The following is a 113945-nucleotide window of genomic DNA, read 5'->3' on the forward strand; positions in this document are numbered from 1 at the left end:
GTGATCTCGAAGTTCGCCTCGGGCAGCCAGGCACGGAAGCGTTCGACATCCTGCGGGAACCACCATAGCCACCACACGAGCATGTCCCGTGTCACTCCGTGCATGGGACAAGACACGGAGACCATGAAGGAACCGTCGACAAACTCCCCGACACCGTTCTCGAATCTCAGCTTGGGATCTGTGATGACTCTTCCACGCTCTTCGAACGGGACCATGGTGACCCTGTGATTCCTGAACGATTCGATGACTTCGGGGGGCACCGGCGGGATGTCTCTGACCTTCAGTCTCCTGAGAGTGGCATCCATGGTTCGGATATTGATGCATAGTATAAAATGTACACTTCGGAACACTTGGAGGCGCATCTCAGTTTCCGAGCCGTGAGGCAAAGTCCCCGAACCACAGTCGCCAAGTAATAAATATCGAAGAGCGAATGAGTGGGACATGGCATACGACCCGGACATAGCGATAACCCTCTGGCCCGAGTACTTCGATATCAACCGCACCAGGTCCGAGGGAAGAAGGCTCCCCAAGGAGCTGTGCGTGTCCAACCCCGACCTCGACATCATCGCCAAAGGCGCGATGATTCTCGACCTCGAGTACGAGGTCCGCGAGGACATGTCCTATCCGAAGGCACCCCGCGCCAGGCACGGATGCGTCAAGGTCGAGAGAGGCGTCATGTCCAAGACCGAGCTGCTCCCTAAGATCGGGGAGATCCTCGTGAGCAACCAGAGGAAGTGATCTGTTTTGATGAGTCCTCTGGACTCCAGAGTGATGGATGCCAACGCCGAGGCTCTCGGGGTGTCCGTCACAGAGCTCATGGGCAACGCTGGGAAGGCGGTCGCCGATTTCCTGGACAGGAGATTCCCCGATAGGAGGATCGTGTTCGTCTGCGGACCGGGAAACAACGGCGGTGACGGCTTCGCCGCCGCCTCGCTCATGGATCCCCGCAGGGTGTCAGTGTCACTTCTAAAGAAGCCTTCAGAGATCCACACCGATGCAGCGTGGCACTTCTACTCCGAACTGAGATGCCCCATCGTCGACTACTCCAAGACCGACCTCCGCGAGTACGATGTCGTCGTGGACTGCGCCCTGGGGACGGGAGCGAGAGGAGACGTCAGGGAACCGTACAGGAGCTTCATCGCAGCATCGTCGGATTCCGGCACCGTCGTGTCCGTCGATATCCCGTCCGGGCTCGGAACGGACATGTCCGTCCACCCCGTAGCCACGGTCACATTCCACGACATCAAGGAGGGGATGACGCGCGAGAACAGCGGGGAGATCATCATAGCCGACATAGGCATCCCCGCGGAGGCGGTCGATGCCACCGGACCCGGGGACATGCTCAGATACCCCGTTCCGGGGAAGTGCAGCCACAAGGGACAGAACGGCAGGCTGATAATCGTGGCCGGAGGACCTTACTTCGGAGCCCCGATCATGGCCTCCATGTCCGCCCTCAGGACTGGAGCCGACATAGTCAGACTCTTCACTCCCGAATCCATATTCGATGCCGTTGCGGAGGCCAGTCCCGTACTCATGATCACCAGACTCTCTGGCGATAGGCTGACGACGGATTCCGTGGAACAGCTCCTCTCCGAGTCCGAGAACTACGATGCCGTGCTTATCGGTCCCGGCCTCGGAACGGACGAGGACACAATGGAGGCTGTGAGATCGTTCGTCTCCGCCTGCAAGGTCCCGATGGTGATAGACGCCGACGGCATCACAGCTGTCGTCGGGATGGAATTCCGCGGAAACGTCGTGCTGACCCCGCATCATGAGGAGTTCAGAAGATTGGGCGGGACCTGCTGCCCGAACGAACTGGCGGAGAAGTTGAATGCCGTCGTCCTTCTCAAGGGCGCGACCGACGAGATCTCTGACGGCAGGAGGACGCGGCTGAACCGCTCAGGTACCCCCGCCATGACCGGTGCGGGAACCGGCGATGTCCTCGCAGGGGCAACCGCCGCACTGCTCTCCAAGGGGATGACACCATTCGACTCCGCATGCCTGGCGGCCTACATCTGCGGCAGGGCGGGCGAATACGCCTTCGCGGACAAATCGTACGGACTCATCGCGACCGACGTCATCGATGAGATCCCGCATGTTCTGAGGGACGGCCTGAGATGACAGAGATCCAACCGGTGTACGATATCCCGGCGCTGATCGTGGAGAACTGCCTGGTCATAGGGGACCTGCACATAGGTGTGGAATCTCATCTGAGATCGAAGGGGTTCCACCTGGTGTCTCGCACATCGGACATGCACGAGACGATTCTGGCGGCAGCGGACGACTATGTCACGCGCCTCATCGTCATAGGGGACGTGAAGGACTCTGTGCCTGGGTCGACGAAGCAGGAATACCGCGAGATACCCGACTTCTTCGAGAGCCTCTTCGAGAGATTCGACATGATCGACGTGGTCCGCGGGAACCATGACACCAGCATAGAGGAGTTCCTCCCCGGCAGGGTGAAGATCCGCCCCGCCACTGGTTTGAAGCTCGGGGATGTGGGGTTCATCCACGGCCACACATGGCCATCTGAGGACGTCATGGGCTGCGAGACTCTCGTCATGGCGCACAACCATCCAGCCGTGATGTTCAGGGACGGCGTCGGAAGGCGCACGACGGAACCGTGCTGGTTCAGGGGAAGATTCAGGGAGGGCGCTCAGGACGCCAGATTCCCGAGACTGCCGAAGGGCTTCATCGTGGTCCCTGCGTTCAACCGCATGCTGGGCGGTTCCCCGGTCAATGTCATCGGGGAGGATCTGCTCGGCCCGGTCCTGAACAGCGATCTGGTGGATGTGGATAACGCGCACCTCTACCTCCTCGACGGAATAGACCTCGGCAAGCGTTCCGATCTCATGGTCACCGGAAAGGACTACAGCAGGTACAAGGACACGCCTCAGAGAAGGGCCAAGTACTCCTGACTACCCCCCATCATTTCCACTGGAGATTCGTGTCGTGTTCCATAGGTCCCTGTTGGAGATGCATATCTTCCATGACCGTGCTTTTCTGCTGATTCAGGTATTAAAACCGCCCTGAACCATACATAAACCCTGCAATCCCGACTGTTTCCGTCACTGGATGTGTGGAAACCTCGTAGAAGTGCGACGGATTTCCACTGGAGCGGACGGATGTGAATTTCCTATGGAGAAGAAAGGAAGTGGTTTGTAAAGGGAGGGGAGTCCCCTCCCGTTTTCAACGGTATCAGTTGCGGCTGATGACGTCGTAGATGGAACCGTCGGCGTTCCTGATCTCAGCGGTCAGAGGCATCTGGCCGGGCAGAGCATGGGTAGCGCAGGAGTTGCAGGGGTCGTAAGCCCTGAACGCCATCTCGACCATGTTCAGCAGACCGGGGGAGACCTCGAAGTTGTGGATCAGCGCCTTAGCGACCTTGGCGACATCCATGCAGATGGGACCGTTGTTGTTGGTGGTTCCGACGACCATGTTGCATGCGGTGACGATTCCGTTCTCGTCGCATGTGTAGTCGTGGGTCAGGGTTCCGCGAGGAGCCTCGACGCAACCGACTCCGCGTCCGCCGGCCACGATGTCCTTCTGCTTGATGTCTCCGTTGGTGATGTCGGGGTTCTGAGCGTCCTCGAGACACTTCTCTGCGCAGCAGACCATCTCGATGATCCTTGCCCAGTGGGTAACCAGGGTGTGCTGGCACGGTCCCTCGACACCGGCGTCCTTCAGGATGCCGCGGTACTCCTGCAGAGCGTCGTTGGCCAGGGGCGTGGGCATCTCCTTGCACACGTTGAGCCTGGACAGGGGCGAGGCCCTGTAGAGTCCGCTCTCGGGTCCGTCGACGAGTCCCTTGTATCCGGGGTTCCTCAGGTAGGGGAACTTCTCGTAGGACCAGGGCTCGACAGCCTCGGCGATGTTGTCGAGGTAGTCGTAGGGGTCGTAGAGGTGGGTCTGCTCTCCCTTCTGGTTGACGACCTTGACCTTTCCGTCGTGAATCTCGAACTGGTCCTTGTCGTTGACGAGTCCCATGTGGTAGGTCTCGTGGTAGTACAGGTCGGGGTTCAGAACGATGTCCATGTACTCCTTGTTGTTCAGGACGACGTCCTTGAACACCTGCAGGGAGGTCTTGGAGAACTCGACCATGTCCTGGGCGAACCCGATGATCTGCTGCTGCTCCTCTTTGGAGACTCCCTTGGAGACTCCTCCGGGGACTCCCATCAGGGGGTGGGTGGGCTTTCCACCGATGATGGCCTGGATGTTCTGGGCCTCACGGCGGGTCTTGACGACGGCTCCACCGAGCTCGAGTCCGACGCGTCCGATGACACCGAGGACGTTCCTCTCCGCGGCGGGGGCCGCGGGTCCGCACACGAAGTCGGGCGCAGCCAGGGCGTAGAAGTGCGCGATGTGGCTGTGCACGAAGTGGGCGTTGTAGAACGTGTCCCTGATGAGGTAGGCTGTGTCGGTGGGCTTGGTGTTGTAGCATCCGTCGATCGCCTTGGTGGCGGCCATGTGGTGGGCACCGGGGCACACACCGCAGAGCCTGGCGGTGATCTGGTTGAGCTCTGTTACCTTCCTTCCGATGCAGAACCTCTCGAATCCCCTGAGCTCGGGAACCTGCCAGTAGGCGTTCTGGACGTCTCCCTTGTCGTCCAGGAAGATCTCGATCTTCCCGTGTCCCTCGAGACGGGTGATAGGGTCAACGGTCACACGGTTTCCGGTGACTTTCTGCTTGTCATCCCAAATGATAGGTGCTGTCATTTCACTGACCTCCTTCCTTGACTGCTCTCTTGATGAGAGACTTTCCGAGTGTGTAGGCGTAGAAGTACCCGAGCGGGTCCTTGATGGTGCTCATGATCTTGATGATCTCGTCCTCGCCGCAGGTCGGGTCCTCGTCGAGGACGGGGAACAGCGAAGCGACGGCGGTGAACATACTGGCACCCTGCTCCTGCACATCGGGGGACGGGCCGTAGCATCCACGGCAGGGCTGTCCTGCCCTGGTGCACCTGGCACCGCATCCGCCCATGGTGGCGGGTCCGAGACAGAGGATTCCCTGGTCCATCAGGCAGACGCCCTCTTTGATGTCGACCTCGTGGGGCTCCTTGATCTCGGTGATCCTGGCGTTCTCCTTCTTCCTGGGGCACTCCTCGCACAGGGTCTTGGTGGTGATTCCGATCTCGGTTCCCTTGGGCGGGAGGGGCACTCCGTTGTAGGCGAAGTCCTCGACGGCCTTCAGCAGCTGGCTGATGGACTCGGGGAGGGGCGGGCATCCGGGGATGGAGTAGTCAACATCGATGACCTGGTCGAGCGTCTTGACGGTGTCGTACAGGGTCGGGATGGTGAGCTCTCCCTCGGGGGCCTGGTAGGATGTCTGGGGGATCACGGGTGCGTCCTTGTGGTAGTCCGCCTGGAAGTTGGCTGAGGAGGGGGTCTTGGTGTAGACGTAGTCCAGGATCTCCTCGGCTCCTCCGGGGACCAGGTTGGCCAGGGCGGGGCTTCCACCGAACATGGCGCAGGTTCCGTAGGCGACGACGATCTTGGACTTCTGCCTCAGCAGCTTGGCCATGTGCTCGTTCTCGGAGTTCCTGATGGCTCCGTTGATGAGCGAGACGGTGATCTCTCCGTCCTCCATGGCGGCGATGTCCTTCTCCTTTCCATCGGCGGCGACGGGCCACATGACGATGTCGGCCATGTCGCCGATGGTCAGCAGCCTCTCGTGGGTGTCCAGCAGGGACACGTCGCATCCACCGCAGGCGGCGGTCCAGTAGACCGCCAGCTTGATCTTTCCGCCGGCGGGTGCTCCGGGCAGGAGGGGTCCGAGGTCGGCAGCGGGCAGGATGGCGTCCTTGGGGACGCTGGCATCCTCGGCTGTGGCCACGGGCGGGACGATGAAGTCGTAGGGGCCGGGGTTGGCTCCGTCGGACTTGGGCGCGGCCGCCTTGGGGGCCTCGGTCTTGGCGGGTGCGGGCTCTACCTTGAAGGAAGCGGAGGTCGAGGTGGGCTCGGCCTTCGGCTTCGCGGCAGGCTCTTCCTTTTTCTCTTCCTTCTTCTTGAACAGCTTGTCAAAGAATCCCATCAGTTCGCCTCCTTCTTGAGGGGTGTGGGTCCGAGGGCCTTGATGGTGTCCACGAACTCGACGATTGTTTTCTGGAACTTCTCTCCCTCAGACGCGGAGACCCACTCGAGCTTGAGCCTCTTGGGGTCAAATCCGTACTGCTCCAGGACCATCCTCAGGAGCGCGATCCTCCTCCTGGCCCTGTAGTTTCCACCGATGTAGTGGCAGTCTGCGGGGTGGCATCCGAGAACCATGACTCCGTCTGCACCTTTGGCGAAGGCCCTGAGGACGAACTCGGGGTCGACACGTGCAGAGCACATGGTCCTGATGATACGGAAGTTGGTGGGCATCTGAAGCCTGGCAACTCCGGCTCCGTCTGCACCGGCATAGGAGCACCAGTTGCAGCAGAACGTAACGATTCTGGGTTCGAAATCTGCCATTTTGAATCACTCTCCTCCGACGGGGTAGTCGAGGCATGCGTCGATCTCTGCGATGATCTGCTTGTTCCTGAAGCCTCTCTGCTCCATGGCACTGGCAGGACAGGACGCGACACAGCATCCGCATCCCTTGCACAGACCGGGGTTGACGTTGCTCTTGAATCCTCCGTTGGGCTGCTCCACCAGGGTGATGGCGTTGTAGTCGCAGCATCCGACGCAGACTCCGCATCCGTCACAGCGGTCGGGGTTGGCGACGGCGGTGATACCCTCGGAGATCAGCTTGTCCTTGGAGATGACGGTCAGCATCCTGGAGGCGGCTCCGGAGGCCTGGGCGATGCACTCGTCCATGAACTTGGGCCAGTGGGCTGTTCCGGCGACGTAGACTCCCTCGGTTGCGAAGTCGACGGGCCTCAGCTTCTGGTGGGCCTCGAAGTAGAATCCGTCCTTGGAGATGGGGACCTTGACCATCTTGGCGAGGTTCTCCTTGTTCTCTCTGTCGGGGGCGATTCCGGCGGCCAGGATGACTGTGTCGACGGGAATCTCGACCTCGGCTCCGAGAGTGGCATCGTAGGCCTTGACGACGTTTCCGTCGTAGGCGGGCAGCTCGTCGTCGACGGGGTACCTCAGGAACTTGACTCCCAGCTGGCAGGCCCTGTAGTAGAGCTCCTCGCGGAAGGCGTAGGTCCTGATGTCCTTGTGGATGACAGTGACGTTGGCCATCGGGTTCTTCATCTTGATCTGGATGGCCTCGCGCAGGGAAGCTGCGCAGCAGACACGGCTGCAGTAGGCGACGTCCTTGGACCTGGATCCGACACACTGGATGAACGCGACGTCCTGTCCGTTGAAGGATCCGTCCTCGATCTTCTTCTCCGCGACGGTCTGGGTCATGACCTTGGGGTCCTTTCCGTTGTTGTACTCGGTGGGCTCGTAGGGGGTCGCACCGACGGCGAACAGGACGACACCGACGGGGTACTCTGCACCGTCGGAGAGCTGGAGCTTGAAGTTACCGACGTATCCGGGGATGTCCTTGACGGTGACACCCTTGTGGACGGTGATCAGCTTGTTGCTCTCGACTTTCTGGATGGTCTCGGTGAGGAAGTCCTGAACGGCGACTCCGTCCTCCTTGTGGCGGAAGTTGCGGGCGAATCCTCCGAGCTCGTTCTCCCTCTCGACGAGGTGGACGGGGTATCCCTGGGCAGCGATGTCCAGAGCGGCGGTCATTCCGGTGATTCCTCCACCGATGACGGCGGCGGCGTTGGTGACGGGGATCTCGGCACCGACCAGAGGCTCGAGCAGGCAGGCCTTGGCGATTGCCATCCTCAGCAGGTCCTTGGCCTTGTTGGTGGCGGCCTCGTGCTCGTGCATGTGGATCCAGGAGCACTGGTCACGGATGTTGGCCATGTTGCAGAGGTATTTGTTCAGACCTCCGTTCCTGCAGGCCTCCCTGAAGAGAGGCTCGTGTGTCCTGGGTGTGCAGGACGCGACGACGACCCTGTTCAGGTCGTGCTCTTTGATGGCGTTGGAGATGGACTCGAGACAGTCCTGAGCGCAGGCGTACTGGGACTCGCTGGCCATGACGACATGGGGCAGGGTCTTGGCGTACTCGGTGACTGCGGGGACGTCGACCACGGATCCGATGTTGATTCCGCAGTGGCAGACCCATACTCCGACACGGGGCTCCTTGCCCTCGACATCCTTCTCGGGGGGATAGATCTTGGGGGCGCAGGGCTCGAAGTTCTCGTCGACGATGTAGGCACCGGCCTTGGCGGAAGCTCCGCAGGCCTCGGCGACGGATGTGGGGATGTCCTTGGGTGCGGCGAAGGCACCGGTGACGAAGACTCCCTTCCTTGTGGTCTCGAGCGGGTGGTAGACGGTGGTCTTGCAGAACCCGTACTCGTTGAGCTCGATTCCGAGCATGTCGGCGAACTCCTGGGCTCCCTCGGGGGGCACGAGTCCGACGGACAGGACGACCATGTCGAACTCCTCGGAGACTCCGTTGTTCTCGTCGTCGGTGTAGCTGATGGTCAGCTTCTTGGTCACGGGGTCCTCCTCGACGTTGGACACGCGGGCTCCCCTGTGCATCTTGATTCCGTACTCGTTCTCACCGCGGTGGATGTAGGCCTCGAACTCCTTTCCGTAGGACCTGATGTCCATGAAGAAGATGTCCTCCTGGAGGTCTCCGTGCTCCTTGGTGATCATGGCCTGCTTGGTCGCGTACATGCAGCACACGGAAGAGCAGTATTTCTTCCAGCCCTTCTTCTCGGACCTGGATCCGCAGCACTGGATGTAGGCGATCTTCTTGGGGTCCTCTCCGCTGGAGGGCACGACGATGTGTCCCCTGTGAGGTCCGGAAGCGCACATGATCCTCTCGTACTCGATGGCGGTGACGACGTTCTGGAACCTTCCGTAGCCGTACTCGCTGGCGTTGGCGGCGTTCCAGACGGCGAATCCGGGAGCGGCGATGATGGATCCGACCTCGAGGGTGATGAGCTCGTCCTTGTCATCGTAGTGGATGGCACCCTTTCCGCAGTTCTTGGCGCAGAGTCCGCACTTGCCCTTCTTGATCATGTTGCAGTAGTCCTTGTCGATGATGGCGACACGAGGGACAGCCTGCGCATGGGGGATGTAGATGGCCTTCCTGTTGGTGAGGCCGAACTCGTACTTGTCGGGAATGTTCTTGACGGGACACTTGGCGAGACAGTCGCCGCATCCTGTACACTCCTTGGGGTTGACGTACCTGGCCTTCTTGAGGACGGTGACCTTGAAGTCCCCGGCCTCTCCCTCGACCTTCTGAACCTCGTGGTAGGTCAGAACGTCGATGTTGGGGTGTCCGGCACAGTCCGCCATTTTGGGCGAGAGAATACATGCGGAACAGTCGTTCGTCGGGAAGGTCTTGTCCAGACGGCACATCACTCCTCCGATGGTGGGGTCCTTCTCCACCAGGTAGACATGAATGCCCCTGTCTGCAAGATCCAACGAAGCCTGGATTCCTGCGATTCCTCCACCAATAACCAATGCAGATTTTGTCAAATCATTGCCTCCGTATACCAATTGGTGAATTGGAATAGTTGAGGAGATGGAGACTGATATAATAATGGCTTCTAAGGAATCATTATATATTCATGAATCATTTGATAACGCGTTTCCATTCTCGTGATTTTTATAACTACCTAAATCCTTTAGTTGCCACTAAAACCACAATAGCCAGACATCACGGAAATAATCGAAATTTGTATTATCCTAAGATATAATGCAACATATGATTTTGTATCAATTCAGAAGTTCCTTCGTAACATTACGAAGGATTTTTTGAGGGGAACCATAGATACGAACGATTTTATATCGGGGACGGCGAGGAAATCGATTTTTGGAATGCTGGCTCATACCTGTCGGCTGGATATCCATCCATCCATCACGGATTCCGTGGAAACATCATCGTTTTCCGAATAAAGTTCCGTTTATCCTGGTCGGAGGCGAGCCTGTCCGAACGAATACCCGAAAAGTTTCGCAAGGCTACATTTTTAGGTTTTCCTAATATTCTGGGTCATTCCCTCGGGAAACGGTTAAATCCGTTGCCCCTCTCGCACCGGGCATGGTCGTCAAGTCGGAACGCGGCAGGAGGCGCTACATCTTCTTCGAGGTGCCCCAGCCCGTGCGCCGCGACGACGTCTCGCAGGCACTCGACGGGATCGGGAGCGTGAAGGTCATCACATGCTCGGAGGGCAGAGCCGTCGTCAGATGCTCGCCGGACGACCGCGAGCCAGTGACCCAGAGGATGACGGAGACCTTCGAGGGATGCAGGTCTGTCAGGACGTCTGGCACACTCCGCGGGCTGCGTGACAGGTACCCCCCGCTGAGGGTCCCCCAGAAGCGTCGCAGATGAGCCGCACGGCATCCGAAACTCGGTTGCCAACTACTATATACCGCCCGCTTTATTCAGTCGCGGTAAGTATAAGGAGCAGGCATTATGCAACCCGGACAGATGGCTTATGACAGGGGCAGCACAGTTTTCTCCCCTGACGGAAGATTGTTCCAAGTTGAGTACGCCCGTGAGGCCGTGAAGAAAGGATCCACGACCATCGGGCTGAAGTACAAGGACGGGGTGGCCCTTATCGTGGACAGGAGGTCCTCCAGCAAGCTGCTGGAACCCAGGTCCACCGAGAAGATCCACGAGATCGACGACTACATCGGGTGCGCTACATCCGGACTCGTCGCCGACGCAAGGATCCTGGTCGACGAGGCCAGGAAGAACGCGCAGGTCCACAGGGTCAACTACGGGGAGAACATCTCCGTGGAGATGCTTGTCAAGAAGGTCTGCGACTACAAGCAGAACTTCACCCAGTACGGCGGCGTCCGTCCCTTCGGAACGGCGCTCCTCGTCGCCGGAACCGACGACCTCGGGGCCCACCTCTTCGAGACCGACCCCTCCGGAGCCCTCGTCGCATACAAGGCGACCGGCATCGGGAACGGCCGCCCGGCCGTCATGGAGGTCTTCGAGAAGGAGTTCCAGGACGACATGTCCTTCGAGAACGCCATGGCCCTCGGACTGAAGGCCATGGAGGCCGCGATCGAGGACAAGCCGAAGGCCGAGTCCATCGAGATCGGCGTTGCCGAGATCGGCAAGAAGTTCAGGAGACTCTCCGAGGAGGAGATCTCCGCCCTCATCGAGAAGATGTGAGGCTGGGACGATGGTAGACCTCGACGACGCGATAGTGGCGAGACTGGAGACCCACGGCGAGACCTTCGAGATCCTGCTCGACCCGAAGGTGTTCGACCTCGTCAAGCAGGGCAAGAAGTTCGACATAGTCGACTACATGGCCGTGGAGGACGTCTTCAAGAACGCCAGCAAGGGGACAAGGCCGCCCGAGGACAAGATCAAGGAGGCCTTCGGGACCGAGGACATCGCGGAGATCGCCGCGAAGATCGTCGAGAAGGGCGAGATACAGATCACGGCCGAGCAGCGCAAGGAGATGCTCGAGGCGAAGAAGAACCAGGTGATCGCGTACATCGCCGCCAACGCCATCAACCCGCAGACGCACACCCCCCACCCCCCTCTCAGGATCGAACTGGCCCTGGAGGAGGCGAAGTTCCATGTGGACCCCTTCAAGCCGCTGGAGAAGGAGATCGACGAGGCGATGAAGCTGCTCCGCCCCCTGATACCGATCAGGTTCGAAAAGAGCCGCATCGCCATCAAGCTCAACGGCGCGGACTACGGCCGTTGCTACGACGACATCATCCACTACGGCATCGTGGACAGGGAGGAGTGGACGCCCGACGGATCCTGGATCGGCCTCATGGAGATCCCCGCGGGACTCATCACCGAGATAACGGAGAAGCTGAAGCATAAGACCAAGGGCTCGGCGTCCGTGAAGCTCGTGAGCTGAATTGTAACATTGGAAGTAAGTGATTGAAATGGAAAGAAGAAACGCCAGACAGACGCGCGAGATCGTCGTGCCAGGCGATGTGCTCGACGGGACCGGAATGAAACCCGGCGAGAACGCCTACGTGCAGGACGGAAAGGTTCGCGCGAGCGTGATGGGCGTCCGCAACGTGTTCCAGAACACCGTGGGCGTCATCCCCCTGAGGGGCTGCTACATGCCCACCTCCGGGGACACTGTCATCGGAGTCATCGTGGACATCGGACCGTCCAACTGGCTCGTGGACATCGGCGCGCCCTACCCCGCGCCCCTGCATGTGAACGAGGTCCCCTGGAAGGTCGAGTTCGGGGACACGTCCCGCTACCTCAGCATGGGCAACGTGGTCCTCCTGAAGGTCCTGTCCGTGGACGAGAGCAAGAAGATCCAGGTGACCATGAAGGACTCCGGACTCAGGAGGATCCAGGGCGGAAGGCTCGTCAAGATCCCCCACTCCAAGGTGTCCAGGGTCATCGGCAAGAGCGGATCCATGATCTCGATGCTGAAGAACATGACCGACTGCCGCATCACCGTGGGACAGAACGGCATGATCTGGGTCGACGGAGACGACGAGAACGCCGAGGTGGCCGTGCAGGCCATCAAGATGATCGAGGCCCAGGCCCAGGCCGGAAACCTCACAGACAGGGTCAAAGAGTTTATCGAGAGCAAGCTCCCCCAGAGCGAAGAAGAAGAGTATGATGAGGGGGAGGAGTGACAATGAGCGGACATACTGACATGGTATTGGTAGATGAGAACGGCATGCGCATCGACGGCAGGACCGAAGAGCAGCACAGGCCGATCAAGATCGAGGCCGGAGTCCTGAACAACGCAGACGGCTCCGCATACGTTGAGATTGGTAAGAACAAGGTCCTCGCCGCGGTCTACGGACCCAGGGAGTGCCACCCCAGGCACCTGCAGAACCCTCAGAAGGCGATCGTGCAGTGCAAGTACAACATGCAGGCGTTCTCCGTCAGCGACAGGAAGAGGCCCGGACCCGACAGGAGGTCCATCGAGATCTCCAAGATCATCTCCGAGGCCCTCGAGAAGGTCGTCCTCACGGAGCTCTACCCCCGCGCGTCCATCGACGTGTACATCGAGATCCTCCAGGCCAACGCCGGGACAAGGTGCGCCGGTCTGACCGCCGCATCCGTCGCTCTCGCCGACGCGGGCATCCCCATGAGGGACATCGTCCCCGCCATCGCCGCCGGCAAAGCCGACGGCCACGTCCTGCTGGACCTCAACAAGGAGGAGGACAACTACGGACAGGCGGACGTGCCCATCGCCATCATCCCCTCCACGGACGAGATCGTCCTGCTCCAGATGGACGGGAACATGACCCGCGAGGAGTTCGATCACGCGATCGAGCTCGCCGTCAACGCCTGCCACGAGGTCCACGACCTCCAGGTCGACGCCCTCAAGAGGCGCTACTCCAAACCCGCACAGGAGGGATCCGAATGAGCAACGAGATGATGTCCGAGATCAAGCGCGATCACATCATGAACCTGCTGGCCGAGGGCAAGAGGCAGGACGGACGCGGAGTCACCGACATCAGGAAGATCCAGGTCGAGACGAACTGCATCGAGAGCGCCGACGGATCCGCCAGGGTCAAGCTCGGCAGGACCGAGGTCATCGCGGGAGTCAAGATCATCCCCGGAACGCCCTTCGGAGACACCCCCAACATCGGTGTCCTGACCACCGGCGCCGAGCTGATCCCCATGGCCCACCCCACCTTCGAGTCCGGTCCACCCGGAGAGGACGCCATCGAGCTGGCGAGGGTCGTCGACCGCGGAATCCGCGAGTCCGGCATGGTTGACGTCGAGAAGCTGTGCATCGTTCCCGGCGAGGAGGTCTGGATGTGCTTCGTGGACATCTACGCCCTCGACTACGACGGCAACCTGTTCGACGCCGCCAACCTCGCCGCCGTATGCGCGCTGAAGTCCGCGATCATCCCCGGAGAGCAGTACGGCAAGGGCGAGAACACACCCCTGCCCATCACGTGCACCCCCATATCGGTAACAGAGGTCAAAGTCGGAAACACTTTAATAGTAGACCCCGACTACGACGAAGAGCAGATTTCATCCGCACGTCTGACTGTCACAACTGACGACGTCGGCAACTTCAGGGCAATGCAGAAGGGAGGCTGCGGTTCCATCACACTCGACGAACTGAGCCTCTGCCTGGACAGGGCCGTGGAGATCGGTGCGGAGATCAGAAAAATCATCGGGTGATTTCCAATGGCAAAGAGAACAGAGAAGGCAGGCTCCTCCGGAAGGTTCGGCGCAAGGTACGGTGTCATCGTCCGCAACAGGATCAAGAACATCGAGGCCCAGCAGAAGGCCAAGCACGAGTGCCCCGTGTGCCACCACAACTCCGTCAGGAGGGAGAGCTCCGGCATCTGGTACTGCAAACACTGCGGAACCAAATTCGCCGCCGGCGCCTACAGCCCCAAGACGAAGAAGGAGCTGTCCCAGGTCAGCGAGAACTGAGTCGAGGTGGACCGATTGTACAGATGCGCCAAGTGCAACGAGCCCGTGAGGAACGTCAACGCCCTTGGGCTCCAGTGCGAGAAGTGCGGATCCAAGATCTTCTTCAAGGAGAGACCCAACGTGAAGAAGGTCCTGAAATCCGACTGAGACATGCTCTGCGCCAGGCTCACCGTAGACGGACCGGTCGCCAAGGTGGCCGTGCCCGCCATGGGCCCAGAGACGGGGAGGGAACTCCCCAGGACAGAGACCCGCATGACAGAGGAAAACGGCACGGTGACCATCAAGGTCACCGCGGCCGACACCTCGGCCATGAGGGCTGCTCTCAACTCCCATCTTGAATGCATCAGGATAATCGAGGACATCGAAGACCTGACAGAGATGAAACCATGAACGGAATCAGCCCCCAGCTCCAGAACCAGATCACGCAGTTCCAGCAGGTCCAGCAGCAGCTCCAGGCGGTCACCACGCAGAAGATGCAGTACGACGCCCAGAAACGCGAGCTCAGCAGGACGCTCGAGGAGCTCAAAGCCAGCACCGGCGCGGTCTACAAGTCCTCCGGATCCCTTCTGGTCAAGGTCGAGGACAAGGACGCCCTCGTGGGAGAGATCGAGGAATCCATCGAGATGATGGACGTCAGGATCGGATCCCTGGAGCGCCAGGAGAACAGCCTCAAGGAGAGGTACACCGTTCTCCAAGAGACGATCAACACCGCCATGGGCAACAGGCCCACGCAGTGACTGAAACCCCTTACCCCTTCTCCGGGATTCGGCATATGCCGAATTCCAGCTCGTTTAACGACCATTCATACTGCGACTGTCGAACCCCCCCCCCATTATATACACTATCGTCGTTCGAGGGAGCATGGACGCGCTCGTACTGAACGACGTGCGGAAGTCATACGGGAACAGGGAGGCCGTGCACGGAATCTCCCTGACCGTGAAGGAGGGCGAGGTGTTCGGGCTCATCGGACACAACGGCGCCGGGAAGACCACGACCCTCCGTATGATATCCACACTGCTCAGCATAACCTCGGGGAGCATATCGGTGTACGGCCACGACGTGGCAACCGAGCCCGACGAGGTTAGGAAGATAATCAGCTACCTGCCGGAGGACGCAGGCGCATACAAGGACCTCACCGGAAGGGCCTACCTCGAGTTCATGGCCAGCTTCTTCGCAACCGGTTCCGAGAAGGACGCCATGGTCCAGAAGGGTATCGAACTGGCGGACCTTGGAGACAGGATCGACTCGAAGGTGGACACCTACAGCAAGGGCATGATGCGCAGGCTGCTCATCGCGAGGGCCATCATGCCTTCACCCAAGCTGGCGATCATGGACGAGGTCACATCCGGACTGGATGTGATCAACGCATACGAGATCAGGGACATAATCAGAGGCATCGCCAGGGATGGCGTCACCGTCGTCATGTCGTCCCACAACATGTTCGAGGTGGACATGCTCTGCGACAGGGTGGGCATGATCGACCAGGGCAACCTCATCCTCCTGGGGACGCCGTCGGAGCTGAAGAGTGAGTTCGGCGTGGACACCCTCGAGGAAGTGTTCGTCAAGGCGGTGAAAGGATGAGCCACATGACAAGCATCATCAGGAAGGAGGTCAGGGAGCTCCTGACCCCCGGCTCCGTCATATCGGTGCTCGTGATGGTCGTCCTGTTCGCCGGCCTCGGCGGACTCATCGGCGGAGAGGTGGACAGCGCCGCGGAGCTGCCCACGTTCGGATTCGTGGTCGACGAGGACGGCAAGTACTACGATGATTGGAACCCCTACGACGTCCTCTGCAACGAGACCAACTACGGCGCCGAGGCCGACTCCAAGATCATACTGATGGACAGCGCCTACGGGGACGACGAGGCGATACTTGCCGAGATGCGGGAGAAGGGCATAACGAGCGTCCTTGCGCTGCCGGACGCCGACTCGTTCAGGGAATCCATGACGAACGGCACACAGGTCACCATGAAGCAGTACTACCTGTACGAGCCCACGGGCCTCTTCGGCACCGTGTCATCCAGCGTGCTGTCATCCGTCGTGTCCATCCTGAACACCAGCCTGTCCCAGGAGATAATGTCCTCGGCGGGCACGGGGCTGGACTACGATTTCGTCACCAATCCCATAGTATCCGGCACCAACGATGTCAGCACCATAGTCGACGGCAAGGTCCACACCGGCATCACGCCATCGGACATCTCCAACGAGATCACCAGCCAGACCCTGATGATCCCCATCGTGATCATGATCATTATCATGATGGTCGGAAGCATCGTCATCAGCTCCATGGGGTCCGAGAAGGAGAACAAGACCCTGGAGACCCTGCTCACCATGCCGATCAAGAGGACATCCATCGTAAGTGGAAAGATCGTCGCTGCCGCCATCGTGGGACTGGTCTACGGCCTGGCCTACATGGTGGGCATGAGCATCTACATGGGATCGATGACCGGCACCATCGCCGGATCGTCCAGCGTCAACCTGGAGGATCTGGGCATGTCCCTCGACATCCTGGACTGGTTCCTGATAATGGTCTCCATGTTCCTGGCCATCGTGTGCGCCCTTGGAATCTGCATGATCCTGGGAGCGTTCGCCAAGAACTACAAGTCCGCCCAGACCATGACCATGCCCCTGAGCATCCTGGCCATGATCCCGATGTTCATCATCATGTTCACCGGATGGTACGGCTCCGGGGGCGTGCTCCAGGCGATCACCTTCGCCATCCCGTTCTCACACCCCATGATGGCGATGCAGGCCCTGATGTACGGCGATATGACCCTCGTCCTCGGAGGGATCGCGTACATGGCGGTCTTCGCCCTGGTGTCGATCCTCATCACGGTGAGGCTGTACAACTCCGACATCCTGATCACCGGACTGGGACAGAACAAGTACGTCCAGTCGCTCACCGGCAGGAAGTGAGCCAAACGGCGCCTTCGGGCGCCCTTTTTCTTTTTATTCATGTTCCGCCTTCCAGCGGATATGCTCAACCGCATCGCAGAGGAACTCAGACAGGGCAGGAAGGTCGTACTGGTCCACGGCAACGCCGACATGGACGCTCTAGGCTCCGCCTACGCGCTGTCGAAGGCGTTCCCGGAGGCGGACATTTACGCACCCAACGGGCTCGACCGCGTGACCAGGATGGTCTCCGAGAAGATGAACGTCGCCATCCTGGAGCAGTGCGACCTGTCCGGTTACGACAGGGTCGTGGTCGTCGACACATCCTCCCCGGAGCAGTTGGAAGGGGTCTCGGACATCCCGGGAGATTCCATCGTCATCGACCATCACAAGCCCACAGGCAAATGGGACTTCGTGGACACCTTCTACTGCGATGACACGAGGACCTCCTGCTGCGAGATAATAAAGGAGCTCATCGACGCCGCCGGGATCCCCATCACCAGGGACATGGGGCTGATGCTCCTGGGAGGCATGCTCACGGACAGCGGCCACTTCCAGTTCGCCAGGCCCGCGATGCTTCCCGCGTTCGCCGACATCATGAGCAGATGCGGCGTCGAGATGGACGAGGCGATGGAGCTCACCCAGGCCCCCGTCAGCATGTCCGAGAGGATCGCCATGATGAAGGCGATCGAGCGCACCAGGTTCGACCGCGTCGGAGAGATGATCGTCGCCATATCGTTCGGCGGCAGCTTCGAGGCTTCCTCCTGCAGGGCCATCATGGCGGCGGGCGCCGACGTCGTCTTCGTAGGCTCCCAGAGGGACGAGAACTTCCGTCTCAGCGCCAGGGCGACCCAGGAGGCCGTCAGGAAGGGCATCCATCTCGGGGAGATCATGTCCGGGATCGGCGAGGAGACGATGTCCGACGGCGGAGGTCACGGAGGAGCGGCAGGGCTCACGGGCATAGGCGACACCGAGGCCATGCTGAACATCTGCATGAGCAGGACGATGGACGTGTTCCGCGACATCAAGAAGCGCGAGATGATGGAGCGCGAGAGCTCACAGTCCTGAGTCCTATACCTTCAATAATTTAGAATAAAGACCGGAGGGTGCCACCCTCCGGAAATGATTTCATCTGAGCTTCTTGACGCTCTCGACGACTTTGAGGATTGCCTCGTAGTTCTCCGGCTTCTCCGCGAAGTAGTCCCTCACGGGCTGGAGGGTCCTGTCGAGACCGTCCGTCACGCCGGCCTTGAGGTCGACAGGGGACAGGGATCCGTCGAAGTAGGCCGCTGCGAGCTCGTCGTAGCTGTTGAAGTCGACGGGACCGCCGTACTTCTCGGGCCTCTCGATGTGCATCGCGCCGTTCCTGGGGAACAGGATGTACCTGCACAGCATCAGGACGGGGTTCTCGCCCTCGTGCTCCCTCTCCGGCGGACAGTAGGCCTTCTTCATCTTGGAGGCGATCTCGTCCCTGGTGTCGTGGATCTTGACGCTTCCGTTGGGGTCGCTCTTGGACATCTTGGACTCCACGGGGTCCATCCTGTTGCCTCCCTTGAGGCCGGGGAGCAGGGGCGTGTGGAGCGCGATGGGCTTCTTCCATCCGAGCTTGTCGGCGGCGTCCCTGGCGAGCATGTGGGCCCTTCTCTGATCGAGACCTGCGTAGGCTACGTCCAGTCCCATGCAGAATATGTCGGTGGCCTGGAGGATGGGGTAGAACACCTTCGAGGTGTCGACCTCGGCCTCGTCCTCGGACCTTCCCATGATGGTCATGGCCCTCTTGACCCTGGAGAGCGAGGTGACCTTGGCCACCTTGATCGCCATCTCCCAGTACTCGATGTCGTTGAGGATCTCGCTGGCGTACTTGAACTCGACCTTGTCCTCGGGCACCCCGAGTGCGATGAAGCAGTCCTGCATGTACCTGGCGCAGGTGCGTATGTTCTCAAGGTCCCCTCCCAGCTTGTCGTTGATGTAGGCGTGCCAGTCGGCCCAGAAGATGGTCACCCTGAATCCGGCGTCCGTCAGATCCCTGATCTTCTGTGCGACCAGGACCCATCCCAGGTGCACAAGCCCTGAGGGTTCGAACCCGATGTACGCTGTGGGCTCCTCCTTCTCGGTGAGGAGCTTGCGGAGCTCCTCGTCTGTCACGACCTCCTCGGTGTTCCTCGTTACGAGGGCCAGCCTCTGTTCGACATCCATGTTGATCGGTGGGGTGTAGGCAAACCCTATAAAAAGAGATGTTGTTCGGCACCTGAATGCCATCCGACTACCCCCTCCTGACCGCATCATTCCTGTCCAGCCCCGTCGTCGACAGGAACGGCTACCCGTACTTCGTAAACCCGGTCAGCGACGGCATACCCAGGATGGACGCGGCTCTCCTCGACGAGGTCGCCGACGGGATAGTCTCCTTGTGCGACCTCGACTGCGACGTAGTTCTCGCCCCGGAGGCCATGGGCATCCCCCTGGCGGTCTGCATCACCCTGAGGACCGGGGTGCCGTACGCCGTCATCCGGAAGAGGAGCTACGGCCTCCCCGGGGAGATAGCCCTGGACCAGCGCACGGGCTACTCCAAATCCCCCATGTACATCAACGGGGTCTCCCCCGGGACCAGGGTCGCCATAGTGGACGACGTGGTCAGCACCGGCGGCACGCTGAGGGCGGTCGTTGGCGCGCTCAGGGAAGCTGGTGCAGTGGTAACGGAGGTCGTGGCCGTGTACAGCAAGCGGAAGGACGTCTCCGACCTGTCCGCGGAGCTGGGCATCCCGGTCCGCTACCTGCTCGCGGTGAGCTCTTCGGGCGGCAGACCGGCCCTCCTGTGAATCAACGTTGAGTCACACGGTTCGTCTTATCTGCCCATGGACGGAACGGCCCGCCATGGACCCAACCCTCGTCGGATTCTGCCTCGCGATGACGCTTGCCGGTGCGGGACTGGGACTCTTCAGCGGCCTCGCCCCCGGGATCCACGTCAACACCCTGGCTGCCATGCTTCTCGCCTCGCATTCCGCCCTATCGGCAGCGTTCTCGGGCCATCTCGGAGCGGAGGAGGCGGCGGCCGCGGTGTGCTGCTGCATCATGTCCGCATCCGTGGTGCACTCCTTCGTGGACTTCGTGCCGTCCGTGTTCATAGGGGCGCCCGACGGGGAGGACGCGGTGTCCGTGCTGCCGGGGCACCGCCTGCTGCTGAAAGGGAGGGGCATGGAGGCCGTCAGGGCCGCCGCGATAGGGAGCCTTGTCGGAGCGGCCGCGGCCGTGCTCATCGCCGTCCCGCTGCAGATCCTGCTCTCCGGGCCCGCCGGTAAAGCCCTGGACTCGCTGACTCCGCTCGTGCTGATCCTGGTCTCCGGGATCCTGCTGGTCTCCGAGCACAGGCGCGGATCCGGCGTCTGGGGGCCGGTGGCGTTCTGCGTCTCGGGACTGCTGGGTCTGATGTGCATGACGGTGCCGGCGTCCTTCGACGGGATCCTCGGGGAGGACGGCGTGATGATGCCCCTGCTCACCGGCCTGTTCGGGATACCCGTCCTCCTGGAGGGGACCGGGCAGGCGCGCATACCCAGACAGTCCGACAGGGTGCGCGACCCCGTGGGGGCGGTCCCGGGACTGAAGGGCGTGGCGATGGGCGCCGTGGCGGGATGGTTCTCCGGGATCACATCGACGGTGGGCGCATCGGTGTCCTCGGCGCTGTTCCCCGAGAGCTCTCCGGCGAGGTTCATATCCTGCGTGGCGTCCGTTGGCACGGTGACGTCGGTACTGGACCTGGTGACCCTCTCGGTGTCCGGCGACGGGAGGTCGGGGACGGCTCTGGCTATCGGCGAGATCGCCGGGGACTCCGTGTCCGGCGTCATGTCCCAGACGTTCATGCTCCTCCTGCTGTCCTCCGCCTTGGCCTCTCTACTGGGATACTGGCTAACGATAGCCTCCGGGAGGATGATGTCGGGGCTTGTGTCCAGGATCAGGCCGGCCAGGATGAACAGGGCCGTTATCGCGGCGCTCGTCGTACTGACCTTCGCGCTGAGCGGGCCGCACGGCCTGCTCGTGCTCCTGTGCTCCACCGCGGTGGGCCTCATCCCAGGGTTTTTCGGAACGGGGAGGGTGATCCTCTGCGGATGCCTCATCGTCCCCGTGCTGCTGTTCCGCCTGGGCATCGTGTGAGAAAAGGATGTTAAGGGGTTTCGGAAGGCCCGGAGCTCACTGCAGCTTGGACTGGGCCTTGGACATGAACTTCGCGTTGTCCACCACGAACCTCTCGTGGGTGCCGGAGCCGATCTCGTCCTTCCCGTCAGTGACGGTGACCCTGAACACGAGCCTCCTCCTGTCGATCTCCACGAGCTCGGTGACGCAGGTCGCGCTCATGCCCACAGGTGTCGCCGCGGAATGGGCGACGTCCAGGTGCGTGCCGACGGTGCTGCTGCCCTCTTCCAGGAACGGGGCCACGCTCTCGCTGGCCGTTGCCTCGATGAGCGCTATCATGGCAGGTGTCGCGAACACAGGGAGCGTTCCGCTCCCCAGTGCCTCGGCGGTGTTCTCCGGGGTGACCTGTACGGTCTTCTCTCCTCTGATTCCCGTGTCGAGCATGGAGTCCCGTATTCCACGCTCGCAGATATTAACTAATCCCATTACGATGCAGGCGTTATGGGATTGGAAGATGACCTCTACGACGAGCTCTACGAGCTGAGGGAGAGCCTCAGACAGGAACGCAGGATGTCGAACGGACGCATACCGAACGTGTGCTCCGACGAGGCGCTGAGGGAGATGGCCCAGCGCGTGCCGACCAAGGTCGAGGACTTCTCGGCGATAGTCGGAGTGGGACAGAGGTTCGTGGAGCAGTACGGGGAGGACTTCCTGAACATCACACGCAAGTACGCGATCACCGCCGCCAACGGGTCGAACATAGACGCCGACGCGGCCCAGACGCTCAGGGAGCTCGAGAAGAAGCTGATCAACATCAGCAAGAGCAACCGTCTCCTGTTCCAGCCCAAGATCTCGAGGAAGAACACATTCGACCTCATGACGCTGCCAGAGGTGGACGTCATGAGCCTGCTCTTCGGCAGGAAGAGGATCCTGAAGCTCTGCGACTCCGCCAAGAGTCCGGAGGACGCCAAGGTGTACAAGCACCTCAACGAGATCATACGCGAGGTCAACAGGGAGCAGAGGGAGAAGGGTCAGTACGACCTGTACATCGGCTACCCGTTCGTCCAGGGAAAGATGCCCGACGGCGACATAGACGTCCGCGCGCCGCTGGCCCTCTTCCCGGTCATCCTGGACAAGGACGCCCGCACAATCACGCTCACACTCGACAACTCCAGAGATGCCATCTACAACAACACGCTCGTCCTGGGGTTCATCAAATCCAGCGGCCAGAACCGCCCCCTACCGGACAACATCCTGGAGGACTACAGCGGCGAGACGTTCCTCACCAACCTGGTCGACTTCTACGAGGACAACGGCATAAAGATGGCCGTCAACTACAGCCTGCCCACCCCGTTCATCGAGTACAAGGCGGGGGAGTTCCCCAAGTACCTCGCCGGGGACATGGAGATGGTCCCCAACATCATGCTCGGCAAGTACCCCACGTACTCCAGCTCGATCCAGAAGGACTTCGACGGGATGCTGGCCGGCAGGGAGATCAACGGGATCCTCAACGACCTGATCGTCGACCTCAACAAGACCGACTTCCTCTCCGACCTCCCGCTGCCCCTGTCCGAGGACGAGATGCGCGACAAGGGCATGGAGGCCTCCGAGAAGGACCTGGTCTACATCAACTCCCTGAACAGCTCCCAGGAGAACATCCTCACCGCCATGGAGAGGGGAGACGAGATCGTCGTCCAGGGGCCCCCGGGGACCGGGAAGTCGCAGGTCATCACCGGACTGATCACGTCCGCGGTCATCAAGGGAAAGACCGTCCTCATGGTGTCTGAGAAGAAGACCGCGCTCGACGTGGTCTACTCCCGTCTCGGGACCCTCTCGAAGTACTGCCTGCTCATCGACGACGTCGGTAACAAGGAGCTCTTCTACAAGCAGCTCGGAAGGATGCTGGACAACGGCACGCCAAAGTCCGGTGTCGACCTGGACTCGGTCTCCGAGGCCATCGACAACGACGTGGCCCTGCTGGACAACATCGCCAACGTGATGTACAGGCCGTCGGACTTCGGCATCGCCCCTTACAAGCTCTACTCCATGGACAGGTGGCTCGACCTGAACGACAGGCGCCAGTTCGAGGAGTACAAGATGCTCAAGGACAACATCGACGCCTCCCTGCTGGCCCTGAGGTACCCGTCGGTCACCGAGCTCCACAGGAAGTTCGCCGACCAGGTGCTGATGAAGAACTTCAACGAGTACAGGGAGCTGGTCGAGAAGTACCCGTGGATGACGCAGATGAAGGCGGACCTGTCCGAGTACAACATCGGGGAGATGAAGGCGGACCTCCTGGACCTGGAGCAGCAGATCAAGACCCTGAACGCCAAGGGGTTCATGGGCAGGCTGTTCAACAAGGGCAAGGTCACCCGCGAGGCCACGGCCATGACCGGGAAGTACTTCGCCAACTACAACGAGCACACCGTCCAGAAGGTCATGGAGGACCCCAGGAGGATGTTCGAGGCGCTGGACGGCTACGGCACGTACTCCTCCAGGGCCACGATCTACGACAGGCTCTCCCCCGACGAGAAGACCTACGGTACCGACGTTCTGAACGTGTCCTCCGTGTCCAAGATGCCCTACGGCGAGAGCAACGACAGGATCTACGAGTGGATCCTCAACGACCACCTGCAGAGGTTCGACGCCGAGCACAAGGACATCATGCAGGAGATATGGGACTTCGACAGCATCATCGCCGACATGGACCGCAAGATCGAGTCCAAGAGGGAGCTCTCAAAGGACAAGGTCGAGCAGGTCTTCCAGCAGAACCTCAAGTACATCACGGAGTCGAAGAGGCGCGGCGACATCAACAGGATCATAGAGTCCAAGAGGAAGTGGAACCTCAACAAGTTCATCAACAGGTACGGGTACGAGCTCTTCAAGGGCGTCCGCGTATGGCTACTGACCCCCGAGGTCGTGTCCGAGATCCTCCCGCTGGAGATGGGCATCTTCGACATGCTCATCTTCGACGAGGCGTCCCAGATGTACGTGGAGAAGGGGGTACCCTCCATCTACCGCGCGAAGAAGGTCGTGGTCGCGGGCGACCACAAGCAGCTGCGCCCGTCGTCCCTCGGCGTCGGCAGGATCGACTACGAGAGCGACGAGGACGACCTGGACGACATCGTGTCCGCCGCGCTGGAGGAGGAGAGCCTGCTCGACCTCGCCAGGGCGAAGTACGACTCCATCCTGCTCAACTTCCACTACCGCTCCAAGTACGAGGAGCTCATAGCGTTCTCCAACTACGCGTTCTACGGCGGCAGGCTGTACGTCTCACCCAACGTCGAGACCCCCGAGAAGCCCCCGATCGAGGTGTTCAAGGTGAACGGCCTCTGGGAGGACAAGTCCAACAGGGCGGAGGCCGACAAGATCGTCCAGCTCCTGAAGGAGTTCTTCAGCGTCAGGAAGGACAACGAGACCGTGGGGATCATCACGTTCAACGCCTCCCAGAGGGACCTCATCAACGACGTCCTGGACGAGGAGTGCGCCAACGACCCCGGCTTCGGGAAGCTCGTGGCGGACGAGATGAAGAGGTTCGACAACGGAGAGGACGTGGGACTCTTCATCAAGAACATCGAGAGCGTGCAGGGGGACGAGAGGGACGTCATCATGTTCTCCATCGGCTACGCCAAGAACTCCGAGGGCAAGCTGATGCAGAGGTTCGGATGGCTGAACAACCGCGGAGGGGAGAACCGTCTCAACGTCGCCATCTCCAGGGCCAAGAAGAAGATCATCATCGTGTCCTCCTTCGAGCCGGAGGACCTGCAGGTCGATGGCACCAAGAACGAGGGCCCGAGGATCCTCAAGAAGTACCTCCAGTACGCCAACGCCATCAGCAGCGGCAACAGGGAGTACGCCGATTCGATCCTCCACTCGTTCAGCGACGACCGCTGGGACACCCCCGAGGACTTCGACTCCGGCAGGATCGCCGACCGCGTCTACAACGCACTGACCCGCAAGGGCTACACCGTGGAGAGGAACGTCGGAATCGGAGGCTACCAGATCGACCTGGCGGTCAAGCAGAACGACAGGTACATCCTCGGGATCGAGTGCGACAGCCGCCTCTACGAGATGTCGTCGTCAACCAGGGAGAGGGACTACCACAGGCAGAAGTACCTGGAGTCCAGGGGGTGGAAGATCCACAGGGTCTGGACCCCGGGCATGTGGAAGGACCCCGAGAAGGAGATCGCGAGGATCATCCAGGCGATCGAGAAGAACCACTGAGACGGGCCTTCTCGCGCCTCATGTCCTGGTACAGGGCGCCCCATTCGGACATCGCCTCCAGCAGGGGTATCAGCGTCTGCCCCGTCGTGGTCAGGGAGTACTCCACCCACGGCGGGTTGTCGCTGACCACGTTGCGGTGAACGAGGCCGTCCGCCTCCAGCTCCTTCAGCTGGCGGCTCAGCACGTTCGCGTTGACATCCAGGAAGAAGGACGAGTGGAGTTGCCCGAACCTCTTCGGGCCGTTGACCAGCGCCCATATTATGTGCACGCGGTACTTGCCGCCCAGCAGGTCCAGCGTCGTGCTTATCGGGGACTCCTCGAGGACTCTTCCGGCCATGATCGCATCCTCGCGCAGTCGGAGATCGGCAGACCCTCCTTCTCCAGATAGGATATGCCCCACTCGCTCATGTGCCTGATCAGCGGTATCGCCGATCTTCCGAACTCCGTCAGACTGTACTCCGTCCGCGGAGGGACCACGGGGTAGACCTTGCGGGACACCAGGCCGTCCGCCTCCAGCTCCCTGAGCTGCTTGGTGATCATCTTGGAGGTCGCCTCGGGGACCAGTGCCTGGATCTCGCTGAACCTCTTCGTACCGCCCATCAGCCCCCACATGATGACTGATTTGTACTTCCCTCCGAGCAGACGGACGGTGGTCCTCACCGGACACTCCGCCTCTGCGATCGTCTGGTCGTGCTGCATGCCATAGTATCTTTTTGTATAGTATATTTCATTGTGTATTGTACCTGCTATTTGTATATGGCAGACCATCTCATCACCGGAGGGTCGCAGGAAGCCCGTGAACGGGCCTGAAATGCCTCCGTCCTGCGACCCAAATTGAAATACGACAGCGACGTGACAAACCTAAACAGGTGATATCGATGGATTTCAACGAACTCGTCAGAAGGAGATACTCCTCACGCGCCTACAAGCCCGACCCTGTCGAGGACGACAAGGTCCGCTCCATCCTCGAGGCTGGACGCCTGGCGCCGACAGCGAGGAACGACCAGCCGGTCCGCGTGATCGCGGTCAGATCCAAGGAGGGCCTGGCCAAGGTCGAGGAGGCCGGACACATCTACGACGCCCCTCTGGCCTTCATCGTGTACTCCGACAGGAACAAGACGTGGACGCGTAGCTACGACGGGATGAAGACAACCGACATCGACGCATCGATCGTCACCACCCAGATGATGTACGAGGCGACGGACATGGGCCTCGGGACCCTGTGGGTGTGCATGTTCAAGCCCGATGTCATCAGGAAGAACTTCGGCCTTGACGACGACATGGTACCGGTAAACATACTGGCCGTCGGCTACAAGGACGACACCACTTCCAGGAACCACGGCGTCCGCATCCCCATGGACGAGTTCGTGAGATTCGTCTAATTTAGGTTTATCTAAAACTCTTTAACCTCCCCTTACAATCCGGAGAGGTAGATGTCCGTGCGGACGACAGTCCCGCGGACCGGATACAGGTGATATGATGACCAAGACAACTCTGAAGATCGAGGGAATGATGTGCGAGGGCTGCGTGAAGTCGGTGAGGGAGTCACTGGAGAAGACCGACAAGGTGACTTCCGTCGACGTCAACCTGAAGAAGGGCACAGCCACGGTCGAGCACGGCGGTGCTAGCGACGAGGCTCTTATCAAGGCCGTCGTGGACGCCGGGTTCAGAGCGACCGTCAAGCACGGCCTGTTCTCATGAAGACCAAGATAATCCGTGTCGGCGGCATGACCTGCGCCGCGTGCGTGGGCCGTGTCGAAGGGGCCCTCAGAGCTGTCGATGGGGTCCAATCGGCCGTCGCCAACATCGGCAACAACACCGCCACCGTCGTCTTCGACGAATCCAGGACGACGGAGGAGGAGCTCGCCGCCGCCATTAAGGGGGCGGGGTACCAGGTTATCAGCGAGAACCGCGCCGAGGCAGCGGAGCAGGAGAGACGTGACCTCGACGTTCGTCGCCGCGACCTCTGGATCTCCATAGTCTTCGCCGTGATCCTGAGCGTCATAGCCATGGGCCACATGTTCGGCCTGGAGATCCCTCTGGAACCCCTGCCGTTCTGCCTGGTCCAGCTGGCCCTCTGCATCCCGATCATGTACGGCGGGAGGAGGTTCTACAAGAAGGGCATCCCCGCGCTGTTCACCAGGAACCCAACCATGGACTCGCTCGTGTCCCTGGGGACCCTGGCGTCCCTGTGCATGGGCCTGTACAACACGTACCTCGTCTACAGCGGCGACACGGGTGCGATGCATTCCCTGAGCTACGACTCCGTAGGGATGATCATCGCGCTGGTGAGCGTTGGCAAGTACCTCGAGGCCAGGTCCAAGATGCGCACCAACGACTCCCTGAGGAAGCTCGTTTCTCTGGCCCCAGACCAGGCGACAGTCATAAGGGACGGGGCGGAGGTCGTGGTGCCCGCCTCCGAACTGGCGGTCGGCGACACCGTCCTCATCAGACCCGGCGAGAAGGTCCCCGCGGACGCGACCGTCCTGTCCGGGGAGTCTTCGGTGAACGAGTCGATGCTCACGGGAGAGAGCATCCCCGTGGACAAGAGGGCCGGGGACACGCTCTACGGTGCGACCGTCAACGGATCCGGCAGCCTCAGAGCCAGGATCGAGAAGACAGGCGAGGACACGGTCCTGTTCCAGATTGCCCGCATGATGGAGATGGCCCAGGGCACGAAGGCCCCTGTCGCGAACATCGCGGACAGGGTCGCCGCGGTGTTCGTCCCGTCCGTCATCGTCGTTGCCGTCCTGGTCTTCATCGGATGGATGCTCGCCGGGCGCGACGTCCAGTTCAGCCTGACGATCGCGATCTCGATCCTCGTCATAGCATGTCCGTGCGCGCTCGGACTCGCCACCCCGATAGCCATCGTTGTGGGTACGGGTCGCGGCTCGCAGTACGGCATCCTGTTCAAGACGGCGTCCTCCCTGGAGGCCGCTGCCAGGATAGACACCGTCGTCCTGGACAAGACGGGAACATGCACTGTCGGGCATCCCGCTGTGAACTCCGTCTCCGACGGATCCGTCGTCGGCATCGTCGCTGCTGCGGAGATAGACTCCGAACATCCGCTTGCCCAGGCCATAGTCAGGTACGCCAGGGAGACGGGGGCCACCATCCCGCCACACTCGGGCTTCGAGAGCGTCACGGGAGGCGGCGTGAGATGCGAGGTCGACGGCCGTATGGTGCTCGTCGGGAGCACAAGGTTCCTCAGGGAGGAGGGGATCGACGTCCCGGAGGGCGCCGACGACCTAGCCTCCTCGGGAATGACCTGCATCCTGGCCGCCATCGACGGGCGTTACGCCACCACCATAGCCATATCCGATCCGATCCGCGAGGAGAGCCCGTCTGCCATCAGGTCGATGCACGAGGACGGCCTCAGGGTCATGATGGTCACCGGGGACAGAAGGGATACCGCCGAGCACATCGCGTCCGAGCTGGGCATCGACGAGGTCCATGCCGAGACCAAGCCCGGGGACAAGCTGGAGATCGTCAGGAACCTCCAGGTGTCGCAGGCCCGCGTCGCGATGACCGGGGATGGGATCAACGACGCCCCCGCACTAACCCAGGCGGACGTGGGGATAGCTGTGGGGTCGGGTACGGACATAGCCATAGAATCCGCGGACATAGTGATGATGAACGACGACCTGCGCAGCGTCCCGGCGGCGCTGGAGATCGGCAGGGCTACGCTGAGGAACATCAAGGAGAACCTGTTCTTCGCGTTCTGCTACAACGTGGTCTGCATACCGATCGCGGCCGGACTCCCCGTGCTGCTCGGATACGACGGCCTCGTGGACCAGATGCCGATGATATCCGCCCTGGCGATGTCCTGCTCCTCGGTGTCGGTCGTGGCCAACGCCCTGAGGCTGAGAGGATTCAGACCGAGGGCTCTCGCAGAAGCTCGGCATAGGTGACCCGGAGGGTGCCTGCACCCTTCTTCCAATCCTTCTCGAAACCTGTTATCCCCAGAGGCCTGGAGTGCATCGGGGAGTCGAGGGTGAGGGACTCGTACTCCCCTCCCTCGCCCATTATGCTGATCCCGTACCTCTCGCGCAGTTCCCTGAGCTCGGCCACGGACTCCTCGTCGATCGGCCTGCCCAGCCAGGACTCGTCCAGGCCCTCGGCATAGCACCCGACGATGACGGCGCGGATACCCGAGGCCAGGAACTGCTCCATCAGCATGTCCTGGTCCTTCCTCCACATGGGGGTGATGACCCTGAGCCCGAGGTCCCCGCAGACCATGTTCATGCGGTCCCACTGGTAGTCCGACCATATCGCGCCTGTCACGACCCCGTCTACGTCGAGGCCCTCGAGAGCGTGCCTGAGGCCGACCATGTCGCCCTCCTCCGTGCCCGTGCTGCGGGCAGTGACCAGATCCTTTCCCATGGACTCCGCCATGAGGGGGACGATGCCCAGGTTCGGCGTGTGGAAGATCCAGGAGGCCTCGTCGTCCGGGACGATGTTGACGAGGTACGGCACCTCGTGGCCCATCTGTTCGGCGAGGTAGAGCGAGAACGTGGAGTCCTTTCCGCCGGAATACAGGGAAGCAAGCCTCATGACGGTCCCGTATGCCTGTGGCACTTAAATCTGTGGCTCCGCCGTGATGGAACCCTTAATTAGATGTACGGACTACGAGAGGGCACTGGATGGTGGAACCATGGACGCCGCGGAAATGAAGAAGATCGTCGCAGAGAAAGCAGTTGACACCTTCGTGAAGGACGGCATGAACGTCGGACTCGGCACCGGATCCACCGCATACTTCGCCATCAAGAGGATCGGACAGCTCGTAGCCGACGGATACGACCTCACATGCGTCGCCACATCCGTCCAGAGCGAGAACCTGGCCAGGGAGAGCGGGATAAAGGTCGTCGACCTGGACGAGGTCGACAAGCTCGACGTGACCATCGACGGTGCGGACGAGGTCGACCCGAAGATGCAGCTCGTCAAGGGTCTCGGAGGCGCTCTCCTCAGGGAGAAGATCGTCGCCGCGGCCACCGTCAGGGAGGTCATCATCGTGGACGAATCCAAGCTCGTCGAGAAGCTCGGCACCAAGGCTCCGCTCCCGGTGGAGGTGCTCAGGTTCGGACACGAGCACACCAGATACGCGCTCGAGAGGCAGGGATGCAAGCCGGAGCTCAGGATGAGGGATGGGGAGCCGTTCGTCACTGACGGCGGGAACTACATCTACGACTGCAGGTTCCCCGAGGGCATATCCAACCCGTTCTTCCTGGAGTCCAGGATCGACGTCATCCCGGGCGTCGTGGAGAACGGCCTGTTCCTGAACACGGCGTTCGACGTGCTGGTGTCCAGACAGGACGGCACGGTCTCCAGGATGTCGGGCGAGCAGGCCTGAGACACCCTGATTCGCCCCCCTTAAGTACCGCTAAGAGGGGGCATACCATTTTATATAACCCCGATATTAGCACGTTCCTGATTCAATTCATCAGGGTTGATTAATCATGAAGATGCCCAGGACCGTCAAGAGATACTGTCCCTACTGCAAGGCCCACACCGAGCAGGAAGTGGAGAGGGTCAAGAAGAAGAAAGCCAGCGAGCTCAAATGGGGTCAGAGGAGATTCAGAAAGGTCACCGCCGGTTACGGAGGTTTCCCCAGGCCCAAGCCCGAGGGAAGGGAGAAGCCCACCAAGAGGATCAACCTCAGGTACAGGTGCACCCAGTGCAAGAAGGCCAATGTCTCCCCCTGCATCCGCGCGAAGAAATTCGAGCTCACGGAGTGATCACATGACCGGAGATTTCATCAAGATCAAGTGCCCGGACTGCGCCAACGAGCAGATCGCTTTCAGGAAAGCAGCCACCAAGGTCACCTGCCACGTCTGCGGCGCCACACTCATCGTCCCCAAGGGCGGTGTCGGTGACGTCAAGGGCGAGATCCTCGAGGTCGTCGGCTGATGTCGAGAGTCAGGGGCTTTCCCGAGCACGGCGAGCTCGTCGTCTGCACCGTGAAGAACGTCAAGAACTTCGGTGCGTTCGTCACACTCGATGAGTACGACGACAAAGAGGGGTTCGTCCACGTAAGGGATGTCGCCACTGGCTGGGTCAAGTACATCAGAGACTACATCAGGGAAGGGCAGAAGATAGTCTGCAAGGTCCTGGGCGTAGATTCTTCTAAAGGTCACATCGACCTTTCCCTGAAATCAGTAAACGAGCACCAGAAGAGAGAGAAGATCCAGCAGTGGAAGAACGAGAAGAAGGCCGAGAAGCTCGTGGAGATCATCGCCGAAAGGATGGGAATCTCCGTCGACGACGCCTACGACGAGTTCGGCAACGACCTGCTGGAGACCTACGAGACACTCTACGGTGCGTTCGAAGCCGTCGTCGCCGACCCCGAGGACTTCCTCTCGGAATTCTCCGGCGACTGGACGGACACATTCATCGAGGTGGCGAAGGAGAACGTCGTCCCGCCGTCGGTCCAGATCGACGGAATCCTGGAGATGACATCCTCCGCACCCGACGGCATGGAGCTCGTCAAGCACGCGCTCATGGCCGGCCTCGAGGCTGCCGACGGCGCCGATGTCGAGATCACGTGCGTCGGATGCCCCAAATACAGGGTCGTCGTCAACGCCGCCGAGTACAAGGAGGCGGAGGAGGTCATGAGGAACGTCTCGGCCGCCGCCGTCAACGACCTCGTCTCCAACGGCGGAACCGCCAGTCTCAAGCGCGAGAGCAAGTGAGATGAAGTCGCGTCTCAGGAAATGCCCCTCCTGCGGGAAGTACACACTCCTGGACGCATGCAGGCACTGCGGCGTCGCCACGTTCTGCCCGGTGCCTCCGAGATACTCCCCGGAGGACCGCATGGGGGAGTACCGCAGGATATCGATCGTACAGGAGTATGGGGAGAATGGAAAGCTACGTCAGCTTTGACTGCAGGCCGGAACTGAGGAGGCCCGTCATCATCGAGGGGCTCCCGGGCGTCGGCAACGTCGGCAAACTGGTCGCCGACCTTATGGCCGAGCAGCTCGGAGCGAAACGCATGATGCGCATTTTCTCCCCCGAACTCCCGCCGCAGGTCCTCGTCGACGACGAATGCATCGCGAACACGGCCTGCTGCGAGGCCTGGTACGCGGACATCGGGGAGAGGGATGCGGTCTTCATCCTTGGAGACTACCAGGCCACCACACCCATAGGCCAGTACATACTGTCCGACGAAACGTTCAGGATGTTCCTGAAGTACGACCCCTCGCTCATCGTCACCCTGGGCGGCTACGGCACAGGCGCTCTCGTTCCCGCACCCCGCGTCCTCGGTGCCGTGTCGGATCCCGACATGAAGCCCGCACTCGAGGAGGCCGGCGTCGGCTTCTACCCGTCGGAGCCGCAGGGAGGCATCGTAGGTGCCGCCGCGATGTTCCTCGGTTTCGGATCCATCTACGGGATCCCCTCTGTTTGCATCATGGGCGAGACGTCCGGATACATCGTCGACTACAGGAGTGCCAGGAACGTGCTGGATGCGTTGTGCAACTACCTCGGCATACACGTAGATGCGTCCTCGTACCAGGAGCAGATCGACCAGATAGACACAGCCAGCACGATGCTCGCATCGGACTCCCAGAACGACGGGGACGACGAGGATCTGGTGTACATTCGTTGAACCGAACTCAAAAGATTTTAGTTAATTAGTCGATTCCTTTTTGTGCAAAGGGTATCGGCTGCGAAGCTTCTGAATGGCAAGCGTGTCAAGGATTTCGTGGGAAGACGCGAGATCATCCTATTCATAGGCGCAGCCATAATTACCCAGATCGTCTCCAGCATCAGCTACCAGCTGCCCGTCAACATAATGCCGAACCTGGCGCTCTGTCCCGTTATCGGCCTGCTGTTCGGTCCCTTCGCTTCGCTGGGCGTCAACCTGGTCAGCCTCATCGACAACGTGTACATGGGGTACTCGCCGCTCTACTGCTGCCTGAACCTCCTCACGATGTTCCTGACATCGTACATCCCGTACAGGCTCTGGTACAGCGTGGGCCTCGACAGGGACGACCGCCCGCCGGTCCTGGATTCCGTCCGCAACATCACCAAGTTCGTCGTGATGATGATGGTGTCCAGCCTTGTGTACACCGTGCTGTACAACATAACGTACGGGCTCACGGACGGACAGTTCATCCTCAACTTCGAGGACGTCGTCCGCTTCATCAACGTGCTCTCGTTCTCGTTCCTCTTCGGACTGGCTGCGATCCTGCTTCTGAGGTACCTCGGAATAAAGTTCTACAGCCCGAAGTTCGGAGGCACGCCCGACGACTTCAGACGCTCCGTCGACCCCAGGTTCTACGACATGATCCTGGTGCTCGGGATCCTGCTCCCGCTACTGGTCCTCAACCTGTCGCCAACAGGACCGGCCATCCCCGCGATCGGGGTTCTGACCTATGCGCTGCTGTTCGCTTTCCTGCTCAAGCCCGTGGAGTCCGCCAGTATGGACGAGCTCACGGTCAGGATCAAGGGACTCGAGATCAACAAGTTCAACAGGAGCCTGATCGAGCGCATGATCGTGATCTTCATCATCTACGGTCTGCTGATCTGCCTCGCTTTCGGAGCGGCGGCTTCCATCGGGATCCTGAACGACGTGTTCGGATGGGGATACGACATCACGGTCCTGTTCTACATGAGCATGGGGCTGCTGGTGTTCTTCGTTCCGGCCATGATATTCCTGTGGTACCTCGAGAAGTACGTGACGGACCCCGTGGGAGAGCTGTCTGAGGCCTCGAGGAACTTCATCAGCAGCGACCACGAGTTCTCCAGCGAGGAGTTCGAGTACAGCTGCAGGGACCTGGTCAACCAGGACTCCGAGATAGGGGAGCTCGCCAGGTCCCTGACGAAGATGACCGGCGACATAGAAGAGTACGTCGAGGACCTGAGGATGCTGAACAGCCAGCAGGAGATGTACAGGGCGGAGCTAAACGTCGCCAAGAACATCCAGGAGTCCTTCGTGCCCACCAACTTCTCAATAGTCGACGGCAGCGGCGCGTCAATCGCCGCGGTCATGGATGCGGCGAAGTACGTCGGAGGAGACTTCTACGACTTCTTCATGATAGACACCGACCACCTGGCGATATCCATCGGAGACGTGTCCGGGAAGGGAGTGCCCGCCGCCCTGTTCATGGCCGTCACCAAGTCCCTGATCGAGGGACAGTCCCGCCCGGGATTCACCCCCGACGAGATATTCAGCAAGGTCAACATTGGTCTGTGCAGGAACAACGAGGAGTTCATGTTCGTGACATCCTGGTTGGGGATACTGGAGCTCGAGACCGGAAGGCTGACGTACTGCAGCGCCGGCCACAACCCCCCGGTGCTGATTAGGCTCGACCAGGACCCGGTGCTCCTCACCACCAAGCAGTGCCTGGTCCTCGGAGCCAGGGAGGGCATAACATACACCTCCGACGAGATAGTGATGGAGCCTGGGGACAGGATCCTGCTGTACACGGACGGTGTCACCGAGGCGAACGACCACTTCGACAGCTTCTATCAGACTGACCGTCTCATGGCGAAGATGAAGGAGTGCGACAGCATGCCCCTCGACGACCAGATACGCGCGATCGTCGACGACATCAATGAGTTCACGAAGGGAGCCACCCAGTTCGACGACATGACAATGCTGATGATGAGGTACGACGGGAAGAAGAAGTCAGCTGAGGCTCTTCTCGATCGTGAGGACGTTGCGCCCTCCGTCGCGCCTGTAGCTGATGCCGTCGACGTTCCTCTTGACAAGGAAGATTCCTAATCCCCCCGGTTCGCGGTCCCTGACGTCCTTGCTCACATCCGGATCCCCTATCTCGAGTGGATCGAACTCCGGCCCCTTGTCAGCGAAGGTTATCGTGACCTTCATCACATCCTTCTCGACATCGCAGGATATCTCTACCTCTCCCGAGCCGGGCGGGTGGTACGCATAGCTGGAGATGTTTATGAAAATCTCCTCGATTATGAGTTCCAGTTGCGTCAGGGCCTTGGGGGAGACTCCGCAACCCTTCAGGCACTTCTCCACGAACCCCTGGACCTCATACAAATTGTCCTTGGAGGACGGAACGGTTAGGGACTTTGTGTCCTCCGCTCCCGCGGTACCACGCATGCGATGAAATCTGCACACCTGTTAATAAAGGATTCTTCCCTGGGAGAGGGGTTCGGGCACTGGACACATCGTTTTAAGTCCTCGCCAGCGATGTACCATATCATACGGGGTGACCGCATTGTTCGGCAGGAAGAAGACCAAGGACCAGCCACTGACATCCAGCTACACCGAGACGGAAGAGGGCATAATCATCAGACTCTCGGGAAGACTGGACTCCGTGTCGTCCGCAGAGTTCCAGGAGGAGGCCGTCCAGAAATGCAGGGGCAGGTCGACCACGCTCGACATGGATGGGGTCACCTACCTGTCCAGCGCCGGACTGAGGGCCATCCTCGCCCTGGACAAGGCTGTGGGCAGGAACAACAAGCTCAGCGTCATCAACGCCAAGGACGCCGTCAAGGACGTCCTCGACATGTCCGGATTCAGCGAGTTCATCTGAACCGTCACCTGCAATATGGCTCTTCGGGATTGAGGATGTGCGGCCCCATCCCGAAGCGCCGTTCGAAACCCCCTCGGACTTACGAAGAGCCCAGATCATGAGTTGAAGTTATGATGTGATGTTGTACAACGCCCACCGTTCGACACCGGGACCCTCCTCCGTCCGTATTCTTGATGAGTATGGGCCTGCGCCCTATACGGTCGTCTAAGTTAATTTTAAATAAGCCATCTGTATCCCCTGATTCAATCCCCACTTAGCTCAGACTGGCCAGAGCGGCTGACTGTAGAGTGTTTTCGGCGAAAACCGATACAGCCGCTGAAATCAGCAGGTCCCCTGTTCAAATCAGGGAGTGGGGACCATCCTTTTCCAGCATCCCAGAAATTTGGGAATTTAACCACCCCGCCGACCCTCTTAACGAGTTATGCTGCGGATACCCCTCCCCTGTATCAGGAGCCTCCACAAGAACCTAAGAAGGGCTCCACGCACCTCAGTGGGGACTGGTACGGGGAGTGGCGCTACGACCGCAGGGAACTCCGCGCCGACCTCGTAAACGGCAAGGCGAGCCTCGACGACGGCAGGCATCAGGGAAGGTTCCTCGATTGGATGCGCGACGACTCCGTGGTGGTGTTCGAGGACAAGGCCTCCAAGGAGCGCGTGTGCTCCCCGATCTGCCGCCGCGGGAACCGCCAGTACGCCATGAAGAAGGCCAGGCAGCGCGACGCGTTCCTCGAGGGCATCGGCAGGAAGGTCCTCGACCACCCGCACAGCAGCAACCCGAATTACAGGGACACGCAAGCCCTCCTCATCACGGTCACGTTCGACAAGAAGCGCTTCACCAAGGAGCAGTCCTGGGCCCATCTGTCATCCACTGAGATCGAGGGCTCAGACATCAAGACCGGTGTGCTCAACGACCTGACATCCAACCTCAGGGACATCTTCGGCCCGCTCTGCAAGATCACCGTCAAGGAAGCCCAGGAGGACGGCTACCCGGCACCGCACATGATCGTGTTCCTGGACCGCCCGGTCACGGTCAAGCTGCATAGGGGGAGGTACGGGCAGTCGTGGCGCATCGTCGACCCACGCATCCTCAGGCGCATCGGGAAGGACCCCGCGCTCCGCAGGCTCTCCCGGAAGAACCATGTCGACGCCATCAGGCTCAACCCGATCTGGAAGTACGGATTCATCGACATCCAGGGCATCGTGAAGGGAGACCTCTTCAGGAACCGCAGGGATGCCGTCAGCTACGCCTACAAGTACCTGACCAAGTCCCTCGTCGACGACCACGGGAGGGAGCTCGAGCGGCTCGACACGATCTCCGGATGCCGCACCAAGGGCATGAGAATCGCTCTATGGGGCCATCTAGCCAACAAGTCATTCGGCCTCAGGGACATCACATACGGTAGGAAGGTCAAGGAGTTCCTCGAGATGCTTCCAGAGGAATCCGAGGACGAGGAGGACCCTCAACCAACAAGATGGGAGTTCAAGAGGACCATGCCCAGATTCGTCTATGAGGACATAGTCATCAAGAAGGCCAAGAAGATGCTCAGGAAGTTCAAGATCGTCGAGGACCCTCCTCTGGTAACATCATACACAACATCTTGATCTCAATTAGGGGACGTCATCAATCATTCTATACAGCCGTCAAGCTGCGTTCCGTCCCCATCCCCCCAGGGCCCTCTGGCCCATCATATCATCCAGCCACCGCCATCCCACCACGTCCTGTCCCAATCATCACGCGGGTGGGCATGCGCCCCCGTCTGCCGCACGGCAGGGGGCGCTGCACACACGCGTAAGGGAGCCGCGAAGCGGCGACCGTGCCCGAGCGGAGCGATGGCACAGGGGCCGTAGCGTCAGCGGAGGCCCCCAGGACGGAGCGCAGCGACGTCCCGACTTGATGGAGAGAACGCGAGTTAAAAGTCCTCAAGTACATATCCCATCATGGCCTACTCTCCCATCCAATTACAAGCTCTGCAACTAATCTCCAAATTCTATACTCCTGGCGAGCCCCGTACAATCATTCCTTATTCCGAGGCATACTCACTCTTCCAACATCGTGCTGAAGACGTTTTCAAATCTCTTGAGGTCGAGGGCCTCATCCTCTACATCTCAGGTTCCTTTGATTCGTATCAATTACAGGTATACACCTCAACCTTCGATCAAATTAAGCAAGATTCCGAATCGACCGCACCCTCTTCAATGACGACAACCATCAATCTGAACATTACAATCAACCAGTACATCTCTCAAATATCACAAAATGCCCAACAGGATCAAGATGTGATTGAGCTTCTTCAGGAAATTAGGGATTATGTGGGTGATTCAATCGCTCAAAAGAAGAAACTCGATGATTCGTGGATCTCTAAAATTCACAATGCAATCAGCACTTATCCTCTTTTAGCTGATGTTATCTCGAAAGTAACGATTGATGTTCCCCTGAAATACTTCCTCGGAATATGAAACCGGCAAGTATAAACCGGTCCAACGCCTCCATAGTCTGTGCAGAAAACTCCCGAGCAGATACATTACAATATGTCCCGCATCCGTAGCAAGGACACCAAGATTGAAGTGGAACTCAGAAAAGAGCTCTGGTCTCGTGGACTCCGCTATCGTAAGAATGTCAAAAATGTCCCAGGCAAACCTGACATTGCATTCATTGGGAAGAAGGTAGCTGTATTTTGTGACAGTGAGTTCTGGCACGGTTATGACTGGGAACATCGCAAGAACGATATCAAGACCCGCAGAGAGTTTTGGATTCCCAAGATAGAGAGGAACATACAAAGGGATTTAGAAGTGAACCAGCTACTGGAAGAGCAAGGTTGGATCGTCCTGAGATTCTGGGGAAAAGAAATTCAGAAGGATGTCTCAGGCTGCGCGGATAGGATAGAAAAGGTGGTGAGAGAAAGATGACGTCTAAATACAGGTCCATAGACCTCTTCGCGGGAATAGGCGGAATCCGCATGGGATTCGACAGAGCCTTCGGTGACGAGATCAAGACGGTCTTCGCCAGCGAATGGGATCCCTACGCGCAGCAGACCTACAAGGCCAACTTCGATACTCCCGAAGAAATCAACGGAGATATTACTAAGATCGATGAGAAGGATGTGCCTGATTTCGATATCTGTCTCGCTGGATTCCCCTGCCAGGCATTCTCCATCGCTGGAAGGAAACAGGGATTCAAGGACGACTACAAAGGCATGTCCCGCGGAACTCTGTTTTTCGACGTTGTCAGAATCTGTGACCTCCACAGACCTAAGGTAATCTTCTGCGAGAACGTCAAGGGCCTCACAATCCATGATAAAGGCAGGACATTTGATGTGATCATCAACACTCTCAAAGACATGGGCTACACCCCCCTGTATAAAGTCCTCAACAGCAAGGACTACGGAGTCCCACAGAATAGGGAGCGCATCTACATCGTCGCATTCAGGAACGACATCGACTGCTCGTCATTCCAGTTCCCCCAGCCCACCAACACGAAGACGAAGATTGCTGATATCTTGGAAAAGGAACCCGTCTCTGTGAAGTACTACCTCAGCGACGTGTATCTGGAGACCCTAAGAAAACACAGGGCCAGACACGAGGCTGCGGGCCACGGATTCGGCTATGAAATCAAGGATCTCAACGGCGTATCTTCCGCTCTCGTCTGCGGAGGGATGGGTAGGGAGAGGAATCTGATCGTAGACGACCGCCTCACCGATTTCACCCCCGTGACCAACATCAAGGGAGAGGTCAACCGCGAAGGAGTCCGTAAAATGACCCCTCGCGAATGGGCGAGACTCCAGGGATTCCCCGACGACTTTAAGCTTGTTCTTTCCGATACCCACCTCTACAAACAGTTCGGCAATTCGGTCACCGTCCCGGTCATCGAGGCCATTGCGAAGGAAGTTAGGAGGACTTTGGATGGGAATAACAAAGGGGAATGCGGGGGAATGGTCGGAGCCGTATGTTCTTCTCAAACTGTTGGCTGACGGAAAGATCTACAAGTCAGACAAAGATTTGAACATAAACGAAAACGTCTGGCATGAGATTCGCTCTATCATCTTCAAAAAGAACAAATCTGACATGGACGGATCTCTGAAATACATAATTGATCCAGATCAAAGAACCGTCGAAGTTCAGGTCGACGGAGAACCTGTTCTTAGAATCCAGAGAGAAGACTGCAGATCATATGCCGAGGGACTGAGAGAGGCCATTTTAACGTCTTCCCATGGAAGGGGTACGGTGGACATTCCAGCGACCTACGAAGAATATCTGAAGAATTCTCTCAAACGCGAAGTCCTCAAAGCCTCTGTAAAGGATACTCCCGACATCTGGCTGAATCTGGAGGATACGCGCAATACTACGGACAAACCTCTCGGATTCAGCATCAAGTCCATCCTGAGTAGTCCACCTACCATTTTCAATCCCAGTGACGGCACAAATATCATCTACGAACTCACAGGAAACGTAAACGAACAGACAATCTCCGAACTTCAGAGCATTACGAAACACTACAAAGGCGTTGAGAAAAGAGGTAAGAAGAAGGTTGAAGTCGAATACGACCACCCCAACCGTGAGGAGAGGGTGTTGTACATAAGAAACCATGGGATAGGTCTCAAATTGGTCGGTACAGGAACTGTCCATCACGATAATCATGGAAACCATACTCTTGAGCCGAGTCAATTTGAAAGAAATCTCCTTATGATCGGCTCAGACGCTCTTCCAATTCTCTCTTTCATGACCATTGAAGCCTACTTCAACGGAATCGTAAACCTCAGTCACCTTGTGGACGTGCTCGATAAGGAAGACCCCCTGAATTACAAACCCAGTCCCGAGCAGCCTTTCTACAGGAGAAGAGTCGAGGACATGCTTGTAGCAATGACCCTCTCGATGACCGGTGTCGATGTGTGGGACGGTTCGGAAGGAACCAACGGAGGAATGATCTTCGTAAAGACGGACGGAGATGTTGTGTGCTACCACTTGTTCGACAGGAACGATTTCCGCGAATTCCTTCTTCAGAATATGCGCTTTGACTGGCCCAGCGCCAGAAGATACTTCAGCACAAGCATAACTAAAGATGGAGACAGATACCTTATGAATCTGAACGTACAGATTCGCATGGTACCGAGACAGAAGGCAATGTCGAATCTTCTCATTGAAGGATATTACGACTTCGAAAAAGGCATTGTATACGAAGAACATGAAATAATAAAAATGTTTGAATCGTTGTGATTTGAGGCAATGAAAACCTCACTCACAACCCTTTTTCCTTCTTCTTCTCCTCGCGCTTCCTCCTCTCGAGGGCGTACTCCTCCCTCGCGATGCGGAGGCGCTCCTCTGGATCCAGATTGAGGTCGGCGTCCTCGTCCAGATGCTCCTCCTCGTACTCTATGAGCCTTTGGCGGATGTCCTGACTCTCGAGGTCGAACCCCTGATAGGTTTTCGTCCTCTTCCTCAGGACCACGTTGCCGTCGATGATGTGCCATTCGACGACGTCCTCCCCCTTCTCAAGCTCCAGGAGCTCGGCGATCTTGATGCTGCATGTGATGCGACCGTAGTTGTCGTACTTGGACTCCCCTACCTTGACCATCGTTACCATCATTGGCAACGATACCAAATCGTTTAATATTTGGTTGGCACTGATGGCAATCATGAACCAAATTGCCGTCAACGCCAGTGAAGGTGCGACCCGCCTTCACGACATCAGTCCCCCTGTGAGGGACCACAGCTGTGAGGACTTCAGGAGGGTGGACAGGGCAGCCCACATCAGCGCCCTGGGCATCTTCCTCAGGAACTTCCCCCTCGGTGTCTTCGACGACGAGGAGAGGAGATGGTTCCTGGACATCCAGTCAAGGGTATGCCACATGGAGTCAAACGCCTTCGATGATCTCGGGATGGAGTGAGTGGCAATCATGGCAAGAGGTAATTACACTGGAATCTCGTGCATCAACGAGCATCTCGCGACGACATATAAGCACAGCAAGCCCGAGACCGTGGCCAAGTACCGCGGCGTCCTTTACCAGATCAACGGGGACGTGAAGGACAACGGCTACTCGGACAATCCCCGTCAATACGACGAGGAGACCATCGAGTTCCTTCTCGGACTCTGGAAGGAGCGCGACCTCGCTGTCTCCACCAAGGACTGGTACCTCCACATCCTCAACAGGTACCTCAGATGCTTCGACAACAACGTGATCGAGGAGATGGGCATCGACTTCGGCCAGGACATCCGCCCCAACGTCAACTGGCTGTCCGACGAGCAGGCAGAACACCTCATGAGAATGGAGAAGACCCCCCTCGAGGAGGTCGTCATCCACCTCGAGCTCTGCCTCGGCCTAAGGGTTGCTGAGGTCTGCAGGCTGCGCCTCGTGGACATCCACTTCGATGACGACCCCCGCAAGTGCTACGTCTCCGTCCGCGGCAAGGGCAAGGGGGACGGCAAGTGGAGGAGCGTCCCGTTCCACCCGGACTCCAGGGCGGTTTTCGAGAGGTGGATCGTCAGGCGCAACGACATTATCGAGAAGATCCACGCATACGACCCGACCTGGGAGGTCCCCGAGCAGCTCCTGATCTGGGGCCACTACGAGAACCGCCCGACCGGAGGACACTACACCGAGAGGAGCCACAGCCTGGACCGCGCGGTGATCCACAAGGTCCGCGACCGTGCCGGATTCGACTTCTCCAACCACACCCTCAGGAGGACGTTCGGCCGCACGCTCTATCGTGCCGGCATCCCGATCGAGACAATCTCCAAGCTCTACGGCCATGACGACACACAGACCACCATCCGCTACCTCGGTATCGACCTCGACGACATGGGCTCCGCCCTCGCCAGGATGTACGAGTATCAGTACTCCAAGAGATGATTTGCATGGTCCCCACAAACCCTGTCGGAGAACCCAAATCAGGGAGTGGGGACCATCCCTTCCCACATTCCGAATTTTTTGGGAACTTAACCGATTCGTCAGACCGCTTAACCGTTTATGCTTCCGATACCCCCGTCCCGTATCAATCCTCTCCGAATCCCACCAGATCCCGCAGGCCGAGCTTCTCGGGGGACTGGTTCGGCGAGTGGCGCTACGACCGCAAGGGGCTTCGCTCCGACCTCGCCAACGGAAAGATCCATTTGAAGAACCGCAGGCATCAGCAGAGGTTCCTGGATTGGATGCGCGACGAGCAGATGATTGTCTTCCAGGACAAGAAGACGGGCGAGAAGGTCTACAGCCCCGTCTGTCGCCGCGGAAACCGCCAGTACGCAATGAAGAAGGCGAGGCAACGCGACCTGTTCCTGGAGGCGTTCAGAACCAAGGAATTGGATCGCCAGATCGGCAACAATCCCAACATCCGTGAGACCTGCGCATTGCTAATCACCGTGACCTTCGACAAGAAGAAGTACACGATGGAGGAGGCATGGGGTATGCTCTCGTCCACGGAGATCGCCAGCTCTGACCTCAAGACAGGGGTGCTGAACAACCTGACAGCCAATCTCCGGGACATTTTCGGGCCTCTATGCAAGATCACCGTCAAGGAGGCCCAGGAGGACGGCTATCCCGCGCCGCATCTGATCGTCCTCCTTGACAATCCGACGACCGTCAAGCTCCATCGCGGCAAGGGTGGCCAGTCGTGGCGCATCTTCGATCCCCACACACTCAGACGCATCGGCAAGGACCCGGCGCTCCGCAGACTTTCCAGAATCCGCCATATAGATGCAATCTCCATGAATCCTATCTGGAAGTACGGATTCATAGATGTTCAGGGTGTTGTGAAGGGATGCCGCTTCAAGAACCGCAAGGACGCCGTCAGTTATGCGTACAAATATCTCACAAAGTCCCTGACAGACGACCACTGCAGGGAGCTCGAGGACCTCGATTCGATCTCCGAATGCAGGACCAAGAGCCTCCGCATATCCCTCTGGGGACACCTCTGCAACAAGTCCTATGGTCTGAGGGACATCACTTACGGAAGAAAGGTCAAGGAGTTCTTGAGCATGCTGCCTGCCGAGAACATGGACGGAGAAAATACAATGGAATCTAGATGGACATTCATGAGAACTATCCCCTCGTTCGTCTATGAGAAGATCGTCATGTGGAATGCCAGGAAGATGTTGCGTCCATTCAGATCCAGACCAGAGACCTCCGACGCCAATCCATCACCAGCTTTCTGATTCCTTTTTGAATCACTTCTATCATACACAGCCGTCAGGCTGCGCTCCGTCCGTCCCATCCCTTCTACCTGGACGTCCTCAGCATCATACTTCAGTCTTCTACACCACCTGCTATCCCAAGCGGGCGGGCAAGCGCCCCCACAGCCGCACGGCAGGGGGCGCGCCCGCTCGCCAGGGAGCCGCGGAGCGGCGACCATGCCCGAGCGGAGCGAGGGCACAGGGGCCGGAGCGTCAGCGGAGGCCCCCAGGACGGAGCGCAGCGACGTCCCGACTTGATGGGGAGAACGTGAGTTAAAAGTCCCAATACAGATCCCCTCCTCTTCCTGTTACATCCATTATTTTGGATAATAACGGAAATCCGAACATTATACAGTATGTCACTTCGAATACGATTAGTATTGTGATGTCCATTGTGACAATAGCCAATATCATCGCATTAATGATAACAATCAGAACCATGCCCAAAATGCAGAAATATAAAGCAGGATGTACACGCCTCATCGATTCTGTTTTTATACAAATGTAATACACGATGCAGCATACTACAAAAATAATAATTGCAACATCACTTCCAGTCATGTAGACGTAGTATATTGCCAAAAACATCAAACAGACAATTGAATAGAACACTGCAAATGTGTCAAAAACAAATATTCTACTTGTATTGTAGCTATGATCTGCCCTTCTGAACTTACGTTCGTCCTGCGGTTCGAACATAAATGTTGTAAGCCATTTTTTAGTTAGATACAAACCATCAGACAATTGAACCCCAACTTTGATTGAGAAACAGGGGTAACGTAGTTTTCTTTCAATCTTGTCTGACTTTATGATGACCTCTTTTCTCTTAATCCACCGGATTGTCTGCATATACAAGCTATTGTTGAGATCCCAATTGATATCACGCAATATGTCTGCTTTGACATCATTCCATTTATTTTTTGATACATAGAAACATTGAGACTGACCAGGATTGATAATAATATCATCTGTTTCGATTAAATCGAACAATCTTCCTGACACATAGACGCCTAGGTTGTAGATTAATATCGGGTCCTTGCCCTCATTGATAACATTAATCGAAACAACTTCGAGATGTTCTTTAACTTGAGTTGGACAGTTGAATTTTGAAGATTCAATGCATTTTTGATGTCTGGCCAGGAAAATCGCAAAATCAGAAGAGCGTCCTGAAGCGTCTGTGTCCAAGCAAACGACTTTCAGGACAGCTGACGCTATGGCGGAGGGCAATAAATCCCTGCCGTACGGGATCATCCGTACCGTCCGCGCCTGCTTCCGCAGGCTCGGACCGTACGAGTTCCTGGAAGGTCTGAAGGAGAAGGGTGTCCCCCTCAGCTATGTCGTCGAGCTCATGTGCGTGTACCAGCTGAACGGGGGCGGCTCCATGAACGAGTGCGGAGCCCTTTCGGGCTCCGTCCTCGTCAGAGAGGAGCTGTGCCACGGCCACTCCATCTCCCGCAAGACGATCGAGAGGGGCCTTTTCCTCCTGGACCTGTACTTCGAGGAGACAATAGTCCACCTGTGGCGCCGTCTGAACGAGATATACCCTGATCTTTCGACCGATGCATATGTGGACGGGTCCCACATCCCACGTGAGGGTTCCGGTCGTGGAGCCTACACTGCCGCCGGCGAAGGCGGCGGCAGCGTCCAGCTCCAGGACCAGTTCATGATCGCCCAGTTGTGCGTCTCGATGGTCCGCTACGACATGGAGCCGGACCAGGTCGTCAAGAGGATCGACGGCAGAGTGGTCCGGATGGACCACAAGCCGTCGACAGCCACAATCTGCAAGAACCTGAGCCATTGGACAGTTGTGTTGATTCCGAGGGACGGGTTCAGGGTCGACCGCATATACACCGATGAAAACGACCTCACACGTCGGATTTCAGAGGTTTTGGACCGTTATCGAGGGTGTTTTAGGTCGCTTCCCAGGGCCACAGGCCCCTGGGAAGCAGTATAAAACACTAACTGTCCAATGAACATCGGTTCCCAAATTTTTGCGGATGTCTGGCTATGCCCATTGGACAGGAGATTTCCCTCAGAAAAATTTCACGCAGACACTTAGATATGAAGTTCTGATTCGACAATTGTCACGAAGCTGTGTGAAATCTGAAAAATGCTTCAAGCTGAAAACTCAATTGTCCAACTCGAGGTAACTATATAAATATCGAGTGAGGCGATGTACTTTTCGGATGTCGTTGGCAGTTCATGGCAGGACATTCCGGAGAATGATAATGCACCGAAATACGAGGCTGACTGAATCCGGGGCGCCCAGCCGCAAGTAGCGCGCAACGATGGGACTGCGGTAGCATCCGTCCCCTCCAGGATCTGGTGGTACGATGACAGATGAAAACAACACGAATGACCAGATGCCCGTCGGTATCGATGACACCTCCACACCTACGGAGAGCAACCCCGCAACAGACCCTGCACCTCAGAATAGCAAATCACTCACAGACATCCTACAATACACGGTCGGCCCCTATACGTTATCCGTCTGGCTGTTGATGTTCGCCGTCATCCTCGGGTATGCATCGTACGGAATGGCGATGATGAAGATTACCTGGGACCCATCGGTAGGATTCAACGGATACGAACTGGTTACATACAGGGGGTTCAACAACACCGACTTCGATGCCGAATGGATAAGATTCGTTCCAACGGTGGCATTGATTGTGATTGTACTGACGGGGATACTTGTGCTCCTCCCGCGTCTCCGTATCAAGGAGATAAACAGGTATGCTTCCAAGTTGTATCTGATACCCTCAAACATCGCCGGAAAGAACCTGACACTGATACTCGGCGTGTTGATCGCGGTCCTGGGGATAATCACGGCCTCGTGGGGCGGCGTCTCCAGGACAGCGTGGGGGACCCAGGATGTCCTGGACCCCGCCACAGGCGTTTACGTTCTCGTTTTGTCTGGGTTGATCATAGCACTCCTGGGATTCTTGGAAACGAGGCAGGGGACGCAGGCGGATGAGGGGGAGCTGTCCCTTCTGCTGCTCAGAAGCCCCGCACCCAGACCCGCGTCCGAGCCGGAACCTCCGGCCACAGACGGACTGGGGAAGCTCGTTCAGTTCTTCAGCAACACGACGTACATGACGTACGTCGCATTCGCAGTAGGCCTGCTTCTCATCTTCTTCGGACTGTACGCCATGGTCGTCGGTAACGGGGAATTCCAGGAGAGGATCCCGATCATCGTCGGAGAGATAGGGACGATCCTTGCAGGGGTTCTGGTGTTCTTCCTAGCGAAGAACCTCTACGAGGGGAAGATCGTCGAGAAGGTTGACGTGATGTCCAGAGTGATCATGACCATCGGGATGGCCATGATGGTGTACCTGCTGTTCGACATGTTCGCGATGTCAAGCATATGGTTGGTGTTCGCATTCTTCGTCGCCGCATTGGTCTACATTTACGGCGAGTACATGGAACGCGACAAGAGCAACGAGACGGTGGACAGGATCATGTGGGTTCTCATGCTTCTGGGAGGGGCGATCCTGACTCTGTTCAACGCTTACGGATTGATCATGGGACTGAAGGATCCGGGCCTGTATCTCATCATGAATCTGGCGTTGATCCTCGCAGGACTCTTCATGGTTTTCCTGACCCTGAATCCGCAGGTCAAGGCACGCATGGGGATGTGATCCTCTGAAACAACTCGGGGGTCACCCCCCCGAGCCATTTCATGCTCTTGGTCAATCGGATCAATATAGATTCTCACGGGGTGAACATCCGCACCCATGGCGCCTACGCCCTGTAGGTCCAGGCTAGTCTTGGTCGTGACCAGTTCAATCACTTCCGCGCCCCTTCCAGTAGGAGTCGATGCGGACATCCATCCTTTCGTAGAACGATTCCATCTGAGAGATCTCCTCATCGGTGAAATCCGAGAACAGGTACTCGAGGCATGATTCGGCACACTCCTTCACCACGGTCCTGACGCGCTCCCCCTCCGGGGTGAGGTGTATCCCGCAGCTCCTGCCGCGAGGCTCGTTCTCGACCAGCCCCATGTCCTGCAGCTGCCTCGTCACCCTGGTGGACAGGGCCATGGTGACCCCGACCTTCTCCGCCAGCTCACTGTTGGTCAGGACCATGCCGGGTTCCAGTTCGATGAGGAATATGGCAGCGGATGATGTGATGCCGGTGCCTCTCAGCTTCTCGTTCATCATAGTCTCGATGAACTTCTTCACCTCTGCGGGTTTCTTGAAACTGCGGAAATCCACTGCCCTCATGGTATCGACGAATCGCCCATCGGTGGTAAATGGTTTCGCCCGCCGCGATGGGGCGGCGGGCCATGGACATCAGTCCTCCTCCGGGGTCCTGCCGTTACCGACCCTGAACGTCACTCCGATGAACATCAGCAGCAGGAGGAGGACGCCACCGATCAGGAACGCGGTGTCCACGCTGTCGGCGAACGCACCCAGGATGTCGTCGACGTAGGGGGCGACGGACTCGTACCCGGGCGTGCCGGCCTGGATCGCGGCCACGATGTCGAGGATCCCAGTGTCATGGGGCACGGCATCGAACATCCCGCTCGGCAGGACGGCCTCGAGATGCAGGGCTATCGCAGCGGTGATGATCATGGAGAATATCGCCGTCCCCATGGTGGCCCCGATGGATCTGACAAGGTTCACGGACGAGGTGGTCATCCCCATCTCCCTGGGCTTGGAGCTGTTCTGGACGGCGGTCATGATCACGGACATGAAGCACCCAAGCCCGAGTCCGAACAGGAACGTGCTCCCGCAGTAGTACGCTATGGACGTGCCCAGCCCCATCCTGGACATCAGGCACAGGCCGACGAAGCAGAGGACTGGTCCGACCGTGAGCCACGCTCTGTATCCCGTCCTGTTGATAAGCATCCCGCTGGACACGGAGGTGATCGGCATGCCGCACACCATGGCCAGGGAGTACACCCCGGCCTCCAGGGTGGTCAGACCGAATATGTAGATTGCGAACATGGACGAGTAGGTCATCACGCCCATCATCCCTATGCCGTAGATCAGCATGAACAGGGCCGACTTGACGATGGTGCGGTTCCTGAACAGGTGCGGTGCCAGGAGAGGCTCGCGCGCGCTCCTCTCGACCCTGACGAACAGGCAGAGGAGGACAACCGCGACGGCTGCCATGGCGGCGCTGGTCGGACTCACCCATTCGAACTCCCTTCCGCCGAGCTCTATCAGGAGCAGCACGTCCAGGAGAAGGAGGGACAGCAGCGCGATGCCGCGTCTGTCTATGCTGTGCTCCGCATCCTCGTCGGGTTGTGCGAACCTCCTCACGGTGAGGGCCATGCTCACCACCGCCAGCGGCACGTTGATGTAGAATATCCAGTACCAGGACACGTACTCCGTTATGTATCCGCCTATGAGGGGGCCGATCCCGCTCCCGATCCCGAAGAACGCACCGAGTATGCCCTGCATCCTGCCCCTGTCCTTGGGAGCGTAGAAATCCGCGACGGCGGCGGTGGCGACCGGGATCAGTATGCCCCCGCCGAACCCCTGGATCGCACGGCAGACGATGAGCATCTCCATGTTCACCGACATCCCCGCGACGACGGACCCGAGGATGAATAGCACGAATCCCAGGAGGAACAGCGGCTTCCTCCCGTATATGTCGGACAGCTTCCCGGCAACGGGGATCATGATGGTCTCGCAGAGCATGTACGCCGTCACCATTCAGGAGTAGAGGTCGCTCCCGTCGAGGTCGGCCGCGATGACGGGTCCGCATGTTCCGACGATCGTCCCGTCGAAGCATGCGATCAGCATCCCCAGGAATATGCCGATCATCGTGACCGTGCGTGTCCTGGGGTCGATGTTTCTCCAGGTAATCTGTTCATTCGTTTGAAATCACCAGTTTTACATGTAAAATTAGTTCTGTATTTAAATTTTACATGTAAAACTATTTCATACAAACCATTCTGTGGTGGTTTCAAGTGGGATGGCGGTCCGAACCGTCTGTTCCGCAACGCTGTCCCGAGGGGACGAACATCCTGCAATAATCGAACATCGGCCGAAGATCCGTCCGTCCGCAACGGCGGCCTCGGGTTGTGGCCCCCGTCCGAAGACGGGGGCGGGCAAGGGTGTTTATGCAGCGATGATCAGGCCACGTAGCTGGCCCAGTAGAGCTCCAGCAGGGTCTCCTCACCGTCCCTTTCCTCGCCGAGGGCGTACAGTATGCCGTCGTCTATCCCGATGTAGCTGGTGAAGACGGTGCCGTCGTCCTCGATGCTGCGGTACACCTCGCAGTTGCGGGTGCCGTAGAGGAAATCGCCCACGAACTTGCCGACGTACTCGCCGTTGGTGTAGCCGGGGCCCTTGAGCAGGCCCTCCACGGTCCAGGAGCTCTCGACGCCGTCCTGCATCACGGTGATGTTGCCGTCGCCGTCCGTCGCCGTCACCCTCAGGGTGACGATATCGCTCCAGTCGTTCTCCACGTATCTGCAGTAGTCGTTGACGACGATGTCGGTGCGCAGCTCGCTCTTCTGAATCGGGTCGTCGCGCCCCCAGTCGTAACCGTAGTGTGTGTAGACGATGAACGAGCGATCCTCTCCGTCCTGAACGTCCAAGGCTATGACGACCCCGCCGTACCTGTAGGCGGTGACCAGCAGTCCGTCCAGCTCTCCGGCCATGCCCTCGCACTCCAGAGCGCCCCAGGGCGTGTTGATCGTCCTTCCCTCGGCGGCCTCCCAGGTGACGTCCTGCAGGGCTATGAAATCCGGTATGCCCGGCTCCTGTCCGGCGGGCTCCAGGTTCTCGTAGAGGGAGGTCGTGTACGTTCCGTCCGCGGACTGGTACGCGATCAGATAGTCCTCCTCGACGGAGTATGTCGGGACCACGCCGTCCATGGTGTAGCGGACTCCGGTCGCGTTGTAGCCGAAGGGATCGTCCATCGGCATCAGTTCGAACGGGGCGGATCCCACAACCAGGCTCGAATAAGCAAGGGAGTACTCGATGCGGAGGTCACCTTCGTATTCGCAGCGGAGGTAGACGACGCCGTCGTCCTTCCCCACGTACACCTCCTGGTATCCGCCGTCCGCATCCTCCTCGAGGTAGAGGTCGCACAGGATGTTCCCGTACTCCGTGTTCTTCACGTACCCGGTCCCCATGGGCTCCAGGCCCCTGTAGCCGTCGGTGTTGAGGAAGTTGGCCACGGTGTCGGTCATGGACTCCCCGGTCCCCGCGACGGTGTACGTCAGCATGTCCCCGTCGACGGATGTTACGGCATGTGTGATCATCCCGATCCCGGTCTGTGTCGCGCCATCGTACTGCGTGATGAGATACGACACCACGTCCCCGGCTTCGACCTCGGTCTTCTGGGAGTTCACGGCCACGTCCATGTCCAGTCCGCCGTACAGGGTGGACTTGACGAGCTCCATCACGTACCTCATCCCTCCGCCGTCGGATTCGGCATGGACTATGGCGCCCGTGCGGGGGTCCACCCAGTAGACGTCCTCGGCGCCCGGGCCGAAGTATCCCTCGTAGACCCGGCACTCGACCTCCTCGCCCATGAACCCGATGGTCTCCATGCGCTGAGGCTCCATCTCCGAGAAATACCTGTACGGGCTGTATGGTTCGTAGTCCCAACCGGAGACCCCGGACATGAGCATGAGGCCATCCGGATCGGACTTGTAGACGTATTCGTACTGATAGTAGCTGGACTCGACCCCCGGGTAGTCCTCGTCGGTGACGGTCACCTTGTACAGGAAACTGTCCCCGACGCCGATCTCCCTGTACGCATCATCGTGGTCCTCGGACGCGTACCAGGAGATCCCCACCGCAGCGACGATGACGACAGTGACTATCGCGATCAATCCTATCGACTTCGACTCCATGGTTAACCATCCGGTCGGTCGATATTTAATGATGATGAGGTTCCCATGTCTCTGGACGCCAAACGCGGATGGGGACTCCACGGATCCCGGCCCGGTGCATCCCGGTCCAGGAGCTCCGTCGTCATCACGGGGTCCGCGTGTGCTCAGGACGTCGCAGAACATTCATGATGTCCTACGGCAATCTGGGTCGCACTGGAATCATATCTTGTACAAAATGTTGACGTATGAACATAAGGCTCAGCACATATGTTCTACGTCCTAGTGGATTTTTGTTACGGGGCATCAACAGTCTACATCGGGGCACGTCCCATCGAAGCTCAGGTCATTCCCTGATCCATCAGGGTCCTCGCCTTTCCAAACTCCTCAACTCGACCGTTTGCTCTCGGAGACGAAGGAGGGGAGGCTCAACAAGATCATGGTCGTCAAGCCGGACCGTCTGACCAGATCGGTGATCAACCTCTACAGGACCGAGGATGGACCGGCGAGGGTGAGATCCCAGGGCGGATCATGGCAGACCGAGAGGCGGCTGACCGACCACCATCGCGAGAAAAACCTGAGAATCCTCGAAGAGGAGCCAGACATCTCAAATTACAGGCCGGAGCATCAGTTCGAGGGAATCTCCAGGAACACGACGATCAAGCTAGCTAAGAGGGGGAGGGGCTGCTGTGATCAGATGATCTGGACCATCTGATTGATCGGCGGCTTGTCCTCGGTCTGGTCAGTGACGCACAGGTATCTGAAGCCGTGCTGTTCATAGTAGGGGATGAGCTCGTCCAGGCAGTCCACTCTGATCACGCGGCATCCGGCCAGCTCATCGGCCCGCTTGATGATTTCAATCGCGCCCTCCAACAGATCCGCGCCCATCCCCTTGTAGGAATAGTCGGCTCTTCCGAGCTGACCGAGGAGGTAGCTCTGGGCGACGTTGTTGTTCGGGTCGATGTTCATCTTCTTGCTCAGCGACATGGAGATGTGCTGATCATCGGGGGCCCGGAGGCATCTGATGGAAAGGGTGAATTAACCGGCTATTACAACATCCATGACAGCCAGATAGGTCCTGGCCATGTTCTTTCTCTCGAAGACCATGGCCTTGTTGTGCAGGAAATCCTCCCTGTTGTGGTCACGGGTGCAGATGAACTGCCTGAGACGTTTTGATACATCCTCTTCTTCGAACTCATCGAGGAGGTCCTTCAGGGATACGATGAGATATTGACTTACGATTTCAACCCAAGGAACAACTTGCGAATCTCTTCGGGATCCGAGATGGGATGAGCCGCGTTGGAGGCGTCGATAGGTCCGCGACGGTCGGCCTCGTCGAAAGCATCCACTAGCCTATCGACCTCTTCCTGTGTCTTCAGCACGATGTCCTGGTAGAATGACTGTGTTGCCATACCCACGCCTCCTTGTCATTATGCATGTTCGACCAATCTTGATATCTTGTTAAAAACGGTTCTATAATGTTTCGCGTGGAACCGTGTCCGGGCATCCTCTCCACATCTTCACCCAACCATCGGGAAGGAAACGCAGATCCGGCTCAGGGTCATATCTACAGAGTTGGCGAAGGACGCGGCGATCCCGGGGACCGGTCACCCTCCATTGTCGGTCTTCTGGCCGAAGGTGGAGACCGGCATGGGGCCGAGGACAGGATGCCAGCCCTCAAGCCGGAGGTCTCGGAGCACCGCCGATACGTCGCGGATCCTCCGAGAGCCAATCCAGCAGGCTGATGATGCGGATGCCGTCGATGTCCGTCATGGGGAACCTTTCGTACGTGATCACCGTCTTGGGGTAGTTGTCCCCGATGGCCTTCAGCGGACGAAGCTCCCTTTCCCTGGTGGCCGGGTCGTTGATGCTTATGGACACCTGGTAGTACGACGGGGTGCCCATGGAATTGGCCACGAAGTCCACCTCGTATTGTCCGACACTGCACACCGCCACATCCCCGAAACGATATATGAGCTCGTTGTACACCACATTCTCCATGATGCCGTCGAGGTCGTCCGGATGGAACGGGACCCTGCAGTGACGGATGCCTAGGTCAGCGACATAGAACTTGTCCGCGGTCCTGAGGTACTCTTTCGCCTTGGAATCCAATCTCCTGGCCCTTGAGAACAGGAAAGCCTCCTCCAGAAAGCCGATGTACTGGTCGACGGTCGGAGGTTGCGTCCTCATCCCCTTGCTGGTCATGTAGTTCGCCGCTCCCCTGACGGATGTGCGGTCGCCGATGTTCTTCATGAGGTAGTTGCAGAGGTGGTCGATCATCGCGTTCCCGCGGATCTCGTGCCTTCCAGCTATATCCTTGTTGAACACCGTGTTGTATATACCGTCCAGGATGTCGTCCACCTGCGCTGGCATCCTGTCCAGGGCCAGGGACACTGCCGGGAACCCGCCGTGACGGAGGTAGTCCTCCAGCAGTCTTGTATGATCGTCCGATTGCCTGAACATGACGTATTCGGAGAATACGAGGGGCTGCACGCGGATCTCCAGACACCTGCCGGAGAGTTTTGTGGCGAGTTCGGAGGACAGCATGTCGGAGTTGGAGCCGGTGATGTACACATCCGCTCCGCGAGTATAGAACGTCGACACGGCACGCTCCCACTCGGGGATGTTCTGCACCTCGTCGAGGAAGATGTACGATCCCTCGACATCGCCCACCTTCGATTCGACGGCGTCAATGAGGTCACGGAAAGTCTCCATCTCCATGCTCGCGTCGTCCAGATTAACAAAGAATATCCTGTCGTCCGGTATGCTCGAATCCTTGAGCTCATCGATGAACATCCCCATGAGGGTGGATTTTCCGCACCTGCGGATCCCCGTCAATACCTTGATGAAATCGGAACCGCGGGACTCGCGGATGCGTGACAAGTAATGCTCGCGTGGGATGTATGCATCCTTAGACATGATATGTTATAACATATCAGAGTATTTCAAAATGATTATTTGATATATTATAGAATATCGAATTCTATAAGAGGTCATCATCATCTCGTGTTCACTTCCCGTTCGGGTACTAGGGTCCAGGAGAGGAGGATGGAAACTACAGCAGCGGAATGCTGAAGGGGGCTGGCGAAGTACGATTTTATGCAGGTTATAAGACGGAACCGCACTTGCAACAGGAGCATGAAGGTCCGGAGGCCAGCGTCATTGTAGGAACGGCCACCGTAAATCCGTTGCCGGCTCCGATGGTTTTCGGGATGTGGAGAGTCAATCATGCACTGCACTCTCGGATATGCCGACGAACCCTGGATCCTGATCCGGCATGGACGGGGACGGTGAGGGGCGTAGAGGGGTGTTCCGACCGTTGTACTGCCCACACATCGGCTGCAACGTGGGGATCCGCTTCCACACCCGGCGTGCGGGTCTGTTGCGACGATGCCTTGTCGGTCGAAATTGGATAATTAAGGTCGGAAGGAACCCTCCGACCGTTTTTCAGGTAAGGTCAGATTTCGCGCCTGCTCTTGACGATCAGGAGTATGGCCGCTATCACAACGATGACGCCGATTATCGCAGCCAGCCAGAGGGTGCTGTTGCTCGACCCCTCCCCTTCAGGTTCGGCATCCGGAGTGTCGTCGTCTCCTCCCGGGACATCCGGGGTGTCGTCATCACCGCCAGGCGTCACACCGGGGTCGTCGCCTCCGGGCTGACCCGGCACATCCCTGATGTATCCGCAGCCGTTGTTGCATTCGGCATCGTATTCGTTGTCGAACACATGGCCGACGGTGGCGCCGGCGGCGGCACTGTTGCCGTTGCAGACGCCATTGAACGCTGACGGAGAGATGGAGGCTACGGTTGAAGGTATGGTGACCGAGGTCAGGGAAACGCAGTCCTCGAACGCATACATCCCGATTATCGTCATGCCGTCAGGTATGTTTACCGTCTCGAGCGACTTGCATCCGGAGAACGCATTGGCCCCGATCGTCGTCACTCCGGACGGTATCGCATATGCACCTCCCCTGCTGGCAGGGAACTGGATCAGCGTCGTCATTTCCTTGTCGAACAGCACCCCGTCCTTCGAGACGTAGTTCGCGTTGCCGGAATCCACGTCTATCCTGGTGAGGGACGTGCAGTAATCGAACGGACCGTATCCGATAACGGTCACGCTTGAAGGTATTGCGACCGTCCCGAGGGATGTGCATCCTGAGAACGCATAGTTTCCGATCTCCTTCACTCCGGACGGTATAACGATCGATTCGAGTGATTCGCATCCTGCGAACGCAGAGTCATAGATCTTTGTCACGCTTGAAGGCATGACGATCGATTCGAGCGACGTGCATCCTACAAACACAGAAGACGAGATGTATTTCAGGCCATCCGATATCTCGACGGACTTGAGCGACTTGCATCCTCTGAACGCCTCCTGGTACAGGTCGGTCACGCTTGAGGGTATGGCGACGGACGTCAGCGACGAGCATTCTTCGAAAGCGGAAGCCCCGATCGTGGCTACGGAGTCAGGTATGGCGACCGATTCGAGCGACGTGCATCCCCTGAAAGCGGAAGCCCCGATGGACATCACACTTTCCGACATGTCGACGGACTTGAGCGACGAGCAGTCGTAGAAAGCTGAACCGCATATGCTGATCACGCTGTCCGGTATGTCGACGGATTTGAGCGAAGTGCATCCCTCGAATGTATTGAAGCCAATTACCGTCAAGCCGTCCGGTATGGTGATGGATTTGAGAGACGAGCATCCGTAGAACGCGTAGGAACCGAGTTCGACAACTTTGTATGTGACGCCATTGTATTGGACCGTCCCGGGGATATTGACCGAGACTACAGAAGGGTCGACGGCGACATCTCTGACGTTGCTGGTACCGACTTGTACGGTGCTTCCATCCGCTTTGATCATGTATTCGATATCTATGCCGTCCCCATTCGCAACGGTGAAGGTGTCCCCCGCCTCCGCATAACCGTCATCGCTTCCGATGCCGATGACAAGGGCGACGCTCGCGGTCACGAGAATCAACGCCAGTGCGAAAGTCATGACGCGGTCGCTCCTCCTCGACGATGGGATGAGGTCCCGCATTGAAACATCATTACTTTTAAGAGTCATGACTGAACATCGGATTGCTTTCTATAAATACTTCCTTGTAAGAGCATATAGTCCGCTCGGGTCAATGGAACAGGAAGCTTCGTCTCTCCCCATGGGCATGTGTCGTGTTTGGAACGGAAATCCGTCGCAGGAGTGGAGATTGAAATCGTCGCACTGCACGGGATGTCTGTCGGAGATGTGTTCTGAGGCGGTTCTCCGGCGATGTCCGCAACACATCAAACAAGCCCCTTGGATTCAGCATCAAATCCCGTTTAAGCAGCCATCTCCCTACGATTTTCAACAGCAGCGGAGCATCCAATATCATCTATGAGATTACCGGAGACGTCACCGAAGAGAAAATCTCCGAGTTGATGAGAATGGTGATTGCACACGGTTCGTCCAGTGAAGATCGCGACCGCGAATTCTTCTATCCCGACTATCCGCTCCGTATCAAGACCTTCAAAGATATGGGCCTGGGTCTGAAATACCACAGTGCGGAATCGTTGAAGACGGAAGACGACGGCGGCATACGGTTCAAAGGAACTGACCCGTTTGAGAAGAATCTCCTGATGATCGACTACTGCATGCCCCAGATACTGGCTGATATGACCGCGGAGGCCTATTTCAACGGTGTGATGAACATATCCGATCTCGTCAGAATTCTTGACGGTAAAGACAGATTCGGCGTAGATCCATCCGAATCTTACCCGTTCTACAAAAAGAAAGTTCAGGATATGTTGGTTGCGATGACCACATCCATGACCGCTGCAAAGGTATGGGACGGCACCGAAGGTACCAACGGTGGTCTGATTATCGTGAAGGAGGACGGAGACATCGTCTGCTACCACATCTTCGATCGCAACGATTTCAGAGAGTTCCTGCTAAACAACATGAAGTTCGAATATCCTGACAATTCCAGATACTTCTCCACGGGAATCATCGAGGACCACGGGAAGTACTTCATGAGCCTGAACGTGCAGATTCGCATGGGCCAGAAAAAGAGGAAAGGCTCCTCCAGACAGTCAGGAGGATACTATGACATCGATGCAGGCAAGTATTTGGAAAATAGTCCGCTAGATAAAGGAACATTTTGGTTTTGATACATTATGACAACTCCGACAATTAAACCTCTTCATGACACACTTAAACATCAAATGCGTGTGACAAAGATTAATCGTATTTCGAAAAGAGATATGTCTAAACTAGACTACTTTCGCAATCGCTTCTTCATTTTGAGTGACAAACACAAAGAACTATTCGACAAATACCACTTTCTTTACGTGAAAAACTATCTTGATCCTGAGATAAGAACTAGATATGGAAATGATGCAGCTAATGAGATGTATGTCTTGTATGATGACTGGTGCAACCTTCGTCAAGAAATGGAATTATTTCTAGAATCCAAAAATCTTCCATTGACCTACCCAGAGCGTACTTGGAGCCGTCCATTTGTCGGTACCGAGTCGGGAACTAGAAATTACGATGGAAGTTATACTATAATCGGTTTTGATTTGGGTCCAGCTAGATGGTGTTCTGTCACCCTAGATGGCATGACAGGCAAAATGCATCAACGTCTTCACCTACAAAGAATAGAGTGGTTCTCGGCAGCAGGATTTATTACTGGCGTCATTGGCATTATTATCAGTTTAGTAACCCTTTTCTGATGTCATTCAACGCTTTTCCTTCTCCAATTTCTCCGCACGAGCTTTCCTATCTTTGGCATATTCTTCCTCGGCCATGCGAAGACGCTCTTCCGGATTAAGATCCTGCTCCATCGCCTCTTCCATATGGTCCTCTTCATAGGATATCAAACGGTTGCGGATGTCCTGAGATTCGAGATCGAATCCATAGTAAGAGCGAGTTCTCTTTCTAAGGATAACCTCCCCGTTATGCACATGCCACTCAACGACATCTTCACCCTTTACTAGCTCTAGCAGCTCAGCAATCTTGATGCTGCATGTGATGCGACCGTAATTATCATACTTGGACTCCCCGACTTTCACCATTATATCCATCATTGGCAACGTTGCCAAACGATTTAATATGTAGTTGGCAATATTGGCAATAATGAATCAAATTGCCGTAATTGCCAATGAGGGTGGCACATATCATCCCGAGTCTGGAACCGCGCATCCAGACCACACATCCGACCTCTTCACCAGAACCAACAGGGCCGCATATATCAGCGCACTGGGCATCTTCCTGAGAAACTTCCCTCTTGAGGTGTTCGATGACAGCGAGAGATCCTGGTTCCTCGCATTCGAGTCCAGAGTCTGCAGGATGGAATCTGAGGCCTTTGACGACCTCGAATTGGAGTGAGTGGCAACCATGGCAAAGGGCAACTACTCCGGAATCTCGTGCATCAACGAGCACATCGCCAACACCTACAGGAGATCGAAGGAGGAGACCTCCTCGAAGTACCGCGGAGTCCTCTACCAGATCAACGCCGATCTTCAGCAGAACGGATACTCCACCAACCCCCGCGAGTTCGACGAGGAGACGATAGAGTTCCTCCTGGGGCTCTGGAAGGAGCGCGACCTCGCGGTGTCCACCAAGAACTGGTACCTGCACATCCTGAGAAGGTACCTCTCATACTTCCAGAACGACGTTGTGGAGCAGATGGGCGTGGACTTCGGTCAGGATGTCCGCCCCAACGTCAATTGGCTCTCTGACGCGCAGGCCGAGCAGCTCATGGAGATGGAGAAGACCCCTCTCGAGGAGGTCGTCATCCACTTGGAGCTCTGCCTCGGCCTCAGGATCGTGGAGGTCTGCAGGCTGCGCCTCTCGGACATCCACTTCGACGATGATCCCCGCAAGTGCTATGTCTCCGTCCGCGGGAAGGGCAAGGGCGACGGCAAGTGGAGGAGCATCCCGTTCCACCCGGACTCCAAGGAGGTCTTCGAGCGCTGGATTGCCAGGCGCAACGAGATTATCGCCAGGATGCACGAGTTCGACCCCTCATGGAAGGTCCCCGAGGAATTCCTGATCTGGTGCCACTACGAGAACTCCCCCTCCGCCGGACGCTACACCGAGAGAGGCCACAGCCTCGACCGTGCGGTTATCCACAAGATCCGCGACCGCGCCGGGTTCGAGTTCTCCAACCACACTCTCAGGAGGACCTTCGGTCGTACCCTCTACCGCGCCGGCATCCCGATAGAGACAATCTCCAAGCTCTACGGTCACGACGATGTTAAGACGACCATCCGCTACCTCGGAATCGACCTCGACGACATGGGCTCCGCCCTGGCGAGGATGTACGAGTACCAGTACTCCAGGAGATGATCTAGTGACCCTCTCAAACACGGTCCCCGAACCCAAATCAGGGAGTGGGGACCACTACCCCCTCCTTTCTTATACTTGGATTCTTCCAAAATTTAAACGTTATAGGCATTCCCATTGATTGCCATCAATGGCGCCAGCGTTCCAAAATCAACATTTCTGTACATTGCATCGAAGTAACACCCTCCTTAGAATTAGGTAACATTCGTCCGATCGGGGGGTGCCATCTCTGAGCGACTCTGCCCCGATCCTCCGCCAAACATCGCTGAACCCGTTCTTGTTCCGCCCTGATCCGTCGCTCTATGAGCAGTCGGAGAAAGACTGCGATATCAACAAGTTCGATCCTGACGACGTGTACGCCCTCGCCCTCTCCGAATCGACGAAGTGGACCGAGAAGGTGATCTATAAGGCGGTCTCCAAGGGGCGTTTCTCCCCCGTAGAATTTCATCCTGCTCTTTCCAGACCACTCGCTGTCCCAAGCGGGCGGGCGGGCGCCCCCACAGCCGCACGGCAGGGGGCGCGCCCGCACGCCGAGGGAGCCGCGGAGCGGCGACCGTGCCCGAGCGAAGCGAGGGCAGAGGGGCCGTAGCATCAGCGGAGGCCCCCAGGACGGAGCGCAGCGACGTCCAGACTTGATAGAGAATACATGAGTTAAAACCAAGTCACTAATCTTCTTCAGGCACTGTATCTGTTTGAGTCCTCTACTTTATAGAGGACACAGAATCTAGTTTACCAAAGACACAAAGTCAAGCGTAGGCTATTATCTGAGACATTTTGTGAGAAACTTGAATAAGAGAAAGCTTGTCTTCTACGCAAACCTGATGGATGAGGATAATGTATGTCTGAACATTATCAAACTATAATCTTTTGACTAAAGCAGGTCATCCAAGCACAACATAGATACACAGGGACGTCGATGCTTGTTTCGGTCATATGCCGATACTGATGGATGCGGAAGATTGCTCATTCGAAGGAAAGCCTGTGAGAATCTCTGAATCCGCAATAACTCATCTGAGGTACGAGGGGTTCGACGTTTACACGCTCTGCGATATGCTTGCAACCCCGGTGGACTGTCCGAAAAGGAAGGGTACTGGCAAACCATTCAGAAAAACTTCACGTAGAGTCTGTTCGCGCAGAAATGGACATACATACAACATAATCCTCGATCCGTATCCCCCCAATGATATGGAATACTGGAGCGTGTCGCATCTGGAGCCGATATGATGAGTAAGAAGGATGACTGCCAATGCAACAGCATGGAGCGCGTGGAAAGAACGCTCCCCGACGGGTTCTCTTACTATTACTATCAGTGCCCACGTTGCAACCGTGTTGACTACCCTCCCTGCGAAGCCCAGAAACTTCTAGAGTATTCAAAGACCCATACATTCTTGTTCCTTGACGATTGGATACTTCTCTGGTTGTATATCGGTGACGGAGCCCCTGTTTGCGGGATCACAAAACTCCAGAAAGACATTTTCATCGTCACGATGGAGTTCGCACAGAAGAACAACATCCCTTCTGAGAACCCTGGATTCAAGGCATACAAATTCGGCCCCTATACTGAGAGGATTGATCGTAGTATAGACACCTTGACAAAAATGGGCCTTGTTAAGAGCGTAGGTCGCCTCAACACAGACGTAGAAAGATTCTTCCTCACAGAATCGGGAATTAACGTTGCTGCCAAGCTATCGAGAAGTCTGACTCAAGAGCAAATGAAAGCTCTAAGGGAACTCAGGGAGGACCTCCAACAGTTCAGCGCCCAAGGGGAAATGACGTATGTATACGCTCATTATCCAGAATACACTGACGAATCCGTAGTGTTCGAACGCACACTCCATCGCCGGAGGAACCGATGATGGAAATCATCAGAGTGGATCCGGGCGAGTCAACCCTTTCAGGAAAAGGCGGGCGTGTCGTCAGCGTACGCGTGAGCAGCTCTGTATCCTTCGACACTCCTGTAAGGCCATTATCCATCGCCGAAACTATTGCCAAGGACTATCTCGGATACAGAGGCATCTTGGAATCACCGATAGCTATCATGCCTATAGACCTCCAGTCCAACGACGGATACACTAAGTTTCTTAGAAAGAACGGTTTCATTCACGAGAATCAGAACAACCTCCAATCTTTCACAGACCGCAACCACGGCAAACCGTGCGCCCCTCTACTCCAACTACCACCTTTAGATTTTGATGACAGGGTCCCATTCAAGATTGCTTTCGATATGCAGAAAGATGTTGATGGACTGGCATTCATGTGTATGCCAGAGGTAGATGTCGAATACGACGATTATGAAAAGGCAGTAAGGGACTGGTGCTCCAGCTGCGAGGACTACGGAAAAGAAGGCATCGTCCAGCTATCCCTATCTGACAATCCAGAGGTGTTCAAAAGGAGACTTCAAATCCTGAGCGAACTCTCCCACACAGGAGAGGTCCAAATTATCAACATTAGATATTCACCAAGAAGCACCATCCAGCTCTCAGAACTCTGGAACAAAAAAGGAGAAATCAACGCCGTCATCAACTGCTCTGAAGTACCGACGACAATCCAACAGAAGGTGATTGAAGGCGTCGAGAGAGACATCGAGTATGATTTGCTCAGCCATGGATTTGATTCCATCACCCGTAAGAAAAAGAAAGTGAACTCTAAGTTCATGGCAAGACGTAACTTCGCCGACCCTCCAACGACTCTAGACGGAATCGACAAATTCAAAGTGGCCACCCATCAGGCAGCCGTGATGATCGGCAGTGATATTTGGAGACACATGGAGCACAGCCCCGAATGCAAATGTTCTGTATGCAGAGGCAACTCAAAGTTGGCGTTGATTGACAAATTTGCCTATAAAGACAACGGAGATATCGACCCGTCTGGAATGAGATACTTCGCACGTCTTCACGATCATCAATCTGACAATATTGAGTTGGATGTACTTAGGAAGTACATCCGCGAACGCGACACCCCCGACTACGAAACACGTTTGGATAAGAATCTAGACGGAATCGTGGACAAAATCAAACAATCCTGAGAATATTTGATTGGATTGCTAACATCATTATTACCTAGCAGAAAGTATAGAGTCGTTAGAATAAATGTCCCCCACAACTCACCGATGACGACAACTCTGGTCAAAACGAACCATCATTAGAACCTATCCTTCTCATCTCTTCCTCCAGATCCCTCACCGACTCCATCTTTTCGTTGAGTTCTGCTTGGGCGACCTCCGCCTGCTCCGGCTTCATCATGCCGATCTCGATCTGCCTCTTCCTGGCCCACTCCCAGAAGTCATCGTTATTGTACCTAATCCCACCCTTGCTGCTATCCGGAAGGACCTTCCTGAGGATGATCCCGCCGTTGTCGATGTAAAACATCACATGGTCCTGGGGCCTGAGCTCTAGGATCTCCGCCACCTCCTTAATCAGCGTTATGCGCTTGGAGCCGTCCACCTCCGGATTCATCCTTTTCGATAGTGTTATCTCGAGTTATTCTAATCCATTTCTCAGATTTGAAGTGAAATGGCCAGAAAGGAGTCTATTCTAATTGACAAAACTGTTCCCCTTAGTACTATTGAGAGTGAGATAGATCGTCTCAGAACCACCGGCTCCAAATCCGATGCTGCGATGGCCCGCCGTCTCGAGCTCATCAGATACCGTTACAAAGGACTGTCCGTCGTTCAATCGGCCGACCTGCTGAGGGTCAACATCCAATCCGGATACAACTGGCAGGCTGCATGGAACCGTGGTGGAATCGAAGCCCTCAGATCCGGAACCAGTACTGGAAGGCCTCCACTGGTCACCCCCCATCAGCTTGAATCCGTTGCCATTCGTGCTCATTTCGAAAAATGGAACACGAGACAGGTTCGCCAATACATCAAACTCCAGTTCGGTGTGGACTACACCCCGGCACAGATCAGGGACAAGCTCACCGGCATCGGCATGAGATTCGTTCAGAACGACGATTCGGACAAGAACGACGACGGTTTTTGGACATTCTGATTCTTTTTCCACGCCTATCCCTGTCAATTTATAAATAGAATTATTCTAATTCTTTTTTTAGATTTCACGGAGGACCTACTGTGTACGTGGAAGGCAGAAGGAAGGGACTCGTTGCGATGTGTTGCCTGTGGATCGTCGTACCATTGATCACAGCCTATCTTCTTGTCAATGGCATTATGGACTATGAAGTGGCGATCGCGATGCTGGTCAGCGGGGGATTCAGTGCCATAGGCATTGCGTATTTCGCAGGCAAGTGTGAGATTATGAGCGGGTTCTCAACGATGAGCATCGACGAAATCGTCAAGTACGACATGAAGAAGCTGACGTAGTTCTCCGGAGTGTGGCTTTACATAAGCTCAATGGCGTTCTTCTTCCTCTTCCTGTTCATTTCCATGTTGATGGGGAGTTTTACCGGACTTCTCGCTTCCGTGGTCGTTTTAATAGCCCTCCTTGCAATCTGGGCAGTGATAATATCAACGAGCAGGTTCAAAGTCACAAATTGTAATGACATATGAATCGGTTGGAAGAGCCAATTAAATTCTTTGATTGATAACAGAAACATATCCTGATAAGACCTGTAGGCTCGGCTGCCATGGGTGGCCATCAATTCTTACGGGCAATGGATATATTCTCTATGATTACACTCTTGGGTGATATTAGACCAGGGCGTATGGCGGATAGACAACACACCAGCCAAACATCCGTGCTTCCATCATCTTCTCTGGATTCGTACTGACACAGAACCGTTAAACGCCTCCCCTTCGGTTCCGTGCTCATGGCCTACAAGGAATGCCGCTGTCCGAACTGCACTCTGCCCACAGTCTTCAACGATGCGAGGATGCAGTGCTACTGCATCAACTGCGGATTCCTGATCCGGAAGGAGGACGCCGGCGACGTAGAGCCTGTGGTGTCCTCCGAGGCACCCTGTGACGCCCCGACCGCCAGACCCTCGGAACAATCCGACGGCCTGGTGACGGTCATGGTGTCGGTCCCGGACAAGGCACAGCCGTTCATGATCTTCATCGACGACGAGGAGGTGCTGAAGTCCACCGGGGGCAGCTACCGCGTCAGGACGACGCCGGGGAGACACTCCCTGCGGGTGAGGCAGAACCTGTTCTCGGAGACCGTGGACATCGATGCATCGGAAGGCACGAGGGTCGACGTGACCGTCGGGATCATGGGGCTGAAGGTCAACATCCACTGACAACCGTCATATCCGATGAGCCCATCGGCCCAGGCATGTGGAGGATCGGAGACCTCAAGGTCGACGGGCGCGTGGTCCTGGGACCCATGTCCGGATACACCTCGGAGGCGTACAGGAGGTTCATGAAGCCGTTCGGCGTGGCCCTCGCCTACACCGAGATGGTCTCCGACAGCGCCATGATGCACAACAGGCGCAGCGACGAGTACCTCATGTTCGACAGATGTCCGCTCACGGGGATACAGCTCTTCGGCAGCGATCCCGAGAGAATGGGCGATGCCGCCGCTGAGTGCGTCAGACGGAACCCCAACGTCGACCTCTTCGACGTGAACATGGGGTGCCCTGTGGAGAAGGTCGTCCGCAGGGGCGCCGGCTCCGCTCTGATGGCCGATCCTGCCAGATGCGGGAGGATCGTCAGGACCGTCAAGGAACGCACCGGGCTCCCGGTCACGGCCAAGATACGCCTCGGACAGGGGGAGGACTCCCTGAACTTCAGAGATGTCATCGCGGAGCTGGAGGCGTCCGGCGTCGACGCCATCACCGTCCATGCGCGCACGAGGAAGCAGCGCTACGCCGGCATGCCTCGCTACGACCTCATGAGGGACCTTAGAAAGGAGATGTCCGTGCCCCTGATCGTCTCCGGCAACATATTCTCGCTGGACGATGCCATCGGGTACACCGCGATAACGGGGGCGGACGGGGTCATGGTCGCCCGCGGCGGAGTGGGCAACCCGTACCTGGTCACCCAGATTGACCGCTGGTTCCGCGAAGGGACCAGACTGCCGAACCCCACCGTGTCACAGCAGGTGGACTGGTGCAAGGACCTTGCCGACCTGATGTACGCCGAGAAGGGGGACGAGGTCGCCTCCAAGAAGATGCGCAGCATCGCCCCCAAGTTCATCGTCGGCTGCAGGAGGAGCCGCGAGTTCAGGTACAGGCTGGCGACGGAGATCGACACCCGCGGGGACCTGGACCGCATCCTGGAGGAGGTCCGCGAGCGTCTCGGCGACAGGACCGTGCGCACCCTCGGGTACAGGACGTCCGTACCCGAGGATGAATGAAGCCGTTTAGAACTCCCTCCTGGAGAAGGCCAGGTACGAGAGCATCAGGGTTGCGGCGCCCCAGGCGAGCATGACCGCACCCGAACGCAGGCAGTCGGCGGGCTCGACCAGCGCCCCTTCCATGGAAACTCCGAGGCCCGATCCGATCTCCCCCATCATCTCGTTGGCGCCGGACACGTACTCCGGTACGGAGTTCGAGATCGCGTTAGACGCGGAGTCCAGCATGAACCATGGGTCCGTACCGGCGACGGAGATGACCGAGGAGACCACCGACACCAGCAACAGGATCGTGATGAACGTCATCACGGCGGATGCCCCGCCCCTACTCATCACCGAGCTTATCAGCATCGCCACGCCCGTGGTCGCGAACACGTACGCCAGGCACATGGCGAGGGACGGCAGGAACGACGTCACCAGGTCGCCCGTCACCGCGAAGGCGACCGCGACCGCCACCAGGTAGTAGACGACCATCACGGCTGCAGTCAGGACGAAGCACGCCGCGAACTTGCCGAGGAAGATCGTCAACCTCCTGATGGGCCTGGTGAACAGGACCAGCGCGGTCCTCTCCTCGAACTCCGAGACTATGGTGTAGGAGGCGAACAGCGTCGCGCCCAGGAGGACGATGAACGAGGAGTACCCTATGTAGTTGGAGAACACGTCCCCTGCCGATCCGGAGATCCCACTCCCGATAGCGTACGGCAGCAGGGTTGTGAGGGCCAACAGGGCGACGACCAACGCTCCGAACATGAGGAACTTCCTGGAGCGGATGAACTTCAGCATCTCGTTCCCGGCGACCGTGACCGTCTGCATGAAATCTCCGGTTCTGTCTGCGTTGGCGAACATCAGCTCGACTCCTTGATGATCTCGAGGTACTTCGACTCCAGACTGTCCCCCTCGGACAGGCTGTACGCGCCGATGCCAAGCCCGGCGATGTCCGTGAACAGCGCAGAGCGGCTCCCGCGGAAGCGGACCACCGTGTCCGCTCCATCCGAATCGACGGTGACTACGCTGGAAAGGGACCTGAGCCTGTCGTGCACGGACGCCTCGGGGACCCCCTCCGTCTTGAGAACCATCGTCTTCAGGCCCGCGATGGAGCCAACCGCCTCGATGTCGTCGTTGAACACGAGTCTGCCGTGGTTGACCATGGCGACGCGGTCGCACAGGTCCTGCACCTCGTGGAGGATGTGCGAGGACGTCAGGACGGTCAGCCCTCTTGCGTGGCCGCGGAACTCCTTCATGATCGCCCTCATCTCGGCCATGCCGCGGGGGTCCAGACCCGATGTCGGCTCGTCCAGTATCACGATGTCCGGATCGCCGAGCAGCGCCTGTCCTATGGCGATCCTCTGGCGCATGCCCTTCGAGAACGTGGACATCCTCTTGTCCGCCCATCCGGACATCCTGACCTTCTCCAGGACCTCGTCCGTCTGGGCGGAGATCGACTCGGGGGGCATGCCGATGATGCCCCCGATGTAGCGCAGGTTCTCGCGAGGGGTCATGTATCCGTAGAACTCCGGGGTCTCGATGACCGTCCCGACCCCTGCCAGGGCCTCCTTCGGATCCTCTGTCACGTCGTATCCGTTGATGAACACATGTCCTGACGTCGGACGGATCAGATTCGTGATCATCTTCAGGGTGGTGCTCTTGCCGGCACCGTTGGGTCCCAGAAGCCCTGTGAAGCTGTTGCGGGCTATTCCCAGCGACAGGTCATCCACCGCCGTGAACCGCCCGTACTCCTTGCGCAGGCATACGAGTTCGATGGGATTCTTGTCCATTTTATCTCCAGTCTTGTCATTTATCATGAAATATTTAATGATTAACATTAAATCGTACATGAGTTTCATTAAATATGGAAACATGCATGACTTCTCTGGTCTGATATCTTGGAAGCCGACAGGGAGCTGAGGAGGCTGAGGACGTTCAGCAGGGGGTCGTCAGCTCTGCTGCTGTTGATCACCGCAGTCATGGTCGTCCTGACGGTCGTCATTGCCCTCGGTGTGGCCCAGATCCTCTCCGACACGCCGAGCTTCGAGGAGCAGTTCGGAATGACCTTCTGGCAGACCGTCCTGTTCGGAGCGACCCTGGTCGCCGCCCTCGTCCTCGTCACGGTGACGTTCGGGATCATCTTCTGGGTCATGCGCAGGATGTCCAGGGACTACAGCCCCTTCACTGAGAGGAACGTGAGGCTCATCACGGTCTTATCCGTGATCTACCTGGTGATGCCGGTGGTCCTGACGGTGTCCATGTGCACCGGGGAGAGCGACTGGACGCTCATAGCCGTGGCCGCGGCGATAATCTTCCTGCCGTCACTGTTCGTGGCCGCCCTCCTTTACATGCTGGCACTGGTGTTCCGCTACGGGTGCTGGCTGCAGAAGGAGTCCGACGAGACGCTCTGAGGGCATCACCGTCCTCGGGAGGCTATGTATCTTCCATAGACCGCCGTAGTTACCATATACCCACACTCACTCCGAGTGCCCAGTGATTCATTGAGTTTCATGGACGTACTAGACTTCATCGACACGTACATCTGGTACGTGGCGTTCGTCCTGATCATCTGCGTCGGCGTTTACGCGACGGTCCGCCTCAGGGGGATCCAGGTCGCTGGCTTCAAGGAGATGGTCAAGGTCACCTTCCTGAACAGAGGGGACCGCAGGGAGGGGAAGCTCTCCTCCTTCCAGGTCTTTTGCATGAGCATGGGTTCCCGCATAGGAGTCGGGAACATCACCGGTCCCATCCTGGCCATCCTCGTCGGAGGCCCCGGGGCAATCCTGTGGATGTGGGTGTTCGCACTCATCGGCATGGCCACCAGCTTCCTGGAGACCACCGTGGCCCAGATCTACAAGGTTCCCAAGGAGAACGGAGGTTACCGCGGAGGCCCCGCGTACACCCTGTTCCACGGACTCGGGATGAAACGTCTCGGCATGATCGCGGCCTTCGTGATGATCCTGATGTACCTCGTCGGGTTCATCTCCGGAGAGGTCATCAGCATGTCCGAGGCCGTCCACAACGCGTTCGACTTCGACGGCATCAACCTCGTGTTCGCCGTCCTGCTGACTGCCGCCACCGCGCTCCTCCTCGTCGGAGGGGTTTACAAGATCGCGGACCTCTCGGTCAAGGTCGTCCCCCTCATGGCCATCGCATGGTTCGCGGTGTGCATCGTGTCCATCGCATTCGGTCCCGAGGGAGTCCTCAACGGAATCTACTCCATCTTCGAGTACGCGTTCAACATCCCCTCCGTCATCGGCGGAGGAGTGGGTGCCATCATCATCACCGGGATGCAGAGGGGCGTGTGGTCCAACGAGGCGGGTATCGGTACCATCACCAACCTGTCCGGAATGGCGGACGTCAAGCACCCCGTGTCCCAGGGATACACCCAGGCGATCGGTGTCCTCATCGACACCCTCGTGAGCACCATGACCGCGCTGGTCGTCCTCTCCTACGCGGACATCAACGCGCTGGTCGGATCCGGCCTGGAGTCCATACCCCTGCTGCAGAGCATCTTCACGGACACCCTCGGATCCGTCGCTCCGTACGTGGTCATGATCTTCATGTTCATCTTCGCGTTCACCTGCCTGATGTCGGACATCGTCATCGGGGAGGGCAACCTGATGCTGATCAAGGAGAGCAAGGTCGCCAAGTGGGGCATGTGGGTCCTTCTGCTCGCCGTCGTGTTCCTTTCCAGCTTCTACGCGTCCGATGCGCTCGTCGTCATCATGGACATACTGCTCGCGGTGTGCGCGTTCTTCAACACGTTCATCATGATCAAGCTGGCACGGCGCGGTATCGAGGCGTTCAGGGACTACAGGAGACAGAAGGCGGAGGGCGTTGAGGAACCCGTGTTCCACAAGAGCTGCCTCTCCGACGACTCCGGAGTGACCGAGTGGGACTGACGCTCCCACGCAAACCCCTTCCAAACCATTTCATCCCGTTTTCCGCTCGCATCCTTTAATACGTCCTTCTCGTTCTCATGACGATGGCAAACGAAGCGACCCTCTACAAGTACAGGCAGAAGATCGGGCAGATGGAGACCGCGGCGCTGCGCGACGAGATTGTCAAGCTCGAGGACAACCTGGTCAGGGTCGCAGGGGAGCTCTACGCCCTCGACAACAGCCCAGAATCGCTCAACCAGGACAAGTCGTACAAGTTCAAGGTCATGTCCAGGACGAACAACCAGACCATGTGGGACGGGAAGCTCGACGCGGCCATCAGCGAGCTCAAGTCCCGCGGCGAGCAGTACGCCCCGTCCGAGGAGTACGGGAAGATGTGCAGCGTCGCCGGTGACGTGTACAACGCCGTCAGGGTCGTGTTCGCCGAGAGGGGCGAGGACGGCAAGTCCTACGGATACGACTTCATCCTGGAGCCCGCTGGGTTCCTGGCGAAGGCGTCCGGATACGGGCCGTTCAACACCGAGACGATCCCCGTGGCAGGAAGCACGAGGGCCATACTCATCAACAGCCTCCTCAACAACTACGTCTTCGGATGGGGCGGAAGCTACATGATGAAGGGTTCGAAGAGCAGGGCCCGCTGGATACTGGACATATACACCAGGGACGGCGGATGCATCTCCTACAAGGGCAACGTCTACCACCCGTACAACTTCCAGTCCGTCCTCATGGCCATAGGTTCCGTTGCTAGGATGTGAACCCGACCGCGACGCACGTCCTGTTCTCCGCACTCTTTATATCCATTGGCATCCACTGGAAACAGCGGAGGACCCCCCGTGGACGGAGAAGAGGACCAGTTTCCATACCAGATCGCGACCTGACCACCGATGACCTGGATCAGTACAACGCGCTCCTGCGTTATGCCTTCCAGGTCACGGAGAAACAGCTCATGGAGGCTGGATGGAGGGATGACGAGATCATGCAGTCCAAGTTCCCCATCCTCGAGAGAGCGGATGTCCTCGGCAGCTACGACGGTGACAACCTGATCTCGCAGATCGCCGTGTACCCCCTCCAGATGAACATCCACGACGAGATCTACCCGATAGGTTACGTGACCAGCGTGAACACGTACCCCGAGTACTCCGGGCGCGGGATCATCCGCGTGCTGATGCACAGGAGCCTCGCCAGGATGAGGGAGAAGGGGCAGTCCGTCGCACTGCTGTATCCTTATTCGATCCCCATGTACAGGAAGTTCGGATGGGAGATCATCTCCAACAAGATCTCGTACAAGATCAAGGACAGCCAGATCATCCCCCGCAGGAAGAGGGCCACGGATGGCTACGTCAGAAGGGTGGACTGGAACAACCCCGATTTCATGAGCCTCCACGCACAGTTCGCCCTGCGCACGCACGGATGCCTCCTGAGGAACGCCTCCGCCTGGGAGGAGTACTGGAGATGGGACTCCGACGACACCACCGTCGCGGTGTACTACAGCAAGCAGGGGAAGCCCCTCGGATACATGGTCTACCTGATCAAGGAGGATGTGATGTACATCAAGGAGATGATCTACCTCAACAGGGAGGCCCAGAAGGGTCTCTGGGACTACATCAGCGCCCACTACTCCATGATAGACGAGGTCCGCGGCAACACCTATCAGAACGAACTGCTGGCGTTCTACCTGGAGGACGGCAACATCACCGAGACGATCAAGCCGTACATCATGGGGAGGATCGTGGATGTGGAGGCATTCTTCATGAGATACCGCTGCGACCCCACGGAGGAGGACGTCTGCTTCAGGTTCGAGATAGAGGACGACTTCCTCGACTGGAACAACCGCGGGTTCAACGTCTACTTCCACGACGGGAAGGCGACCGTCACCGACCGGGAGCCCAGATACACCGTGAGGATGTCCATCGGCACCCTGTCCACGCTCCTCCTCGGATACATGACGGCGATTCAGCTGTTCAGACTCGAGAGGATCGAGGGGACGCCTGAGGCCGTCCAGATCCTGGATGAGGTCGTCATCCATCAGATCCCGTACATCTCCGACTTCATCTGAGCCCCTTCAGGAAGGGCATGACGAAGATGCCCAGGGGGAGGTCTGCGGATTCCACATCGTGCATGGTAGACACCTCTATGCCGGGTCCCGGACGACACCGCCATGACGGCGAAACCGCCTCCGCCCGACTGTATGAAACATCTTTCATTAATTATTTAATGTTTATCGATAAATCATAGATGCATATCGATAAATACCGTGAACACCTGGTACACTCGGAGACCGACCCATGGACAATGACCTGAGGAGACTGAAGACCCTCTGCGGAGGACTGTTCTTCGTCCTTCTCCTGCTCACCGTGATCATCGCGATGGCGATCTGCGTGGTCGTCTCAGGGACGGTCATCGAGATGAGCGATCCGGGGCTGGTCTCGGACTACCTCGGCGTCTCCAGCGACAGGTTTGTCGTGATCGCCGGATTCGGAGCCGTCGTGATGGGCGTCAGCCTCGTGGTCCTCGTGATGATGTTGAACATCACCAACGCGATCTACAGAGAGTACTCCCCGTTCACAATCAAAAACGTAAAACGTCTGGAAGTGATTTCCCTGGCCTATCTGCTGTTACCCGTGATCGTATCCCCTATGATCTATGCGGTGATCGGTGAGCTCACGGCTCTGGAAGTCATCATCCTCAGCTTCTCGTCGGTGCTGATGGCTGCGATATTCTACTGCCTGTCACTGGTGTTCCGCTACGGGTGCTGGCTGCAGAAGGAGTCCGACGAGACGCTCTGATGGGGATAGCATGGCGATAATACTGAGACTTGACCGTGTCATGGCTGACAGGAAGATGTCCCTGAACGAGCTGGCGCGCCATGTCGGGATATCCAACGTCAATCTCTCCAACATCAAGACCGGGAAGATCTCCGCCATCAGATTCTCAACGCTCAACGGCATCTGCAAGGCCCTGGACTGCCAGCCCGGGGACATCCTGGAGTACGTCGAGGACGACGACGGGACCGAATGAGCCGGACACCCCGTTCACAGAGGGGTGCCGCCGGACCCTGTGAAGAACAATATATATGACAATCAATCTAACACACCCTGGGTGGGTGCTTGGAAGAGCTAGCGTTACTGACCAGTCTGGCAGTGTTCACGCTGCTCGCTGCAGCCTGCTCCATCATTTTCAACAAGATCCGGCTGCCTCCGCTCATCGGATACATCGTCGCCGGGATCATCATCGCGAACGTCTGGACGATAACGAACGACAGCGAACAGATAGTCAGCATCCTGTCGGACATAGGCCTGGTCATGCTGATGTTCTGCATCGGCCTCGAGATAAACCTACGGAAGATTCGCAAACAGGGCCTGTTCGCCATGGGCGTGGTCATCATCCAACTGCCACTGATGATGCTGGGCGGCATAGTAGCCGGGATGCTCCTCGGATACGACATGGTCCAGTGCATCTGCCTGGGAGCCATCATCTCCGGATCCAGCACCGCCGTCGTCATGGCGGTCCTCAAATCCCAGAAGGAGCTGGACGCCGACCACAAGGAGTCCCTGGTACTGGTCCTGATCATGGAGGACATCGGCCAGGTCATCATCCTGTCCATGATCACACCCATCATGGCCAGCAACGACCCGTCCGTCGACGTCAACAGCCTCATAGTGATGATTGTCAGCATCATCGTGTTCATGGTGGCCAGCATAGTCGTCGGCCTGAAGCTGATACCGAGAGCCATCAACTGGGTCTCCGACAACGTCTCGGACGAGATCCTGACCGTCTTCTCCGTCGGCCTGGCCTTCGGCATGGCGCTCCTCTCGATCTACATCGGCCTGTCCATGGCCATCGGAGCGTTCCTGATGGGGATGATGATAGCCGGGAGCAGAAAGAGCAAGGAGATCAACCATAAGATAGAGCCAATGCGCGATCTGTTCATGGCCATATTCTTCATCTCGATAGGGATGGAGATCACGGTGTCCTCGCTGATCGACAACATAGGCACTATCATCGTGCTCTACCTGATCTTCCTCATCCTCATCGTCGTGGCGGTGTTCATCGCGTACTGGTTCGAAAACGAGACCTGCCGCAACGGGTTCCTGTCCGCAGTCAGCCTCGCGACCATGGGCGAGTTCGCATTCATCATCGCCTCCGAGGCACTGGGATTCGGAGCGATAGACCAGTCGTTCTACACATCTGTGGTCGGTGCCGCCCTGCTGTCCATGGTAATACTGCCTTTCCTGAGCAGGTACTCCCCCCGCATCTGGGACAAATCCGTCGAGAAGTGCCCGCGCCCCATCTACGCCACATGCTGCAGGCTCAACGAGACCAGAGAGAGGGTCTACAGCAGAGTCTACGCGACCTCCAAGAAGTCCCGTAAGGCAATGTACAGGAGCATGACCCACTCCTACATCAACATCCTGGCAATCGCCGCCATCGAGATCGCGTTCTACTTCCTGATCCCGGTGTGCGTCGACTGGATCACCGCCAACTTCGGAGGCACCCGCGACCTGTGGAGCATCGTGATGCTCATGGTCAACTTCGCCGTCCTCATGATGCCGGTGTACCACCTGGTCAACAACGTGAAGTTCCTTGACGAGATGATCATCGGAGGGGCCCGCCGCATCGCAAAGAGGGAGGGGAACCTCAGCGAACCGGGTGCTATATACCAGCGGTTCCTGGAGATCAACACCTACATCATGGTGCTGATAATCGTGGCGCTGATCGTCATAATATGCCCCAACTCCGTGGGGCTGTGGCAGCACCTGGTAGTCCTGGGGCTGGCCGCCATCGTCCTGGCGGTGTTCTATCTGAAGAGGCTCAGGGACGACAGGAAGAAGCCCCCCTCCGCTCAGAGGACCCAGACGCCAGATCAGGACGACGAAGGCGACGATCTCTGAAAAAGTCTGGACACGGACAGCGAAGGCTCCGTTTTGTCACTACGTAAACACCATCCCACGGTTAGTTTGGAGCGTGTTCACATCCAATAATATAGTCTTCGACGTATACTGTATACGGGTGGATACGTGGATGAGACGACGCTTCTGACTAGCTTGGCAGTCTTCACATTACTTGCTGCGGCCTGTTCGATCATCTTCAACAAGATCAAACTTCCACCCCTGATAGGATACATCGTCGCCGGGATCATCATCGCGAACGTCTGGGTGGTGACCGCCGAAGGCGAGATGGTCATAGAGATCCTGTCGGACATAGGTCTGGTCATGCTGATGTTCTGCATCGGCCTCGAGATCAATCTGAAGAAGATCAGGAAACAGGGGATATTCGCCATAGAGGTCGCCGTCATCCAACTGCCACTGATGGTCCTGGGAGGCGTCGTTGCCGGGACGTTCATGGGATTCGACATGGTCCAGTGCATCTGCCTGGGCGCCATCATCTCCGGATCAAGCACCGCCGTCGTCATGGCGGTCCTGAAGGCTCAGAAGCGTCTCGACAAGGAGCACATCGAGATGCTCGTCCTCATCACGATCATGGAAGACATCGGCCAGGTCATCATCCTATCCATGATCACACCCATCATGGCCAGCAACGACCCGTCGATCGACGTCAACAGCCTCATAGTGATGATAGCCAGCATCATCGTGTTCATGGTGGCCAGCCTCCTGGTTGGACTGAGACTCATCCCCAGGATGATCAACTGGGTCTCCGACAACGTCTCGGACGAGATCCTGACCGTGTTCTCCGTCGGCCTGGCCTTCGGCATGGCGCTCCTCTCGATCTACATCGGCCTGTCCATGGCCATCGGAGCGTTCCTGATGGGGATGATGATCGCGGCCAGCAGGAAGAGCAAGGACATCAACCACAAGATAGAGCCCATGCGCGATCTGTTCATGGCGATGTTCTTCATCTCGATAGGGATGGAGATTACCCTGTCCTCCATCGTGGACAACATCGCGATGATCCTGATCATCTACCTGCTGTTCGCTGTCCTGAAGATCTCCACCGTGTTCCTGGCATACTGGATCGGCGGAGAGACATGCCGCAACGGGTTCCTGTCGGCCACCGGCCTGGTGGCGATGGGTGAGTTCGCGTTCATCATCGCTGCGGAGGCGCTGGACTTCGGGGTGGTGGACAACGCGTTCTACACGTCGGTGGTCGGAGCCGCCCTCGTCTCGATGGTCATGCTGCCGTTCCTCACCAAGTACGCCGCGCAGATATGGGACAAGTCGGTCGAGAAGTGCCCGAAGCCCGTGTACGCGGCATGCTGCAACATCAACTCCTCGAGGGACAGGTTCTACGAGCGCCTGCACGCTTCATCCAAGAAGTCGCGCAAGGCGATGTACAGGAGCATGACCCACACATACATCAACATCCTGGTGATCGTCGCCGTTCAGATAGTGTTCCATTTCGCCACACCCCTGGCGGTGGACTGGCTGACGACCAACTTCGGCGGGAACACGACCGTCTGGAGCATCACGATGCTCTTCGTCAACTTCGCGATACTCATCGTACCGGTGTACCACCTGGTCAACAACGTGAAGTTCCTGGACGAGGTCATAATAAGCGGTGCCCGCCACCTTGCCGTCAGAGAGGGGACCGGCGATGAGCCGGGCGTGATCTACCACCGCATCCTGGAGGTCAACACCTACCTGATGGTGATCCTGATAGACGTGCTGATAATCATAGTGACACCGAACTCCGTCGGCATCTGGCTGCATCTGGTGATGCTCGCCGTGGCGATCGTCGCCCTGCTGCTGTACTATTTCAGCAGGAGACGGGAGGACAAGAGCGGCAAGGAGCCGGAACCCGACGAATACGACGAGAACGAGGACAGCGACGACCTCTGAGTCAGCGCTTCCCGATCTCGCGTATGCGGGTCTCGATCTCCGCGGCGGTCTCGACGAAATCGTTGGTCATACCCTTCACCGCTACGGCGGCCTTCCTGGCCCCGCGGTCCGCCGACCTCACGGCCTGGTTCGTCTGGACCATGATGGCTGAAGGGGAATGGAGCATGAACTTCCCGAGTGACGCCGATGCCATCTGGACCTTCTTGGGGACGGTCTTCTCCAAGCCGACCACATCCACGCGGCGCCTGATCACGTCGTTGAGGAACTCGTCCACGGTCGACGCGGAGGACACAGTCACGACGTTACCGACCTCGTTCAGGGTGTGGCCGTCCGTGCCGCCGGTGTAGCCGATGCCGTATCTGCGGGCGGCCGCCAGGGCCCGACGGTTCGAGTCGCGCGTCATCCCGCTGCATACGACCTCGTAGGCGTTCAGACGCTTCGCGACGTCCTCGCCCAGGTAGCCCTTGCGGATGCAGACCTCCACGCCCTTGTTGGTTCCGAAGTATCCGGCAGGATGCGCCGCGGACACGACGCAGTTCTCCTTCTCCAGGAGGTCGAGTAGCCTCTCGGTGGGACAGTCCCTCAGCGCCAGCCACGGGCACTCCTGCAGCCTGGGCCGGATGCTGCGGTACCAGAACCTCTCCAGGTCAGAGAGGTCGTAGAAGTAGACCAGGATGTGGGGGCCGTCCGAGGTGCTGACCTCCATCCCCGGGATCACCGGGATGGGCGTATCCTCACCTTTGATCCTCACAAGCGACTCGATGAGGTTGTGATCCGTGATCGCCACTCCGACGCCCCTCTCGGCGGCCAGCCTGACGGCCGCCCTCACATCTGTGAAGGAGTCGGAGCAACTGGTGTGGAAGTGCATGTCCACGGCCATGTCACCGCTCTCGCGGATGGCACCCCAGTCCGGTCTCTCGAATCTTACCGACATCTCATCTCAGGCAGAGGGACCTCCACGCGTCCTCGGATCCCGCCAGCACCTCCTCCGTGTCGAGCGTTGTGATCCTGCCGTCCTCGACGACCATGTCGCCCTGGCAGAAGACGGTCTTCACATTGAGGCTGTTGCCCGAGTAGACGATGTTGGCGATGATGTTCTCGGGAACCAGAGGCCTGAGGTTGGGCGCCTTGCCGTCCAGAATGACCACGTCGGCGTACTTGCCGGGTTCGATGGACCCTATGGAGTCCTGCATGCCGACGGCCTTCGCACCGTTGATGGTCGCGAAATCGATGAGCTCCTGGGCATTGGCCACGACAGGATCCCATCTGCTGGACTTCTGCAGGAGGCCGAGGGTCTTCATCTCCGCGAACATGTCCAGGGTGTTGTTGGTGGTGTTCCCGTCGGTTCCGATGGAGACGTTGACGCCGTACTTCTGGAACTCCGGCACGGGTGCGACACCTCCTGTGGCGAGTTTCATGTTGGATACCGGACAGGACGAGATGGACATGCCGGCCTCGCCCATGAGCCTGACCTCCCTGAGCGTCAGCCAAGCCGAGTGGGCCGCGACCCCCCTCGGACCCAGGACCCCGATGCTGGAGAGCCACTCTGCCGGGCGCATGCCGGTCTTCTTCTTGTGGTCGTTGACCTCCCCTCTGGTCTCCGAGAGATGGAAGTTCATGGGCGCTCCGACCTCGTCGGAGAACTCCTTCGCTCCCACGCAGGTCTCCTCGTTGCACACGTAGACGCCCTGGAGGCCCACTCCGGGAACTATCTTGCGTTCGTCCTTGAACCTCCTGTGGAAGTCCTTGCAGTTCTGGAGGGGGTTGCCCTTCTGCGTCGTGCACTCCTGGTCCAGGACGCACCAGCAGAGGACGCCCCTGATGCCCGCCTCCTGGGTGGCCCTGGCGATGACGTCCTCGGAGTAGTAGAGGTCCATGAACGTCGTGGTTCCGCCGCGCATCATCTCCATGCATCCGAGCTTGGTTCCCAGGGCGAGGTCCTCGTCGGTCCTGTCGGAATCGATCTTGAACACCTTGTCAAGGAAATCGGGGAACGTCAGATCGTCGACGACGCCCTTCATCACGGACATCGCCACATGGGTGTGGGTGTTGATCATTCCGGGCATCACTATGTCGCCGGTGGCGTCGATCTCCCTGTCTGCCGTGCCGTCATATGCGGGGCCGACCGAGACGATTCTCTCGCCGTCGATAACCACATCACCCCTGAGAATGCGTCTGGACTCGTCTTGTGTGACGATCCATGCGTTGCGGATCGCTGTAATCATGAGGATGCGATTGATGGCATCAATAATAAAGGGCTCTTAGGGATTGGGGGTGGATGGCCCCCGACCCCATGTCGTCCGGTGTCATCCGGACGGTTCTGCGGATCCCCGCAGGGTTCCCATGCCGGAACCCAGGATGTTCAGCGCCGCGTTATGGTCACGGTCCATTTCGAGCCCGCACCGCGGGCACGAGAACACCCTCTGAGTCAGAGGCATTTTCTCACCCACTAGCCCGCAGCACGAGCATGTGCGTGTGGTGTACGCCGGGTCGACCTTGACCAGGGGGATGCAAGCTCTTTCAGCCTTCGCCTCCACCTTCCTCACAAGGATTCCCAGAGCGACCTCCGTGAACAGTTTCCTTCTCGGAGCGGGACAGTCGTCCCGCTCCATCATCCTCCTAAGCCTGAGATCCTCCAGGATCACGGCCGAATGGCCGGACACCATGCGGTTGGCGACCCTGTCCAGATATCCGTCGCGTCTGCGACGGATCCTCTCGTGCAGTGCGGAGAGGCGTCTCTGCTTCCTCCTGCGCTTCGGTCCGTCCTCCATCGACTCGATCTGCCGCTGGAGCCTGGCGATCTCGTTCTCGTGTCTCGCGTAGAGGTCGGGGGCCTCGGGCTGCGCGGGTTCTGACAGGTCGATCTCGCCGCGATATCTTTTGTCGATCTCGAAGGTGATGTGCACGTACCACCTGCCGCTCCCTTTGCGGACGACCCTGGCCGTGACGACCCTCCCGCCCTCGGGCCTGTGGAGCCTGCGGCTCCTGTCGAGGTTCCCGCATCTGAGTCCCATCCACTTACCCAGGACGATGCGCCTGCCGTCGAACCTAACGCCCCTCGGATCGATGGCCAGGGAACGGTATCTGGATTCGGACTTGAAGCGGGGGAGCCGCAGCTCTCCGGACCTAGCCGACAGCTTCGCGAAGCTCGTCATGGCCGCATGCACCCTCAGGGGCGCGTCCCTGAGGGTGAACACGGCCACAGACCTCAGTATCGCATCCTGGCCCCTCATCACGGTGATCCCCTTGTTCATCTCCCTCGGGGTCGGGAACCTGTCCCCCTCCACGACGTCGGCGATGCATTCCGCGAGGAAATGGTTGTAAAGGCCGCGGACGACGTCGAGCGTCCTCAGGAGCTCGCGCTCCTGAGCGCCGTTCGGGTATGCAGGGTACACTACTGTGACGTGCCCCTTCTCTGCGGATCCCCCCTCCATTTCTTCCATGATATCCCGACCGACCATCCGGCTTATAAGCCTCACAGAGGGAGGTCCCCGAACAAGGTCCCATCCCCCGAGACGTCTGGCCATGCCCGGAAAGGGCCGAATAACCCTCCGGTATGGGGTCATCTACCCTCAATCCCGAAGAGCCGAAATACTCCGCGCACATTCCAGCTCTCATGAGCTTCCGCATAACATTCCTCGGAACCGGTGGTGGTCGTCACACCACCATGTACCAGGTACGTTCCACGGGCGGCATGCTCATCGAGCATGACGGCAGGTTCCTTCATGTGGACCCCGGACCCGGCGCGCTGACGCAGATGCACAGGATCAGGTACGACCTCACCAGGACGGAGTCGCTGATCGTGTCCCACTGCCACCCCGACCACTACTCGGATGCCGAGAGCGTTCTGGAGGGCATGTCCAGAGGGGGATGGGTCAAGCACGGCCACCTCTACGGGTCGGAGACCGTCATAAACGGGAACGGGAGGCTGGGCCCATGCATCTCGGACTACCACAAGGGCATCGTGGAGGACGTCACGGTCTTCACTCCCGGCGACGTCCTGGATGTGGACGGCCTGAAGGTGGACATCTGCAGGGCGATCCACAGCGACCCGACCAACGTGGGGTTCAGGTTCCACACGGAGCACGGCATCGTCTCCTACGTGAGCGACACCGAGTACACGGACGAGCTGGCAGACCAGTACGTCGGAACCAGGGTCCTCCTTCTGCCTGTGACCACCCCCACGGGGAACAGGATCAAATACCATCTATGCACCGACGACGCGATAACATTCGTCGACCGCGTCAAGCCGGAACTGGCCATCTTCATCCACCTCGGCGTCGTGATCATCCGCCGCGGCCCGGACGCGGAGGCCGCATCGGTCGAGGATGCCACGGGCGTCAGGACCATCGCCGCCCACGACCTCATGACCCTCGACGTGGGCGAAGAGCTCACCGTCTCCGACGCGGAGACCTTCGACGGCGAATGGATACCCGACTCGTCACCCTGAGACGGGATAGAACCCCGTAGTGCCCCAGAACGTGTTGTCGCCGAAGGCCGTCCAGGTCGTGTACCCGACCGGCGTCTGACCCCTTATCGTCTCCACGGCATAGTAGACGGTCCCGTCCGTCCCTCCGACCGCGGTGTTCATGGTCAGCGTGAGGTAGCCGACACCGAGATCGTCCAGACGCGAGTCGGGAACCTCCTCGAATCCCTCCAGCGCGACCCCTGCGAAGACATGGCCGCTCTTCCCGCCCATGGCAACCTGGTACCCAGCCTCGATGTACAGGGCGCAGAGCAGCGCGGAGTTGTCCTCGCAGTCCCCGTACAGGTGGTACAGGGTCTCCTGCGGGAGCGCCCAGTACTCGTCGGCACCGTAGACCCCGTAGTCCCACCCGCGGACGGACCCGTCCTCGCGTATCGTCCCAGGATACCGGACATTCAGCTGGACGAACGATGCGATGAAGTCGAGATACCCCTGGACGTCCGAAGCGTCCCCGCCGATCCTGACGTACTCGTCCGACAGGGCCCTCTCCACGGCGTCGGTCAGGCTGTCTGTGACCACCATCTCCGGGAGAAGGTCGAACGACGCAGACGTGCCGTTGTTGTAAGCGGAGTTGAACCCGCGGCTGGACTCCGTCGACGACAGGAGGTCCCCCAGGCTGATGGTGTACTCGATGGCGGCCTCGACCGGAACACCGTCCATGTCGTAAGTCCAGCTGACTGACCTGACGATGTCTCCGTACACGACGACGGTGAACTCGCATCCGTCAGCGGTGACGGTGTACGCACCGACATCCAGGGTCAGTGATGGAGATGTGACGTCGTATCCTGAGTAGCGTTCGGTGAACGATCCCGAGCCGGAGACGTCGTAGAATGTGTGGAAGCTGTCGGTCACATGCCATGTCACCTCTCCGGGAGCCACTATCGTGTCGTCGCCGGAGACGGAATATCTCTCCGGAAGCCCCGTCACGTGGATTCCGGCGAGGCCCTCCCCGGGTTCTTCCGGTGCCGGCCCGTCAGAGGACCCGTTCCCGGAACCGTGCATGACGGACACCGCATATGCAGCCAGCGCCAGGATGACGACCACGGATATGACGGCTATTGCTGACCCCGCCCTCACGCGGACGCAGCCCCCTTTGTGGTCACGACAGGGGCCACGAAGGCGTACTGCCTTATGTCCGACACCTCGAGATCGGATTTGATGTTCAGAAGACCGACCGGGACGTACTGGTCGTAGGAGGTCTCGCACAGCCAAAGATGCGTGCCGTCGAGAGTTACATCGGATATCCGGAGATGGTTCGCATAGAACCCGTCCGGCTCGAACAGGTCTAGCTCGACACCGACGACCATATGGCCGGAAACCCGGATGGTCGACGACGTGTACCCGCTCGCCGAGTACAGGGAGGCCAGCAGGAACGATGTGTCCTCGCAGTCGCCCATCCTGTGGTAGAGAGTCTCCATCGGATACGCCCAGTACTCCTCCGTGCCGTACAGGTACAGGTCGCCGTTGCCTCCGGACACCGGCACGAACTCGCCATCCTCGTACTCCAGCTCTATCGGATACTGTATTGCGAACTGGACGAAGGAGAGCAGATAGTCGGCGTAATCCTGCCCGTTCCTCTGCGCATCCGGACCATACACAGCCTCGTACTCGTCCGCCAGCGCATCGGCGAGACGCATGATGGCGTCGTCGACGACAGCGAATCTGCCGTCGCTCAGCCCGCTCTGCGCATGACGTACGGCGCTCTCCTCGGCATAACGCTGGTACTCTTCGAACATGTAGGTGAAGGTGATGCCGTAGTAGACGTAGTCCCCGTCGATGAAACGGCTCCACTCGTACTTGTCCTGGATCTCCCCGTCCACCACCGCGCGACCCGCGGCGACGACAGATCCGTCCACGAATAGGACGACTTCGTACTCGCCCGGCTCTTGGAAGCTAATGGTGTTGTCATAGGAGCGCGTCGCTTTGCGGAACTCGTAGTGGTCGCCGACGGCGATCATGTCGGTGTCGCTCAGATCGGTGCTGAGCCACTCCACATCCGAACCCGGGCCCGTGTACTCCAGCTCCGGTTCCCCGCCTGCGGAAACCATCGTGATGTACTCGCTGTGGAGCCCGCTGTTGATGGTGAGATTCCCCTCCGTGTACTCGCGGTCTTCCCATCCCACAGGCTCCTCGGCGCCCATGAGCATCAGAGCGGAGACGGCGAAGAACAACGCAGAGATCGCCAGAAGGACCGACACCGTACGGTACGTCCTCCGGGAGACCCCTGCGGGCACGGTGCCCTCGCGGCTGCATCCAACGGTGTCGCTGGACTGCTCTGATTCATTGTGTTCCGGATCGGAATCCCGGGCGGACGAACTCATACAAGGTCAGATGATCTCCCACTGAATAGTGACCGAATCGTGGAACTCCGCATCCTTGGGTACTGCGTCGACGGCCATCGCAGAGAACATCCTCGCCCTGGGGGATACCGAACAGTTGTTTGAGGCGTAGCTTATGGAGACGATTCCGCCAAGCTTCACATCGGCAGCGAGAGCCAGCTCCCTTGCCCTGTGCTTCGCGTCCTTGACCGCCGCCTGCCTCGCCTCCCTCATGGGCTCCGAGGGGTCCCTGACGATGTACGATACCCTGAACTCGGGGGCTTGGCTGCATGACGTGAGGGCCTGCAGAAGCCTTCCGAGGGATTCGCCATCCGCGTCGGTGGTTATCGATATCCCGTGCATGTAACGGTACCCGGCGAACTCGGCTGTGCCGGCGCTGCCGTTCTTGTACACGGTGTCGACCGAGAAATTGGTGGTCTTGAGATCGTCCATGTCGAATCCCGCCTCACCGATCGACTTCCTGATTGACGTGAGGGCTTCCGCCGAGGACCTCACCGCTTCGGAGTAATCCGCAACGGTTCCGATGATCTCCCCGTTGACGACGGCCGCATCGGGTGTGGCGTATGCCGTTCCCGAACCTGTTACTGTGATTGTCTTGTCCATGTGCCGTCATTCCTCCTTGGGTAATTTAAGAACGACCGATATAATTAGTTCTTCCGTCTTTGTATCATCGAATGGTAAATTCATCGAATACATAATCGAACGTATAATCCAATATATCACTACGTATCGATCCCTCGGACCGTGCAAACACCCGTCCAGTCCGACCAGCGCAGACTTTCGCATACGCGGACGCCGACGATACGGATAGCGGGTCACTCTAAGTTTAAATCCGATACAATGGTAACAGACATGATGGCAAGGATTGGCGACATCGGCGAGAGACAGCTCATAGAAGACTTCAGGAGCTTCATCAGACCGGAGGGCATGATTGGCCCCGGCGACGATGCCGCCGTCATCGAGAACGGAACGGTCGTGACGACTGATGTTGTGACCTTCGACAGGCACTTCCCCGCGGGGATGTCGTACGAACAGTTCGGATGGTACGCCGCCGCCGTGAACTTCAGCGACCTGGCGGCGATGGGTGCGAGACCTATCGGGTTCCTGGCGGCGCTCGCACTCCCCCTGGACCTCGAGACCCAGGCCGCTTACGACATCATGAGCGGCATCGACCAGTGCTGCGAGTTCTGCGGCACAGGGATCGTCGGCGGGGACACCAAGACCGGCCCCGGGATCGTGGCGGGGACCGCGCTCGGCACGATGGACGGGAGGCTCCCCATGAGAAGGTCCGGCGCCCGTCCCGGGGACATTGTGGCTGTGACCGGCCCGGTGGGCGGACCTGCGGCCGCGTTCATCGCCCTGGAGAAAGGCCTGGAGGCCCCCGAGGCGAAGGAGGCCCTGTATGTGCCCATCCCCCGCGTGGAGGAGGGGGTCGCCATGGCCAAATCGGGAGCGGTGACCTCCTGCATGGACCTGTCGGACGGCCTCGGCACCGCTCTGAACACCATATGCTCGGCATCCGGGGTCGGTATCGACGTGGAACTGGACTTCATCCCCCGCGGACCCTGCGTTGACGAGATGGCAGAAGCGTCAGGCAGGCCGGCCAAGGACCTCCTGCTCGGATGGGGTGGCGAGTACGAGCTCCTCTTCACGGCTGACAGGGAACGCCTGGACAGACTGTACGACGCCGAGGTGGAGTTCTCCATCATAGGCATGGTGAACGACTCCGGGAGGCCCAGCCTCGTGGAGGACGGGAAGAGGTCCGTGATCCCCTATGGCGAATACCGAGCGTGTCGAATCCAGGTTCTACACTCGCGACGGCGACGCGTACGTCTGCGGACTGTGCCCCCACGGATGCAGGCTCAGGCCGGGGCAGTACGGCAGGTGCGGGTCCCGGAGGGCCGACGAGGACATGCTGGTGGCGTATTCCTACGGAAAGGTGTCGTCCATAGCCGTAGATCCCATCGAGAAGAAGCCGCTCTACCACTACAGACCGCGCTCGAGGTGCTTCTCGGTGGGGAGCGTCGGCTGCAACATGAGATGCAGACACTGCCAGAACTATTCCATCTCCATGATGTCCTACGGCAAGAAGCGCACCACGTACGAGTCCCCGGAGGAGCTGGTGGCGATGTGCAGGCACGAGGGGCTCGACACCATCGCGTTCACCTACAACGAACCGGGTATCTGGTTCGAGTACATCATGGATGTCATGAGGGCCGACCCGGACCTGCATCTGGTGCTTGTGACCAACGGGTTCCTGAACGAGGAGCCCCTGAGGCAGCTCTGCGGGGTCGCCGACGCGATCAACCTGGACGTCAAAGGGTTCACCGAGGATTTCTACGGCAGGATATGCGAGGGGCGCCTCGCGGATGTGATGCGCTCGGCCCGCATCATCCGCGACGAAGGAGTCCACCTAGAGCTCACCTACCTCGTGATCCCGGGACACAACGACTCGGAGGACGAGGTCGGATCGTTCTGCGGATGGGTCCGCGACGAACTCGGCGCGGACGTGCCCGTCCACTTCACCAGGTTCCATCCGGACTTCGAGATGATGGACGTCCCCATGACCCCTGTGGAGACTGTCATGAGATGCAGGGAGATCGGGATGGAGTGCGGGCTAGAGTACGTCTTCGTGGGGAACGTGGTCACCGAGCATGCGGACAACACATACTGCCCCGGTTGCGGGGCCATGCTCGTGAGCCGCCTGGGATACCTCGTGGACATCGTCGGCCTGGACGGCGACAGGTGCTCCTCCTGCGGACGCAGGATCCCCATCAGGCTCCGATCATAAGTGCCAAAGGACTCCCCAGAACCGTTGTGACGGCGAAAGCCGCCGCCAGCGGGAGGATAAACGGTATCATCGGCGTGACGCGTACGTCGGCGACTCCCGCCGCCTCCAGAGCGTCCAGCACATCCCCCTTGTCGAGACAGCGGCAACATTGGACGGTTCCCTTCTCCCCGAAACGCTCGGCCGGCCACACGTGCGCGTCCCTGGCCTCCTGAACTGGCATTGAGTATGTGGTCAGCATGCGGCGTCCGAAGCAGCGTCTGCGAACGTTGACCGAGAGCACCCATATCGCACAGGCCATCGACAGCACAAGGCCGACCACTAAGGTCGAGACCGCCGGACTGAATATCAGCGATTCAGGGTATGCGACATCCCAGATTGCAGGGGTCCACGGAGTCTCAGGGTACACGGGGAACGCAAGTGCCAGCGTCATGAGGCACTTGGCATCGGCACCACCCTGCAGGAGCCCGACCAGATACATCCCGTAGAACAAGAAGAACACCACGGCCGATGCGAGACCCGCCGTCGCGAAGGGATCCCCCGACTCCACTGTGAGGGGGACCGCGTAGAAGACGAGTGCCGCAATGACCATGGACGCCCGAACCAGTGCCGGCGGATCGGTCAGCATGTACGTCGTCAGGAGGACCGCACCTACTACGAGGCAGACCGCTGCGCACACCCCCGCCTCATCGAGGCAGGACAGGGAGCACAGGACCGAACCGAGCACGCCGATGACCGCCCAGTGCCAATCCGGTACCTCGCGGGTCCTGACATCGCATACCGCCCCGTGGACCAGGACGAACGCCGGGACGAGTACCCACATCAGAGTTAGAACGGCCTCCATGAAGGGCCGACACACCAGGATTCTTAAAACCATCGCATTGGAATCATTGTAACGAGACAAATCCGCGATTTCCTGCGGGATAGCTCGGCATTTTCACAACTTGTTTAAATACAACCTGTAAATGCGAATAGCATGGATGTCAGGAGGACCACGTACGTTCTGCTGCTGGTGCTCATGCTGTCGGTAGCCGTGCCCGTCGCGATGGGTGGAGACAGCGATGCGGCAGAGCAGAGCGATGTCATAGTCAATGTCGACGGGAGCGGGGATTCCATCACCCTGGACATGGAAAGTGGCACGTCCAAGACCGCGACGCTGTACATCACCAACAACTCGGACAGCTACCTCAGCCTGGACGTTCCGACGTACGATTCCGACCTGATATTGAGCAGCGCCAAAATCACCGTCAACGGGGCCGAGTCGAACCTCATCTACCCCAAAGGAGACTCGGACGGCAGGCACATCGCCGTGGTGACCATCACGGTCTCGGTCGACCGCCTGACGGACACCCAGACCGTGGAAGGAAATCTGACTCTCAGGTTCACGGACGTGACAGTCGAATCGACCGACGGAAGCAACGTCTTCGAACGCCAGGTGCCGTTCACGGTCAACGTCAACTCCGTCTACACATCGGAAGGTTCCTACAACCAGTTCTTCGGCCTGTTCCCGAACACACTCCCTGCGCCCCTCAACGAACCGTGGTTCACCGCCGTGGTCACACTCGTCCTCTGGATCGTCATAACGATCGTGGTGTGCGAACTGGTCATACCTCAGCTCACCAAGATCGTCGGGTCCAGAAAGACCGCGACAGAGAAGAAGAAGCTCACCCAGACCCTCACCAAGACGATCTCGGTCCTGATGTTCGTCGTGGCTGTGAACGAGTGCCTGAACATCATCGGCACCAGCGCGGAGATCATGAGCATGGTGTCCACGTGGTCGCTGGTCCTCTACGTCCTGATCGGTTCGGTCCTCGCCTGGCAGGTCTACATATTCCTCGTCACGGCCATCATCAACGGTCTGGACGACGCCGTGGATGTGGACGGCATAGACTCGTCCCTCATCCCCCTGTTCAGGCTCATAGGGAAGGTCGTCATCTGTGTGCTCGCCGCGACCATCATCCTCGCGGCGTTCGGAGTGGACCTCGCGGGCATCATGGTCAGCGCCGGCGTCATCACGCTGGGAATCACCTTCGGAGCGCAGGAGATCATCAGCCAGTTCTTCTCCGGAATCGTCCTGCTGTCCACGAGACCGTTCAAGAAGGGCGACTACATCAGCCTGAACGGCACGACGTACATCGTCCACAAGGTCAGGATCATGTACACGGAGTTCGAGAACTGGGACAGGGACCAGATCGTGACCATGCCCAACAACGCCGTCACCTCGGCGACGATGATCAACTACACCAAGGGGGACCCCCGCACCAGGATCTTCATCTACGTGTCGGTGGCGTACGACGCGGACCTGACCCTCGCGAAGGAGCTCATGATCAAGGCCGCCAACATGCACCCCCATGTGATAAAGGACAAGAGCTGCGTCCCGCCGAACACCAGGCTCACCAACTTCCTGGACTCCGGCATCGAGTACAGGCTGGCATGCTACGTCGACGACTACGACCTCAGCGCCCACTACGCCGGCCAGATCCGCGAGATCATATACAAGCTGTTCAAGGACAACGGCGTGGAGATCCCGTACAACAGGCTCCAGATCGACATCCTGAGCGACTGCGACGGCAAGAAGAGACCGGACGACAAGACCCCGGACGACTGACCGTCCTCTGCGGATTCCGCAGAACGCTGAAACCGTTTACCCCCTTTTCCCCTACGGATTCTGTGAAATCCGCCCACGAGACCACGGATTCCTACAGTTTATATAATATCAAAGAATGCCAGCAACCATAGCCGAAAGGATGCGGGGGTTTTATGATAGACAACCTTGACAAGAGGATCATCGAGATAATGAAGAAGGACTCCAGATGCCCCTTCGTCGAGATAGCCAACCAGCTTGGGGTCTCCGAAGGCACCGTCCGCAGCAGGGTGCACAGGATGACCGAGGAGGGCATCATCCGCGGGTTCACGATCAAGACCAGTTCCCGCAACGTGAAGGCGCTGGTGGAGATCCGCATCGACGTCAACACCGACACCCAGGAGATCGCCAAAGAACTGGCGGGCTACGACGGTGTCACCGAAGTCTTCGAGGTTACCGGCGACCAGGACATCATCGCCATCGTCGACGTCGAATCATCCCAGCATCTCAACGACATCATAGAGAGGGTGAGGCGCTACGACAACATCCTCAGCACGAGGACCCGCCTCATTCTCAAGGAGCATTTCGGGGAGGCATGACATGTTCGCAGGCACAGGAACCGCACTTATCACCCCGTTCACCAGGGACGGGCAGGTAGACGAGGAATCCCTCAGGAGGCTGGTCAACTTCCAGGAGGACAACGGTGTGAACACCCTTGTCCCCTGCGGATCGACCGGGGAGTCGGCTATGCTCAGCCACGAGGAGCACCTCAGGGTCATCAGCATAGTCAGGGACGAGGCCAAGAAGGCGAAGGTCCTCGCAGGGGCAGGGAGCAACTGCACCACCGAGGCGGTGGGCCTCAGCAAGAGCGCCGAGGACATCGGCGCGGACGGGATCCTGTCCATATCCCCCTACTACGTCAAGCCCACGCAGGAGGGGATCTACCAGCATTACAAGGCCATCGAGGAGGCCATCGACATCCCCATCGTCGTGTACAACATCCCCGGCAGGACCGGATCCAACATCACCGTCGACACGATGCTGAGGCTCGCTGAGCTGGACGGGATCGTCGGTGTGAAGGAGGCCAGCGGCAACATGTCCCAGATCCAGAACATCATCGCCAGGAGGCCCGACGGATTCGAGGTGCTGTCCGGCGACGACAGCATCACCCTCGCCCTCATGAGCATGGGCGCCGACGGCGTGATCTCCGTGACGTCCAACTGCTGTCCCGGCCTGGTGTCCGAGATGGTCCGCAACGCCCAGTCGGACAAGTTCGAGATCGCCAAATCCATCCACAACAAGCTCCTCCCGATCTTCGGAGCACTGTTCTGCGAGTCCAACCCCATCCCAATCAAGTACGTCATGGGCATCATGGGCTACGGCAACGGAAGCCCCAGGCTCCCGCTCACGCCGCTGTCGGAAAGCGGCAGGGCGATCCTGGACCCCATCCTGAAGGACCTCGGGATAGCATGAGCGTCCTCGGCGTCGCTGACGACGGACGGACCGCCGCCCCCCAACCCATTTCCCATCGCATCTACAACGAGGTGATTCAATCATGATCACAGTAATGAAGTTCGGCGGCACCAGCGTGGGCTCCGCCGAGGCCCTCAAGAGGGTGGCGAACATCGTCGCCGACAAGGAGGGCGAGAAGGTCGTGGTCGTCTCCGCCATGTCCGGGATAACCAACTACCTCGTCAGCATCGTGGACAACCCACTGACCGACCTGGACGGGATCCTGGAGCAGTTCGCCACCAAGCACCTGGCGACCGCCGCCCAGCTGTTCGAGGGCGAGACCCTGGACGAGTTCAGGAGCGAGTTCGAGGCCAGGATGGCCGGCCTCAGGGCCGCCATCGAGGCGGACAGGGACGACCCGTTCTACGGGGACGCCGTGGTGTCCCAGGGCGAGAGGTTCTCCTCCCTGCTCCTGGCGTACGTCCTGAGGTCGATGGGCCACAAGTCGGTGGCTCTCACGTCAGAGGACGCCGGCATCGTGGCGGTCGGACAGCCCATGTCGGGCTCCGCGGACCTGCTGAACACCGCCACCGGCATGACCATGAAGGTCAAGCCCCTGCTGGCCATGGGCGTCATCCCCATAATAACCGGGTTCTACGGCGTCAACTCCCAGAAGAGGCCCCTGACGTTCGGCAGGGGTGGATCGGACTACTCCGCTGCGGTCGTCGCCAACGCCATCGACGCCGACATGCTGGAGATCTGGACGGATGTCGACGGCTTCATGTCGGCCGACCCCAGGATTATCCCCGACGCCGTGAAGATCGACGAGATGAACTTCGGCGAGGCGGCCGAGCTGGCATACTTCGGAGCCAAGGTCCTGCACCCCAGGACCATCGAGCCCGTGAGGCTCAAGCACATCCCCTTGAAGGTCAAGAACTCCTTCAAGCCGGACGAGCCCGGCACCCTGATCCACCACCTCAGGAAGTCCAAGAACGAGCTCCTGAGGAGCGTCGCGGCGAAGACCGACCTGTCGATCATCACCATAAGCTCCGCGGAGATCGCATACAGGCCCGCGATGGTCGCCAGGATCATCGAGAAGATCGCCGAGATCAACGTCATCATCTACTCCATATCCACGTCCCTGTCCACCGTGGCCTTCCTGGTCCACAACAACGACGTGAAGATCACACTCAGGCAGCTCAACGGCCTGAGCGGGGGCGACATCGAGAGGATAGACGTGAAGAACAACGTGGCGCTCATCTGCGCCGTCGGGGACAACCTCCTCGACAAGTGCGGCGTTTCCGGGGACATATTCTCCGCCGTGAAGGAGGCGGAGGCCAACGTGGAGATGATCTCCGAAGGGGCGTCCGACGTGTCGCTCAACTTCGTCGTCCCGATGAACAAGGTCGTCGAAGTGGTGAAGATACTGCATGACAAGTACATCGGTGTGATTGAATGATGAGGGAATTCGAGGGAAAGGACGGGGTCATGATGATCGGCGGCAAGTCCGCCGTGGAGATAGCCGAGGAGTTCGGCACCCCCGTGTACGTCACTGACGAGCAGAGGCTCAGAGAGAACTACAGGCGCATCTACGGCGCCTTCTCCAGGTTTATGGACACCAGGATCCACTACGCCTGCAAGGCGAACACCAACCTGGCGATCCTCAAGATCCTGGAGCAGGAGGGCTCCGGCATCGACGCGGTCTCCATCGGGGAGGTCAAGAGCTGCCTGAAGGCCGGATACACCCCGGACAGGATCATGTACACCGGAGTCAACGTCAGCGACGCCGAGCTCAAGGCCGTCTCCGACCTGGGGGTCATGATCAACCTGGACTCCGTCTCCGAGATGGAGAGGCTCGCGGACATCGCCCCGGGCACAGACGTGTCCTTCAGGGTGACGCCCGGGGTCGGCTCGGGCCACAGCGCCAAGGTCATCACCGGGTCCAAGGGTGCCAAGTTCGGCATCCCCCTGGACGAGGTCATAAACACGTACGCCAGGGCCAAGGACCTCGGGTTCAACATCAAGGGGATCCACGCCCACATAGGCTCCGGCGGACAGGTCGTCGAGCCGTTCATGGACATGATGGAGGTGCTCATCGAGCTGGTCAACGAGATCCAGAGCATCGGTATCGACCTGGAATTCATCGACATGGGCGGAGGCATCGGCGTGCCCTACAAGCCCCAGGAGGAGGAGATGGACGTGGAGGAGCTGGCATCCAACCTCACGGCGATGATAGAAGAGGAGACGGACATCAAGACCCTGATCCTCGAGCCCGGAAGGTACATCGTCTGCGACACCACGGTTCTGCTCACCAGGGTGAACGACGTCAAGGACGCCGGAACCAAGAAGTACGTCGGCTGCGACGCCGGGTTCAACACGCTGATCAGACCCGCCATGTACGACTCGTACCACTACGTGGCCCTGGCCAACAAGTTCGGCAAGGCCTGCACCGACAAGTACGACGTCGTGGGGCCGATCTGCGAGTCCGGCGACTACCTCGCCCACGACAGGGTCCTGCCCGACCCGCACGAGGGTGACCTGGTCGCCGTGTACAACGCGGGCGCCTACGGCTTCTCCATGTCCAGCAACTACAACTCCCGCCCCCTGTGCGCAGAGGTCCTCGTCAACGACGGCAAGGCGGAGCTCATCCGCGAGGCCGAGACCGAGGAGGAGCAGTGGAGGCACCAGATCATCCCCGAGAGGCTTCTGAGATGAGGTTCTGGAAGTACCACGGCCTGGGCAACGACTTCATCCTGATCGACGGGACGAAGGGAGGGGTCGTCATCGACTCGGGATGGTGCGAGGCGATGTGCGACCGCCACTTCGGCATCGGAGCGGACGGCGTCCTCTACGTCATGCCCGGCGAGGGTACCGACATCACGATGCGCATCATCAACGCCGACGGAAGCGAGGCGGAGATGTGCGGCAACGGGATCAGATGCGTCGCCAAGTACGCCTACGACAAGGGCCTGGTGGACCGGACGGTGTTCTCGATTCACACGCTAGCCGGCGACCTCGAGGCCACCGTCACACTGGAGGACGGCGAGGTCGGGACCGTCAGGATCAACATGGGTGCGCCCATCCTCGACGGGAGGAAGGTCCCCGTGGACTTCGACGGAAGGTTCATCGACCAGCCCTTCGAGGCCGACGGCGTGAGGTTCAGGGCCAACGCCGTATCGATGGGCAACCCCCACTTCATCACCTTCACCGAGATGGACGACGGGACCGTCGACAGGCTCGGGCCGGTGCTGGAGTGCCACCCGTTCTTCCCCCGCAAGACCAACGTGGAGTTCTGCAGGGTCGAGGACGGAAAGATATACATACGCGTTTACGAGAGGGGAGCCGCATGGACCCTCGCCTGCGGGACGGGGGCGTGCGCCAGCACCACCGCGGCGGCCCTCAACGGACTGGTCCCGTTCGGCGTGCCCGTGGACGTCCACCTGCCGGGCGGATGGCTCAAGATAACCGTGGACAAGGATCTCGGATACGTCCTCATGGAGGGGCCGGCGGAGCTGGTCTTCGAGGGCGAGACGGAGGCGATATGATGACTACTTTCGAACAGGCAGATAGACTGAAACAGATCCCCCCGTACCTCTTCGTCAGGCTGGAGAAGCTCTCCGCCGAGAAGAGGGCGGCTGGATGGGACATGATCGACTTCGGCATCGGAGACCCCGACCTGCCCACCCCCGACTGCATCGTTGAGGAGATGTGCAGACAGGCCGGAGTCAACGAGAACCAGAAGTACTCCTCTTCCCAGGGGGAGAAGGACCTCAGGAGGGCCGTCGCGGCCTGGTACAAGAAGAGGTTCGGCCTGGACATCGACCCCGACACCCAGGTGTGCATCACCATCGGATCCAAGGAAGGGATCTTCAACATCGCCCAGGCGTTCGTGAACGCCGGGGAGACCATCATCGCGCCCTCGCCCGGATACCCCGTGTACTCCGGGGCGGCCACCATCTTCAACGAGGCCAAATGCGTGAAGGTCCCCCTGAGGGCCGAGAAGAACTGGCTCCTGGACGTGGACGAGTGCCCGAAGGATGCCAGGATGCTGTACATCAACTACCCGAACAACCCCACCGGCGCCACATGCGACCTCGACTACCTGAAAAAGGTCTACGACTGGTGCCAGGAGAACGGGACCATCCTGTGCTACGACGCCGCCTACTCCGAGATGTGCTACGACGGATACCAGGCGCCGTCCATCCTGCAGGTGGGCCCCGACGCCATCGAGTTCGGGTCGTTCTCCAAGACGTTCAACATGACCGGGTTCAGACTCGGATACGCGGTCGGACACCCCGACCTCATCGCCGGACTGACCAAGTGCAAGGGCCAGACCGACTCCGGAGCCCCCATCTTCATCCAGAAGGCCGGCATCAAGGCCCTGGAGATGTACGGGGACGACGGAAAGGCCCCCAAGGCCATCGCCGACAACATGGCGATCTACGCCGAGAGGAGGAAGGTCCTCGTCGAGGGGCTCAGGAAGCTCGGATACGACGTCGTCATGCCCAAGGGCACGTTCTACGTCTGGTTCAACTGCGGTATGTCCTCCGCGGAGTTCACCCAGAAGATGATCGACATCGGTGTGATCGTCACCCCCGGATCTGGATTCGGCGAGAGCGCCGACGGATACATCAGAATGACCGTCACCGAGCCCGTCGAGCGCATCAGGATCGCGCTCGAGAGGATGGAGCGCGGCTCCTACCAGTGACCTTAAAAGCCGCCCCGCTCCGGGGCGGTCCCTTCCTTATATTTGTAATCGACACTGTGCACGCACGTTCACGGGCTTCGGGGACGTGCCTGACTTAACCATCGTTAATGGTTATTCGGCATATTCGGTCACCCCCTGAATCCGATTAAATACCCAATGGTCGTTGGAAGTAACGGAGGGAAATCCCAATGGTCACCAAAACCCTTGAAGACATACCAGGAGTAGGACCAGCCATAGCAGAGAAACTCCGTGAAGCAGGATACAACGAGCTGATGGCCATTGCAGTGGCTTCTCCCAAAGAACTCGCCGAGACGTGCGAGATAGGGGAGAAGAAGGCATCGGACATCATCGAGGGTGCCAAGCTTTGCGCTGACATTGGCGGTTTCGAGACAGGAGAGGACATCCTAGAGAGACGCAAGGCCGTGACTAAGCTCACGACCGGATCCAAGGCGTTCGACGAGCTCCTTGCGGGGGGACTGGAGAGCCAGTCCATCGTGGAGTTCTTCGGCGAGTTCGGAAGCTGCAAGACACAGGTCTGCTTCCAGCTCGCAGTGAACGCGACCCTGCCCGAGGACAGGGGCGGACTCGATTCGGATGTCATCATCATAGACACTGAGAACACATTCAGGCCGGAGAGGATCATCCAGATGGCGACGTACTTGGGCGTGGACCCGGACGAGACCCTGAGAAGGATCCATGTAGCCAGGGCGTTCAACTCCCAGCACCAGGTGCTGCTGGTCGACAAGGCCATGGAGCTCGCCCAGACCACGAAAGTCAGGCTCCTGATCGTGGACTCGCTCACATCGCACTTCAGGGCGGAGTACGTCGGGAGAGGGGCGCTCGCAGAGAGACAGCAGATCCTCAACCGTCACATGCATGACCTGCTTAACTTCGCCACCGTCAACAACGCCGTCATCGCCGTGACCAATCAGGTGGCGGCAAAGCCCGACGCGTTCTTCGGAGACCCCACGAGGCCCATCGGAGGGCACATCGTGGGACACACCGCCACGTTCCGCATATACCTCAGGAAGGGCAAGGCCGGCAAGAGGATTGCCAGGCTGATCGACTCGCCCAACCTGCCCGAGGGCGAGGCGGTCTTCATGGTCACCGAAGATGGAATAAAGGACTGAAACCTAACCCGGGGGCATGAGCCCCCAATTCTTCTTCGAACTCTCAGGGGAGTCCAAGGACATGCCCCTGGCCGAAGCCGTCAGATGCCTTGAAGCGGAGACAGACTCGTTCGAGGTCGTGAAGACCGGCCCGGGATACATGGTCGCATCCTTCGACGAGAGGTTCCTGCAGGGGGTCGCAGACCGCATCGCCCTGACACACAGCATGGGACTCTACCTGGGCGAATACACCCCGGATGACACCTCGGGGCTCGAGAGCGTCGTCCTCCCCCAGGGGAGCTTCGCTGTGCGCGCCAAAAGGTTCGAGGGCATGATGAAGGACGTCGACTCACAGGGGCTCATCAGAAGGATCGGAGGCATACTGTCCAAGCACAACGACGTGAACCTCCGCGAACCGGACGTTGTCGTCAGGATGCAGATGTGCGACGCCGTGCACCTGTACCTGGAACAGCACGTCACCGACACCGACCTGCTGGAGAAGAGGAAGGTCGGTGAGAGACCGTTCTTCTCGCCCATATCCCTGCATCCCAAGTACGCCAGGGCTCTGATCAACCTAACAGGCGTCAAGAGGGGCGGGACCGTCCTGGACCCGTTCTGCGGAACAGGCGGGATAGTCATCGAGGCAGCTGAGATGGGCATGAGGGCCGTGGCGTCGGACTTCGATGAGGAGATGGTCATCGGATGCCAGGAGAACATGGACTTCTACGGTCTGGAACTGGCGGACTTCGAGACCATAGACATCGGTGAGATAGGGGAGAGGTTCCCGGAGATGGACGCCATCTGCACGGATCCGCCCTACGGGAGGTCCACCAAGACCGGCGGGGAGAACATAGACCACATCTACGCCAGGGCTGGCGAATCCATCCCGCAGTCGCTGAAGAAGGGTGCCAGGGCAGGGGTGGTTCTCCCGCACGCCGTGGAGTTCCCGACGATGACCCTGGAGAACATCTACCTCCAGAAGGTGCACGGGTCCCTGTCCAGACACTATCACGTGTTCAGGAACTGACAGTCACTCGAACTCGTCGGTGACGTCGTCCCATTTGGTGACCACCGGGTCCCAGCCGTCGAAGTAGGCACGGAACGCACTGTAGATCGTGTTGAAGTCCTTAGTCTTCATCCTGTAGTGACGGGCCCCGTGCTCCGTCGAGATGCTTATCTCCGTCACGTAGCTCGGACGCAGGATGACTCCCGAGTTCCACATGGACGTCTGTATGTAGTCGTCCCCGAACTCGCCTTTCGACAGAACCACGAACTCCGTCCCACCCGACATGACGTCGGCCAGGGCGCGGCCTATGTCCTCCCAGTTCTGAGTGGGCCTCGCCTCCTCCGTGTCGGTCATCAGGAAGAATTCCATCGAGCGGGGGAATCATGCAACGTTTATTATTTTGGCGTGGCGGACCTCGCAGTATCCGACGACCGCATTACACGACTAGATCCATGTGATTGATCGGCAAGTGTCAAATTGACCGAGGACAGAATCAAACACAGCGGAACACCCCTGATAATCCATAGAACTGAGATCTGATGCCGTTTCAAAGCGTCATATATCACTACATACAAATGAACACATCCGGGCAGGACTGGCACTTCCCGGAAATAGTGCCTCGGGAAGGAACTCTTAATCGCGCGCATCCTTTTATAGTGTCCCTACATAGTGTCTGCAGAGCCTTCTGAGACTCTCCACGGGCGCCTTTGCACCACGATGCGCGACGCCCCTAATTCGGTGTGATCGGAATGACGGTAAAACAGTACCTCCTCGACAGGATGTCCGAAGGGACCCTCCACATCGCCCTCCTCGACCCTGACAAGCAGCCCGCATCAAAGGCGGGCGAGATGGCAAGGCACATGAAGGAGGCGGGAACCGATGCAGTTTTCATCGGCGGATCCACCGGCGTCACCACACAGAACCTTTCTGAGACGGCGAAAGCGATCAAGGAGGCCTCCGGTCTGCCGGCCATACTGTTCCCAGGGAACGGGGAGGCCATATCGGCGGACATCGACGCGCTCCTCTTCATGAGCCTCATGAACAGCACGGACCTCGGATGGGTCAACAGGGCCCAGGTCCAGGCGGCGCCGTACATCAGGAAGCTCGGCATCGAGACCATCCCCATGGGATACATCGTGGTCGAGCCCGGAATGAAGGTCGGGGAGGTCGGCAAGGCCGCCCTCGTCAGACGCGACGACATCAAGGGCGCCGTCGCCTACGCCACAGCCTGCGAGATGTTCGGGATGGACCTCGCCTACCTGGAGGCGGGCTCCGGTGCGGGACAGCCCGTTCCCCCAGAGATGATCTCCGCCGTCAAGGAGTCCATCTCCATACCCCTCGTCGTCGGCGGAGGCATCAGGACCCCCGAGGCCGCCCAGGCGGCCAGGGAGGCGGGTGCGGACATAATCGTCACCGGCACCCTGATCGAGCAGTGCGACGACCTGGACAAGCTCAGGGCAGTCGTCAAGGCCGCCAAGGGGATCTGACATGAGCTACGATTACGACGAGAGGCCGTCATACAACACGCCCATCTCCCCCAGAGCACCCATGTGGCTCACCCCCGAGGAGAGAGCGGCAGGCATCCACAAGGACCTGAAGATCGCCGCGAGGAGGTTCCTGTGTCCCAACTGCGGACACGAGTTCAGCCTCTTCCAGTCAAGGGCCGTCGCATGCAAGGCATGCCCCCAGGCGAACCAGAACTGCCCCTATGTGAGATGCCCCTACTGCGACTCCGAGTATCCCATCAAGGGATTCATCGTCCCCGACAGCAAGGAGGACCAGGTCCACATGTCCGCCTACGCGGACAAGGTCTTCAACAAGTGGCAGGACTCCTACGGGAACAACAGGAGGTAAGATCCGATCCGCCCCGGCCGGACATCGGCCGGGACTTCACCTTTTCTGGATGCAGAGCATCTGCGGATGCCTGTTCAGGACCGCCGCCAGGTCCATTGGTCTCGGGTGGGCCCTGTGCATGGAACCCCCGTTCTCGGGGTCGTACGCCATCACCGCGTCCACTGCGAGTCTGCAGACCTCCTCCATCGACCTGGAACCGTCCATTAGCTCCTTGGCGACCACGATCGCATCGGCGACCGCACGGGTCTGCGCGGTGTCGAAGAGACCGGACACGGGGACGCTGACCCTGTACTCCCCGATCTCCACGGTCCTGACTCCCTGGGCGGAGGTACTGACCTCCTTGCGACCCTTCTCGAAGACCATGTTCTTGGACACCGGGTACCTGGTGTTGGGCCTGGTGTATACGCGGTCCGAACGCCTCGGCTCCACCGAAGCTTCGGACACATGGTATCCCTCGACCCTGAGGACACGGTCCGCCAACTCCGCCGCACACCTGTCCCCGGACACCATCACGATCGACACTCCCGCCTCCCCCATGGATCTTCCCAGCTCCGACAGGGGGATCAGGTCGTCATCCTCGGCGAGGAAGCCCCTCCTGATGATGCAGGGGTTGGAGTACTCCTCATCGACCAGTATGAGCCTGCTGCCCATCTCCACAGCCTCGGATATCGCGACCAGCTCCGACATGGGTGACGGGACCGACGGCGACTCCACCCTGGTGCTCTCCTCTCCGGGAAGGAAGGAGGACACATCGACGGCGTCGGCGGGGCGGCCCGCCTCGGACATTATGTACGACGCGTCGGAAACGGAGACGACGTACTCCCTCCCGTCTCCCGGGATGTGGTCGTGTACGCCTGCCAGTATCGCGTCCAGGAGAACCGACTTGCCGGCACGGCTGCAGCCGGCGAGCACAGTGAACCCCTCTCTGATCCCGAGGCCCGTGACAGGCTCCCCATGGGGGACCGCCATCGTGACCTTCAGGCATTCGTCGCAGTCGAAGGGAACCGCATCCGTCAGCGGCGCCAGGTCGTCGTCCCTCCTCGGCAGAACGGCGCCGGTCGCGACGAAGGCCACGAGACCCATCTCGGGCAGCATCGACCTTATGAACTCGGCGTTGTCCGCCGTATGAATGTGATTGTACAGCTTTGCGGGCTTGTATGCCCTGTACATGAGGGATTCGGCGACGATCCTGCCTATCCTCCCGAAGATCAGCTCCTCGGCTGCCAGTGCGTTGACCTTGCCGCCGGAGGACGGGAGGTCCGCCGTGAAGGAGGCTTCGACGTAGTGCTCCGTCACGGTCACGCTGCCCCTCTCGAGAATCTCCTGCCCCGGACGCGGGATGTACACTATCCCTCCGTCCGTCTTCGGAATCGGGGAGCGCGCATATGTGCGGGCGCTCTCCCAGAAGCGCCTTGCGATCAGGTCCGCCAGGGCCATCCTCCTCACGGGGGTGGACCATGTGTCCTCCGGGAACCCGGCACGCCACATGGGGACCCTGACCCTCATACGGGAATGCCCTGCCCTGTCGTTCTGGACCTCGTCCACCAGGAGCTCGAAGGCCTCGGTGGTGAAGAAGTTGGTTATGCCCTTGTACTTGGCGAACGGCTTCCCGTCCGCGTTGCGAAGCGTCTTATGAAGGATCTCCTCAGATGCCATCGGCGAATCTCCAGTAGTTTGGCGTCTATCCTCGGGTCGGAGACGATCCTCACTGGACCTGTCCCGACTATCTCACGGATGACGACCTCCATGACGAGCCAGACGACCATCCTGACACGGAAGCACCCCGTGGATGAGCGTCCCTCCCTCCCGATGGACCCGTGCATGTGCATTACCGGGTTCCCATCCTCGTCCGGGAAGATTGTGCCTGTGCCCGTCAACTCGCTCGGCGCTTCGACGGTGCAGACGATGGGGACGATGGGGCCCTCGATGGGCACGGTCGGCCCCGACACGTAACGGGAGCCCGCGTCCACACCGCCCACAGCGGTGACGGTGGCGTTGACGACCCCGTGCTCCCTGCAGAATGATTCAACGGCTTCGTGCAGGACCTCGCCTTCCTCCAGGCGCAGGACGAACACCCTGCCCTCCCTGAGTTCGGCGGACCTCATGATCCCGCCTCAGCGCCAGCGGCTGTACCTGTCCAGGAGCTTGCAGATCTTGTCGAACTCGTCCTTGGTCAGGTCGCCGGATTCCAGGAATGTCTTGACGAAGTCCTTGGCGTCCTTGGTCGATACGCGGGACGCCTTGGCTATGACGGAGGCCAGGAACGATGAGGCCTTGGAGGGGTCCATGGACGACGCCTCGAGGATCTCGTTCATGTCGTACTTGAACGGGTTGATCCTGTGCGTGTTCAGCATCGCCTGTCTCTTGGTGGACTCCTTCGTCCTCTGCTGCTTGTTCTTCCTGGCTCCTTTGTCGCCGTACTGCCCGGACGGGGCCGGATGGTTCACGACGACCTTGTTCTTCTTCACTTCACCTGGCAAGAATATTACTCCGTTGAGCGTCGAATCGAGAGACGGTATTTATAATAATCGCGTACGCGACGAATCGTGCGTGCGAATGTAATTAAGACACGCCGTGGTTTCACAAACATGGACAACCGGGACGTGGAGTACTCCAACAAGCGCCTGAAGGGATTCGCCAAGGCCCTGTACGTCGGCATGCTTATGGCCACCCTTGTGGTCGCCATCGGATCGATCGCTGTTGGGGAGACCCGCGACCTCGTCCTCACCCTGCCCATCATCGTGATCCTGGCTATGACCATGTTCACCGACAGGCACATCGTCCACATCCCCCCGCTCATCATCATGATGATGTGCGCGACGTTCTTCATATCGGTGCTGGGAAGGTTCCTGGTAGACGGCACTGTGGTCATGATGATCGTCAACTTCCTCGTGGGGGTCAACTTCGGCCTGCTCGGTCTGATCCTCGTCTACATGCTCCTAAAGTCCATGCCCGGCGTCCGCAACGAGAACCAGATGATGGTCCTCCTGTTCATGATGTCGGTTTCCGTCTCGATGTACATCTTGATGAGGATGCTCCAGTACTACATCGCTAACGTCTGGACCGAGATCGAGGGGATCGGACTTAACGATCTCATGAACGAGACCCTCATGGTCATCCTCGGCACCGCCGTGGTCTGCATCCTGTACTACGAGGACGACAGGCACAACCTCTTCAAGTACACCCTGGGATCGTTCCTGGAGGAGAACTCGGAGGCCCTCGGGCTCGAGAACAGGCAGAAGGAGGACATCCAGAGACTCATCCGTGACGGGGAGTCCAACAGACTGGAGTTCAAGTCCACGCTCCGCACCAACCTCGAAACCGGGGAGACGGACAAGAGGATGGAGAAGGCCGTCCTCAAGACGATAGTCGCGTTCCTGAACACCGACGGAGGCAACCTCCTGATTGGTGTGGACGACGACGGCGACATAATCGGGGCTGACATCCAGAGCTTCGAGAACAAGGACAAGATGGGACTCCACCTCACGAACCTGATAGCCAGCAAGATCGGCAACAGCTTCCTGCCCTTCATCACGTTCAACCTGATAGACTTCGACGACAAGGTGGTAATAAGGGTGAAGTGCGACCCGTGTCCAATGCCGGTGTTCTACAAGGACGGGAAGATCGAGATATTCTACGTCCGTTCGGGTCCCAGAACGGAGGAGCTGACGGGGATGACACTGATCAGCTACATCAGGAACCGCGAGAGCGACAAGAGGATGAGGAAGCTGATGAAGAGGTTTAAGGACATCGAGCCGGACCTCTCGCAGAGGTGCGACGACTCGGACGGAGCCTGAGACTCACTCCTTGTTCTCCTCTTTGACGAGGTGGAGGGCCTTCTTCGCCTTGGAAAGCGACCTGGAGATGAGCAGGGTCATGATGACCGCGATGATCGTCACGATCACTGCGTAGACAAGCATACCGACCAGATCGTCCTCGGTTCCGAACACCGCCTTGATGGCGGCCTTGATTGTGTCGTTCCAGGCCAGAGCCGCGACGAGACCGAACGCCGCTGTGATCAGGGAGGCGAACGTCTCTAGAAGCTGGACCTTGAACTCGTCGGATTTCTCGGACATAGTTGTCGGATTTCCGTCACGGATTAAAATGGTTCATGTTCAAACATGCACAGTTGTACCAGGACACTCCTTTAATGGTGAAACGGATTAGACATCGACCGTTGCGATTGTTTGGAATCTGTCGATGCAGGAGCGGTCGTTTTGATCTGAAAGAACCTGAACCACCCCTGTCCGAGCAGACGGGCTGTTGTCCGGATGTGACGAACGCCCCTTCATCGGATGACATGAATGGCGATTGTCGGGGCATCGAGTGTTTCCATGATGGTGCGGGAGAAGGGATTCGAACCCTTGAACCACTAAGGACGGGATCTTAAGTCCCGCGCCTTTGGCCAGCTCGGCCACTCCCGCGGATGTATGCGGTATCGTGCCACCGTTTTAATTGATTGGGTTCCCCATAAATACGAACATCCCGATGACCCGCCAGATGTCCTACAGGATCCCTTCGGAGGACGAGGTCGCCAAGGCGATCGAGAACGTCCTGGTACGCACACCGCACATGCGTTCGCAGAGGGAGCTCTGCGACGCGGTCTCGGCGGAGCTCATGTGCCTGGACACGGACTACCGCGTCGGGCCGGAGAGGATCCGCAGGATAGGCATCTCCAGGCAGCTGTTCAAACTTGAGATAAAGTACGCGGACAAGGGGAGACCGGCGGGCAAATGGTGCCCGGTGTGCGGCTCGATCCTGCTGTCAGTAAGGAACAGGACCCTGGACGGGAAGACGGTGGAGCTCATGCGCAGATGCAAGGTCTGCGGATACTCCGCGAAGGGCAACTGCTCCAAGCCGGCGAGATACGTCATCGAGAGGAGGGTCTGACACGGACAGAATCGAGAGAGCTGAGAAGCTCCGCGAGGCGGAGAGACTGTTGAACGAAGCGGCCGACCTGATCGACGAAGCCCTGCATATGTCCGGGATCGAGCAGCGGGCGGGTGGCGCCTCGGGCACAGTCCGCAGGATCGCATCCGACCCCTCCGACGGAGGGAGCCTGCACAACCTGGCTCTGGACCTGGAGAGGCTGGAGGAGGATCCCGGCTGGACCCAACCACTCGTGTCCCCAAAGAACCTCTTCGACCGCAAAGCTTTATGACGGCCGGGACATTCGAGTCGGCAGAGGGCTCAAATGAAGATTTGGGAGTTTGCGAAAGTCAACGGTTCTTCGATCAAAGTGGACAGCTGGATGTCCGACACGATGGGTCTCGTCGACGGGGGCTACGTGTACAGCACCATCTTCAAGCATCCCGCGGAGGGTCCCAAGGACTACGAGATAATCCTGTCCGTCTTCCCGCAGGAGAACTACCGCACGCTCACCCACATCACGATGTACCTGGATGACGTCCCCGGATCCAGCGCTCAGGCGGCCAACTTCCTGGCGTCCAAGGAGATCAACATCCTGAACTCCGCGTCCCTGAACGGCATCTCGGACACAGTCATCGTGTGGAAGCTCATGGCCGACATGAACTTCGCCGGAGAGGTCGACATCCTCAGGGACGAGTTCGAGGCCCTCAAGGCGAAGAACGACCCCAGTGTCTCCAAGATCAAGAGGATCGACTTCAAACCTGCAGAGATCGGAAGGTTATTCAAGGGCAACATGTCCGGCGGGAAGGAGGAGCTCCGCCGCGGATACCCCTCGAGCATCAAGAACGGATGCTTCGACGTCGCCGACCAGTACGGTGACATCCTCCCGGACATCGACGGGAAGAACGTCCTCATCACCATGGACGCGGACTCCTGGATCCTGTCCATCACATTCTTCAAGGAGCAGACCCGCCTGGTCAAGGTGGGCATGGAGATCCCGGACTGCCCAGGCAGCATCACCCAGGCCCTCACGGTGATCGCAGACTGGAACGTCAACCTGATCTCCGTCTTCAGCAAGGTGAAGATCTGCTACGAGACCATGTATCTCGAGCTCGTCATGGACATATGCAAGAGCAACAAGTCCTTCCGCGAGATATGCGACACACTCCCCGCGGCGATGGACGAGCTGAACGGCATCTTCCTCGTCAAGGAGCTCACAGAGCTGAGCTGACATGAGGCTGCCCAAGACGTCCCGCAGGCCGTGCGCTCCGCTCGGGGAGCTCTACCTCGGACGCGGCGACTACGTGGCCGGCGGGGCGCAGAGCCTCCCGTTCCTGGACCTGGACGGGGCCAGAAGGAGGAGGCCGCTGGTATTCGGCCAGGTCACGGACGACCTCTCCTCGTACCCCTCCCTAGCGGCCGACATGTTCTCCGGCCGCCAGACCGACCCGGAGGAATGGGCGGTGATGTGGAAGGAGATCGGAGCTGACGGTGTCTGGATCGACCTGAGAAGCGGGAACCCGGAAATCGTTCGCAGGATATACGAACGCACACGCCTTCCCGTCGCCGTCTCCGCAGACGATGATGTGCTGGAGGGGGTGTCTCGCATCGACGACTGCTCCATGATACTCATCGGCAGGAACGGGCCTTACGGAGGGCCTCGCGGACGCCACGCGACAGCTGTCGGCGGTTCCACCGCGGACGAGATATCAGAACGCTGCTCCGCCGCAGGCGACGGACAAGACATTGTTATCGACCTCGGAGGGTTCTCTATGGGCCAGGGACTGTCCCGCAGCGTGGAACTGGCGGAGGAGGTCCGCCGCAGAGCCCTGAACGATGATACGACCCTCAGACATCCCACCATGTGCAGCACCGTCCGCTGCTGGGATGCAGGATTCCCCGATGCTAGGGTCGCATCCATGTGGGAGGCCGAGGCGGCTCTGGCCGCCATGATGGCCGGGACGGACATACTGATCGTGAGAGGCCCCGGCGCGGCGGATATGGCCCGCGTCTACGGGGAGGAGCTGGCGGACCTGTGATACCATGGCCGGGATAGAAGTCGACGGGGTTTGGGTTTCGCCGGAGGAACGCGCCTTCGCATTGTCGGTGTCGGACATCCTGTACGGGGATATGCTGACAGACCGCATCTCCACGATCGCGGCCCTGGCCGCCGAACATCCCCGCCTGAGGTTCGTCTGCGTCAGGAACGACTCGATGGATCCGGCGCTGTTCTCCGCCGCGACCGAAGCTGCTGCGGGCACCGGACTCGGCCTGATCCTCGAATCGGCAGACCCCGTGTGCCTGCGCGAGGCGGCGTCAACGGTCCCCGGCCACAAGCCGCTCCTGTGCATCACGGACTCCGACCGCCTGGGGGAGACCGCTGTGCTGTCCGCCGTGACGTCGTGTCCGATGTCCGTGCCGGGCATGGACACCGAGTCCCTGATGGACAACGTGGAGACCTCTGAGGACTGCGGAGCCGCCGGGATCGTCCTGTGCCCCGGTTGCCCGAACATGAAGGGATGCCTGGAGATCAACACGGACCTGCAGAGGCTCGAGACCGAGCACTCCTTCCCACAGGCGTGCCATCCCGTGATGACCCGCACCTGGTCAGGGGAGTACGCCCTGTCTGTTGCCTCGGTGTCGGTGATGCGTCACGGAGCGCTTGTCGTACTGGACGACCTCGATGCCGACGGCTGCGACGTGCTCCAGTCCCTTATGGATAATTTTTGAGCGATACAGGTTTTAAGTCATCATAGACCCATCCATCATCATGCGCATCGCGAACTTCAGGAGAACGGACACCGTCTCCCTCCCCGGCCTGTACCTCTCATCGGTGGGCGTCTCCACCGACGACGGCCCCGGCGTCAACGAGACGGAGGTCGCCAACTCGATAAACGGGGACAAGGACTCCCTGGACGGGATCCTCTTCCGCGGCGTAGAGACGGACGTGCTGGAGGTGGACGGGATACACAAACTCATCCGTGTTCTGAGACCGCCTCATGCGAGATGCGTCATCGAGACCAACGGCTCCAGACCGACAGTCCTGGACGACCTCGTGGGCGCAGGTTACGCGGACATCGTGTCGTTCGTCTTCGACAGGTACCCCAAGAAATGCCAGCTGGACTCCATGAGGATCGCCAGGGACGGGGACTGCAGATTCGCGGTGACCGTCGTCACCGAGCCGCAGCGCCTGACGGTGGAGGACGTCCTGGACCTCGGCGACCACATAAAGGGCGCCATGCTCCTGCAGATAAAGCGCTCGTCGGAGCCCGGGGCCCTCCAGTACAAGAAAAGCGAGATATCCTCCCTGGCCAAGTCCATGAAGGGCACGGCCAAGGAGGTCAGGATTGTTTGAGATCACCTGCAGAACGAGGAGAGCACCGCGCCGTTGGCGGCTCCGAGGGAGCGGCTGCTGCAGTTGACGTACCTCAGGGGGACGTCGACCTCCTCCTTGAAGCGGGCGATGATCTTCGGATCCTTCGCGAACATGCCTGCCGACAGACCGCATTCGGTGTTCTGGATCTCCTCAAACGCGGCGTCCAGGGAATCCACGACCTTGATGTTCAGGATGGGGAGGCCCGAGTCCATGTAGCTGAGGTCGTTCTCGTCGTCCAGACCGGACACGACGATGGGGGACACGTAGAGGTCGGACACGCCCATGGCGACAGGGGCCTTGGAGATGACGAACGGAAGGTTCTCCTGATAGAGCGAGACGAAGCGCTTTGCCGCGTCCTTGCTTATGATCGGTCCGGTGAAGGTCACATCGTCCACGGGGTCACCCACGCGCAGATCCTTCATGATCTCGGAGACCGCCTCGACGAGACGCTTCTGCTCATCCATGGTGACTATGACCTTGGAGCAGGAGTACAGACGCTGACCGCTGTACGCGAACGCGGAATCGACGATTGACCTCGCCGCGGCCTTCATGTCGGCCGGCCTGTAGACTATGGCGGGGTTCATGCCCTTGATGTCGTTGATGAACCTCAGCTCGTCGTCCACCTGGAGGAACATGAGGTCCTCGAGCCTGTCCCCGGATCCGCTCGCCGCGATGCCCACGACGCGCATGTCGTTCGCCAGGGCCTCCGTGGACTCGTCCTTCCTGTCGACGACCAGGTTCAGGACGCCGTCAGGCAGACCGTACCTCTCCATGGACTCGTAGAACGAGTAGACCGGCAGAGGGCAGTGCTTGGACGGGTTCATGACGACGGTGTTTCCCGCGACCATGGCCGCCACAGCGTACGCGACGGGGGATGCCATGGGAGAGTTGTGGGCGGAGATGACCGCCCAGACACCCAGCGGCTTGCCCTTGTGGGAAGCCGCGTCCGCCAGAATCCCCTCCACTGCTGCGATGAGCGAGTCGACCTCGGAGACAGCGTCCTCGCGGACCATGCCCGAGCTCACGGTGACCATGGCGGCGTAATACAGCCTCCTGGCCTTCAGCAGCGTCAGGTACTTCTCGAAGTACGCCGCGCGCTCCGACACCGGGACCTCCGACCATGTCTCGAAGGCCTTCTTCGCCGCCTCGACGGCCTCGGCCATGATGCCCTCCTCGGGCTCCTGGAACCTGCCGTACGTGATGGAGTCGTCTATCGGGCTGGAGACGATGAAATCCGTTCCGGATGCGACCTTCATCCCACCGTAGTAGCTGGGGAAGTCCCTCTTCTCTCCGCCGAGGACCTGGTCGATCATCTTCTCGTACTCCCTGCCCTCATCGGTGGTCTGCAAATCTGGGTAGTCTGACATGATGGCAGACGTATCGGAAGAATCGGATTAAGATGTTACCGCCGAAAGACGATGCAGGAAAATCGGGAGATGGTGGACCCGGCCGGATTTGAACCGGCGACCTCCGCCGTGTGAAGGCGACGTCATAACCCCTAGACCACGAGTCCGTTAGCCCCCCGAGAACATGACCTTATTTAAAACTAAGGCTGAGTCGGAGAACCACATGGTGGGCCCGGCCGGATTTGAACCGGCGACCTTCGCCTTGTAAGGGCGACGTCATAACCCCTAGACCACGGGCCCGTGATTGCTGGAATATGACTATAATATAAAAACCCGTATGGAACACGACGTCGTTTGTTAAATACCAGAACCTCATTGGCTCTTCCTAGGCGATTGTAGTCCAGCGGTTAGGACGGGAGCTTCCCAAGCTTCTGACCCGGGTTCGATTCCCGGCAATCGCACCATCTCTTCTAATTTCGATGCTTTTGATGGGGGTTTCCCGTCGCCGGAGGAAAATAGAGGGCAACGGTAAGCGGTTTGGTGAGAGTGGACCTGTTCAGTCGTCGCCCGTCCTGATCCTTATCGACCTCTCCACCGGGATGACGAATATCCTGCCGTCACCCGGATTCCCTGTCTCGGCGGACCTGCGGATCGTCTCGATGACCCTTTCCACATCCCCGTCATCCACGACCGACTCGATCTTCACCTTCTCGATCTCGTCGACGACGAACTCTCCGACCCTGGTCGTGAAGGTGAGGCCCATCTGCTCCCCGCGTCCGGTGACGTGGGATATCGTCATGCCGTTGATCCCGATGTCCCTCAGCGCGTCCTTCACGCACTGGAGGCGCTCGGGCCTTATCACTGCCATTACCATCTTCATCTCGATCACCTCACATCAGGTAGGACGGCTCCCCGTGCTCGATCGTGTCGGCACCGATCATCTGCTCGCTCTCGGTGAGCGCCGCACCCTTCCTGCTTCCCGCGTTCCTCAGAACATAGTCGATGGCCTTCATTATGACGAAGGACACGACGAAGCAGTACACCATTGTGATGACGACCGAGACCACCTGCCCGGCGAACAGGTTCACGGAACCCTCGATGAGTCCGCCGTAGCCCGCGTAGGATGCAGTGGCGAATATCCCCACCGAGATCGCACCCCATATGCCTCCAAAGCCATGGACGCCCATGACGTCGAGCGCATCATCGATGCCGCTGCGACCACGCATGAATATGATTCCGAAGTAGCACACGACGGCCGCGACCGCGCCGATTGGGACTGCCGCCCAGGGTTCCACGTATCCGCATCCGGGCGTGATCCCGACCAGTCCTGCCAGAACGCCGGCGCACAGACCTGTCACGCTGACACGTCCTACGTGGAGGTACTGGACCACGATCCACACGACGGTCGAGACGCAAGAGGCAACGAACGTGTTGACGCCTGCCAGGACCGCGATGTCGTTGAACGACCCTGCGGAACCGCAGTTGAACCCGAACCATCCGACCCACAGGGCCGCGCAGCCGATGAACATCAGGGGGACGTTGTGGGACCTGCCCTTGGAGATCCTCCCGCTCCTGCCGCCTATCGCAATCGCCGCGGCTAAGCCGCTGACTCCGGAGCAGATGTGGACGACCGTCCCTCCGGCGAAATCGACGTTGGGGAGACCGACCTCGGCCAGGGAGTGTATGAGACCTCCTCCCCAGACCATGTGCGCCATCGGGGCGTACACCGCCAGGGACCACAGCGCCATGAACACCAGGATCGCGGAGTACCTGACCCTCTCGGCCGTGGCACCGAAGACTATGCAGGCTGTCAGCAGGGCGAAGGTCCCCTGGAAGAGCATGTACTCGTAGGACGGGATGCCACCGTCCTCCCCTGTGAGGGAGAGTCCGGATCCGAACAGAGCGTCGAGCCCTCCGACGAGGGGCCCGTCGCCTGTGAGTGCCAGGGAGTATCCGACGGCCCACCACACGACCCCTGACACGGCCATGACACCGATGCACTGGGCAATGATGGACGTCATGCTCTGCTTCCTCAGCATGCCACCGTAGAACAGTGCGATCGCCGGGGACATGATGAACACCAGCATCGTGCAGAGGAAGATGAAGACGGACGAGACCACATCCGTCGTGGAATCCTCGGTCGCCGCGGACACCTCCGGGATCACGAACATCGTGATGGCCAGAAGTGCGACAAGAGCCGAGGCGACCCATGCAATCATCTTCAAATTTATTCACCTTTTGAATGTTTGAATCCTTTCATCAGGATATTCTGGACAAATGTCTAATCATATTTCAAGATTATCTGTGAATATCTAGGATTTCAACTAAAATAAAGATGGAATGACATAAAATCAGACTAAAATTGGATGTTAATACTGTCCATATGGATCGAAATAGACATTTGTCTAATTGAAAAACAGGAAGGCCGTTTAAGATGGGAGAATGTGAAAGGGTTTGCTGCTGTGGCCTGAGAGGTCACAGGAGGGACTTGGCCTCGTCGGGCGTCATGTCCAGGGCCTTGAGCATGTACTCGAGGGCTTTCTTGCCGTACGGGGCACGGGCCTTAGGGTCCTCCATAATCTCGCCGTAGGTGGCCATGACGTTGTTGTAGTACTCTATAGCGAACTCCGAGTACAGGGATGCGGACATGGACTCGTCCATCTCGGCGGCCTCGCAGTAGGCCTTCTCAGCCTCGTCGTACTTGTTGACGGAGATGCAGAACAGGCCGTAGGACTGGTAGTAGTCCACGCGGTCCCCGTCGAGCTCGATGGCCTTCTTGTAGGCGTCCATGATCTCCTGGACATCCACCTTCGCACCGAACATGCCGGAAGCATAGTTGCCGCACTCGGCCTTGTAGTACCAGACATCGGCGTTGTCGGGGAGCTCCGCTGCGAGCTTCTTGAACGCCGTGTACGCTTTTTTGAAATCTCCCTCGTCCATCGCCTTCATCGCGTTGGCGATCTTCTTCTCGGGGGTTGCCTCTGCCATGGACGGGCAGTTAACCAGGGACCGATATATATGCTACCGATAAGGCTTATAAACGGACCCTCGGATGGATTCCCATGAGACCCTGGGAGACCGCTCTGTCCGGACTCAACCTGTCCGGCTTCTCCGTGCGCGAGACCTCGATCCCGCCCTATGACGGCCAGACTGTCGCGAGATGCAGGAGGATGTGCGAGGACAACCTGTGCGGCAAGTACGGGACCAACTGGGCCTGCCCACCCGGGTTCGACGAGCACATGGACACGCTCGCGGAGGGATTCTCGTCCGCCCTCCTGGTAAGCAGGACGTTCCCCTGCGACCCGCACGACGAGGGGAAGGTCCAGGAGTTCAACACGCTCATGAAGACGACGGTGAGGGGAATCCTGTCCAGGCTCCGCGACGCGGAGATCGGATGCAGGGGGTTCTCCGACGGGGGGTGCGACATCTGCCCGGAGTGCACCTACCCCGAGCCGTGCAGGCATCCGGACCTGGTGCTGCCGTCCGTGTCCATAGTGGGCATCGACATGGAGTCGTACCTCGCATCCGTGGGGGAGACGTTCGAGTTCAGGGACGACGCGGTCACGTTCTACGGCGTGATTCTCATCGCCTGACCGTCCCATCACGTGCCCATGCGTCCGGGGTGGCGCACGCACACCCGCGCGATATTCTTTTAATAATTATCTCGGATAACCGCACGAAGGTCTTGACGATGGACAGAGAAACCGTTGAGAGGGTCGCCCGTACGGCCCACATCAGACTCACAGAGGAGGAGATCGAGAGGTACAGCGCGGACCTCGGCGAGATCCTCGGATACTTCGAGCTTCTGGACGAGGCTCCGGAATCGGACAAGCGCGGCATCAACCCCATCGAGGTGGCGGACGTCCTCAGGGACGACGAGCCCCGCATGGACATCGACGCGGACGTCCTGCTCAGAGACATGGACACCTACGAGAGATACGTAAGGGGGCCGAGGCTGTCATGAGCATGAGATCAGTCCTGGAGAGCCTCGAGTCCGTGAACTCGAAGTACGGGATGTTCCACGACAGGACCCACGAGACCGACCCCGGGGACGCGAAGTTCCTGTTCTCCGCCAAGGACAACCTGACGTCCAAGGACATGGAGACATGCGCGGGATCCAGAATCCTGGAGGGGTACCGCCCCGCGTTCGACGCCACCGCCATCGCCAGGATGAGGGAGGCGGGCGGCATGCTCATCGGAAAGACCAACATGGACGAGTTCGGGTTCGGTACGTTCTCGACCAACTCCGGATTCGAGATCCCCAGGAACCCCTACGACCTGGAGAGGGCCTGCGGGGGCTCCTCCGGCGGATCCGCCTGTGCCGCGGCGGTCTTCGAGGACCACGTGTCGCTGGGAGTGTCCACCGGCGGATCGATCTGCTGCCCCGCCAGCTTCTGCGGGGTCTACGGCATCGCGCCCACGTACGGACGCGTGTCCAGATACGGACTCATCGACTACGGCAACTCCCTGGACAAGATCGGAGTGCTCTCCGCGAAGGCCGGGGACCTCAGGAAGTACATCGGCGTCATCGCCGGCAGGGACGAGAAGGACCCCACCTCCTGCGTCCAGCCGGAACTCGTCAACGCGGGCAGGAAGATGAAGTCGGTCGCCGTCCCGAAGGAGGGCATCGAGGGCCTCTCCAAGGATGTGGAGTCCGCCTTCAACAAGGCCCTGGACGAGCTCAGGCGCATGGGGATCGATGTCGAGACGGTCGACATG

At 58.8% G+C, this 113945-nt stretch carries 123 protein-coding genes, 5 tRNA genes and 2 pseudogenes (2 of these 130 running past the window's edge); 87 read left to right on the forward strand and 43 right to left on the reverse strand.

The window, feature by feature from the left end; translation table 11 throughout:
- Positions 1–305, reverse strand: partial view of a hypothetical protein gene (locus tag JS82_07745; protein QHK18004.1) — the start only. Its footprint begins 433 nt before the window's first position; only the first 305 of its 738 coding nucleotides appear in the window; the start codon lies at positions 303–305; its stop codon lies beyond the left edge, outside the window.
- 136 nt (positions 306–441) lie between these two features.
- Here JS82_07745 and JS82_07750 point away from each other — a divergent pair, with 136 nt between their 5' ends.
- From JS82_07750 to JS82_07760, 3 genes are read left to right on the forward strand one after another with little or no spacing between them, the layout of a single operon-like run.
- Complete coding sequence (locus JS82_07750; protein QHK18005.1) at positions 442–738, forward strand: signal recognition particle protein Srp19; 297 nt, start codon at positions 442–444, stop codon at positions 736–738.
- A gap of 6 nt (positions 739–744) precedes the next feature.
- Positions 745–2121 (forward strand): NAD(P)H-hydrate dehydratase, encoded by a 1377-nt coding sequence (locus JS82_07755; protein QHK18006.1) that lies wholly within the window; start codon positions 745–747, stop codon positions 2119–2121.
- Positions 2118–2918: a phosphoesterase gene (locus JS82_07760; protein QHK18007.1), complete on the forward strand. Its 801-nt coding sequence runs from the start codon at positions 2118–2120 to the stop codon at positions 2916–2918. The genes JS82_07755 and JS82_07760 overlap by 4 nt, the downstream gene beginning before the upstream one ends.
- A gap of 280 nt (positions 2919–3198) precedes the next feature.
- On the opposite strand, the gene JS82_07765 is transcribed toward JS82_07760, so the two are convergent.
- Genes JS82_07765 through JS82_07780 form a run of 4 tightly spaced genes read right to left on the reverse strand, consistent with a single transcriptional unit; the run spans position 3199 to position 9462 of the window.
- Complete coding sequence (locus tag JS82_07765) at positions 3199–4716, reverse strand: Ni/Fe hydrogenase subunit alpha (GenBank protein QHK18008.1); 1518 nt, start codon at positions 4714–4716, stop codon at positions 3199–3201.
- A 1-nt stretch (position 4717) separates the two neighbouring features.
- Entirely contained in the window at positions 4718–6031 is a 1314-nt protein-coding gene (locus JS82_07770; protein QHK18009.1) for an oxidoreductase, read from the reverse strand.
- The gene (locus tag JS82_07775) at positions 6031–6450 is read right to left on the reverse strand and encodes a hydrogenase iron-sulfur subunit (protein ID QHK18010.1); all 420 of its coding nucleotides are present in this window, start codon (positions 6448–6450) and stop codon (positions 6031–6033) included. Before JS82_07775 ends, JS82_07770 begins: the two co-directional genes overlap by 1 nt.
- A 6-nt stretch (positions 6451–6456) precedes the next feature.
- On the reverse strand, positions 6457–9462 hold the full coding sequence (locus JS82_07780) for an FAD-dependent oxidoreductase (GenBank protein QHK18011.1): 3006 nt from the start codon (positions 9460–9462) through the stop codon (positions 6457–6459).
- A 577-nt stretch (positions 9463–10039) separates the two neighbouring features.
- Here JS82_07780 and JS82_07785 point away from each other — a divergent pair.
- The 13 genes from JS82_07785 to JS82_07845 all read left to right on the forward strand — a co-directional run bounded on the left by JS82_07785 (position 10040) and on the right by JS82_07845 (position 18306).
- Positions 10040–10330: a hypothetical protein gene (locus tag JS82_07785; protein QHK18012.1), complete on the forward strand. Its 291-nt coding sequence runs from the start codon at positions 10040–10042 to the stop codon at positions 10328–10330.
- A gap of 84 nt (positions 10331–10414) precedes the next feature.
- Complete coding sequence (psmA, locus tag JS82_07790; GenBank protein QHK18013.1) at positions 10415–11125, forward strand: archaeal proteasome endopeptidase complex subunit alpha; 711 nt, start codon at positions 10415–10417, stop codon at positions 11123–11125.
- A gap of 10 nt (positions 11126–11135) precedes the next feature.
- The gene (locus tag JS82_07795) at positions 11136–11831 is read left to right on the forward strand and encodes a ribosome assembly factor SBDS (protein ID QHK18014.1); all 696 of its coding nucleotides are present in this window, start codon (positions 11136–11138) and stop codon (positions 11829–11831) included.
- Between the two features lie 28 nt (positions 11832–11859).
- Positions 11860–12576, forward strand: a complete 717-nt coding sequence (locus JS82_07800; GenBank protein ID QHK18015.1) for a S1 RNA-binding domain-containing protein — start codon at positions 11860–11862, stop codon at positions 12574–12576.
- 2 nt (positions 12577–12578) lie between these two features.
- Positions 12579–13319: an exosome complex exonuclease Rrp41 gene (locus JS82_07805; GenBank protein ID QHK18016.1), complete on the forward strand. Its 741-nt coding sequence runs from the start codon at positions 12579–12581 to the stop codon at positions 13317–13319.
- Between the two features lie 8 nt (positions 13320–13327).
- A complete protein-coding gene (locus tag JS82_07810) occupies positions 13328–14089 on the forward strand; it encodes an exosome complex protein Rrp42 (protein ID QHK18432.1) in 762 nt (253 codons plus the stop codon).
- A 6-nt stretch (positions 14090–14095) separates the two neighbouring features.
- The gene (locus tag JS82_07815; protein QHK18017.1) at positions 14096–14347 is read left to right on the forward strand and encodes a 50S ribosomal protein L37ae; all 252 of its coding nucleotides are present in this window, start codon (positions 14096–14098) and stop codon (positions 14345–14347) included.
- A 15-nt stretch (positions 14348–14362) separates the two neighbouring features.
- On the forward strand, positions 14363–14494 hold the full coding sequence (locus JS82_07820) for a DNA-directed RNA polymerase subunit P (protein ID QHK18018.1): 132 nt from the start codon (positions 14363–14365) through the stop codon (positions 14492–14494).
- Between the two features lie 3 nt (positions 14495–14497).
- The gene (locus JS82_07825; GenBank protein ID QHK18019.1) at positions 14498–14737 is read left to right on the forward strand and encodes a hypothetical protein; all 240 of its coding nucleotides are present in this window, start codon (positions 14498–14500) and stop codon (positions 14735–14737) included.
- A complete protein-coding gene (locus JS82_07830) occupies positions 14734–15084 on the forward strand; it encodes a prefoldin subunit beta (GenBank protein QHK18020.1) in 351 nt (116 codons plus the stop codon). The genes JS82_07825 and JS82_07830 overlap by 4 nt, the downstream gene beginning before the upstream one ends.
- Before the next feature lie 124 nt (positions 15085–15208).
- Positions 15209–15928: an ATP-binding cassette domain-containing protein gene (locus JS82_07835; GenBank protein ID QHK18021.1), complete on the forward strand. Its 720-nt coding sequence runs from the start codon at positions 15209–15211 to the stop codon at positions 15926–15928.
- On the forward strand, positions 15925–17262 hold the full coding sequence (locus JS82_07840; GenBank protein ID QHK18022.1) for an ABC transporter permease: 1338 nt from the start codon (positions 15925–15927) through the stop codon (positions 17260–17262). Before JS82_07835 ends, JS82_07840 begins: the two co-directional genes overlap by 4 nt.
- A gap of 60 nt (positions 17263–17322) precedes the next feature.
- On the forward strand, positions 17323–18306 hold the full coding sequence (locus JS82_07845; GenBank protein QHK18023.1) for an exopolyphosphatase: 984 nt from the start codon (positions 17323–17325) through the stop codon (positions 18304–18306).
- A gap of 60 nt (positions 18307–18366) precedes the next feature.
- Here JS82_07845 and JS82_07850 read toward each other — a convergent pair whose 3' ends face one another.
- Positions 18367–19434, reverse strand: a complete 1068-nt coding sequence (locus JS82_07850) for a tyrosine--tRNA ligase (protein ID QHK18024.1) — start codon at positions 19432–19434, stop codon at positions 18367–18369.
- Positions 19435–19490: 56 nt separating this feature from the next.
- Between JS82_07850 and JS82_07855 the strand changes: the two genes are divergently transcribed.
- Positions 19491–20054 carry an adenine phosphoribosyltransferase gene (locus JS82_07855; protein ID QHK18025.1) on the forward strand — a complete coding sequence of 188 codons (564 nt, stop codon included), beginning with the start codon at positions 19491–19493 and terminating at the stop codon, positions 20052–20054.
- A 55-nt stretch (positions 20055–20109) separates the two neighbouring features.
- Positions 20110–21384: a hypothetical protein gene (locus JS82_07860; GenBank protein QHK18026.1), complete on the forward strand. Its 1275-nt coding sequence runs from the start codon at positions 20110–20112 to the stop codon at positions 21382–21384.
- 36 nt (positions 21385–21420) lie between these two features.
- On the opposite strand, the gene JS82_07865 is transcribed toward JS82_07860, so the two are convergent.
- Entirely contained in the window at positions 21421–21807 is a 387-nt protein-coding gene (locus JS82_07865) for a thioesterase (protein ID QHK18027.1), read from the reverse strand.
- Positions 21808–21864: 57 nt separating this feature from the next.
- Here JS82_07865 and JS82_07870 point away from each other — a divergent pair, with 57 nt between their 5' ends.
- Complete coding sequence (locus JS82_07870) at positions 21865–25587, forward strand: DUF4011 domain-containing protein (GenBank protein QHK18028.1); 3723 nt, start codon at positions 21865–21867, stop codon at positions 25585–25587.
- On the opposite strand, the gene JS82_07875 is transcribed toward JS82_07870, so the two are convergent.
- On the reverse strand, positions 25559–25924 hold the full coding sequence (locus tag JS82_07875; protein QHK18029.1) for a transcriptional regulator: 366 nt from the start codon (positions 25922–25924) through the stop codon (positions 25559–25561). The genes JS82_07870 and JS82_07875 overlap by 29 nt on opposite strands.
- Positions 25891–26286 (reverse strand): transcriptional regulator, encoded by a 396-nt coding sequence (locus JS82_07880; GenBank protein ID QHK18030.1) that lies wholly within the window; start codon positions 26284–26286, stop codon positions 25891–25893. Before JS82_07880 ends, JS82_07875 begins: the two co-directional genes overlap by 34 nt.
- A 179-nt stretch (positions 26287–26465) precedes the next feature.
- On the opposite strand from JS82_07880, the gene JS82_07885 reads away from it, so the two are divergent.
- From JS82_07885 to JS82_07895, 3 genes are all read left to right on the forward strand, one after another.
- Entirely contained in the window at positions 26466–26969 is a 504-nt protein-coding gene (locus JS82_07885; protein QHK18031.1) for a nitroreductase, read from the forward strand.
- A gap of 97 nt (positions 26970–27066) precedes the next feature.
- Complete coding sequence (locus tag JS82_07890) at positions 27067–27288, forward strand: hypothetical protein (GenBank protein QHK18032.1); 222 nt, start codon at positions 27067–27069, stop codon at positions 27286–27288.
- Positions 27285–29498 (forward strand): heavy metal translocating P-type ATPase, encoded by a 2214-nt coding sequence (locus JS82_07895; GenBank protein QHK18033.1) that lies wholly within the window; start codon positions 27285–27287, stop codon positions 29496–29498. The genes JS82_07890 and JS82_07895 overlap by 4 nt, the downstream gene beginning before the upstream one ends.
- Here the strand turns inward: JS82_07895 and JS82_07900 are convergent.
- Positions 29461–30141, reverse strand: a complete 681-nt coding sequence (locus JS82_07900) for a diphthine--ammonia ligase (GenBank protein QHK18034.1) — start codon at positions 30139–30141, stop codon at positions 29461–29463. The genes JS82_07895 and JS82_07900 overlap by 38 nt on opposite strands.
- A 100-nt stretch (positions 30142–30241) precedes the next feature.
- On the opposite strand from JS82_07900, the gene rpiA reads away from it, so the two are divergent.
- The 7 genes from rpiA to JS82_07935 all read left to right on the forward strand — a co-directional run bounded on the left by rpiA (position 30242) and on the right by JS82_07935 (position 35311).
- The gene (gene rpiA, locus JS82_07905) at positions 30242–30937 is read left to right on the forward strand and encodes a ribose-5-phosphate isomerase RpiA (GenBank protein ID QHK18433.1); all 696 of its coding nucleotides are present in this window, start codon (positions 30242–30244) and stop codon (positions 30935–30937) included.
- A 106-nt stretch (positions 30938–31043) separates the two neighbouring features.
- Positions 31044–31322, forward strand: a complete 279-nt coding sequence (locus JS82_07910) for a 50S ribosomal protein L44e (GenBank protein ID QHK18035.1) — start codon at positions 31044–31046, stop codon at positions 31320–31322.
- 4 nt (positions 31323–31326) lie between these two features.
- Positions 31327–31494 (forward strand): 30S ribosomal protein S27e, encoded by a 168-nt coding sequence (locus JS82_07915; protein QHK18036.1) that lies wholly within the window; start codon positions 31327–31329, stop codon positions 31492–31494.
- Positions 31494–32276 (forward strand): translation initiation factor IF-2 subunit alpha, encoded by a 783-nt coding sequence (locus tag JS82_07920; GenBank protein QHK18037.1) that lies wholly within the window; start codon positions 31494–31496, stop codon positions 32274–32276. The genes JS82_07915 and JS82_07920 overlap by 1 nt, the downstream gene beginning before the upstream one ends.
- 1 nt (position 32277) lies before the next feature.
- The gene (locus tag JS82_07925) at positions 32278–32466 is read left to right on the forward strand and encodes an RNA-protein complex protein Nop10 (GenBank protein ID QHK18038.1); all 189 of its coding nucleotides are present in this window, start codon (positions 32278–32280) and stop codon (positions 32464–32466) included.
- On the forward strand, positions 32444–33190 hold the full coding sequence (locus JS82_07930; protein QHK18039.1) for a proteasome assembly chaperone family protein: 747 nt from the start codon (positions 32444–32446) through the stop codon (positions 33188–33190). Before JS82_07925 ends, JS82_07930 begins: the two co-directional genes overlap by 23 nt.
- 42 nt (positions 33191–33232) lie before the next feature.
- Positions 33233–35311: a SpoIIE family protein phosphatase gene (locus JS82_07935; protein QHK18040.1), complete on the forward strand. Its 2079-nt coding sequence runs from the start codon at positions 33233–33235 to the stop codon at positions 35309–35311.
- Here JS82_07935 and JS82_07940 read toward each other — a convergent pair.
- A complete protein-coding gene (locus JS82_07940; protein ID QHK18041.1) occupies positions 35216–35656 on the reverse strand; it encodes an ATP-binding protein in 441 nt (146 codons plus the stop codon). The two genes, JS82_07935 and JS82_07940, sit on opposite strands and share 96 nt — an antisense overlap.
- A 118-nt stretch (positions 35657–35774) precedes the next feature.
- Between JS82_07940 and JS82_07945 the strand changes: the two genes are divergently transcribed.
- The 7 genes from JS82_07945 (at position 35775) to JS82_07975 (ending at position 41303) form a co-directional block, all read left to right on the forward strand.
- Positions 35775–36092 carry an anti-sigma factor antagonist gene (locus JS82_07945; GenBank protein ID QHK18042.1) on the forward strand — a complete coding sequence of 106 codons (318 nt, stop codon included), beginning with the start codon at positions 35775–35777 and terminating at the stop codon, positions 36090–36092.
- Positions 36093–36339: 247 nt separating this feature from the next.
- Positions 36340–36451: transfer RNA gene (locus JS82_07950), tRNA-Tyr, on the forward strand.
- A 244-nt stretch (positions 36452–36695) separates the two neighbouring features.
- Positions 36696–37694: a hypothetical protein gene (locus JS82_07955; GenBank protein QHK18043.1), complete on the forward strand. Its 999-nt coding sequence runs from the start codon at positions 36696–36698 to the stop codon at positions 37692–37694.
- Between the two features lie 336 nt (positions 37695–38030).
- The gene (locus tag JS82_07960; protein ID QHK18044.1) at positions 38031–38549 is read left to right on the forward strand and encodes a hypothetical protein; all 519 of its coding nucleotides are present in this window, start codon (positions 38031–38033) and stop codon (positions 38547–38549) included.
- Between the two features lie 72 nt (positions 38550–38621).
- The gene (vsr, locus tag JS82_07965; protein ID QHK18434.1) at positions 38622–38999 is read left to right on the forward strand and encodes a DNA mismatch endonuclease Vsr; all 378 of its coding nucleotides are present in this window, start codon (positions 38622–38624) and stop codon (positions 38997–38999) included.
- Entirely contained in the window at positions 38996–40060 is a 1065-nt protein-coding gene (gene dcm, locus JS82_07970) for a DNA (cytosine-5-)-methyltransferase (protein ID QHK18045.1), read from the forward strand. The genes vsr and dcm overlap by 4 nt, the downstream gene beginning before the upstream one ends.
- Positions 39993–41303 (forward strand): HpaII family restriction endonuclease, encoded by a 1311-nt coding sequence (locus JS82_07975; GenBank protein QHK18046.1) that lies wholly within the window; start codon positions 39993–39995, stop codon positions 41301–41303. Before dcm ends, JS82_07975 begins: the two co-directional genes overlap by 68 nt.
- Positions 41304–41325: 22 nt before the next feature.
- Here JS82_07975 and JS82_07980 read toward each other — a convergent pair whose 3' ends face one another.
- The gene (locus JS82_07980; GenBank protein ID QHK18047.1) at positions 41326–41673 is read right to left on the reverse strand and encodes a hypothetical protein; all 348 of its coding nucleotides are present in this window, start codon (positions 41671–41673) and stop codon (positions 41326–41328) included.
- Positions 41674–41722: 49 nt separating this feature from the next.
- Between JS82_07980 and JS82_07985 the strand changes: the two genes are divergently transcribed.
- The 3 genes from JS82_07985 to JS82_07995 all read left to right on the forward strand — a co-directional run bounded on the left by JS82_07985 (position 41723) and on the right by JS82_07995 (position 44235).
- The gene (locus JS82_07985; GenBank protein ID QHK18048.1) at positions 41723–41974 is read left to right on the forward strand and encodes a hypothetical protein; all 252 of its coding nucleotides are present in this window, start codon (positions 41723–41725) and stop codon (positions 41972–41974) included.
- A 9-nt stretch (positions 41975–41983) separates the two neighbouring features.
- A complete protein-coding gene (locus JS82_07990; GenBank protein QHK18049.1) occupies positions 41984–42937 on the forward strand; it encodes a tyrosine-type recombinase/integrase in 954 nt (317 codons plus the stop codon).
- A gap of 260 nt (positions 42938–43197) precedes the next feature.
- Entirely contained in the window at positions 43198–44235 is a 1038-nt protein-coding gene (locus tag JS82_07995; protein ID QHK18050.1) for a hypothetical protein, read from the forward strand.
- Between the two features lie 291 nt (positions 44236–44526).
- Here JS82_07995 and JS82_08000 read toward each other — a convergent pair whose 3' ends face one another.
- Entirely contained in the window at positions 44527–45438 is a 912-nt protein-coding gene (locus JS82_08000) for a hypothetical protein (protein QHK18051.1), read from the reverse strand.
- 28 nt (positions 45439–45466) lie between these two features.
- Between JS82_08000 and JS82_08005 the strand changes: the two genes are divergently transcribed.
- The gene (locus JS82_08005) at positions 45467–46207 is read left to right on the forward strand and encodes a hypothetical protein (GenBank protein QHK18052.1); all 741 of its coding nucleotides are present in this window, start codon (positions 45467–45469) and stop codon (positions 46205–46207) included.
- A gap of 379 nt (positions 46208–46586) precedes the next feature.
- Positions 46587–47891 (forward strand): hypothetical protein, encoded by a 1305-nt coding sequence (locus JS82_08010; GenBank protein ID QHK18053.1) that lies wholly within the window; start codon positions 46587–46589, stop codon positions 47889–47891.
- A 144-nt stretch (positions 47892–48035) separates the two neighbouring features.
- Here the strand turns inward: JS82_08010 and JS82_08015 are convergent, their stop codons facing one another.
- From JS82_08015 to JS82_08025, 3 genes are all read right to left on the reverse strand, one after another.
- Entirely contained in the window at positions 48036–48476 is a 441-nt protein-coding gene (locus JS82_08015; GenBank protein QHK18054.1) for a hypothetical protein, read from the reverse strand.
- 69 nt (positions 48477–48545) lie between these two features.
- Positions 48546–49916: an MFS transporter gene (locus JS82_08020; protein ID QHK18055.1), complete on the reverse strand. Its 1371-nt coding sequence runs from the start codon at positions 49914–49916 to the stop codon at positions 48546–48548.
- A gap of 422 nt (positions 49917–50338) precedes the next feature.
- Entirely contained in the window at positions 50339–52072 is a 1734-nt protein-coding gene (locus tag JS82_08025) for a hypothetical protein (GenBank protein QHK18056.1), read from the reverse strand.
- 376 nt (positions 52073–52448) lie between these two features.
- Between JS82_08025 and JS82_08030 the strand changes: the two genes are divergently transcribed.
- Positions 52449–52763 (forward strand): hypothetical protein, encoded by a 315-nt coding sequence (locus JS82_08030; protein ID QHK18057.1) that lies wholly within the window; start codon positions 52449–52451, stop codon positions 52761–52763.
- Here JS82_08030 and JS82_08035 read toward each other — a convergent pair.
- On the reverse strand, positions 52742–53035 hold the full coding sequence (locus JS82_08035; GenBank protein QHK18058.1) for a hypothetical protein: 294 nt from the start codon (positions 53033–53035) through the stop codon (positions 52742–52744). The two genes, JS82_08030 and JS82_08035, sit on opposite strands and share 22 nt — an antisense overlap.
- A gap of 6 nt (positions 53036–53041) precedes the next feature.
- On the opposite strand from JS82_08035, the gene JS82_08040 reads away from it, so the two are divergent.
- Positions 53042–53224, forward strand: coding sequence for a hypothetical protein (locus JS82_08040; GenBank protein ID QHK18059.1), 183 nt, complete (start codon positions 53042–53044; stop codon positions 53222–53224).
- A gap of 59 nt (positions 53225–53283) precedes the next feature.
- Here JS82_08040 and JS82_08045 read toward each other — a convergent pair whose 3' ends face one another.
- From JS82_08045 to JS82_08055, 3 genes are all read right to left on the reverse strand, one after another.
- Positions 53284–53460 carry a hypothetical protein gene (locus tag JS82_08045; protein QHK18060.1) on the reverse strand — a complete coding sequence of 59 codons (177 nt, stop codon included), beginning with the start codon at positions 53458–53460 and terminating at the stop codon, positions 53284–53286.
- 265 nt (positions 53461–53725) lie between these two features.
- Positions 53726–54967, reverse strand: coding sequence for an AAA family ATPase (locus JS82_08050; GenBank protein QHK18061.1), 1242 nt, complete (start codon positions 54965–54967; stop codon positions 53726–53728).
- A 538-nt stretch (positions 54968–55505) separates the two neighbouring features.
- Entirely contained in the window at positions 55506–57116 is a 1611-nt protein-coding gene (locus tag JS82_08055) for a leucine-rich repeat protein (GenBank protein ID QHK18062.1), read from the reverse strand.
- A 182-nt stretch (positions 57117–57298) separates the two neighbouring features.
- Between JS82_08055 and JS82_08060 the strand changes: the two genes are divergently transcribed.
- Positions 57299–58195, forward strand: coding sequence for an HpaII family restriction endonuclease (locus JS82_08060; protein QHK18435.1), 897 nt, complete (start codon positions 57299–57301; stop codon positions 58193–58195).
- A gap of 6 nt (positions 58196–58201) precedes the next feature.
- The gene (locus tag JS82_08065; protein QHK18063.1) at positions 58202–58759 is read left to right on the forward strand and encodes a hypothetical protein; all 558 of its coding nucleotides are present in this window, start codon (positions 58202–58204) and stop codon (positions 58757–58759) included.
- Between the two features lie 6 nt (positions 58760–58765).
- Here the strand turns inward: JS82_08065 and JS82_08070 are convergent, their stop codons facing one another.
- On the reverse strand, positions 58766–59110 hold the full coding sequence (locus JS82_08070; protein ID QHK18064.1) for a hypothetical protein: 345 nt from the start codon (positions 59108–59110) through the stop codon (positions 58766–58768).
- Positions 59111–59162: 52 nt separating this feature from the next.
- On the opposite strand from JS82_08070, the gene JS82_08075 reads away from it, so the two are divergent.
- From JS82_08075 to JS82_08095, 5 genes are all read left to right on the forward strand, one after another.
- Complete coding sequence (locus JS82_08075) at positions 59163–59414, forward strand: hypothetical protein (protein ID QHK18065.1); 252 nt, start codon at positions 59163–59165, stop codon at positions 59412–59414.
- Between the two features lie 9 nt (positions 59415–59423).
- Positions 59424–60377 carry a tyrosine-type recombinase/integrase gene (locus tag JS82_08080; protein QHK18066.1) on the forward strand — a complete coding sequence of 318 codons (954 nt, stop codon included), beginning with the start codon at positions 59424–59426 and terminating at the stop codon, positions 60375–60377.
- Between the two features lie 930 nt (positions 60378–61307).
- A complete protein-coding gene (locus JS82_08085; GenBank protein QHK18067.1) occupies positions 61308–61598 on the forward strand; it encodes a hypothetical protein in 291 nt (96 codons plus the stop codon).
- Positions 61599–61630: 32 nt separating this feature from the next.
- Positions 61631–62230, forward strand: a complete 600-nt coding sequence (locus tag JS82_08090) for a hypothetical protein (protein QHK18068.1) — start codon at positions 61631–61633, stop codon at positions 62228–62230.
- Positions 62230–63399 carry a hypothetical protein gene (locus tag JS82_08095; GenBank protein ID QHK18069.1) on the forward strand — a complete coding sequence of 390 codons (1170 nt, stop codon included), beginning with the start codon at positions 62230–62232 and terminating at the stop codon, positions 63397–63399. Before JS82_08090 ends, JS82_08095 begins: the two co-directional genes overlap by 1 nt.
- A gap of 100 nt (positions 63400–63499) precedes the next feature.
- Here the strand turns inward: JS82_08095 and JS82_08100 are convergent, their stop codons facing one another.
- Positions 63500–63829 carry a hypothetical protein gene (locus JS82_08100; GenBank protein QHK18070.1) on the reverse strand — a complete coding sequence of 110 codons (330 nt, stop codon included), beginning with the start codon at positions 63827–63829 and terminating at the stop codon, positions 63500–63502.
- A 57-nt stretch (positions 63830–63886) separates the two neighbouring features.
- On the opposite strand from JS82_08100, the gene JS82_08105 reads away from it, so the two are divergent.
- The 4 genes from JS82_08105 to JS82_08120 all read left to right on the forward strand — a co-directional run bounded on the left by JS82_08105 (position 63887) and on the right by JS82_08120 (position 66628).
- A complete protein-coding gene (locus JS82_08105) occupies positions 63887–64366 on the forward strand; it encodes a helix-turn-helix domain-containing protein (GenBank protein QHK18071.1) in 480 nt (159 codons plus the stop codon).
- An 80-nt stretch (positions 64367–64446) separates the two neighbouring features.
- Positions 64447–64695 carry a hypothetical protein gene (locus JS82_08110; GenBank protein ID QHK18072.1) on the forward strand — a complete coding sequence of 83 codons (249 nt, stop codon included), beginning with the start codon at positions 64447–64449 and terminating at the stop codon, positions 64693–64695.
- A 446-nt stretch (positions 64696–65141) separates the two neighbouring features.
- Positions 65142–65570 carry a hypothetical protein gene (locus JS82_08115; protein QHK18073.1) on the forward strand — a complete coding sequence of 143 codons (429 nt, stop codon included), beginning with the start codon at positions 65142–65144 and terminating at the stop codon, positions 65568–65570.
- Between the two features lie 35 nt (positions 65571–65605).
- Entirely contained in the window at positions 65606–66628 is a 1023-nt protein-coding gene (locus tag JS82_08120; protein QHK18074.1) for a tRNA pseudouridine synthase B, read from the forward strand.
- Between the two features lie 6 nt (positions 66629–66634).
- Here JS82_08120 and JS82_08125 read toward each other — a convergent pair whose 3' ends face one another.
- Positions 66635–67471: an ABC transporter permease subunit gene (locus JS82_08125; protein ID QHK18075.1), complete on the reverse strand. Its 837-nt coding sequence runs from the start codon at positions 67469–67471 to the stop codon at positions 66635–66637.
- Positions 67471–68400, reverse strand: coding sequence for an ATP-binding cassette domain-containing protein (locus tag JS82_08130; protein QHK18076.1), 930 nt, complete (start codon positions 68398–68400; stop codon positions 67471–67473). Before JS82_08130 ends, JS82_08125 begins: the two co-directional genes overlap by 1 nt.
- Before the next feature lie 108 nt (positions 68401–68508).
- Between JS82_08130 and JS82_08135 the strand changes: the two genes are divergently transcribed.
- The 8 genes and pseudogenes from JS82_08135 (at position 68509) to JS82_08170 (ending at position 77309) form a co-directional block, all read left to right on the forward strand.
- Complete coding sequence (locus tag JS82_08135; GenBank protein QHK18077.1) at positions 68509–69021, forward strand: DUF2975 domain-containing protein; 513 nt, start codon at positions 68509–68511, stop codon at positions 69019–69021.
- A gap of 99 nt (positions 69022–69120) precedes the next feature.
- On the forward strand, positions 69121–70515 hold the full coding sequence (locus JS82_08140) for an amino acid carrier protein (protein ID QHK18078.1): 1395 nt from the start codon (positions 69121–69123) through the stop codon (positions 70513–70515).
- A gap of 83 nt (positions 70516–70598) precedes the next feature.
- Positions 70599–71267 carry a hypothetical protein gene (locus JS82_08145; protein ID QHK18079.1) on the forward strand — a complete coding sequence of 223 codons (669 nt, stop codon included), beginning with the start codon at positions 70599–70601 and terminating at the stop codon, positions 71265–71267.
- 113 nt (positions 71268–71380) lie between these two features.
- Positions 71381–72568: pseudogene (locus JS82_08150) on the forward strand (GNAT family N-acetyltransferase).
- A gap of 229 nt (positions 72569–72797) precedes the next feature.
- Positions 72798–73298, forward strand: a complete 501-nt coding sequence (locus tag JS82_08155) for a DUF2975 domain-containing protein (GenBank protein ID QHK18080.1) — start codon at positions 72798–72800, stop codon at positions 73296–73298.
- Positions 73299–73308: 10 nt separating this feature from the next.
- Positions 73309–73530, forward strand: a complete 222-nt coding sequence (locus tag JS82_08160; GenBank protein ID QHK18081.1) for a helix-turn-helix domain-containing protein — start codon at positions 73309–73311, stop codon at positions 73528–73530.
- Between the two features lie 89 nt (positions 73531–73619).
- Positions 73620–75404, forward strand: coding sequence for a cation:proton antiporter (locus tag JS82_08165; protein ID QHK18082.1), 1785 nt, complete (start codon positions 73620–73622; stop codon positions 75402–75404).
- A gap of 126 nt (positions 75405–75530) precedes the next feature.
- Complete coding sequence (locus JS82_08170) at positions 75531–77309, forward strand: cation:proton antiporter (GenBank protein ID QHK18083.1); 1779 nt, start codon at positions 75531–75533, stop codon at positions 77307–77309.
- Position 77310: 1 nt separating this feature from the next.
- Here JS82_08170 and JS82_08175 read toward each other — a convergent pair whose 3' ends face one another.
- The 3 genes from JS82_08175 to JS82_08185 all read right to left on the reverse strand — a co-directional run bounded on the left by JS82_08175 (position 77311) and on the right by JS82_08185 (position 80752).
- Entirely contained in the window at positions 77311–78243 is a 933-nt protein-coding gene (locus tag JS82_08175) for a phosphotransferase (GenBank protein QHK18084.1), read from the reverse strand.
- 1 nt (position 78244) lies between these two features.
- Positions 78245–79534, reverse strand: a complete 1290-nt coding sequence (locus JS82_08180) for an amidohydrolase family protein (GenBank protein QHK18085.1) — start codon at positions 79532–79534, stop codon at positions 78245–78247.
- A gap of 81 nt (positions 79535–79615) precedes the next feature.
- Positions 79616–80752 carry a transposase gene (locus tag JS82_08185; GenBank protein QHK18086.1) on the reverse strand — a complete coding sequence of 379 codons (1137 nt, stop codon included), beginning with the start codon at positions 80750–80752 and terminating at the stop codon, positions 79616–79618.
- Positions 80753–80925: 173 nt separating this feature from the next.
- On the opposite strand from JS82_08185, the gene JS82_08190 reads away from it, so the two are divergent.
- Positions 80926–81759, forward strand: a complete 834-nt coding sequence (locus tag JS82_08190; GenBank protein ID QHK18087.1) for an MBL fold metallo-hydrolase — start codon at positions 80926–80928, stop codon at positions 81757–81759.
- On the opposite strand, the gene JS82_08195 is transcribed toward JS82_08190, so the two are convergent.
- The 3 genes from JS82_08195 to JS82_08205 are packed head-to-tail and all read right to left on the reverse strand — an operon-like array spanning position 81751 to position 84737.
- Positions 81751–82872, reverse strand: coding sequence for a hypothetical protein (locus JS82_08195; protein QHK18088.1), 1122 nt, complete (start codon positions 82870–82872; stop codon positions 81751–81753). The genes JS82_08190 and JS82_08195 overlap by 9 nt on opposite strands.
- A complete protein-coding gene (locus JS82_08200; GenBank protein QHK18089.1) occupies positions 82869–84116 on the reverse strand; it encodes a hypothetical protein in 1248 nt (415 codons plus the stop codon). Before JS82_08200 ends, JS82_08195 begins: the two co-directional genes overlap by 4 nt.
- 6 nt (positions 84117–84122) lie before the next feature.
- The gene (locus JS82_08205; GenBank protein ID QHK18090.1) at positions 84123–84737 is read right to left on the reverse strand and encodes a DUF541 domain-containing protein; all 615 of its coding nucleotides are present in this window, start codon (positions 84735–84737) and stop codon (positions 84123–84125) included.
- A gap of 252 nt (positions 84738–84989) precedes the next feature.
- On the opposite strand from JS82_08205, the pseudogene thiL reads away from it, so the two are divergent.
- Positions 84990–85898, forward strand: a pseudogene (gene thiL, locus JS82_08210) (thiamine-phosphate kinase).
- 10 nt (positions 85899–85908) lie between these two features.
- On the forward strand, positions 85909–86925 hold the full coding sequence (amrS, locus tag JS82_08215; GenBank protein QHK18091.1) for an AmmeMemoRadiSam system radical SAM enzyme: 1017 nt from the start codon (positions 85909–85911) through the stop codon (positions 86923–86925).
- Here the strand turns inward: amrS and JS82_08220 are convergent.
- Positions 86909–87766 carry a hypothetical protein gene (locus JS82_08220; protein QHK18092.1) on the reverse strand — a complete coding sequence of 286 codons (858 nt, stop codon included), beginning with the start codon at positions 87764–87766 and terminating at the stop codon, positions 86909–86911. The two genes, amrS and JS82_08220, sit on opposite strands and share 17 nt — an antisense overlap.
- 132 nt (positions 87767–87898) lie before the next feature.
- On the opposite strand from JS82_08220, the gene JS82_08225 reads away from it, so the two are divergent.
- From JS82_08225 to JS82_08265, 9 genes are all read left to right on the forward strand, one after another.
- On the forward strand, positions 87899–89530 hold the full coding sequence (locus JS82_08225) for a mechanosensitive ion channel (protein QHK18093.1): 1632 nt from the start codon (positions 87899–87901) through the stop codon (positions 89528–89530).
- 152 nt (positions 89531–89682) lie between these two features.
- The gene (locus JS82_08230) at positions 89683–90105 is read left to right on the forward strand and encodes an AsnC family transcriptional regulator (protein QHK18094.1); all 423 of its coding nucleotides are present in this window, start codon (positions 89683–89685) and stop codon (positions 90103–90105) included.
- Between the two features lies 1 nt (position 90106).
- Positions 90107–90979 carry a 4-hydroxy-tetrahydrodipicolinate synthase gene (locus JS82_08235; GenBank protein QHK18095.1) on the forward strand — a complete coding sequence of 291 codons (873 nt, stop codon included), beginning with the start codon at positions 90107–90109 and terminating at the stop codon, positions 90977–90979.
- 82 nt (positions 90980–91061) lie between these two features.
- On the forward strand, positions 91062–92417 hold the full coding sequence (locus JS82_08240) for an aspartate kinase (protein ID QHK18096.1): 1356 nt from the start codon (positions 91062–91064) through the stop codon (positions 92415–92417).
- Positions 92417–93673, forward strand: a complete 1257-nt coding sequence (lysA, locus tag JS82_08245; protein QHK18436.1) for a diaminopimelate decarboxylase — start codon at positions 92417–92419, stop codon at positions 93671–93673. The genes JS82_08240 and lysA overlap by 1 nt, the downstream gene beginning before the upstream one ends.
- Entirely contained in the window at positions 93670–94503 is an 834-nt protein-coding gene (locus tag JS82_08250; GenBank protein QHK18097.1) for a diaminopimelate epimerase, read from the forward strand. Before lysA ends, JS82_08250 begins: the two co-directional genes overlap by 4 nt.
- The gene (locus tag JS82_08255; GenBank protein QHK18098.1) at positions 94500–95666 is read left to right on the forward strand and encodes an aminotransferase class I/II-fold pyridoxal phosphate-dependent enzyme; all 1167 of its coding nucleotides are present in this window, start codon (positions 94500–94502) and stop codon (positions 95664–95666) included. Before JS82_08250 ends, JS82_08255 begins: the two co-directional genes overlap by 4 nt.
- A gap of 188 nt (positions 95667–95854) precedes the next feature.
- Complete coding sequence (gene radA, locus JS82_08260; protein QHK18099.1) at positions 95855–96796, forward strand: DNA repair and recombination protein RadA; 942 nt, start codon at positions 95855–95857, stop codon at positions 96794–96796.
- A 16-nt stretch (positions 96797–96812) separates the two neighbouring features.
- Complete coding sequence (locus tag JS82_08265; GenBank protein ID QHK18100.1) at positions 96813–97802, forward strand: methyltransferase domain-containing protein; 990 nt, start codon at positions 96813–96815, stop codon at positions 97800–97802.
- A gap of 3 nt (positions 97803–97805) precedes the next feature.
- On the opposite strand, the gene JS82_08270 is transcribed toward JS82_08265, so the two are convergent.
- The gene (locus JS82_08270; GenBank protein QHK18101.1) at positions 97806–98150 is read right to left on the reverse strand and encodes a hypothetical protein; all 345 of its coding nucleotides are present in this window, start codon (positions 98148–98150) and stop codon (positions 97806–97808) included.
- Positions 98151–98530: 380 nt separating this feature from the next.
- On the opposite strand from JS82_08270, the gene JS82_08275 reads away from it, so the two are divergent.
- Together JS82_08275 and JS82_08280 are read left to right on the forward strand one after the other, a co-directional pair.
- Positions 98531–99268, forward strand: a complete 738-nt coding sequence (locus JS82_08275; GenBank protein QHK18102.1) for a geranylgeranylglyceryl/heptaprenylglyceryl phosphate synthase — start codon at positions 98531–98533, stop codon at positions 99266–99268.
- 1 nt (position 99269) lies between these two features.
- Complete coding sequence (locus JS82_08280) at positions 99270–99635, forward strand: hypothetical protein (GenBank protein QHK18103.1); 366 nt, start codon at positions 99270–99272, stop codon at positions 99633–99635.
- A 36-nt stretch (positions 99636–99671) separates the two neighbouring features.
- On the opposite strand, the gene JS82_08285 is transcribed toward JS82_08280, so the two are convergent.
- Genes JS82_08285 through JS82_08295 form a run of 3 tightly spaced genes read right to left on the reverse strand, consistent with a single transcriptional unit; the run spans position 99672 to position 102103 of the window.
- Positions 99672–101291: a hypothetical protein gene (locus tag JS82_08285; GenBank protein QHK18104.1), complete on the reverse strand. Its 1620-nt coding sequence runs from the start codon at positions 101289–101291 to the stop codon at positions 99672–99674.
- On the reverse strand, positions 101216–101740 hold the full coding sequence (locus JS82_08290) for a DUF296 domain-containing protein (protein ID QHK18105.1): 525 nt from the start codon (positions 101738–101740) through the stop codon (positions 101216–101218). Before JS82_08290 ends, JS82_08285 begins: the two co-directional genes overlap by 76 nt.
- 9 nt (positions 101741–101749) lie before the next feature.
- A complete protein-coding gene (locus JS82_08295; GenBank protein QHK18106.1) occupies positions 101750–102103 on the reverse strand; it encodes a hypothetical protein in 354 nt (117 codons plus the stop codon).
- A gap of 120 nt (positions 102104–102223) precedes the next feature.
- Here JS82_08295 and JS82_08300 point away from each other — a divergent pair, with 120 nt between their 5' ends.
- Complete coding sequence (locus JS82_08300; GenBank protein ID QHK18107.1) at positions 102224–103432, forward strand: hypothetical protein; 1209 nt, start codon at positions 102224–102226, stop codon at positions 103430–103432.
- A gap of 3 nt (positions 103433–103435) precedes the next feature.
- Here the strand turns inward: JS82_08300 and JS82_08305 are convergent, their stop codons facing one another.
- Both JS82_08305 and JS82_08310 read right to left on the reverse strand, forming a co-directional pair.
- Positions 103436–103711 carry a hypothetical protein gene (locus tag JS82_08305; protein ID QHK18108.1) on the reverse strand — a complete coding sequence of 92 codons (276 nt, stop codon included), beginning with the start codon at positions 103709–103711 and terminating at the stop codon, positions 103436–103438.
- 262 nt (positions 103712–103973) lie between these two features.
- A tRNA-Leu gene (locus JS82_08310) sits at positions 103974–104059 on the reverse strand.
- Positions 104060–104135: 76 nt separating this feature from the next.
- On the opposite strand from JS82_08310, the gene JS82_08315 reads away from it, so the two are divergent.
- Genes JS82_08315 through JS82_08340 form a run of 6 tightly spaced genes read left to right on the forward strand, consistent with a single transcriptional unit; the run spans position 104136 to position 107859 of the window.
- Positions 104136–104525, forward strand: coding sequence for a hypothetical protein (locus JS82_08315; GenBank protein QHK18109.1), 390 nt, complete (start codon positions 104136–104138; stop codon positions 104523–104525).
- 49 nt (positions 104526–104574) lie between these two features.
- Positions 104575–104796 carry a hypothetical protein gene (locus JS82_08320; protein QHK18110.1) on the forward strand — a complete coding sequence of 74 codons (222 nt, stop codon included), beginning with the start codon at positions 104575–104577 and terminating at the stop codon, positions 104794–104796.
- A 33-nt stretch (positions 104797–104829) separates the two neighbouring features.
- A complete protein-coding gene (locus JS82_08325) occupies positions 104830–105735 on the forward strand; it encodes an ACT domain protein (protein QHK18111.1) in 906 nt (301 codons plus the stop codon).
- A 1-nt stretch (position 105736) separates the two neighbouring features.
- The gene (locus JS82_08330; GenBank protein ID QHK18112.1) at positions 105737–106543 is read left to right on the forward strand and encodes a hypothetical protein; all 807 of its coding nucleotides are present in this window, start codon (positions 105737–105739) and stop codon (positions 106541–106543) included.
- Positions 106544–106547: 4 nt separating this feature from the next.
- Positions 106548–107234 (forward strand): hypothetical protein, encoded by a 687-nt coding sequence (locus tag JS82_08335; GenBank protein ID QHK18113.1) that lies wholly within the window; start codon positions 106548–106550, stop codon positions 107232–107234.
- A 40-nt stretch (positions 107235–107274) separates the two neighbouring features.
- Positions 107275–107859 (forward strand): hypothetical protein, encoded by a 585-nt coding sequence (locus JS82_08340; GenBank protein QHK18114.1) that lies wholly within the window; start codon positions 107275–107277, stop codon positions 107857–107859.
- Positions 107860–107861: 2 nt separating this feature from the next.
- Here JS82_08340 and JS82_08345 read toward each other — a convergent pair whose 3' ends face one another.
- The 3 genes from JS82_08345 to JS82_08355 all read right to left on the reverse strand — a co-directional run bounded on the left by JS82_08345 (position 107862) and on the right by JS82_08355 (position 109526).
- The gene (locus JS82_08345) at positions 107862–109247 is read right to left on the reverse strand and encodes an aldehyde dehydrogenase family protein (GenBank protein ID QHK18115.1); all 1386 of its coding nucleotides are present in this window, start codon (positions 109245–109247) and stop codon (positions 107862–107864) included.
- Between the two features lie 70 nt (positions 109248–109317).
- Positions 109318–109393: transfer RNA gene (locus JS82_08350), tRNA-Val, on the reverse strand.
- Between the two features lie 57 nt (positions 109394–109450).
- Positions 109451–109526: transfer RNA gene (locus JS82_08355), tRNA-Val, on the reverse strand.
- 89 nt (positions 109527–109615) lie between these two features.
- Between JS82_08355 and JS82_08360 the strand changes: the two genes are divergently transcribed.
- Positions 109616–109690, forward strand: a tRNA-Gly gene (locus JS82_08360).
- Between the two features lie 92 nt (positions 109691–109782).
- On the opposite strand, the gene JS82_08365 is transcribed toward JS82_08360, so the two are convergent.
- The 3 genes from JS82_08365 to JS82_08375 form a co-directional block, all read right to left on the reverse strand.
- On the reverse strand, positions 109783–110106 hold the full coding sequence (locus JS82_08365) for a P-II family nitrogen regulator (GenBank protein ID QHK18116.1): 324 nt from the start codon (positions 110104–110106) through the stop codon (positions 109783–109785).
- Positions 110107–110116: 10 nt separating this feature from the next.
- Positions 110117–111451, reverse strand: coding sequence for an ammonium transporter (gene amt / locus JS82_08370; protein ID QHK18117.1), 1335 nt, complete (start codon positions 111449–111451; stop codon positions 110117–110119).
- A 250-nt stretch (positions 111452–111701) separates the two neighbouring features.
- Complete coding sequence (locus tag JS82_08375) at positions 111702–112214, reverse strand: hypothetical protein (GenBank protein QHK18118.1); 513 nt, start codon at positions 112212–112214, stop codon at positions 111702–111704.
- 74 nt (positions 112215–112288) lie between these two features.
- On the opposite strand from JS82_08375, the gene JS82_08380 reads away from it, so the two are divergent.
- From JS82_08380 to gatA, 3 genes are all read left to right on the forward strand, one after another.
- Positions 112289–112819: a hypothetical protein gene (locus JS82_08380; GenBank protein QHK18119.1), complete on the forward strand. Its 531-nt coding sequence runs from the start codon at positions 112289–112291 to the stop codon at positions 112817–112819.
- A gap of 98 nt (positions 112820–112917) precedes the next feature.
- A complete protein-coding gene (locus tag JS82_08385) occupies positions 112918–113190 on the forward strand; it encodes an Asp-tRNA(Asn)/Glu-tRNA(Gln) amidotransferase GatCAB subunit C (protein ID QHK18120.1) in 273 nt (90 codons plus the stop codon).
- Positions 113187–113945, forward strand: the 5' portion of a protein-coding gene (gene gatA, locus JS82_08390) for an Asp-tRNA(Asn)/Glu-tRNA(Gln) amidotransferase subunit GatA (protein QHK18121.1). 570 nt of this gene lie beyond the right edge of the window; the window shows 759 of its 1329 coding nt (coding positions 1–759); it begins with the start codon at positions 113187–113189; the stop codon falls past the right edge of the window. Before JS82_08385 ends, gatA begins: the two co-directional genes overlap by 4 nt.

This window comes from Methanomassiliicoccaceae archaeon DOK, assembly GCA_009911715.1.
GTDB lineage: Archaea > Thermoplasmatota > Thermoplasmata > Methanomassiliicoccales > Methanomethylophilaceae > Methanoprimaticola.

Coding starts and splice junctions, on each gene's coding strand:
- JS82_07785 (QHK18012.1), top strand. CDS start 10,040: ATGGTCGTCAAGTCGGAACGCGGCAGGAGGCGCTACATCTTCTTCGAG.
- radA (QHK18099.1), top strand. CDS start 95,855: ATGGTCACCAAAACCCTTGAAGACATACCAGGAGTAGGACCAGCCATA.
- rpiA (QHK18433.1), top strand. CDS start 30,242: ATGGACGCCGCGGAAATGAAGAAGATCGTCGCAGAGAAAGCAGTTGAC.
- JS82_08225 (QHK18093.1), top strand. CDS start 87,899: ATGGATGTCAGGAGGACCACGTACGTTCTGCTGCTGGTGCTCATGCTG.
- JS82_08155 (QHK18080.1), top strand. CDS start 72,798: ATGGACAATGACCTGAGGAGACTGAAGACCCTCTGCGGAGGACTGTTC.
- JS82_07825 (QHK18019.1), top strand. CDS start 14,498: ATGCTCTGCGCCAGGCTCACCGTAGACGGACCGGTCGCCAAGGTGGCC.
- JS82_08045 (QHK18060.1), bottom strand. CDS start 53,460: ATGGCAACACAGTCATTCTACCAGGACATCGTGCTGAAGACACAGGAA.
- JS82_07980 (QHK18047.1), bottom strand. CDS start 41,673: ATGATGGTAACGATGGTCAAGGTAGGGGAGTCCAAGTACGACAACTAC.
- JS82_07770 (QHK18009.1), bottom strand. CDS start 6,031: ATGGGATTCTTTGACAAGCTGTTCAAGAAGAAGGAAGAGAAAAAGGAA.
- JS82_07870 (QHK18028.1), top strand. CDS start 21,865: ATGGGATTGGAAGATGACCTCTACGACGAGCTCTACGAGCTGAGGGAG.
- JS82_07845 (QHK18023.1), top strand. CDS start 17,323: ATGCTCAACCGCATCGCAGAGGAACTCAGACAGGGCAGGAAGGTCGTA.
- JS82_07855 (QHK18025.1), top strand. CDS start 19,491: ATGCCATCCGACTACCCCCTCCTGACCGCATCATTCCTGTCCAGCCCC.
- JS82_07865 (QHK18027.1), bottom strand. CDS start 21,807: ATGCTCGACACGGGAATCAGAGGAGAGAAGACCGTACAGGTCACCCCG.
- JS82_08120 (QHK18074.1), top strand. CDS start 65,606: ATGTGGAGGATCGGAGACCTCAAGGTCGACGGGCGCGTGGTCCTGGGA.
- JS82_08220 (QHK18092.1), bottom strand. CDS start 87,766: ATGGAGGCCGTTCTAACTCTGATGTGGGTACTCGTCCCGGCGTTCGTC.
- JS82_08380 (QHK18119.1), top strand. CDS start 112,289: ATGAGACCCTGGGAGACCGCTCTGTCCGGACTCAACCTGTCCGGCTTC.
- JS82_08200 (QHK18089.1), bottom strand. CDS start 84,116: ATGAGTTCGTCCGCCCGGGATTCCGATCCGGAACACAATGAATCAGAG.
- JS82_08085 (QHK18067.1), top strand. CDS start 61,308: ATGCCGATACTGATGGATGCGGAAGATTGCTCATTCGAAGGAAAGCCT.
- JS82_08275 (QHK18102.1), top strand. CDS start 98,531: ATGACGGTAAAACAGTACCTCCTCGACAGGATGTCCGAAGGGACCCTC.
- JS82_08315 (QHK18109.1), top strand. CDS start 104,136: ATGTCCTACAGGATCCCTTCGGAGGACGAGGTCGCCAAGGCGATCGAG.
- JS82_08080 (QHK18066.1), top strand. CDS start 59,424: ATGGCAAAGGGCAACTACTCCGGAATCTCGTGCATCAACGAGCACATC.
- JS82_07840 (QHK18022.1), top strand. CDS start 15,925: ATGAGCCACATGACAAGCATCATCAGGAAGGAGGTCAGGGAGCTCCTG.
- JS82_08015 (QHK18054.1), bottom strand. CDS start 48,476: ATGAGGGCAGTGGATTTCCGCAGTTTCAAGAAACCCGCAGAGGTGAAG.
- JS82_08185 (QHK18086.1), bottom strand. CDS start 80,752: ATGGAAGAAATGGAGGGGGGATCCGCAGAGAAGGGGCACGTCACAGTA.
- JS82_07795 (QHK18014.1), top strand. CDS start 11,136: ATGGTAGACCTCGACGACGCGATAGTGGCGAGACTGGAGACCCACGGC.
- JS82_08175 (QHK18084.1), bottom strand. CDS start 78,243: ATGTCGGTAAGATTCGAGAGACCGGACTGGGGTGCCATCCGCGAGAGC.
- JS82_07885 (QHK18031.1), top strand. CDS start 26,466: ATGGATTTCAACGAACTCGTCAGAAGGAGATACTCCTCACGCGCCTAC.
- JS82_08095 (QHK18069.1), top strand. CDS start 62,230: ATGGAAATCATCAGAGTGGATCCGGGCGAGTCAACCCTTTCAGGAAAA.
- JS82_07895 (QHK18033.1), top strand. CDS start 27,285: ATGAAGACCAAGATAATCCGTGTCGGCGGCATGACCTGCGCCGCGTGC.
- JS82_08255 (QHK18098.1), top strand. CDS start 94,500: ATGATGACTACTTTCGAACAGGCAGATAGACTGAAACAGATCCCCCCG.
- JS82_08115 (QHK18073.1), top strand. CDS start 65,142: ATGGCCTACAAGGAATGCCGCTGTCCGAACTGCACTCTGCCCACAGTC.
- JS82_07975 (QHK18046.1), top strand. CDS start 39,993: ATGGGAATAACAAAGGGGAATGCGGGGGAATGGTCGGAGCCGTATGTT.
- JS82_08340 (QHK18114.1), top strand. CDS start 107,275: ATGCGCATCGCGAACTTCAGGAGAACGGACACCGTCTCCCTCCCCGGC.
- JS82_08290 (QHK18105.1), bottom strand. CDS start 101,740: ATGAGGTCCGCCGAACTCAGGGAGGGCAGGGTGTTCGTCCTGCGCCTG.
- JS82_08305 (QHK18108.1), bottom strand. CDS start 103,711: ATGTCCGAGAAATCCGACGAGTTCAAGGTCCAGCTTCTAGAGACGTTC.
- JS82_08335 (QHK18113.1), top strand. CDS start 106,548: ATGGCCGGGATAGAAGTCGACGGGGTTTGGGTTTCGCCGGAGGAACGC.
- dcm (QHK18045.1), top strand. CDS start 38,996: ATGACGTCTAAATACAGGTCCATAGACCTCTTCGCGGGAATAGGCGGA.
- JS82_07990 (QHK18049.1), top strand. CDS start 41,984: ATGGCAAGAGGTAATTACACTGGAATCTCGTGCATCAACGAGCATCTC.
- JS82_08055 (QHK18062.1), bottom strand. CDS start 57,116: ATGACTCTTAAAAGTAATGATGTTTCAATGCGGGACCTCATCCCATCG.
- JS82_08010 (QHK18053.1), top strand. CDS start 46,587: ATGACAGATGAAAACAACACGAATGACCAGATGCCCGTCGGTATCGAT.
- JS82_08070 (QHK18064.1), bottom strand. CDS start 59,110: ATGGATATAATGGTGAAAGTCGGGGAGTCCAAGTATGATAATTACGGT.
- JS82_07765 (QHK18008.1), bottom strand. CDS start 4,716: ATGACAGCACCTATCATTTGGGATGACAAGCAGAAAGTCACCGGAAAC.
- JS82_07810 (QHK18432.1), top strand. CDS start 13,328: ATGATGTCCGAGATCAAGCGCGATCACATCATGAACCTGCTGGCCGAG.
- lysA (QHK18436.1), top strand. CDS start 92,417: ATGAGGGAATTCGAGGGAAAGGACGGGGTCATGATGATCGGCGGCAAG.
- JS82_08100 (QHK18070.1), bottom strand. CDS start 63,829: ATGAATCCGGAGGTGGACGGCTCCAAGCGCATAACGCTGATTAAGGAG.
- JS82_08160 (QHK18081.1), top strand. CDS start 73,309: ATGGCGATAATACTGAGACTTGACCGTGTCATGGCTGACAGGAAGATG.
- JS82_08300 (QHK18107.1), top strand. CDS start 102,224: ATGGACAACCGGGACGTGGAGTACTCCAACAAGCGCCTGAAGGGATTC.
- JS82_07955 (QHK18043.1), top strand. CDS start 36,696: ATGCGCGACGACTCCGTGGTGGTGTTCGAGGACAAGGCCTCCAAGGAG.
- JS82_07750 (QHK18005.1), top strand. CDS start 442: ATGGCATACGACCCGGACATAGCGATAACCCTCTGGCCCGAGTACTTC.
- JS82_08035 (QHK18058.1), bottom strand. CDS start 53,035: ATGTCGCTGAGCAAGAAGATGAACATCGACCCGAACAACAACGTCGCC.
- JS82_07910 (QHK18035.1), top strand. CDS start 31,044: ATGAAGATGCCCAGGACCGTCAAGAGATACTGTCCCTACTGCAAGGCC.
- JS82_07920 (QHK18037.1), top strand. CDS start 31,494: ATGTCGAGAGTCAGGGGCTTTCCCGAGCACGGCGAGCTCGTCGTCTGC.
- JS82_08075 (QHK18065.1), top strand. CDS start 59,163: ATGAATCAAATTGCCGTAATTGCCAATGAGGGTGGCACATATCATCCC.
- JS82_07830 (QHK18020.1), top strand. CDS start 14,734: ATGAACGGAATCAGCCCCCAGCTCCAGAACCAGATCACGCAGTTCCAG.
- JS82_08280 (QHK18103.1), top strand. CDS start 99,270: ATGAGCTACGATTACGACGAGAGGCCGTCATACAACACGCCCATCTCC.
- JS82_08375 (QHK18118.1), bottom strand. CDS start 112,214: ATGGCAGAGGCAACCCCCGAGAAGAAGATCGCCAACGCGATGAAGGCG.
- JS82_07805 (QHK18016.1), top strand. CDS start 12,579: ATGAGCGGACATACTGACATGGTATTGGTAGATGAGAACGGCATGCGC.
- JS82_08385 (QHK18120.1), top strand. CDS start 112,918: ATGGACAGAGAAACCGTTGAGAGGGTCGCCCGTACGGCCCACATCAGA.
- JS82_07835 (QHK18021.1), top strand. CDS start 15,209: ATGGACGCGCTCGTACTGAACGACGTGCGGAAGTCATACGGGAACAGG.
- JS82_08090 (QHK18068.1), top strand. CDS start 61,631: ATGGAGCGCGTGGAAAGAACGCTCCCCGACGGGTTCTCTTACTATTAC.
- JS82_08235 (QHK18095.1), top strand. CDS start 90,107: ATGTTCGCAGGCACAGGAACCGCACTTATCACCCCGTTCACCAGGGAC.
- amrS (QHK18091.1), top strand. CDS start 85,909: ATGGCGAATACCGAGCGTGTCGAATCCAGGTTCTACACTCGCGACGGC.
- JS82_07860 (QHK18026.1), top strand. CDS start 20,110: ATGGACCCAACCCTCGTCGGATTCTGCCTCGCGATGACGCTTGCCGGT.
- vsr (QHK18434.1), top strand. CDS start 38,622: ATGTCCCGCATCCGTAGCAAGGACACCAAGATTGAAGTGGAACTCAGA.
- JS82_08265 (QHK18100.1), top strand. CDS start 96,813: ATGAGCCCCCAATTCTTCTTCGAACTCTCAGGGGAGTCCAAGGACATG.
- JS82_08270 (QHK18101.1), bottom strand. CDS start 98,150: ATGGAATTCTTCCTGATGACCGACACGGAGGAGGCGAGGCCCACTCAG.
- psmA (QHK18013.1), top strand. CDS start 10,415: ATGCAACCCGGACAGATGGCTTATGACAGGGGCAGCACAGTTTTCTCC.
- JS82_07960 (QHK18044.1), top strand. CDS start 38,031: ATGGCCTACTCTCCCATCCAATTACAAGCTCTGCAACTAATCTCCAAA.
- JS82_07880 (QHK18030.1), bottom strand. CDS start 26,286: ATGCAGCACGACCAGACGATCGCAGAGGCGGAGTGTCCGGTGAGGACC.
- JS82_08105 (QHK18071.1), top strand. CDS start 63,887: ATGGCCAGAAAGGAGTCTATTCTAATTGACAAAACTGTTCCCCTTAGT.
- JS82_08025 (QHK18056.1), bottom strand. CDS start 52,072: ATGGAGTCGAAGTCGATAGGATTGATCGCGATAGTCACTGTCGTCATC.
- JS82_08125 (QHK18075.1), bottom strand. CDS start 67,471: ATGTTCGCCAACGCAGACAGAACCGGAGATTTCATGCAGACGGTCACG.
- JS82_07930 (QHK18039.1), top strand. CDS start 32,444: ATGGAAAGCTACGTCAGCTTTGACTGCAGGCCGGAACTGAGGAGGCCC.
- JS82_08180 (QHK18085.1), bottom strand. CDS start 79,534: ATGATTACAGCGATCCGCAACGCATGGATCGTCACACAAGACGAGTCC.
- JS82_07800 (QHK18015.1), top strand. CDS start 11,860: ATGGAAAGAAGAAACGCCAGACAGACGCGCGAGATCGTCGTGCCAGGC.
- JS82_08230 (QHK18094.1), top strand. CDS start 89,683: ATGATAGACAACCTTGACAAGAGGATCATCGAGATAATGAAGAAGGAC.
- JS82_08325 (QHK18111.1), top strand. CDS start 104,830: ATGAAGATTTGGGAGTTTGCGAAAGTCAACGGTTCTTCGATCAAAGTG.
- JS82_08020 (QHK18055.1), bottom strand. CDS start 49,916: ATGGTGACGGCGTACATGCTCTGCGAGACCATCATGATCCCCGTTGCC.
- JS82_07760 (QHK18007.1), top strand. CDS start 2,118: ATGACAGAGATCCAACCGGTGTACGATATCCCGGCGCTGATCGTGGAG.
- JS82_07900 (QHK18034.1), bottom strand. CDS start 30,141: ATGAGGCTTGCTTCCCTGTATTCCGGCGGAAAGGACTCCACGTTCTCG.
- JS82_07925 (QHK18038.1), top strand. CDS start 32,278: ATGAAGTCGCGTCTCAGGAAATGCCCCTCCTGCGGGAAGTACACACTC.
- JS82_08005 (QHK18052.1), top strand. CDS start 45,467: ATGGCGGAGGGCAATAAATCCCTGCCGTACGGGATCATCCGTACCGTC.
- JS82_07815 (QHK18017.1), top strand. CDS start 14,096: ATGGCAAAGAGAACAGAGAAGGCAGGCTCCTCCGGAAGGTTCGGCGCA.
- JS82_08345 (QHK18115.1), bottom strand. CDS start 109,247: ATGTCAGACTACCCAGATTTGCAGACCACCGATGAGGGCAGGGAGTAC.
- JS82_08050 (QHK18061.1), bottom strand. CDS start 54,967: ATGTCTAAGGATGCATACATCCCACGCGAGCATTACTTGTCACGCATC.
- JS82_08250 (QHK18097.1), top strand. CDS start 93,670: ATGAGGTTCTGGAAGTACCACGGCCTGGGCAACGACTTCATCCTGATC.
- JS82_07775 (QHK18010.1), bottom strand. CDS start 6,450: ATGGCAGATTTCGAACCCAGAATCGTTACGTTCTGCTGCAACTGGTGC.
- JS82_08330 (QHK18112.1), top strand. CDS start 105,737: ATGAGGCTGCCCAAGACGTCCCGCAGGCCGTGCGCTCCGCTCGGGGAG.
- JS82_07890 (QHK18032.1), top strand. CDS start 27,067: ATGACCAAGACAACTCTGAAGATCGAGGGAATGATGTGCGAGGGCTGC.
- JS82_08140 (QHK18078.1), top strand. CDS start 69,121: ATGGACGTACTAGACTTCATCGACACGTACATCTGGTACGTGGCGTTC.
- JS82_07940 (QHK18041.1), bottom strand. CDS start 35,656: ATGCGTGGTACCGCGGGAGCGGAGGACACAAAGTCCCTAACCGTTCCG.
- JS82_08205 (QHK18090.1), bottom strand. CDS start 84,737: ATGGACAAGACAATCACAGTAACAGGTTCGGGAACGGCATACGCCACA.
- JS82_08285 (QHK18104.1), bottom strand. CDS start 101,291: ATGGCATCTGAGGAGATCCTTCATAAGACGCTTCGCAACGCGGACGGG.
- JS82_08240 (QHK18096.1), top strand. CDS start 91,062: ATGATCACAGTAATGAAGTTCGGCGGCACCAGCGTGGGCTCCGCCGAG.
- JS82_08065 (QHK18063.1), top strand. CDS start 58,202: ATGACAACTCCGACAATTAAACCTCTTCATGACACACTTAAACATCAA.
- JS82_07875 (QHK18029.1), bottom strand. CDS start 25,924: ATGGCCGGAAGAGTCCTCGAGGAGTCCCCGATAAGCACGACGCTGGAC.
- JS82_08190 (QHK18087.1), top strand. CDS start 80,926: ATGAGCTTCCGCATAACATTCCTCGGAACCGGTGGTGGTCGTCACACC.
- JS82_07915 (QHK18036.1), top strand. CDS start 31,327: ATGACCGGAGATTTCATCAAGATCAAGTGCCCGGACTGCGCCAACGAG.
- JS82_07850 (QHK18024.1), bottom strand. CDS start 19,434: ATGGATGTCGAACAGAGGCTGGCCCTCGTAACGAGGAACACCGAGGAG.
- JS82_08130 (QHK18076.1), bottom strand. CDS start 68,400: ATGGACAAGAATCCCATCGAACTCGTATGCCTGCGCAAGGAGTACGGG.
- JS82_08365 (QHK18116.1), bottom strand. CDS start 110,106: ATGAAGATGGTAATGGCAGTGATAAGGCCCGAGCGCCTCCAGTGCGTG.
- JS82_08145 (QHK18079.1), top strand. CDS start 70,599: ATGGCAAACGAAGCGACCCTCTACAAGTACAGGCAGAAGATCGGGCAG.
- JS82_07985 (QHK18048.1), top strand. CDS start 41,723: ATGAACCAAATTGCCGTCAACGCCAGTGAAGGTGCGACCCGCCTTCAC.